Source organism: Mesorhizobium sp. P170090, assembly GCF_057786115.1.
The window spans coordinates 2434535-2549877 of record NZ_JBYNWH010000001.1 but is presented as its reverse complement, the minus strand read 5'-3'; the positions used below and the strand labels follow the sequence as shown (position 1 = coordinate 2549877).

Here is a 115343-nt window from a genome sequence, read left to right as displayed (position 1 = left end):
CCGGGCTCGGCACCTTCGATCCGCTGGCGCAGCGCCGCCGCAGCTGGATCTGGCGCGGTGCCGCCGCTGCCTGCGCGGCTGCGGCCATACTCGCCGGCGGCCTGTTCACCTGGTCCTACTACGACAACCGCAACGCCATCGCCGCGCAAGCCGGCCAGTTCGAAGCACTGCAGGCGCCGCTGACGTCGACCGCCGCGACGCCCGCCTCGGTGCTGCAGCCGGCTATGGACGTTGCCCTGACCGCCATGGACGAAGTCGCCAATGCCAGGACTGCGCCTCCGAACAAGGCACAGGACCTGCTCGGACCATCGGCTTCGGCCGAGATGATGCGGGCGCAGACCGACACCTATGACCACGCTCTGCGCAACGTGCTGGAGCCGCGCATGGTGGCGTTGCTCGAAGCGACCATGTGGAGGCAGATCCGCGATCCGGACTTCATGCTGGGCGCACTCAAGACCTACCGCATGATGACCGGTCTGTCTCAGATGGACTCCGACTTCGTCGAGAATTGGTGGGTGAACGACCTGCCCGAATTCGCGCCGGCCGCGCCCTTCCCGACCGCCGATGCCGAAGAACACCAGTTGGCCGCGATCCGGCGCATGGCGGTCGATGATAGCTACATCACACCCGACCAGGCGCTGGTCGCCGAAGCGCTGAAAACGGTCTGCACGATCTCGCTGCCGGCGCGGGCCTACAAGCAATTGCTGGCCGATCCGGCGGTGGCCGGATTGAAGGAATGGATCCCCGCCAATTTCGCCGGGCCGAACGGCGCCAAGGTGTTTTCGCGACGCTCCGACAAGACGCTGCGCGTCGGCATATCGGGCGCCTTCACCTATGACGGCTTCCACGATGCGATCCTCGACCGGGTCGAGGATGTCGCCGCCCAGGCGGCACTCGACCGCGCCGTGTTTGCCGGCGGCTGCTCGGAAAATTCCGAGACCTCGGTGTCGGCGCTGTCGGAAGACATTCTGAAGCTTTACTATGACGACTATATCGCGCAGTGGGATAGTTTCCTGCGCGACATGCGGCTGGCGCCGCTGAGCGACCTCAACATTGCCAGCGAGAATCTGAAAGACCTTTCCAGCGCCGATTCCGCGCTGAAGCGGCTGCTGACGGCGGTGGTCCAGGAGGTCGACCTCACCCGCTCGGACGAGGCGCCGACCGACGACAAGGCGGCGGCGAAGGGCGGCTCGAAACTGCTGGGCAAACTCGGCAAACTGGGCAAGATCGTCAAGACTGGCGCCAAGCTGCTGCCGCGCGCAGGATCGGCCAGCGAAGTCGACCTGACCGGCACGCTGGTGGCCGAACACTTCAAGCCGCTCAAGAGCACGATTGCCGAGGTCGACGGCCAGCCGCCGGCGCTCGATGCCGCGGTCGTTGCGCTGACGGCGCTGTCCAATGTGCTGCAAACGGTGACCGCCAATCCCGACCCGCAGGACGCGATCAAGAAACAGGGCGGGCTGGCCGAACTGACCGGCGCCGTCGCCCGCCAGGCACAGATCCTGCCCGACCCGGTCAACACCTGGCTGAGCGGCATTGCCGGCGACACCAGCGGGTTGACGCAGAAGGCCGTGGCCTCCGAGCTCAACGCCATCTGGCGCGCCGACATCCTGCCCTTCTGCCAGGCCGCGCTCAACGACCGCTATCCGTTCAGCCCAGACAGCGCCGTCGACGTCAATGTGCGCGACTTCGCCCGCCTGTTCGGACCGGCAGGGATGATCGACGGCTTCATCAACGACCATCTGATCAGCTATGTCGACACCTCGGCGCAGCCTTGGAAATGGCGTGCCGATTTCGGCCTCGACCCATCGGCGCTCGCCGCCTTCGAGCAGGCGCGGCGCATCCGCGACGATCTCTTTCCCGGTGGTCAAGGCCCGGTGATGGCGTTCACGCTGGAGCCGACCGACCTGTCGCCCAACGTCACCCGCGTGACGCTCAACCTCGACGGCCAGAACCTGGTCTATTTCAACAATGCGACGCGACCTCAGCCGATGACGTGGCCCGGCAAGGACGGCACCGGCGTCATCTCGCTCGCCTTCCAGCCGATCGACGGCTCGCCCGAAATCATGCTCAACGAGACCGGCAGCTGGGCGTGGCTGAGGATGCTGCGCGGCGGCCGCTTCACCGGGACGTCGCTGTCCGATGTCTACAGCCTGCGGCTGGGGACGAAAGGCATGTACGCCGATTTCAAGCTCAAGGCGGCGAGCGTCGAAAATCCCTACAACCTCCAGATGTTTAAGAAATTCTCATGTCCGCCGCAGATCTGATCCTGCCTGGCTTCTACGGCAAAATGCCCGCCACCGGCGACTTCGTCAGCCGGCGGCTGACGGGCGAGTTCCTGCGCCTGTGGGACCGCTGGCTGGCGCAACACCTGGTGCCATTGTTTGGCCAGGACATCTGGCCCCCCGCCACCGCGCTGCGCTTTCTGGCCGGCGCGAATTCCTTCGGCGCGTCGGCGGGCATCATCCTGCAAAGCGCCGACAAGGTTGGCCGGAAATTCCCCTTGAGCATTGTCGCCGTGCTACCCGAAACGCCTGTCTCGCTGACGCATGCCGAGGCATGGTTTGCCGGAATTGAGGAGGCCGCCAGCGCCGCCCAGCGTGGCGAGCTGACGCCCGACGAACTGGACGCGGCTTTGACGGCACTGCCGATGCCACAGGCCGAGCCGGGCGAAGAGCTGATCGCCGACATGGTGATGTGGACGGCGCACTCCGACATTTTCGACATCGACCCGCACGCGCCGCAAACGACGCTGGAGACAATCCTCGCCGGCAGCTGGGAGACCAGCTGATGGGAGCGCAACTCTGATGTTCGTCAGCCAGAACACCACCCCGTTTCTCGCCGAGACTTTTCCCTATCAGGACAAGCATTGCGTGAAGTTCTGCGTCGCGGTCGTTCGCGCGACATACGATGTCGATGAGCAAGGCAACTGCACGCCCAGCACGACGCAGTCACCCTTCGTCTACGCCGATACCCACTACGGCGATCCCGAGACAACGTCGGTACGCGTCGAAAGTGATTTCGTTCCGGTCAAGCCAAAATGCGAAGTGCTGCTCGACGCCCAGGCGGTCGCACCAATCGGCCGTCCAATGGAATCGATGGAAGTTGCGCTGATCGGGCCCGGCATCGACAAACGCGCCATCCTCACCGGGCAAAGACGCTGGTTCAAGACAGGTCTGGGTGTGCAGGCCTCACGGACTACGCCCTTTGTCAGCATGCCTCTCGCGTGGCATCTCACTTTCGGGGGAACTGACAGGACAGATCCCGAGAAGCCGCACGGCGATGGCGTGAACCCTATCGGCACCGGCTTCCTGGTGAGCCAAGCCAATCCCGACGGTGTCCTTTTGCCGTGCGTGGAGCACCCGCAATCACGTGTCCGCATCTGGAACGACCGCGTGAAGCCGATCGGCTTCGGCCCGGTGCCGCGCTTCGCCAAACAGCGCGCGCAATATGCGGGCACCTATGACAAGAACTGGCTCGACAATATTTTTCCCTACTTGCCGACGGATTTTGATGATCGCTATTTCCAGGCGGCGCCACAAGATCAGTGGCTTGATCTGCTCAGTGAAGGGATGGTTTTCGGCTGCCTGGGGATGACTGAAAGAGGGCGCTTCGCGGCTAGGTTGCCAAGGCTCTCCGTGCCCGTCCGGTTTGTCTACGAAGACCGCATTGAGCGCAAGACCCTCGTTCCCGACACGTTGAACATCGTGCCGCACGAAGGCAAAATCGTGTTAGTGGGCCGGGTGAGCACGAAGGTTCCGCGCAAATTCGTGAAACTGCAGCAGGTGGAGATTGGCGTTAATCTCATCCCGGATGATGATGACAAGCCACACTACGCTGGACTGGGCGTGGCAATTGAAGCCCTGAAAAACCAACGGCGCCTGTCATGAGTTGGGTCTCCTGCATCAGCCTAGTGACACCGGTTGGCTACAGCGCCGCCAGTTCGATCGCGGCCATGCGGGGAAAAATAGCCGCATTCAACGAGCTGAGCTATCATGATGCGGAAGGCGAGCCGATCATCGGCGCAACAGTCGACGCCTTGCCGCTCAAGCTGCGAGGTCGCGAGCGCATCTCGGCGCTGGTCAAACTCGCATTCGAGCAACTCGATGCCGACACCGTGACCGGTCTGCCTTGGGGGCAGATGCCCCTTCTGTTGTGCACGCGTGAGAACGAAATGCCTGGTGGCAGGCTCAAAGGAATTCTGGCGGGAATAACACTACCGGACGGACGCGGGCTGACGGGACCGAAGCTGCTGCATATCGCGGGCGGCCCTGTCGCGGTTTTCACCGCATTGTCCCATGCCGAGACGCTTTTGAAGAGCGAAGGATATCCCGCATGCATCATCGTCGCCGTCGATAGCCTGGTGGATGCGCGCACATTGTCGTGGCTTGATCTACATCAGCGATTGAAAACCAGTGCAGTCACCGACGGACTGGTTCCTGGTGAAGCTGCCGGGATCCTGGTGGTGACGCGCGATGCCGCTTCTTTGACCGCGATCAGCATTCTCGGCATCGGTTTTGGCGTCGAGGGGTCGACCTTGTTCAACGAGACGCCCTTCCGAGCCGACGGCTTGAGCGCCGCCCTGAAGGCCGCGCTTGCCGATGCCGGCGTGCCTATGCACAAAGTCTCGTTTCGCCTGTCCGACGTTGCGGGTGAAAGCTACGCTTTCGAAGAGTTGGTGCTGGCACAGATGCGCAATATGCGTGAAGTCCGGCCCTGCCAAGACGTTTGGCACGCAGCGGATTGCATTGGCGACAGCGGCGCCGCCGCCGGCATCATCCAGTTCGCCTGGGCCGAGCAAGCCTATGCGCGCAACTATGCGCCGGGAAAGCTCGCCGCGCTTCACGCAAGCTCTTGCTTCGGCCCAAAGGCCGCAGCAATTGTGGCACCCAGAAGGCCTAGTTGACCGATGACAAAGGACGTCTTCGCCGAGAAGTGGGAAATCGCCGGCAAGAACGGCATGAACAAGTCATTGGCGCGCTTTCCCGACGTGTGTCTGTCACCGCCTTCGCCGCCAGCCGGGCCTATCCCGGTTCCTTATCCTGACACGTCGTTTTCGAAAGACCTCCAAGAAGGGTCCGAGACGGTCAATATCGGCGGCAAACCCGCCGCGCTCGCCCAAAAGTCCTATTACAAATCGTCGCCTTTGGGCAACGAGGCGGCCACCCGGAGCTTTGGCGCGTCTGTCGTCACCCACCAAATCACCGGCAAGACCTACTTCCAAGCCTGGGCGATGACGGTGAAGTTCGAGGGCAAGAACGTTTGCCGGCATATCGACATAACAACAAGCAATCACGCCTCGCAGATCGGCGCAACGCCACCGGCGCCTACGAATGAAACCCAGGACATGAAACAGGCCAAGGCGGCCATCCAAGCCGGCAAATGTCCCTGTTGCGGCAACCCTTTGCATAAGTGGCAGAAGGACCCCAAGACCAAGAGACCGTATCGGGTGATGACGGCGGGCGCCTTCTGGCGAAAGCAGATCAGCTTGATCAAAGTGCCGGACAAGCAGGCCGAGAAAGATACACTAACTGAGACCCTCGAGCGGATGAACAGAAGAAAGACCAGGCAGCGCAAGAAAAGAAAGGACGGCCAGCCGAGTTGCCCAAATGTCCAGACGAAGGAGAACCAGGGCTGCGCACTCCATTTCGACATACCTCAGCATCGCGATAAGATTACGCGACATCGTCCGACCGTGAAGCGACCACTTGGTCCAACAGCGGCCCAGGCAGCGGGCGACGCCTTCAGCTCGAAGAAGAAGAGCGCGGTTCTGAGTATCTGGAGCAAGATGAACCCGACGAATCCGATTCCCGCTGCTTATCCCCCTCCAAACAAGCCACCACCTAGCAAACTAAACCACAAGACGCCGCGCATGGCAGGTGGTTGCAACGATCAAGGAAACGTCGTTCCCCAGCACTACATGAACACCAAGGCGTGCAACGATATCGAAGATGACCAGAGCGAACTGGAAAAGGTCGCGAGCCTAATTTATTGAGTAGACATGGAACACTATCCAAAGATCGCCAACACCGCATTCGAGGAACTCAGCTATGGGTTTCATCCCAAGTCGTTCGACCTCTATGCGTTGGACCTAGCCCGCCTCGAAACGAGCACACGCGCATGGGAGCGGATAGCAGCGGTTCTGCTAGGATGCACGCGCGGAAACTTTTCAAGGCTTCCGGAACTCGGCCCGTTGATGCGAGACAATCCGCTTTACCTACTTTGGCATGCGATCGCCAACATTTCCGGTTATGCCGGCACACTTCAGTCGGTGCGGCAGACTTTCGATCATATCGAGGACAAAAGCGGAGACAATTTCCTCTATTTCCTGGCAATTGCACTGGGAGCTACATCCAACCTCTCTGCGGTCGACTACCTTATGGAAGCGCACAAACGAGCTGGGGACATCGAGCCGCTAAGACAGATCGAGCAGGAAATATCCTTCCTTCTTGAAGCCGAGGATGGCCCATTGATGGCGGGTTCCATGGAGGAAGTCTTGACGGATGAGGGCTGGGTCGAGAGAGCTAACCGCGAGAGATATTTCGACCAAGTGAAGCAGGCGCGCGATGCGGTGCTAGAGCGCGTAGGCTCCAAGCATATTCCGATCTATGGAGGCGAGGCGATCGACATCGCCAAGATTGCGAAGCGCATGTATCGCAACTTGAAACAGGACGAGGAGCGGGAGCAAAGGCTGGCACGGGAAGCGACGCTGTTCGAGGCTACCACAGGCATCAATTGCTCGAAAATGTTCGATAGAAACGGCAACTTGAAATCGTTGCAGGCTGCCGGAATCCTCGAGACATTTTTCGACAGCGATGAGATCGGGGGCTTCAAGGCGGGGCAGAGATATTTTTTCGGTCACCCGATAGGGATCTGAGCAGTTCCACGCGTGTGCGGAGAGATCGCTGCTGCAAGGTTGGCCCTATCCGAAAAATCCACTCGCCTTGGCCCACTCCATGACTTTGTCAGCCAGCGGGATTTTTTGCTCGCCATATTCGAAGCGGTGGACAAATTCCAAACCGGCTTCGGCTGGGTCAATGGTGAACAAATCATCTTCTTGCGCAGCGTCGGGGAAGAGCTCCAGAAAAGCCGCACCCGCTGCGGCGGCCATCGCGGGTTCGCGCATGCGATCGACGAGCCAGTTGAGTTGGGTCTTGTCGTTGAGCATCCCAACTGCGCGGACAGCCGCCGGGTTCGCGGCGCGCATCAGACCTCCCAGCCAGGATCGGACTTCCCTCGACTGCGTTGTCTTGATCAAAGTACGCAGCGCGGTGAGTGCGTTAGCGTCGTCTGATGCGGCTACGGCCTCAAGATCGGGCCTAACCCGCTCCCCAAATCCAAGCTCTGCGAGTGCGACACCGGCCCAGAAGCGTACCTGGGCATCGCGATCATCGAGCAGCGCCGCGACAACCTGGACAAGCTCGATATGTCGAAGTCTCGCCGTGAGCCTAAGACCGATACACCGCGTCTCTGCGCCAGAGTCCTTTAGCAAACGCAAAAGCGTTCTGCCGGGGTCCATCTTGTGCACGTCGATCGCGTGAGCGGCAAGTTGCCGCTTAACGGGATCCTCGTGCGACACCCACTGTCTGACCCACCTCGCGATCTTGTCCGCTCGATGGATTTCCAACGCGCCAACAAAGCCGTAGGCTGCGTTCCTTTCAGCGCGGAAGAATTCAATCGACTCGTTCAGGCTTTTTTCGTCTTCCAGCTCAATTGCCAGCCATGCACACGTGAAAAGTTCGCCTTTGTCGGGAAAATCGGCCCATTGTTCGATGGCAAATGGCCAAGCCGCCGCGCCGGCGATCCGCAGCGCGTCTAGATGCACCTCAAGCCGGTCGCCAAAGCTCTTTGCCACCTGAACGTCCGGCGGGTCTGCATTCAGCAGCGTATCTCTTTGCGCCCAAAGGAATGCCACCAATTCGACATGCTGACGGAGCACGTCATCAGCCACCCTGTTGGGCCGCGCCTGCGTTGTGACCTGTGGCCCAGTCATCAGTTCAGATTCACGGAGCCACCGCGGATATTGTTCGCACCGCTAGCATGGCTCACGATGTATTTTCCGCGAAGCGAGATATGTCCATCACTGTCAAGTATGAGACTGGACTTTCCGCAGCGAAGTTCGATCCTCTTCGAGGCCTTCAGTCGGACATATTCACCATCGCTGATAACGCGCTGGGCCGCGCGCTTGCGGGCTGGTTCGATGATCGGTCCCATGATGAGCGGACGTCTCGGGTCGCCGTCCTGAAACAGCAACGCCACTTCTGATCCTATCATAGCCTGATTGAGCTCAACCAGGCTTCTGGCCCTCAGCGCCACATCCTCGGGATTGCCGGGAAATACAACCAGCGGACCCTGATCGTCGAAACCAAGGAACAGCCCGATGACCACCCCATAGATACGCTCGACAACTTTGCTCATCGCGACCTCAATTCTCGTTGATCTTCGAGCCCTTCAGGATGATGTCACCCGAGGCCTTGGCGTTGATCTTACCAGATGCCTTCAAGAAAATGTCCTTTCCCTCCACAACGATCGTGCCATCCTTTTTCATGACAACCTTCGAACTTCCGCATGTTAGGGTGATGTCGTCCGCCGCTTCGATCGACAGGCTTTTGCCAGACTTTGTAACCGAGTCTTCCTTGATGTCGGTAAGGCTACCCTTTGCAATGTTGAGCATGAACCCGCCACCAACTTCAGTGGAGTCATTCGACGTGATTTTGGCTATGCGCGAAGCGCCTACATCGGTGGCCTGTGACGCGGCGATCGCGACGGTCTGGCCAGCACCGATGCTGATGCTCTGATCGGCGCCGATGGTCCAGGTATCGCTCGTGCCTATGTTGTGCGTCTGGCTGATGCCCACGGTCATTGAGCGTGTCGCGCCGATGGTATTGGTCTGCACCGCACCCACGGTTCGGGTCTCGGAGGCCCCAACGGTATCGACCCGCGCCGCGCCAACAGTCACCGTCTGCACGATCGCCACGGTCTGCGTGTGATTAGCGCCGATCGTCTCGGTCGAGTTGGAGCCGATGCTTATCGTCTCGTTCGAACCCACCGTCAGCGAGCGGTTGACGCCGACGGTCTCGGTGTCGTTGTTGCCGATATCGGTGGTCTGGTCGACGCCGACCTTGACCGTCTTGTTGTTGCCGACGTCCTCGTCGAGGTTGTGGCCGACCGAGTGCTTGGCGTCGTGGTCGATGCGGTCGGACTGGTCGTGCTGGACCAGCTTCTTGCGATCATTTTTGATCAGAAGGTGGTGGTCCTTCTGCGCCTGGAAATTGACCAGTTCGGAGCCGGCCTTGTCCTCGAACATCAGCTCGTTGTAGCCGCCACCGCCCTTCGACGAGTTGGATTTCCAGCCCGACTGCGTGGCGTTGCCGGGCAGCCCGTAGGGCGGCATCTGCGAGGCGTTGTAGACCCGGCCGGTGATGATCGGCAGATCCGGATTGCCTTCGATGAAATCGACGATCACTTCCTGGCCGATGCGGGGAATCTGGATGAAGCCCCAGCCGCTGCCGGCCCAGGTCTGCGACACGCGCACGAAGCACGAGCTCTTCTGGTCCTTCTTGCCCAGGCGGTCCCAGTGGAACTGCACCTTCACCCTGGCATATTTGTCGGTGAAGATTTCCTCGCCGGACGGACCGACGACCGTCGCCGTCTGTGGCCCGCGCATGATCGGCCGCGTCGTGATGCGCGGTGGCCGATAGGCGACTGAAGTCGGCGCCACGCCGAGCACGACCTTGAAATTCTCGCCATCGGTGTCGACGCCGGCGCGGTAGCCCGGATCGAACAGCCGGTATTCGGCGCTGACGACCAGATACTCCTTGTTCTGGTCTTTGCGCGGAAAGCCGTCGAGCTTGAAGGTGCAGCCGGAGAACAGGCCGCGCACGGTGCCGACGGCGGCAATGCGCATATGCGGCGCCTGGATTTCTTCGCGCCTGATCGCCGCCAGGCTGTCGCCGCGGCCGACTTCCAGATGCGCGCCGGGGTGGCGATAGTTCTCGCCGGCAGCCTGCTTGTGGCCGAAGGGCTGCGCCGACTTCGCCATCAAATCGGCGGCGGGTTTTTCGAAGTCATAATCGGTGTGGGCATAGGCGCCGGGGCGCACCGCGCTGCCTGGAATCCAGTCGGTGATGTATTCGACGTCGCGGCGCGAGCCCTGCCCTTCGAACTGATATAGCACCGTCTCATAGCCCGGCGCTGGCTTGAGCTTGCTCATGGCGTCGGCCAGGATCAGTGTGTGCTCACCCTCGGCATGCTCGAAGAAGTACATTATGCCTTCATGCTCGAGCAGCCGCTGCACGAAATCGAGGTCGCTCTCGTCGTACTGCACGCAATATTCGCGCGGCGGATAGGAGCCTTGCAAGCGCTTCTCGAACTTGGCGATGCCGCCATATTTGGAGAAAATCTCCTCCACGATCTCGACGGCGGTCTTGTCCTGGAAAATGCGGCAGTCGGTGGTATTGCCGAGGAACCACAGCCACGGCCTGACGACCGCCTCATAGTGAGCCAGCCGATCTTCGATGCGGGTAAGGCGAAACTCGGCGATGAGGCCGCTGAACCAGCGCTTGGGGTCGGCCTCCCCTTCGATCGAAACGGCGCCGCCCAGCATCTTCAGCGGGTCGATATCGGCATTGGTCGAGACAAATCCAACGGTGTAGGCAAGGCAGCGGCTGATCTCGTCGCGGCCGACGAGATGCGTGAAAGTCAACAGTTCGGCGCCGACCGGCGTCTGCACAAGCGCGGCGCGTTGTTCACTCGGCATGGGTCGTGCCCCTCCTGAGCGCTAGTGTGGCAGGTTCGAAGCCCTTCTTGTGTTAACGACCTCACGTTCAGGGATATTTCGCAACTTGCCACCCAAGCCATGTTGAGCCTACCACATGTTCAATGGCAGACCAAAGAGGACAAGCGGCAGGCCGTTGCTGTTTGCGCCGCTTTCGCCAGTGTGAAACGCCGCTCTCCCGCTGTGCCCGCAAGCTGCTAGACTGTGGCACATCGGATCAATGGAAACGGCAGCGGTCGACGGTCCATAGCGCATGTTCATCAGTCTGCAGATCAGCAATGTCGATGTCCTGCCTGCCGGGCTGCCGCCCGGCTACGCATCGCGCGACCGCGGCTTCGAGATCGGGCGGGAGAACTGCGCCTGGACCTTGCCCGATCCGGACAAGTTCATCTCCGGCCGACATTGCGAAATCCGCTACGAAGGCGGCGCCTTTTTTCTCCACGACGTCTCGCGCAACGGCACATTCGTCAACGGGTCGAGCCAGCGCCTGACCGGCCCGCATCGGTTGGCGCAAGGTGACCGGCTCCGGATCGGCCGCTATATCGTCTCGGTGTCGATCGATGACGGGAACCCAGCCTTCGGTGGCCATGGTTCGACGCAACGGCAGATGCCCGTTGCCGGATCCTTTCCAGACCATGTCGCATCGCCACGGTCACCGACCGCGCCACCCGCTTCGGTCTCCAGCCGGCCGCAGCAAGCCGACGAGATCCTGCGCGCGATTGCCGCCGGCGCCGGCATTCCGCCAGAGGTGCTTTTGCTGCGCCAACCGCAGGAGGTAGCCGGCGAGATCGGCGCGGTGCTGCGCATCCTCGTCGACGAGCTGGTGTTGCTGTTGAAGGCGCGCGCCGCTGCAAAAGTCCTGGCCAAGACCAGCGACCGGACCATGATCAATTCCGCCGACAACAATCCGCTAAAGTTCGTGCCCGGGACAGACGAAATCCTCGACATCATGTTCGCGCGGCGCAGGGCCGGCTATCTCGATGCCAGGCACAGCATCGAAGACGCTTTCCACGACCTCAAAACACATGAATTCGCCACCTTCGCCGCCATGCAGGCAGCGCTGTCGCGGTTGCTTGACGATCTGTCGCCCGAGGCGATTGCGAAAAAACTGCCGCCATCCTCCTTTGCCTCGAAGAAAACGCGCGCCTGGGACGCGCTGGTCGCGACCTGGCGGGCCAAGGAGGAAGCGCACGAGAACGGCATGCTGGACATATTCCTCACCTATTTCAGTGAAGCCTATGCCAAGGCCGCCAAACAGAAGACCGGCAAGGGCTAAGCCCGCGCACCGCTGAAGACACCGTGAAGGCGACCCGAGCACGGGCCGGCCACCAAAATTGCGCCGGGTTTCCATCGCAACCTTCTGAGACTACGATCACATACGACGATTGAGCACGCGGGTACGGTTGGTCGACCTCGGGGGTCTGCGGCACATGTCATGTCACGGCGAGATAGCGTCCTGCGGTCCGCGTTTGCGCGGACATGGCGCTGTGCGTCGCGGCGCGCGGGCGTAGAGGCAGGGATCGGCGATGAGCTCGAAGGATGATCCTTTCGATCCGACCGGCAAAACCGTCATCCGCCCCAGCCGCCCCAATCCCGGCCGCAAGCAAAAGACGGTTCTCGCCCGCGATGCGCCGGCCCCCGGCAGTACGGTGATCGCCCCTGCCAGCGTCCCGGAACCCACGGTTTTCGACCCCAACGCCGGCCGCCAGCCGCCACCCGACGTCACGGGGACGGTGATCTATCAGGGTACGCCCTTCACTGAGGCGCCGGCCGATCCGCCCGTTCACGGCTCAGCCGGGACGGCGGGGAAAACGCCATGGGATGCGCTGCTCGGCGCCAGCGACGGCGTCGACTATGGCGCGGCCAACCCGATCGTCGCTGCCGCGGCGCCCTTGCTGATGCTGCTTGGGCATCTGCGGCTGATGGCTGTCGAAAGACCGGCCGAGAAGCTGGCGCAGCATGTCGCCGGCCTGATCGAGGATTTCGACCGCAAGATCGCCAGGACCGATACCTCGGAAGAGGATGCGCGCATCGCCAGCTATGTGCTTTGCGAAACCGCCGACGATATCGTCGCCAATCTGCCCGGTTCCAGCCGGGATGCTTGGGCGCAGCAGGCCATGCTGCAGCGCTTCTTCCAGGTCAAACCCACCGGCGCCGGTTTTTTCCAGGCGCTGAACACGGTGCTGGCGACGCCGGAACCTCATCGCAATCTCATCGAGCTGATGCATGTCTGCCTGTCGCTTGGCTTCGAAGGCCAGTATCGCGGCCAGCCGCGCGAGAGCCTCGAACGGGTCCGCCGCGACGTCTACGAGACATCAGCCTATTTCCGCGTCCCCGGTGACGACGACATCTCGCCGCGCTGGCAAGGCTTGTCGGTCACATCGGCGCAAGGCTCCAGGCGGGTTCCGCTCTGGGTCATAGCCGCTGCAACCGCGGCGGGCTTGACCGCAGCCTTTTTCACGCTGCGCGTGCTCATCACCAATGATGGCGAGGCTGTTGCCGGCGAGTTGCTGGCGCTCAATCCGGCGACGCCGGTCACCATCGAGCGCACCGGCTTCGTCCCGCTGACCGAGGAGGTGAAGGTCGTCGCAGCGCCAACGACGATTGCGCAGGTCGATCGCATCCGCACTGCCTTGGCCAAGGAGATCGAAGGCGGCGGCGTCAGCGTCGGCACCAAGGGTGATTTCATTATCGTGGAAATCAGCAACGCCCTGCTGTTCCAGTCGGGACGAGCCGAGGTCAAGCCGGAGTTCGAGCCGGTGGCCGCCAGCATCGCGGCGGCTCTCGACGCGGAGCGCGGGCCGATCCGGATCGTCGGCCACACCGACAACGTCAAACCGAAGAAGACCAGCGCCTTCAAATCGAATTTCGACCTCTCCGTCGCACGTGCCCAGTCGGTGGAAAAGATGATCGCAGCGCATTTCAGCGATCCGTTGCGGACAAAGGTCGAGGGCAAGGGCGAGGACGAGCCCATCGCCGACAATGCAACGCCGGAGGGCCGCGCCAAAAACCGCCGTGTCGATGTAATGATCCCGCGGGAGGAGATGCTGTGACCGGCTGGCTGCTGCGCATCTTCAGCGCGCTCGCGCTCGCCGGCTTTGCAGCCGCGGTCTGGTACGCCGGCCCGTTGATCCGCTTTGCCGGCGCCCGGCCGTTGGATCCCATCTGGCTGCGGGCAGCGATCATCGGCATCGTCGTCGGAACGGTGGCGATCATCTACGCAATCCGGTTCTGGCGCAGGCGCAAGGCGCAGAAGGCGCTGGAGGCCGCCATGGCCAGCGCCGAGGATGACGGCAGCGATGCAAAGGTGCTGGAAGCTCGCATGAACGAAGCGGTCGCGACGCTCAGGCAATCGAGCGGCAAGCGCAACTTCCTCTACGACGTGCCCTGGTACATCGTCATCGGCCCGCCGGGCGCCGGCAAGACCACCGCGCTGGTCAATTCCGGCCTGAACTTTCCGCTTGCCGGGTCGGGCCAGGCGCAGCCGGTGGCGGGTGTCGGCGGTACGCGCAATTGCGACTGGTGGTTCACCGACGAGGCGGTGCTGATCGACACGGCCGGGCGCTACACGACGCAGGATTCCCATGCACGGACCGACAGCAAAAGCTGGCTGGCGTTCCTGTCGCTGCTCAAGCGGCACCGGACGCGTCAGCCGATCAATGGCGTCATCCTGGCGATCAGCCTTGCCGATCTGATGGCGGACGGCGAGCAGGCGGCCCGTGTCGCCGAGATCCGCAGCCGCCTGCAGGAAATCCACGAGGTCCTGAAGGTCCGCTTTCCCGTCTATGTGCTGTTCACCAAGGCCGACCTGGTCTCCGGATTCATGGAATATTTCGGCGGTTTCGACGAAGCACGCCGGCGCAAGGTGTGGGGCGCGACCTTCCAGACCGCCGAGCGCGGCCTGAACATGGTCGCGGAAGCGCCAGCCGAATTCGACGCGCTGGTGAAGCGCCTGACCGAAGAGATGAGCGAGCGGCTGCAGGCGGAGACCGATCCGGTCGCGCGCATCGCCATTTTCGGCTTCGCCGCGCAGCTCGGCGCGCTGAAAGGCCGGATCGTGCATTTCCTCGAGGGCGTTTTCGAGCCGACGCGCAAGCAGCTGAACGCCCCCCTGCGCGGCCTGTATTTTTCTTCCGGCACGCAGGAAGGCACGCCGATCGACCAGTTGCTGGGCAGCATAGGCCGCAGTTTCGGCAGGAGTGCCCAGGCGCATCTTTCCGGCACCGGCAAAAGCTTCTTCCTGCACGATCTGTTGAGCCGCGTCATTTTCGCCGAGTCCGGCTGGGTGTCCTATGACAGGGCGGCCGACAGGCGCGTTGCGATCGCCCGCTACGCCGGCCTGACAGCGATCGCGGCCATAGCGATCGCCGCGCTTGGCGTTCTCGGCCTGAGCTTTACGACCAACAAATCGCTGGTCGCCGCGACCGGCCAGGCGGCAGGCCAATACCGCGCGACAGCCGCGCCGCTGCTGGCCAGCACGACGGTGTCGGATGCCGACCTCGAAACCGTCATCGGTGCGCTAGATGCGCTGCGCGGCCTACCAGCCGGCTATGACACCAAGGATCAGCCGACGCCGGCCACGGCGACGTTCGGCCTCAGCCAGCGCGAGCGTATCCTTTCGGCTTCCGAGACTGCCTACCGGCAAGGGCTGGAGCGCATGTTCCGCTCGCGCCTGCTGTTCCAGCTCGAACGCACGATCGAGGCCAGGATGGCCGATCCGATGGCGCTGTACGAGCCGCTGAAGATTTACCTGATGCTGGGCGGCAAGGCGCCGAAAGTGGATGACGAGCTGGTCGTCACCTGGCTGAAACGGGACTGGGAACAGAACCGCTATCCCGGCGCCCACAATCGCGACGGCCGGGCGCAATTGGAGAAGCATTTGCGCGCCATGCTGGCGCTCGACAACGACCAGGATCCCTCGTTCGAACTCAACCGCACGCTGGTCGAATCCGCCCAGCGCTCGCTCGGCCGCATGAGCCTTGCCGATCGCGCCACCGCTCTCATCCAGTCGGCCACCTATGCGGCGGCGCTGGACGATTTTTCGGTGGCCTCGCAAGCCGGCCCGGAAGCGCCGATGCTGTTCGAGCGCAATGACGGAAACGATCTCGCCGGCCTTCGCGTCCCCGGTCTCTACACCCATGCCGGCTTCGACTTCTATCTGGCGCAACTTGCCAGGAGCGCGCAGGCGCTGGTCGACGATCAATGGGTGATCGGCTCGAGCGGCGAGCAAGGCGGTTTCGACCAGGAATTGCTCAAGCTCGGCCCGGAGCTGCTCGATCGCTATGGCAAGGGCTTTGCGGCGGCGTGGAACGAGGTGCTCGACAGGTTGAAGTTCAAGGCAATGGCCGCCGACAAACCGCAATATCTGGCGCTGTCCGCAGCGGGATCACCGAGTTCGCCGCTGATGCAGCTGTTCGAGGCGATCGCGCGCGAAACAGCTTTGACGCAAGAGCGCAATCCGGCTGCGCCGTCTCAAGACAGCGACCAGGAAACCGCCGCGCGCGCCAAGGGCCTCGCCCGCATCGGCATCGAGATTGCGGCGCGCAAATCGCAGAGCAGGGCCGGGACCGCCTTTGTCAGCACCCAGAACAAGGATCCCGGCGCCAACATCGAAGCCCAGTTCCGGTCTTTCCAGGCTTTGGTGGCCGGGGCGCCGGGGCAGCGGCCGCTCGACGCCCTGACCCAGAATTTCCGCGAAATCTATCAGAGCGTGCGGCTGGCCGCCGATGTCCCCGCCCAGACGGACCAGGCCAACGCCAATCTGCAGCTGCAGATATCGACTCTACGCGCCAACGCCTCGCGGCTGCCGAAGGCGCTGGCCAGGATGGTGAGCGCGGCGGCGGACGATTTCGAGGGCACCGTCGCCGAAACATCGACCACGCGTCTCAACGAGATGCTGGAGGAGACCGTCGGCCGTCCGTGCGAAGAGATGATTGCCGGGCGCTTTCCATTCGCCCCCGCCGGTACCGACGATGTCGCCATGGCGGATTTTGCCAGATTGTTTTCTCCAGGCGGGGTTCTCGACCGGTTCTTCGCGCAGAACCTGGCGTCGCTGGTCGACATGAGCGGCCAGGACTGGGACTGGAAGCAGGACACCAGGTTCGGCCGCAATCTGGCGAAATCGACGCTGAAGAACTTTCAGCTCGCGGCACAAATCCGCGCGGCTTTCTTTCCGCTCGGCGGGCCGGTGCCGTCGATCAACATCACCTTCACGCCGCTGTCGCTGCATGGCGATGCCGACATGGCGCTGCTCAATATCGACGGCCAGGTGCTGCAGGCCACCCAGGCCGGCAACACGCCGGGCCTGATTCCGTGGCCGGGCAAGACCGGTTCGGCCAGTCTCAGCCTGACGCCGGAGCTGCCCGGCCGCGAGTCCGCAATCAAGTTCGACGGTCCCTGGGCGTTGAAACGATTGCTGGACAAGGGGCAGGTCACCGCCAATGGCGACAGTCTCGAAGCGCATTTCCTCATCGGCGGGCGCGATGTCGCCTACACGATCAAGACCGGGGAGGACGGTAATCCGTTCACGCTGCCGGCGCTCTCCGCGTTCAGCTGTCCGAAGGCTTTCTGATGGGGAATTGCATGGCAGGACCAGCGATTGCAGGACGCAGAGACAGCGGCGGCACCACACGGTCCGTCATCAGCGGCTTAGATTTCGATACTCTAATGAATGGGGCTGTGGCAGACTGGCCAGGCACGTCAGCCAAGGCGTTGCGGAGCGTAGGCAAGTGAACGATGCCGCCTTTGAGAGCTACGGCGTGAGCCACAAGGGCTGCGTGCGCGACCACAATGAGGACAGCTTTCTGGTCGAGCCGCAGATCGGCCTCTGGGTGGTGGCCGACGGCATGGGCGGGCACGAGGCCGGAGAAGTCGCTTCGGCAAGCATTGTCGAGCATCTGGCGACGATCGGCATCGCCAGTTCGGCGCCGGATCTGCGCGCCCGCTTTGAGGATCGGCTGAACCGGGCGCATGCCGAGATCCGCCGGATTTCGCGCTCACGCGGCGTGACCATCGGCTCCACCGTTGCCGCACTGCTGGCCATGGACGGCAGGTTCGCCTGCCTGTGGTCGGGCGACAGCCGCGTCTATCTCGTGCGCAACGCCGCGATCTCGCAGATTTCGCGCGACCACACCGAGGTCCAGGAACTGCTCGACAGCGGCGCGATCAGCGCGGCCGAAGCGGAGAACTGGCCGCGCCGCAACGTCATCACCCGCGCCATCGGCGTCAACGACGAAATCGCCATCGACTTCCAGCAGGGAGAGACCCTTGCCGGCGACATTTTCATCCTCAGCACGGACGGCCTGACGGCGCATGTCAGTGACGCGGAGATTGCGGCTGCAGTGCTCTCGGCAGCGCCGCAGGCTGCCTGCGAAAAGCTGCTTTCCATGGTGCTTGAGCGCGGCGGCACGGACAACGTCACCATCGTTCTGGTCAAGATCAGAGACAAAGGCAATGGCCTGTCCCGAGCAGAAGGCCGCGACCGATGAGCTCCGACGACAAGACCCGGCTATTGCCCAACATGGCGGATACCAGCGTCGGCACGCAGCTCAGCGGCATCTACGAGCTCGACGAACGCATCGCGTCGGGCGGCATGGGCGAAGTCTATCGCGGCCACAACATCCAGACCGGCGATCATGTCGCGATCAAGATCGTGCTGCCGGAATTCGCCCGCGATCAGACGATCCTGTCGCTGTTTCGCAAGGAAGCCTCGATCCTCAACCATCTGTCGCATGACGCGGTCGTGCGCTACCACGTCTTCACCATAGATCCCGGCATCGGGCGGCCCTATCTGGCGATGGAATTCGTCGACGGCCAGTCGCTGTACGACGTCATGCGCGGCGGGGCGATGGCGACTCCGGATGTGCGCAAACTGTGCCACCGGCTAGCCTCGGGCCTGAGCGCCGTGCACCAGGCCGGCGCCATCCACCGCGATCTGTCGCCCGACAACATCATCCTGCCGGGCGGCCGGGTCGAGCGGGCAAAGATCATCGATTTCGGCATTGCGCGATCGGCCGCGGTCGGTGGCGAGACGCTGATCGGCGGCAAGTTTGCCGGAAAATACAATTACGTCTCCCCCGAGCAACTCGGGCTCTATGGCGGCGAGGTCAGCGAACAGTCCGACATCTACAGCCTGGGGCTGGTGCTGGCGGCGGCGCTGCGCGGCAAGCCGATCGATATGGGCGGCTCGCAATACGAGATCGTCGAAAAACGGCGGACCGTCCCTGATCTCTCCGGCATCGAGGCCGATTTCAGGGACATTGTCGAAGCGATGCTGCAGCCTGACCCGGATGATCGACCGGCCAGCATGGCCGAAATCGCCCGGTTGACGCGCGACGACAGCGACGCGACCTTGCCGCCGGCATCGCTCGCGCCCCGGCCCGGTCTGCCGCGAACCGGGCAGACCGCAGGGCCTGTCTCGAAGGTCGGGAACTCGCCGGCCCAAGGCTTCGGTTCGGCCCCGCCAAGCGGCACGGCGGAGCCGTCTTTCGTGCCGCACGTGCGCCCGGCGCACCTGTCGCACCCGAAACCGGCTGCTGAAACTCCCAAGCGAGCAAGCACACCACCGAAGCGTGCTACTACAGGCAGAAATCTGACGATCGCGGTGCTGTCGGCGGTGGCCGTGGTATCGCTTGGAGGGCTCTATGCATCGGGTATCGTGGGATTCGGAGACCGGCCTCGCGTCACCGACACCGGCAAGCCGCTCCAACCCGAACTGACAAAGCCGATCGTCGCTGACAAGCCCGTTCCGGACACTGCGCCGGTCGAGAAGACGGTGCCAAAGCCGCAACCAGCGGAGACTGCGGCTGAAGATCAGGCCAAAGCGCCGGTCGAGCCGCAGCCGACGCCGCCAGTCGCGTCGAGCGCTACGGGCCCGCTGCCGGCCGCACCAACCGACAAGACCGTCGCGCTGCAACCGCCATCCGGCCCGTCGAAGCCCGATGCCGCGAAGAACCCGGAGCCTGTCAGCACGCCGGTAGAGCCCAAGGCGACAGCGCCGGCCACGCAAACACCTGAACCGACGGCCGAGGCCCCCAAACCCACAGCACCGACGCCGGAACCCACCGCTCAAGCGCCCGAGCCCAAGGCGCAGGCGCCTGAACCGACCGCGCAGGCGCCCAAGCCGGACACGCAGGCGCCTGAACCGACCGCGGAGCCTAAGCCGAGCCAGCCCGATATTGCCAGCGGTGAGCAGGCCGACAAGCCGGCAGAGCCCGACATTGCCATGAACGTGCCCAAGCCGGAGGTGCCGCCACCGGCCGATGCGGCCGCCGATCGGGTCACCTGGGTACGCGCCTTCAATGGTGGTGATTGTTTTTTTGCGACGGTGACGTCGGCCGCCGACAAGGGTGTCGCGATCGAGGGCTTCGGCACGTCGGTGCCACCCTTCGAACAGTTGCTTGGGGAATTCCAGGCGAAGTTCCATGTCGAGCCGGATATCAGCGTCCGCCTTATCCAGCCCCCGCAATGCGGGATCACCGGCTTCCTGCGTTTCATGGGCGCGAGCACGGCCGACAGGCCGCAGCTTGTCCTCGACCAGACATCGGTGCCGGACGGCTCGCCGATCGACGGCACGCTGGTGACGCATGGCGGGCTGGTGTCGAGCGTGTTCCTGATCGACCACAGGGGCATCGCCTTCAACCTCGACGACCATGTTGTCGTACAAGCCGACAAGGCGACCTTCTCGATCCCGATCGGGCTCGGCGCCGCCGACAAGCCGGCAGGCAAGGCGTTGCCGCAGATCATCATGGTGATCACCGGGCCGCAGGACATTAAGGCGGCGGACTTCACAACGCCGACGCCGGCCTCGGTGCTGTTGCCCAGGATACTCGACGAGATCGGCGCCAGGAGTTCGGCATTTTCGGCGACCGCCAAATACTTCCGCCTCGGCGGCTAGCACCGACGCCGATGCAACGCCGTCGCCGAGATCCCGTCCTGCTTGCCCGGAACGTGCGCGTGAAGCTCGCCGCGAGCGCGGTCGCGACGCTGTTGCTGGCGCTTCTTTCCACCGGGCAGGCGCGCGCCGAATTCACCGTCTGCAACCAGACGCTCGACGTCGTCAATCTTGCCGTCGGTCAGAAGGTCGACGATGCCGACCAGACCGATGGCTGGTGGACCATCGGCGCCAATCAATGCGTCAACGTCATCCGCGAGGAGCTGACCAACCGCTACATCTACATCTACGCGACGGATGTCTTCGGCCACGCCATTCTGGCAGGCTCCACCGACATGTGCATCGAGCGGCGGCGGTTCTCGATCCGCGGCATCGATGAATGCTGGCAGCGCGGCCATATCGCGGCGAAGTTTCTCGAAGTCGACACGCAGGAACAGGTGCGCTGGACCTTCTTCCTGACCGGAAGCGCGCCGTGACGCACAGCATCGACACCAGCTTCAAAGCAAAGAAGCAGGCGCGCGCCGCGCTGCGCAGGCGCAGGATCTGGCTCGGACTGGCGGCTGGCCTGGCGACAATCGTCCTCGCCGCGATTGCCACCGGCTTTTATCTCACCGCCGACTACTGGTCGTTTGGCGACGAGGACGAGGAACTGCACGCCGTCGAAGGCTCGGACGACGTACCGGCCGACGCATCGGTCTACGTGCCGGCCATCATCGACCTTGCCGGCGACCCGATGTGGATCACACTGGCGCCAGAAGCCGGCGCCGCCAAGAGCCGCGGGATGCCGCGCCCGACGGAGCTCGACCAGGCCGGCATCTCCCCTCAGATCATGGTTCTCTCCGACGTGATGCTGAGCGCCAGCGAAAAATTCATGACGACGATCCCCTCGACGCAAGAGGATTTCGCTTTCTTTCAGGCGCAGCGGAAGACCGCGGTCGCGCCACCCGCCGAACCCAACGATCCGCAGAATGACCTGCAGAACGATCTTCAACCATCGCCCGGCGCGGACGGGGCTCCGGCGGCCTCCGGCCCAGCTCCTGACCCGCAGACCTCTCCGGGTGCATCGACGGCGGCCGATGACCCCGAGGCCGGCTGGGGCGAGACCATCGATGAGGGCGAAGCAGCACTCCCCGCCTTTCAGAAGACAGCGGTCGAAAACAACACCAGCGTTGCCACCGTCAGCTCGGAATACCAGCGCTTCGAGGCGACCCAGGACATTTTCGTGAAAATCCTCAACGACCGCAGCCTGGACAGCGTGGCGCTCGATGCGCATTTTTCCGCCGACGACGCAAAGCTTGCCGGCGAGGCGCTGAAGGCGCTGTTCGACAAGGACGGCCTGCAGCCTGGCTATGTCGTGGCGATGCGCGGCTTCAGGCCGACGCGCGAGACCACGACGATGTCGCTGATGCAGGTCTCGATCTACGCCAGGAACGTCTTTGTAGGCACGCTGACACGCAACGCGGCCGGCGCCTTCGTGTCGGGCGTCGACCCGTGGGTGCGCGAGGACCTGTTCAATTATTCGGGCGCCGAGACCGAAGGCACGCAGAAACGGCAATACCGCCTGCTCGACGCGATCTACTCGACGGCGGCCCGCAACAATGTGCCGAGCGGCATCATCGGCGAAGCCATCATGTATCTGTCGCGCGGACAGGATCTGGATGCTTTCGCCAGCGAGGACCAGCGCCTTGTGCTGATCTATTCGCAGACGCCGCGCGGCAAGAACGAGACCGACGGACGGGTGCTCTATGTCGGCATCCAAGGCACGCAAAAGAGCCTCGATTGTTTCGTTTTCCAGCAGAGCGACGGCCAGTTTTCCTGCGTCTCGGGCGATGACCAGGTGCGCTCGCTGACGGTGGCCAACGGCATGGTGACGCCGGTCAACGGTGTCATGACGTCGACCTTCGGGCCGCGCAAGCATCCGATCCTGGGCGTTGTTCGCATCCACAAAGGCGTCGACTGGGCAGCACCCGTGGGGACCCCGATCGCCGCAGCCTTCGACGGCGAGATCATCTTCCAGGGCGACGGCGGCGGCTACGGCAATGTGGTCAAGATCGCCCATGGCGGCGGCCGCGAGACGCGCTACGCGCATATGTCGAAATTCGCCATTGCCAGCGGTGTCGGCACCAAGGTGAAGGCCGGCGACATCATCGGCTATATCGGCACCACCGGCCTGTCGACCGGGCCACATTTGCATTTCGAACTCTATCAAAGCGGTCAGGCGATCGATCCGCTCGGAACAGTGACCGCTGCAATCGCCGTCACTTCCAGCGATCCCGCCGTCGAAACGCTGACCGACCGTATCGTCCACGTCGAATCGGGCGGTAGCGCGCGGGCCAAGAACCCGCTGTCTTCGGCGACAGGCGCCGGCCAGTTCATATCCAAGACCTGGATCCGGATGATGAACACCTATCGTCCCGAACTCGCGCGATCGCTGTCGACCGCAGACCTGCTCGCTTTGCGCTACGACGCCACCATCTCGCGTGAGATGGTGCGCAATCTGGCGCGCGAGGGCGAAGCCTATCTCAAGGCGCGCGGCCATCAGATTACCGCCGGCCGGCTCTATCTCTGCCATTTCCTCGGCATGGAAGGCGCACATCAGGTGCTGGCGTCGCCGGGATCGGCGCAGTTGAGCGCCGTGCTCGGATCGTCCGTTATCCAGGCCAACCCATTTCTTACCGGCAAGACCGCCAGCTACGTCGTCGACTGGGCGGAACGGAAGATGGGCCGCAAATTGCCGACGCCCGCCACCACCGATGCGGGCCAGCCGACGACGACGGAAGTCCGCCAGACATCGCCGGAGTTCGAAAAATACAAGCAGGCGATAACGGCACTGGTCGGCTCGATCCAAAATACTCTTGAGCCGGGCTAGAGCTGGCAGTTCGCCCCGGCTTTCGCCAAGCCGATTGGTTCTGAGGCCGGCGAATGGTATGTTTGCGGATATTTGGGAAGGTTTTTGGGTCCTTGTGAACCAAAACTGTGGCTGGGATCACATACGCCCAAGAGCCATTTTGGCAGAAGCGATACAGTCGCTGGTGAAATCTAGCATGCGCAGCCATCAATAACGCGCCCCATTGGGGCGGAGGGCCGATCCCATGAAAGCGTTTGCCGTCCTTTTGAGCGGATTTTTTCTGTTAATGCTGACCGCGCTTGGCACCGTCCAGGCGGCGGCGCCGGATGCCGGTGGCGTCAAACGCGTCGCGCTGGTCATCGGCAACAGCAAATACGTCCATGCCGTCGAATTGCCCAATCCGGCCAATGACGCGCATCTCATCGCATCGACGCTGCGCAATGCGGGCTTCGAGGTGATCGAGGGCGTCGACCAGGACAATGCCGGCATGCACAGCCTGATCAGCAAATTCACCGAGCAGTCCTACGATGCCGACCTCGCCGTCATCTTCTATGCCGGCCACGGCATGCAAGTCGACGGCAAGAACTTTTTGATCCCGGTCGACGCCGAACTGACGTCACCTGCCTATCTCAAGACCCGCACCGTCCAGATCGACGACTTCATGGCCGCACTGCCGCCCGACCCGGCGGTCGGCGTCATCATCCTCGATGCCTGCCGCGACAATCCGCTGGCACGCACACTGGCGGCCGCGATGCCGAAGACCCGCTCCACCGCGCTGGGCACCGGCCTGGCGCCGATCGACCCTAAATCAGAGGGCGTCGGCACCGGCGGCATCCTGATTGCCTATGCCACCGACCCGGGCGCCATCGCCTTTGACGGCAACGGCGTCGACAGCCCCTACTCGACCGCGCTCGCCCGGCACCTGACCGAACCCGGCGTCGAGATCCAGAGTGCGCTGACGCGGGTGCGCGGCGAAGTGGCCGAGACCACGCAAGGCCGCCAGCGGCCATGGCACAACGCATCGCTGGGCCGCGAGGTTTTCCTTGGCAAACCGGCCGCCCAAGCCGTGCCGGTGGCAAAACCGGCCGCCGACGACGCGAACGCCGCGACAGCGCCCGTCCCTGCCCCCGTCACCAGCGAACCGCCTTCGTGGGAAGTCGAGCAGCGGCTTTGGGACGAGGCCTCGAAGCGCAACACCGCGCCATTCTACGAAGCCTATCTCGAACAGTTCCCGAATGGCCGCTTCGCCACGGTGGCGCGGCTCAACATCGATGCGCTGAACGATCCGAAAGCCCAGGAACGGGAAGTCGCCGCGCTTGCTGCCGAAGAAGCGAACTCGGGTTCTGCCGTGCGCACCTCGGTAGGCATTTCGGACGACATGAAGAAGGTGCTGGGCACCGAGGCGACGGAGAACGCGATCGGTCTCGATCGCCAGGGCCGCATCGACCTGCAATTGCGCGTCGAGGCGCTGGGCAACGAGCTTGGCCGCGTCGACGGAAATATCGGCGCCAAGACCCGGCAAGCGATCGGCGACTGGCAAGAGGGGAACGGGCTGCCTCCGACCACTTTCCTGACGCGCGAGCAACTGGCGTTCCTGGTTATCCAGACGGATCCGATGATGGAGGCCGTGCGTGCCAAGCATGAGGCCGACCAGGCCGGCGTGGACAAGCCGAAAAAACAGGTGGTGCAGAAGGCCCGCACGCTGAAGCCGGTGGCGGAAAAGCCACGCAAGAAGCAGTACGCCCAGAAGCCGCGCCGACAACAGCAGTTCGTGCAGAAAAGGCGCAACCGGGAGGTCGTGCGCGAGGATGAGCCGCCGCCGCGGGACAACAATGATTTCCTGACCAAGGCGCTGATCTTCGGCACCGGCGTAGCGGTCGGCGGCGTGCTCAAGAACTGATCGATCATGTCAAACAATAAAAACGCCGCGTGTCCGTTGGACGCGCGGCGTTGTGTTTGACGACGGCCGGAAGACGCAGCCGGCGAAGCTACTGCGCCTTGATCCGCATCTCGACCCGCCGGTTGACGGGATCGTAGGGATCGGGATTGCGTGGATTGGCCTCGCCGAGACCGACCGCCTTGATGCGGGTGGATTCGATGCCGTTGGATTCGAGGAAGGCGGTGACCGATTGCGCCCTGCGCTGCGACAGGCCTTCATTGTAGGTCGCCGAGCCGGATGCGTCGGTATAGCCTTCGACGACGAAGGACAGCTTGCTCAGCCGATCGTCCTTCAGCGCCTTGGCGAATTCGTCGAGTTCGCTGCGCGCCTTGGCGTCGAGCTCGGACGAATCCAGGCTGAAATTGATCAGCATATCGAGGCCGGTCTTCTCCGGGGGCTTTTCTTTCTGGCCGGTCTTGCTCTTGCACTCGTCCTCGGTGCCGACACAAATCCCGCGTGCCGCGCCGTGATCGATCGTGCCGGCAAAGAACTTCACAATGTCTTCCGATTTCTGAAGTGGGTCGGCATAGACGTGAGTCGAGAAAAGCACGGTCGCCAATGCCAAGACTGAAATGTGCCGCTGCATAACGGTTACTCCCGTTTCGAGCATCCGATTTTCACTCAGGCCCGATCCATGGATCCGGGCCAACTCTTCCTGTTCGACAATGATCTGTCGAGATCACGGTCGGCTGTGGAATATACCAAACCGTGAGGCGTTTGTCTGTGAACAACGTCATGGACATGTGGTGGTCGACAGACTTGACCCGCGCCTCGCAGGCGGGTTGAGTGAGGGCTGGGGGAGGATAACAGCAGCGATGGTCAACGGGCTTCGATTCCAGACCGCACGCGATCTCTTCGCCGCGAACACGGCTGTCGCCCGGGACATGACGGCCGTTCCGACCGACCAACCCTCGCTCGAGTTCTGCCGCCGGCTGATGGCCGGGCGCATCCCCGAGGAAGCGATTACCTTTTGCGCCTATCTCCTGCCTGACCGGGCCGCAATCTGGTGGGGCCATGAGTGCCTGGGGCATCTGACCGAGCTGCTCGAAGAGCAGGACCTCGCAACGCTGACACTGATCCAGGAGTGGGTCGGCGACCCCAACAATGCAACCCGCCGGGAGGCTGTCGCCGGGGCGGCGATGACGCAGCAGCACACGCCTGCCGGCTGGATCGCGCTAGCGGCGCAACGGCACATCAATGGCCTGACGCCGCAGACCAACGGGTCGAGGCTGCGGCCGCTGCCGGCTGCGCATGCCGTCAATGCCGGCATACTGGCCGGACTGGCGCGGGTTGCGGTGGCGGACCGTTTCTCCGTGCTCACCGCCTTTGTCGAGATGGGCATCCATCTGGCCGAAACCGAGGCGCTGCGCCGAGCCTGATTGCTCTGGATCGTGATGAGATTTCATTGAAATCTGATCCAACCCATTGTTGGCGGTCTCATTTGCAGCCGTTTTGCGCCCATTTGCCGAGTGCCACCTTGAAGCGCGTGCCCAGCGGGTGTTGCAGGCGCAACACCGAGGCATCATTGGTGACGTAGGTCTTGGCCTGGTCGCACAGCCGCTCCTCGGTCCATTGATGACAGTTGCTGCACTGGTTGTCCCAGACGGACTTTTCCAGGCCCTCGACCGGACTGAAGTGCGGCTTGCCCTGGATGAGTTGGGCGATGCTCTTGCCGTCGATCGCCGGGTCGCCGAAATTGACCGGAACGTCGAAAAGGACTGGCGCGTCCGAGCCCAGCTTCGGAATTTCCTCACGCAGCTGTTCCAGCGCCTGCTCGCCGGCGTCCGTACCCGGCGGATTGGCGGCCGCGCCGGTGCGCGCCTGCGTATCGCCTTCGGGCGCAGCCGCGCCGGAATCGCCGACGATCAGCGGCGCCTTGAGATCGACCTTGTGAAGCACGACATCGGTGGTCAGCGAAACGTTGACCCAGGGCTGCTGGCGTCCGGCTGTGGCCTTGAACACATCCGACGTAACCCGGTTCATCGCTTCGGTGATCGAGACGTTGACCTCGCCGATATGGGCAAGCAGCGCCGCCGAAAATGGCGAGTGCTCGCCCGGTCCGTCATAGGCGAGCTGGTTGGGACTGGCAGCGAAGGCGACCAGCGTGCCGGCGCCGCCATTCTCGATCGGTATTTCGGCAAGGCCGCTGCTTGCCGTGCTGTCGCCGCCAGTCTCCTTGGCAAGCACATCGGCGAGCGGGTTGTCGCGGCAGGCGTCGAGGAACACCAGCCTGATGCTGGTCTCGCGCGACATCTGCCGCAGGATGAAGTCCACCTGCACGGCTTCGAAGTCGAGCGAGGTCTCGTCCTCCAGCGCCGCATCGACAGGCAGCAGGTAATTCCTGCCCGAGACCTGCAGGCCATGACCGGCATAGAAGAACAGCGCGATATCGGCGCCACGCACCTGCCGCGCGAATTGCGCGATCTTTTCCTGCGTCTGCGCCTTGGTGAGATCGAGGCCGGAGACGATTTCGAAGCCCAGCCCCTTCAGGCGATCGGACATTGCCTGCGCATCGTTCACCGGATTGGGCAGCACCGGCGCGTTCCGGTAATGGGAATTGCCGAGCACCAGGGCGATGCGGCGTTCGGCACTGGCCGCGGTCATGGTAATGGTCATGGTCAACGCAAGCGCCAGCACGGCGAGGCCGATGCCGCGCATGAAGTTGCCGCAACTTGCAATCATGTCCAAACGCACCGGATTCCTTTTCGGTTGACGGGCCTTCTCAGTTAAGGACCGGCTCAGTTGGAGAGCGGCGTGGCGGAGAACTCGATCCGCCGGTTCAGCGCCTTGTTCTTCGGCGTATCGTTCGGCGCCACCGGCTTTTCCTCGCCATAGCCGGAAGCCGTGATCTGCGCCGATGGAATGCCCGCAGCGATGATCGCGTCGGCGACCGCCTTGGCGCGCCGTTCCGACAGGTTCTTGTTGGCCGTCGGCGAGCCGTCGGAATCGGTATGGCCCGAAACCTCGACCTTCAGTTTCGGACATTTGCCGACGACGCCGACCACCTCGGCCAGCAGCGGGCGGCTCTTTTCATCGAGCCGAGCGCTGGCTGGGCGAAAATAGACGGCGCCGGTGCGCGACAGCACCTCGAACCTGTTCAGGCATTCATCGTCGCTGAAGGACGTCTTGCCTGCATCTGTGGCGACCGGCCCGGCATCGGCTGGGGCTGCGGCCGCGACGGCAGGCGTGGCCGCAGGCTTGGCGCCATCAGCGGCGAAGACGAAGTCGAACGACACCGAAGCCGTCGGGACGATGCTGCTGACATTGGCCGCCTGCTGGAGTTTTTCGATGTTGGGCAACAGGCCGAAATCCTCGACATGCACGGCGACCGGCGCCTCCGAGGCGATCGACACCATGCTGTCGGTGATCATGGTGACCACGACATTGGCCTCAAGGTCCTTGTCGACGCCGTGCAGGCTCAGGCGAAACGGGATATGCGCGCTCATGCGCCGTTTGGTGGCGAGATCGGCAAAAGCGGCGGGATCGACTTTCGCCGTCACTTCCGCCGTCGGGAATTTGAAGGTTTCGAAGAACAGGAAGCGCATGCGGACATTGCGAAGGTCGATACCGGTGTCGACCGAGTTGAGGTCGAACGTGACCTTGGCGGCGCCATCCGATGTCAGCGTGCCCGAGAGGTTCCTGATCTTGTTGGTTTCGACAATGGTGTTCTTCTTCACCGATTGATAGGTGAGCGTCGAATTCGCCGGATCGAGCGTCCAGTTCGGCTTCGCATTCGCCACTTCCGGTGCGAGCAGCAACAGCCCGAATACAGCGGCGACGAGAGCAAGGGCGCCGACGATGCGCCGGCCCTTTGAGAACGGCATTCGTTGCCGAAAAAATCCGCCGACCTCGAACATTGATGCCCCGCCTCAGGACAACAGACCTCAGTTCCGATCACGGCTGTCGAACGCAGTGATGCCAGCGAGCATAGAACATATGATTTGACTTTGCGAGTAGCTCCGCCTGTCTGCCCAAGGGGAGAAGACAGCTCAAAAATCCGTCATCACTGGCAGCTTAACAGGCGTCAAATCCAGAGGCGCCTTGCGCGATCACGAGCGCTTCGGCGGGCCTGTCGAACGCAGAAAAAATGCATTCATAGCCTTGAATATACTACAATATTAGCAACTCCTTGACAATCGACCGAAGCTCTGGTTTCTTGACATATTAAACAAAGTTCGTTGCGTTTTTTACGGACGTGTTCCCATGTCGAGCTTGGTAGTCGCGGACCCGCGGGGGGTGTATCTCGCCGGTCTGGAGTGGGTTTTGCGGAAGGCGGGACACAGCGTTGTCGCAGAATGCCACCACACGATTGAGGTTCTCCCCTTGGTGGAGCGCCACCGGCCCGATCTTGTCATCATAGGGTTGGATGGTGTGGACCGGCAGACGGCCGGCCTTTCCGCAAGGCTGAGAGCCACCAGCAGCCCTTTGGGCATCATCTACATCCTGCAGCCAAACGGCGGATTCGACTTCAACGAAATCCCCAAGCTCGATGCCGACGGCCTGCTGATGGACGGCATCAGCCACAGCTACCTTGTCGAATGCGCCAATGCAGTGGCAGGCGGCCGAAAGTGGGTCGACGACCATATCCTCCAGCATCTGCTGACGCCGAGATCGCTGCCTCAGCGCGCGCCAAAGCTTACTGGACGCGAGACGGAAGTCGCCGGCCTTGTTTCACGCGGCCTGCGCAACAAGATCATCGCGCAGCGGCTGCATGTATCCGAAGGCACGGTGAAGATGCACCTGCATCACGTCTACGAGAAGCTGCGCCTCGGCAGCAGGGCCGAACTCGCCTGGGCGACTTTTGGCGACGGCGCCGACCATCTGGGACCAGGCCACAAAAGCGGGCTTTGATTCCTCCCTTCGGTCAGCTGGCACTGCGTCGACAGGATACCGGCAACAGGCCGGAAACCCACGGCATATCGATCCATCCACCAAACCAACACGGTTGCCCGCGAGCGCCTGTCGCGGCCCGGTCTATCGAAGGATGTATATCGTTCGATCAGGTAGGGGCATTCACCATAACACTATCGAACCGCGAATGGACGCGTGCTCGGCGTCAGCGGCACAATGGAGGATAAAAGACCGCAATTCTGCGCGTCAGCGGATGCCCTGGGGTAGGTGCATCCGGCATCGGGTGGGGGGTGAATACCCTTTTCTCGATGTATTGAAAAAGGGGAGAATCTCCATGGCAATCGACATCACAGCTCATGACATCATCATCGATGAGAGCGCTGGCCTCACGGACAATGATATTGACCCATCCGATCCGCTGTACAGCACCAACACCACGCTGCAATATCTGCTGAATCTTGGCACCGCGCTGGAGGTCGCCTTCAAGGAGGACTTCGTGGTGGCCTCTGCGGACCCAGGGGAGACCATCACCTCGGTCGTTCTCGCCCAGGACTCTTCGGGAACTGCGTTTTCACCCACCGACGGCGCGGTCACCGGCATCCGGACGGTCGATGGCAATTATGTCTGGCTGTTCCAGGACCCGAACAATGCAGACGTCGTGATCGGCGTCATTGGGACCTCTGACCCGACCTCAGTTGGCGAGCCCGATCCATTACTCGATCCCCTCGCCTTCTCGTTTGCGCTGGACGGCGACGCGGACCTGTACCTGGTCCAGTACGTGGCGTTGATGAATCCGGACCCTGACAACGCGGACGTCGATCTAATCGATCTGGATCAGCTAGTCTACGCCTCGGTCACCGGGACCAGCGTCCTGAATTTTAGCTCGCTTGGTGACGCCCCTCCCGGACACAACAAGTGGTATATCCTCGACGCTGACACGGCGAGCACGCAGAAGATCCTGGTCACGGCTCATGACAATGGCGTACAGGCTGAAGTCAATGTCAGCACGCAAGGCCTGGGCGTCTCATCACAAGACGTGCGCTTTGGCCGTGAGCTTCAGATCGACCTGATCAACGGCGGCACCCAGAGCGCCGGCAAGAACTTTACCAATACGCCGACCGCGCCGAACTACACAGATCACATCGAGACCGTCTCCACCGCGGGTTTCTCGATTTCGCAGTCTACTCCGACCCATACCGTGGCTGACATAGAGGTCCACGCCTACAACAATGATGACAACGCGAAAGGCGCCACGTTACCGGGTGATGACAACGATGCGGAAGTCAACATCGCCTCAGTGACTTTCAAGCTGAACGGCGTGGTAACGGATGCCGCCACCCTGGGCATCACGGTTGATTACACCAACCTGGGAGTGATCCTTCACAATGTCGGCGAGGGTGTGACGGTCGATTTCACCGCAGACGCAACCTTTGACCGCTTCACTATCAAGAACATTGACGAGCAAAAAGACTATTTCGATGTCAAGGAAGTGCATTTCGGCACAGATCAGACCAACGTCGCCAGCGCAGAGGTCGGCTCCTTGATCAACTTCGACGATGACGGCCCATCGATCGTGCCGTCCGGCAATGACGTACCGACCCTGGTGGTCGGCGATTCGGACTTCGTTACCGACGACTCGACCAGCTTCGCGGCGCTGTTCACGCCGAACTTTGGCGTCGATGGACCAGCGGCCACCGACGATGTGACCTACACGCTGGATGTACTCGGCGGCGGCAGTAACGTCGCCAGCGGCGTGTTCGATACGCTCAGCGGCCTTGAGGTGCTTCTCAATGTTGTCGGCGGCGACATCGTCGGCACTGCCGGCACGGATGAGGTGTTCCGCATCTCGGTCGATGCCGACGGCAACGTGACCCTCGACCAGTCGCGTGCGGTTGTCCATGGCGATCCAACCGATCCCGTAGAGGCGGACACTCCGGTCATCCTTGCCGCCAACCTGGTGAGCCTGACCGCAACCGCAACCGACGGCGACGGCGACAGCGCGCACACCTCGGTCGACATAGGCGGTGCCTTCACCTTCGAAGACACCGGGCCGGCAATTGCTGTGGAGAACGCAACCGGTGACTACGACAGTGGCGCCCATGGCACCTGGACGCACGACCCAGGCGCCGACGGGTTCAACCTGCTGGGCGTAACGCTGGACGATTATACAATCGACTCCAACCCGACGGTAACGTCGGGCCTATCCCTGACACCGGACGCGGCAGACCCTTACACCTTCACAGGCTCGATCCACGATGACTTCAACGGCGACGGCACGGCTGAAGACGTGGACTTCACACTGACCTTCGATCCGGTCAACGGCACTTACGACCTTGACGTCGACACCCCTCCCGGAACGATCACGACCTTCGACACCACACAGGGTTCGCTGAAGGCGGGCGGTCCGGACGCGGTGCAGACGCTGCAATTCCCGCCGACCGGTCACGACGGTGACGTCATTTTCTTCAGCAATCTGGTGACCGCTCCCCTGGAGAATGGGGCGGGCAGTTTCCCGAACGACATCGAAGACCTGGTCAACAATGACCCTACCGAGGCAACGCTGGAGGGGTATGGTGCCACCAGCCTGATCAACAGCTCATCGAAGATGAACGTGTCGACTTCGGGCATCGGCGTCAACAACAACAACCTCGACGGCAAGAGCGGGGGTACCCCGCTGTTCGCCGGCACCTCAATCACCTCGGGCGACGAGAGCTTCGTGGTCAATCCCCAGCAAGACGTGGATAAGGTCACGGTCTATATCGACAACTCCGTCGGCGGCTACAACCCGGCTACGGAAGACCTCTATTACATCGTCTACTATACGGACGGTACCGTCAGCGGTCCTACCGACGTGACGGCGGGCATGCTCAGCAATGCCCCGCGCCACGACCCGCTCATTCCTGACGTCGCGGAGGGCGGGAAGTACTTCGAGATCGACGGCGGCGCGAAGCAGATCGAGGCGGTCCAGCTCATCATGGGCGTGGGCACCGTCAAGATCCCCGTGATTCAGTTCTCGCTCGAGCAGGAGTCCAACCCGGCGCCGCTCGACCTGGATTTCACGGCCAATCTCGTCGACGGCGACAATGACAGCTTTACCGACACGTTCTCGGTCCATGTCGACGCCCCGGACGGCATCATCTGACCCGACACCGGGCGGGCGCCTTTCCTGGCGCCCGGCCGGCACAATCCAAAGCATCACAATGGGGGGCGAGCCGTGCCGCAGCCAAGACCGCAGTTCGAAGAGGTAATGCATCTGGCCCGGCGCCAGGCGCCCGCCCTGCTCATCTTCAGCCTGCTTGCAAACGTCCTGATGCTCGCCAGCACCGTCTACATGCTGCAGATCTACGACAGGGTGCTGTCGAGCGGGTCGATCGACACGCTGGTGTGGCTCACCCTGGCGGTGATCGGCGCGATCGCCGTCTATGGCCTTTTGGAACAAGCCCGCCGCATGATCCTCGGCCATATCAGCCAATGGCTCGACGACCAGTTGAACGTCCCGGTGATCGAACGAGCCATGGAGGCTCGCCTCGCGGGTAGCAACGTCGAGGCCGGCCTGAAGGACGTAGCGGACCTGCGCGGTTTCGTCGGTGGCGACAGCATGCTGACCTTTCTCGACGCGCCGTGGACGCCCGTCTTCCTGGCGTTCATGTGGCTTCTGCACCCAGCACTGGGCGTGCTCGGACTCATCGGGGCGATCCTTTTGTTCTGCGGCGCGCTCGCCAATGATTTCTTTACCCGCCGCAGGAGCCAGGAAACGTCGGCAGAGCTGCGTCGCAACCAGGTCGCGGCCGGCCAATACATCGATGGCGCTGAGACGTTGCGCTCGCTCGGCATGTCGGGCTCGGCGCTGCAGCGCTGGGAAGAAAAGCAGCAGTCGTTGATGACCATCCAGGCGCAACTTCTCGGTCGCACGACCAGCATCGGGAGCCTGTCGCGCTCGCTGCGCATGGCCCTGCAAGTGGCCGTGCTGGGACTTGGCGCCTACTTTGTCTTGCGCGGCGAACTGACGGCCGGATCGATGATCGCGGCATCGGTACTGCTGAGCCGCGCGCTTGCGCCGATAGAACGCTCGATCGGAGCCTGGCGCAGCCTGGTTACCGCTCGCACCGCGCGTCGCAACCTCATGCGCCTGTTCGCGGACACCAATTCTAGGCAGGGCGGTGAAGTGACCTTACCCCGCCCGCAAGGCCGGCTAAGGCTCGAGAACGCACACTACCATGCGCCGGGTACACAGCAGGCCCTGATGAACAAAGTATCCTTCAACGTCGAGGCCGGCGAGACCTGCGGCGTGATTGGTCCGTCGGGTTCCGGCAAGACCACACTTTGCCGCCTCATGGTGGGAACGTTGCGGCCTTCGCTCGGTCATGTAAGGCTGGACGGCGCAGAGCTCGCGAGTTGGCCTTCGGACCAGCTTGGAATGCACATCGGCTACCTGCCGCAGCAGGTCGAGCTGTTTCCGGGAACGATCGCCGACAACATTGCGCGCTTGCGCGATGTCGATAGTGCCGCAGTGATCGCCGCGGCGCAGGCCGCAGGTATCCACGAGACGATATTGCGGATGCCAAATGGCTATCAAACGGAGGTGGGGCCGCATGGGGCGCGAATCTCGCGTGGCCAACGTCAGCGCATCGCTCTCGCCCGGGCGCTATTCGGCAATCCCGCGCTCGTCGTGCTCGACGAACCGAACACTGGCCTCGACGGCGATGGTGAAATGGCTCTGTTCAATGTTCTTCACCATTTGAAGGAACGGGGCTGCACCGTCATTCTCGTCAGCCACCAGACGAACCTGCTGCGTACGGCGGATCATGTCGTTTTCATGCACGACGGCACCGTTAAGATGTTCGGCACGCGCGACGAGGTGCTGGGCGCGCTGGGCGGTCACCGCAAACCGACTGCCGTGCCGTCGTCCGGGCAAGACAAGACCAGCGTCGTCGTTCCGGCAAAATTGAAGGCGGCGGAGTGAGCCATGAGCGACCGATTTAGCGACCTGTCGAAGATGATGGACATGCTGATGGCCAGCCTGCGTGACGTGCTGGACAGGTTAGTTGTCGCTGCTGGAGATCTAGCTGCGGCGGCTTCGAACCGTTTCGACAGCCTGGACGTGCCGGCGCGCGCCGCGCTGGCTGCAACTGCCACCGCGCTGTTCGTGCTCGTGCTTGTCGGGCTTGTCCGGCGGCGTTCGTCTGCATATCGCGATAGCAAGCGCGACCTGAATCGCCGGACGCGTCCAGCGCGTATACTCGGCTATTTCTCCGCGCTGTTCTTTGTCGGCGGCATCGCCCTCTGGTCAGACGTGGCCCTCCTGGCCAGCGCCATCGTGGCCCCCGGCATCGTCAGCCCGGACGGCTACCGGAAGACCGTTCAGCATCTGGAGGGCGGCATCATCGGGATGATCCACGTGCGGGATGGCGACAAGGTCACAGCGGGCCAGGTTCTGATAAGCATGAAGACGACCGATGCACAGGGCCGCTACGACGAGCTGCATGAGCGCTACATTCGCTTGCTGGCGGTCGAAGCGCGCTTGGGTGCGGAGCTTGCCGGAGAAGATCAGATCATTTTTCCCAAGGAACTGACATCGGCTGACAACCAGGCCGGGCAGAAAGTGGCCGCTGAAGAGCAGGAACTGCTTCGCAGCCGCCTTGCCACTCGCGAGGGGCGCGAGCAGATCCTCAACAAGCGGATACGGCAGATAGAGGAGCAAATCACCGGGTCCAGGGAAGTGATCGCAGCCGAGGAGGAGCAACTGGGGCTGATCGACCGCGAGATCGCTTCGGCACAGGAAATGTACAAAAAGGGATTGGAGCGCCTGCCGCGGATCCTTGCGCTGCAGCGTGCCCAGGCCGACATCCGAGCGAGCCAGGCGTCGAACCGGTCGCAGGTCGCGCGCAACGAACAGCAGATCGGCGAGACCGAGCTGCAGCTTCTCAATTTGCGGCAACAGGATGGTGAGAAAGCGAACGAGGATCTTGGCAAGGTGCGCGGCGATCTGGCCGAATTGCGGAGCCTGTTACCCTCGCGTCAGGATGTGCTGGCCAGGACTGACATTGTCGCGCCGATCGCGGGAACAGTGATGAACGTGCGTGTCACAACTGAATCTGGCGTGATTTCCAGCGGCCAGCCCCTCCTCGATATCGTTCCGAATGAGTCCAACCTGGTCATCGATTCACGGATCAAGCCGCGGGACATCGACATGGTGCATCCGGACATGCCGGCACGCGTTGTGCTGTCAGCCTATCCAACACGGCATCTTCCCCAAATCCACGGGTTGCTCACCTCGGTATCGGCCGACCGGCTGACGGACGAGAGGACCGGAGAACCCTATTTTCTCGCCAAGATCAAAGTCGATATGGCTGACCTCGCAAACCTCCATGACGTAAAATTGTCGCCCGGCATGCCTGCCGAAGTGATGATCCTGACTGGCGAGCACACACTGCTCGACTATATGCTGGCGCCGGTTCGCGACTCGCTCAATCGAGGATTCAGAGAGAATTAGAGTCTTCTACTTTCCCGTATCCCGACGCCATCCAATCCTCCGAAAAGCCGCCCGTCGAACGATACGGCTCGAGTGTCATGGCATTGGCGATTCCTTCGCCAGCGCGCCCCCAGCAGTGTCGGGAGCGCCGCTTCGCGGAACTGGAAGATCGCTATAAGCAATCCGTCCCACTGCGCTCAGCTTGACGCCAAGCCCGGGATCAGGCCGATCGGCTGGCCCACAGCACCCCACGCTCGAAGATGGTGCGCATTTGCGGGACGGAAAACTCATCCGCGGTGTGGCCGAGCGCGCTGAAGAAGACGCGGCCCTTGCCGTAGCGGCGCTTCCAGACCACGGGCATGACGACGCCGTCGATGAAGTCGAGATGCTCACCGCTGAACGTCGTCGTCGCCAGCACCTCGTTGCTCGGGTCGACATGCATGTAATACTGCTCGGAATGGTAGGCGAAACCCTCGATACCCCTGACGATCGGATCGTCGCTGATGATGTCGACACGGTAGTCGATGATGTCGCCGGGGTGCGCGACCCATTGGCCGCCGGTCATGAACTGATAGGCCGGCTCGTTGCGAAAACTGTCGCCCATTGTGCCGTGGAAGCCGGCAAGGCCGGTTCCGCCGCTGACGGCGGCGGTGAGGTTTTGCAGCTCCGGTTTCTCGATCGTCGACATGGTGATCACCGGCACGATCAGATCGATGACCGGGAGCTGCGGATCGGCGAGCGCGGATGTGCCCTCTTCTATCCGCACCTCGAAGCCATGCCCGGTCAATATCTCGCTGACGACAGCGGCGCTGCGAGCCGGCGTGTGGCCTTCCCATCCGCCCCAGAAAATCAGTGCCGTCTTGCTCATGCTCGTCTCTCCTTTGGTCGGCAATATTGATAGGCAAGCGGAACGCTTTTGTCTTCCTTCCATGATGGGCATTCTGGGACGGGCATTTCTGGTCGGAAATCACGACCCGGCGATGAATTCCCGTGGATGAGGACCGATTGGCCGCGCTGGCGTCTTGTTTCAATGCCGGGCTGCACTCAAATCAGCTGTCTTCGCGTTTGCGCAGACATCGGTCCGATGCGCCCGCAACCAGCCGGAGCCTTCCGGGGAGACCGCTTTATGAGTTTCGACCAGACGACTGTCGCCGCCTATCTGGAAGTCATCACCATCAACCTTGTGCTCTCTGGCGACAATGTCGTGGTGATCGGCATGGCGGCCGCAGGCCTCGCCAAGGCGTTGCGGCAGAAGGCGATCATCGCCGGCATTGCCGCGGCGGCGGTGATCCGCGTCGTCTTTGCGGTGATCGCGGTGCAACTGCTGGAAATTCCGGGGATCATGCTGGTCGGCGGCATGCTTTTGTTCTGGGTGTGCTGGAACATGTTCCAGGAGTTGCGCTCGGCCGGCGACGGCGAGGACGTCGACACTGAAGCCGCAGCACTTGCGACGGCGCGGCCGGCCAAGGCGCTGCGCACCGCGATCCTGCAGATCGTCGTCGCCGATGTCTCGATGTCGCTGGACAATGTGCTGGCCGTGGCGGGCGCCGCCGCCCACGACATGAATGCGCTGGTGTTCGGTCTCATCCTGTCGGTGGTTCTGATGGCGGTCGCCTCGACGCTGGTGGCGGCGCTGCTTGCCAGGTATCGCTGGATCGGCTGGCTCGGTCTGGCGATCATCGTCTATGTCGCGGGAAATATGACTCTGGACGGCATCGAGCAGATGAGAACGGTCGACTTCCACGCGCTGCTCTCGCCAGCTGCAAGCTAGATCCCTCCTGGCGATCGAACGATGTCGAAAATCCGTCCTGGGTTGAGAATGTTGTGCGGATCGAACGCCACCTTCAGCCGGCGCATGGCTGATATCTCGGCGTCGCTGCGCACGAGGTTCAGCCATTTCTTCTTGTCGAGGCCGATGCCGTGCTCGGCCGAGACGGCGCCACCGCATGCCGCCACGCCGCGATAGATGATCTCATAGGCGGCCGCCGGTTCCGTGGTGTCGACCTGATAGTGCAGATTGCCGTCGCCGAGATGGCCGAAGACGTAGATCTCGGCGCTGCTGTCGACGGCGTGGATCGCGGCTTCGGCGTTGCGCAGGAAACCCGCCATGGTCGCCAACGGGATGCTGATGTCGACGCCGATCATGCCCTCGATCGCAAACAGGAATCGGTTGGCCTCTTCGCGCACATCCCATAGCGCACGGAATTCGCGCGGCGACTGCGAGACGACCACGTCGTCGACGATGCCGTCCTCGACCGCCTGCATCAGCACCGAAGCGAAACGCTCGCCGTCCAGCTCGGCCTGGTTGCCCTGGATCTCGGCCAAAACATAAACCGGCGCGCCGGCAGGCAGCGGCGCCGGCGCCGCCATGCCGGCAATCATGGCGCCGTAGAGCGGCGAGAAGTTTACCTCATAGGCCGAAAGCAAGGGCCCGAGCCGCTGCTTGAGCAACCCCAGCAACGCAATCGCCGCCTCCAGCGAGCCAAGGGCGCAAAAGGCGGCAACCTCGGTGGCGGGCTTGGGATGCAGCCGCAGGCAGGCGCGAGTAACCACGCCCAGCGTGCCTTCGCTGCCAATGAAAAGCTGGTTGAGATCGTATCCCGAATTGTCCTTGGCCAGGCCACGCAACGAAGTCAGGATCGAGCCGTCGGCAAGCACGGCCTCCAGCCCCAGCACCTGGGCGCGGTACATGCCGTAGCGCAGCACGCGAATGCCGCCAGCATTGGTGGCGATGTTGCCGCCGACCGTCGCCGTGCCGCGCGCGCCGATATCGACGCCGAACATCAGGCCGGACGCATCGGCCGCTTCCTGCACCATTTGCAGCGGCGCGCCGGCTTCCGCGATGATGGTTGCCGCGGCGCGGTCGGGCGCTTCGACCGCGGTCATGCGCTCCAGCGACAGCACCGCTTCGCCCGGCTGCACGCGCGCGCCGCCGGCCAGCCCGGTGCGGCCGCCATGGACGACCAGCTTCTGGCCGATACCACTGCATAGGCGCAGGATTTCGGCGACGTCGGCGGCGTTGCGCGGACGCAAGACCAGTTCGGGCTGGCCGCCGCCCTTGCCGGAGAGGTCGTCGCTGTAGCGCGGATCGATAGCATCGCCGATCACAACCGCGGCGGCATCGAGCCGACGATAAAGCTGGGAAAGAAGCCGATCGATCTGTTGTGTCATGGTGCCTGGACTGTTTCAGCGCTCTTTGTGACCGAGACTTTGATGCGCGACAATTTTTCGCGTCAATTGAACAAATTTACGCACGGTATAATCTGTCATTGCGCGTTGAACCCACTGACGTTTCCTGTAAATTTCGTCTGCCGTTGCGTGGCGGACGCGCCGGCTGCAGGACCGTGGGCAGCGTCAAGGGATGACCGAGGTTCTGGCGCGTGCCAGACGAGGATTGAATGCCAATGACGCACAAGACGATGGAGGATTTCGCCCGCTCCTGCGGCGTCTCCAGGCCGACGCTGTCGAAATATTTCGACGATCCGACCAGCGTCAAGCCGGCAACGCGCAAGCGCATCGAAGAGGCGTTGCGGTCGTCCGACTACCAGCCCAATCTGTTTGCCCGCAACCTCAACCGCAAGCGCACCCGCGCCATCGGCATTGTCGTACCGACGGTCACCGATCCCTTCTATTCCGAAATGGTCAGCCGCATCGAGCTCAGGCTGCGCGACGAGGGCTACTGGCCGATCGTCATCTCCTCGCATGGCTCAACCGAGCTCGAAATGGAGGCGACACGTACCATCCTGTCGCTGAAAGTTTCGGGCGCGCTGATCGCGCCGCTCGGCTTGCGCTCGGACCGGCGCACGCTGGAGAAGCTGACTCAGACAATGCCGGTCGTCTATTTCGATACCTATCTCGAAGGCGGCACGCCCTTTGTCGGCAACAACAATGCCCAGAGTGTCTCGACCATCGTCGACTATCTCTGCCGCTCCGGCGACGCCCCGATCTATTTCGACATCCCGCATGTCAATCACAATTCGCCGGAGCGCCTGAACAGTTACGTCGCCGCCATGCGTCAGCTTGGCCAGGAGCCGGTGGTTATCGGCGACACCCGAGACTACACATGGGATTTCGAGCGCATCGGCTACGAGCAGATGGAACAGATGCTCGGGGCCAGCGGCCTGCCGGGCAAGACCAGAGGTCTGCCCGGCAAGACCGGGGGTCTGCCCGGCAAGACCATACTGTGTGCGAATGACCGCCTGGCCTTCGGCGTGATGGCGGCAGCCTTCGCGAAAGGGCTGAAGATCGGCCGCAAGGCCGATTGCGACCTGCGTATCGCCGCCCATGACGACCATCCGCTGAGCCGCTACACCTGCCCCGCACTGACCACCATCGCGCAGGATTTTGCCGCCATGGCGGGGCGCAGCGTCGAGACTCTGCTCGCTTTGCTCAACGAGGATAGGGCAAACGTCGCGCCGAAGGTCAGCCTCGACGCCGCCCTGGTGATGCGTCAGTCCGCTTGAGCCTTTCCAAAGGCAGGATCGAAGCTTCGCCACGCGGCAATGGCGGCGGCAACCGCCTGTCTCGCTGCCGGGCCGTGACGGCCCATCGAGACGAAGCCGTGGATCTGACCGGGCCAGTGTTCCAGCACGACCGGCACGCCGGCCTGCTGCAGACGCCTGGCATAGGCCTCGCCTTCGTCGGCGAGGATGTCGCGACCGGCGATGGCGATGAAGGTGGGCGGCGCACCGGCGAGGCTTTCCGCCTTCAGCGGTGAGGTACGCCAGTCGCCGATGTCGGCGGCATTGCGGATATAATGGTCGCGGAACCAGGCCATGGTCGAGGCGGTCAGGCCAAAGCCTATGGCGAAGCGGCGATAGCTGTCCGTCGTCTGCCCGGCATCGGTGTTGGGATAAAACAGAAGCTGCGCTGCCGGCGGATTTTTGTCCCCCCGCGTGAGCAGGCCGAGCACCGTGGCGAGATTGCCGCCGGCGCTGTCGCCGGCAACCGCAATGCGGGCAGCCTCGATGCCGAGTTCGTCCGCCGCGCTTTGCATGAAGTTGAGCGTTGCGCGGCAATCCTCTATTGCCGCCGGGAATTTGTGTTCCGGCGCCAGCCGGTAGTCGACGGAAACGACGACTGCGCCCGCCTCGTTGGCGAACCAGCGGCAGATCTCGTCATGCGAGTCGAGATTGCCGATTACCCAGCCGCCGCCATGGAGATAAAGCAGCGCCGGAGCGCCTGCCGAAGGCGCGCCCTGCCCGCGATAGATCCTGAGCCTCAGCGGACCGCCGGGTCCTGCAATGATGCGCTCGCTGATCGACGCGACCAGCTCGCGCTCGCCTTGCAGGGTCGGGAAGCCTTCATTGTAGGCGCGGCGCGCCTGCTCAGGCGTTCCCGTTTCGAACGGCGGCGCGCCGGCCTGGCTGCCGAGCTCGAGCACATGCCGGGCCTCCGGATCTAGGGGCGACGGGGACGGTGGCGATGGCGTCACGGGCGAACCTCCGTCAGGCAAGCAGGGTTGCGGCTTCGTCTTCGCCAAGCAGCGGCGGCTGGTCGACCGTGCCGTTGACGGCAACCGAGCCACGGCTTTCGCCCGAAGCCAGGATCGCCTCCATGATCTCAAGCACATGCAGCGCCAGCTCACCGGAGGCGCGCGGCTTTCTGCCCGCGGCCAGCGCGCGCGCCAGATCGGCGACGCCGAGCATGCGGTAATTGGCGCGGTCGGGCGCGGAATAGGGCCAGTTGCGGTCGCCATAGAGTTCGCTCTCGCTGGCGAAATCGGCCCAGTCGGCGCCACGCTCCGACAGCGAAACGGTGCCGCCGAACGTGTCGGGGTCGGGCAGCCTGAGCGAGCCTTCGGTGCCGTGCAGTTCGATCGGATGGTTGGAGTGTTTGAACACGTCCCAGGAGGCGCCGAAGGTGACGGTGGCGCCGGAACGGAATTCGAGCAGCGACACTATGTTGGTCGGCGTGCCGACCTTGAATGTCGTGTTCTTGAACGGCCCGTCGGCCGTGATCAGCCTCTCCTCCTGGCCGTGCGTCGCCATCGCCATGACGCGCTCGACCGGTCCGAGCAGGTTGACCAGCATGGTCAGGTAGTAGGGACCCATGTCGAACACCGGACCGCCGCCGGGCTGATAATAGAATTGCGGATTGGGATGCCAGTGCTCCATGCCCCGTCCCATCATGAAAGCGGTGCCGGTCACCGGCTTGCCGATCGCGCCGTCATCCATCAGCCGGCGCGCGCGGCGGCCGGCTGCACCCAGGAATGTGTCCGGCGCCGAGCCGATCAGCAGGCCGCGCTTCGCGGCCTCGGCGACAAGCCGGCGGCCGTCGGCGGCAGAGGTTGCCAGCGGCTTTTCGGTGAAGACATGCTTGCCAGCCGAGAGCGCTGACAACGAAATGTCGAAATGCGCCGCGGGGATTGTCAGGTTCAGCACGAGGTCGATATCGGGGTCGGCCAGCAGCGCGTCAACGCCCAGGGCGCGGATGCCGTATTCCCTGGCGCGCAGCTCAGCCATGTCAGCGGAAATGTCGGCGCAGGCGCGTAGCTCGACACCACCGAAGAGCGCTGCATTGCGCAGATAGGTCATCGAGATGTTGCCGCAGCCGATGACACCGATGCCGAGCTTTGTCTCTGATTTTCCGTGCATTTCCAGCTTTCCTCCGAAGCCAAGGGCATGCTGCGCAACCGTTGCAGTTCCCACGACCCCCCGCAATCCGCTATACAGGACTTTAAATGTTGACGCGCGTAAAATTTTTATAGAGCATGTGAGAGTTCTGGCGCAGGATTGGGAGGTCGCCAGCGTGAGGAGGAGAACATGACCGGCATGAAAAACGGCCGACGGCCGCTGCGAAGCCCGTGGGTCATGCGCGCTTTCCGTCGCGCATCAGAGACCGGGATGGGTTCAGGCATAGATCACCTTGGCCCCGATCCTATCAAGCTCGCTGCGTATTGGACCGGGCAGGCCATCGTCGGTGATCACCACGTCGACGGCCGACAGCGAAAATGCCTTGGACGTCCCGCTGACGCCCCATTTGCTCCAATCGGCGAGCAAGACAACGCGCCGGGCCATGCGAACGAGGTTTCGCTTCGTCCGCGCCATGTCTTCGTTCACGTCGACCACATCCAGTGACGAGTCTATCGCATGCGCCCCAACAAAGACCTGGTGCGCTACCAGGCCGCCGAGAGCCGTATCGGCATCGGTGATCAGCGTGCTCACCGTGTCGGGATAGACCCGGCCGCCGATCATATGAACGTCGAGCCCGGGACGATGCATAAGATGCTGCACGATATTCATGGCCGTGGCCGCGACCACGACATTGCTGAGCGGCGGTAACTGCATGGCAAGCTGCATCAAGGTCGAGCCACCGTCGAAGATGACCGACTGGTTGTCCTCGAAAAGGTCGAGCGCCGCCCGGGCGATGCGCTTCTTTGCGTCGAGGTTCGTTTGCATCCGCCGGGCGAACGCGGCCGTCGTCGAATCGGTGGTCCGGGTCACCGCCCCTCCACGGGTCTTGGTCAGCAGTCCCTTGCGGTCCAGTATTTCGAGGTCGGAGCGCACCGTGACCTCCGACACGCCAAACCCGTCCGACAGGTCCTTGATGCGAACCTGTCCGCTGCGTTGCACCTCACCCAGGATCGATTGGCGTCTCTGCTCCGACAACATTGCCCTGCCTTGCCTTCCCGCGCCAGGCAATCGCCCTGGCCTTTGCTCACCTTACCGAGAAATATGCAGATTCGAAAGCTTTCGAAAGATTGTTTTTCTTTTTTCTTTCGGAAACACTGGATCGAGCATTTTTAAATCAACCGATCAGGGAATTTTGGACTCATGAGCCTAGGAACCAAGGTGCGCCTCGCGCGCCTCTTCTCGCATCCATCGGGGAACCTTTTTGGCGGCGCGGTCGACCACTTCGTCGGCTATGGCGACGTGCGCAAAGGCGGCCTTGCCGACCTGCCGGGTGCGCTCGCACGCGTCATGGCGGGCAAACCCGACTACGTCAGCATCCAGCCTGGCACCGCGCGCCATCTGTGGCCGCAATATGCGGGCAAAGCTTCCCTGGTGATTCAGGCGGGCTGCTTCACTGCGGACGATCGCATCAGCGAGTTGATCGCAACGCCCGAGGACGCGGTGCGCGCGGGCGCCGATGCGTTGGCCGTGGCCATTCCGGTGCGCGGCGCGACGGAGGGCAAATACATACGCTGGCTGACCGATTCGGTGAATGCGGCGGCTCGCTACGGCATGCCTGTGGTGGCGCATATCTACCCTCGCGATTTCACCGACGGAGCAAAGATCGTCTTCACCCCCGACGAGATCGCCTATGCGGCGCGCATCGGCTACGAGTCCGGCGTCGACGTGATCAAGATCGGCTACACCGGGGATTTCGAGTCATTCAAAGAGACCGTCCGGACCTGCCCGGTGCCGGTTGTCATCGCGGGCGGTCCAAAGACCGATACGCTGCTCGGCGCGCTTCAGCAGACGGCGGACGCCATCCGTGCCGGCGCGCACGGCGCCGTGGTCGGCCGCAATCTCTGGGGGCATGGCGATCCGGAGAAGGCAGCGCTTGCCTTTCGCGGCGTCATCCATGACGGCCTTTCGGCGCAAGACGCCCTGGCGAAGGCGGGTGCCTGAACGATGCCCACCATCCCCTCGATCCTCGGCTTCGGCGCTATTGCGATCGACGACATCGTCTACGTCGATCAGCCATTGTCGGCGGGCAAGGGTAAGGTTCTGCAAAGTACCCGCGCCTTCGGGGGAAATGTCGCGACGGCGCTGGCCGCCGTCGCGCGGCTCGGCGGAACCGCCGGGTTCGTCGGATGGCTGGCCAGTGCCGCGGACGACGCGGTGCAGCTCGATCTCGTGGCGAGCGGTATTGAAACCGCATTCGCGCCGCGCCATCCCGACGCGCGCCCGGTGCACTCGCGGATCACCGTCGGCTCGGACGGGGAAAGGTTCATCGCGTATGACGACGATGCGATGCTGGGCACCGCTCCGGACTTTCCGGACGATATCCTCAGCCGCGCAACCGTCCTGATCGTCGATAGCTATGCGACCGGGTCGCTGGATGTCGTGGCTCGGGCTCGCGATCTCGGCCTTGCGATCCTCGGCGATATCGAATGGAGCAGCGGCCCCGCCACGGAGCGGCTGATCGCGCTCTGCGACCATCTCATTCTTCCACTTAGCTTTGCACGGACTGCCACGGGGCGCCGATCGCCTGCCGAGATGCTCGATGCCTTGTGGTTGCCATCGCGATCCGCCGTGGTTCTGACCGATGGAGGCAGGGGTGTGTACTATCGCGGCCGTGAAGAGACAGGTCTCTGGCACCTGCCCCCGCACCGGGTTGCGGTCGTCGACTCCACGGGCGCGGGTGACTGCTTTCATGGCGCCTATGCCCATGCGTTGACGCGCGGAGCCGACACCGCGGGCCGGATCGCATTCGCGGCCGCGGCGGCGGCCGTTTCGATAACGGGGCGTGGCGGGCGCGAGGCGCTTCCGACCGAGGACCAGGTCACGCAACTCCTGGCATCGGCGAACGCGCCGTCAGTAGTCCAACTGAAAAATGCGCATGTGGATGCTGGAGTATGACCTGAAACGATCCGACGAAACATTTCGCAGGCGAACACAAGCCCAGGAGAATCATAAAAATCAGGGCTTATACTTGTGGAGGCAGGAATATGGCAGAAGTCATTCTTGAGAAGATCTGCAAAACCTACGGGAACAGTTTTCGCGCAATCGACCAGTTGAACCTGTCGGTCAAGGACGGCGAGTTCTTGATCCTCGTCGGGCCTTCCGGCTGCGGCAAATCCACGGCGTTGCGAATGATCGCGGGGTTGGAAGACATCACCAGCGGCAGCCTTCGGATCGGCGGCATCGACGTCGTCGACATGCCGCCCAAGGACCGCGACATCGCGATGGTGTTCCAGAGCTACGCGCTCTACCCGCATATGACGGTATCCGAAAACATCGCCTTTTCGATGCGGCTGGCAGGCAAGCCGAAGGCCGAGCGCAAGAAGCGCGTGGACGAGATCGCCAAAACTCTTCAGCTGACGTCTTTGCTGGACAGCAAACCCGCGAACCTGTCAGGCGGGCAGCGTCAACGGGTTGCCATGGGCCGCGCCATGGTGCGCGAGCCGGCCGCCTTTCTCATGGACGAGCCGCTTTCCAATCTGGATGCGAAACTGCGTGTGCAAATGCGCGCCGAAATCACCAGCCTGCAAAAGCAGCTCGGCGTCACGACCATTTACGTGACCCACGATCAGATCGAAGCGATGACGATGGGCGACAGAGTCGCGGTGTTGAAAGGCGGTGTGCTGCAGCAGGTCGACACACCCAAGAGGCTCTATGAATTGCCGGTTAACGCCTTCGTTGCCGGCTTCATCGGCTCTCCTTCGATGAACCTTTTCGAGGCGACCCTGAAGGGCGGCGAGCTCGCTTTTCGCGACTTCGCCGTCCGGCTGCAGGATGCAGCCTTCGTGCGCAGGCCGGCCTTGAGGTCGTATGCGGGGCGCAAGGTCGTGTTCGGGATCAGACCGGAGGATCTTTATGACAGCAGCCTTGAATCCGGTCGCAAGTATCAGACGATACCGGCCAGGGTGACCTCGATCGAGGAACTCGGCTCCGAACAGATCGTCCACATGAACATCGACGCGGTCCGGGTGGACTCCGGCGATCCGGATGCGGTGGACGATTTCGGCCTGGCGTCGAACGCGGTGGCGAGGTTCGAGCCGATCAGCGCCGTCCGCTCCGGCTCGGAAATCCGGTTGGCCGTGGATGATGCCAAGTTCCATTTCTTCGATCCCGAAACGCATCTGGCGATCTGAAGATCTGCGGAAGACCGCGGGCGGGAGCGAGGTGCCTGCGGAAGATACAAGAAGGCTTCTGAATGAACAGACGATCGTCCGCATTGTGCGGCCGATCTTGAAGAAGGAGGAGAAAATGATGTTTCGGATACGACCCGCGATGCTGAAAATAGCCGCGGCCGCATGGTTGCTTGGTGCAACCGGCGCCATGGCGGACACCACGCTGGAATTCACCCAATGGTGGGAGCCCGAATTGCCGGGCGGCTCGCTCAGGGCAATCATGAACGACTTCGAGGCTGCAAACCCCGGCATCAAGGTGACGCTGGTCAGCGGTCCCTATGCGACCACGCGAGACCAGATCTCGGTCGGCGCCGCAACCGGAACGCTCAGCGACGTCGTCGGTCTCGACGGCGCCTGGGTGAACAATCTGAACGCGCAGGGTGCGCTGGCCGACATGAACCCGATGATGGATGCGAGCGGGTTCGACAAGACCCAGGTCGCGGATATCATCAAGGTGGACGGCAAGGCGGTGATGTTTCCCGTGGCTTCGTTCGTCTATCCGGTCTTCGTCAATCTGGACCTCGCCGCCCAGGCAGGCGTCACCAAGCTGCCGTCGACCCGCGCGGAGTTTCTCGAAGCCGCCAAGAAGATGACCCATGCCGACAAGAACCAGTATGGCTGGGTGCTGCCCCTGTCGCTGCAAACGCCGTCCGGTGTCCAGAACGACCTGATGTCGTGGGTCTGGGCCTCGGGCCAAACGATGATGGTTGAAGGCAAGCCGGCTCTCGAGGGCAAGCCGGTCGTCGATATGCTCACCTTCGTCAAATCGCTGAACGACGCCGGCGTCATCTCGCCCGGCATTGCCACCAAGACCGAGCAGGAGAAGGTCGAGGAATTCGTCAACGATCGGGTCGGAATGATGATCGACTCGCTTGCGCATGTGAACCTCATCCGCAAACGCAATCCCAAGCTGAACTTCGACCTGATCCCGGTCCCGGTCGTGGCGGACTACAGCGGCAAGCGCGGCCTTCCCTACGCCTCCTGGGGCATCGGCATCTCCGCCGCCTCGAAACATCAGGATGAAGCCTGGAAGCTCGTCCAATATCTGATGAGCGAAAAGGTGAATGCCAAGCTCGTGTCGCTTGCAAACGCCTTCCCGGGCAACGTCAACGCCAAGCCCGATTTCGTGACCTCGGACAAGGCTTTCGCCAAGGCTTTCGAAATCTTCAAGACCGGCTATCTCGCCAACGAGTTCACGGGCCTGCCGGTGGCTGAAGACCTGATGACTCAGTTCGACGTGGAGGCTCAGAAGATGCTTGCCGGCGAGCAGTCTCCGGAACAAGCCGCAACCAACGCTCAAAAGGGCTGGATGGCGAAATTCTGAGCGGCCCATTGCCCGTTTGCTATCTTCCACCGGTGGCCCGGCCTCGCCAGGCCACCCGTCAACAACGGATCGGCAATTTGAGATGGACCTGTTTTTGAAGCGCACCTTCCTCTTGAAGGCACATCCCAGGGCTCGCACATGACCGGGCAGAAGCGCTCCCACCATCGACTGAAACGAGCGGTCGCACCCTATCTCTATCTGTCACCATCGCTCTTCATAATCGGCCTTCTGATGCTGCTGCCGATGGTGACGGTGATTGGCTATTCGTTCCAGAACAGCGCGGTGCTGCGTCGCGACCCGTCCTTTGCCGGACTGAAACACTACCAGGCGATCTTTGCCGATCCGGTGTTCTGGGCCTCGCTGTGGCACACGCTCTACTTCACCTGCATGAGTGTCGTCTTCCATATGACCATCGGCATGCTCTTCGCACTCATGCTGAACAGCGACCGCATCAATCCTACGCTGCGCAACATTCTGCGCGTGCTGTACATACTGCCCTGGCTGTTCACCGCGGTGATTATCGCGGTGATCTGGCGCCTGCTGCTTGAGCCGAACGGTGTCGTCAACAGCGTTCTCATGCAGATGGGCATCATCGGTTCCAAGGTCGAGTGGTTTTCCTCGCCCGCGACCGCGCTGCACGCCGTCACCTTCGCCAATATCTGGGCGGGCTACCCGCTTTTCATGGTCAGCCTGCTCGCAGGCTTGCAGGGCATTCCCAAGGATTTCTACGAGGCCGCCGATATCGACGGCGCGAAGGCCTACCAGAAGTTGATCTTCATCACCATTCCGCAGCTGATGCCGATCATCATCAGCATCTCGCTGCTCGACTTCATCTGGACCATGCAGGTCTTTCCATTGATCTGGATAACGACGGGTGGCGGTCCGATCTACTCGACCGAGGTCCTCAGCACCTACACATACAAGCTGGCGTTTTCGAGCTACAACCTGTCGCAGGCCTCGGCGAGCGCCGTGGTCATCCTGCTGATCTCTCTCGGCCTGACGCTGTTCTACATCCGCTATCAAAAGGCTCGGTAGTCACATGAGGAAAATGCACACGCCCAAAGACAGGCTGATCACCGCCGCGCTCCATGTCGCGCTTGCCGCAGGGCTCTTTTTCGCGGCCTTCCCGATCTACTGGATGCTGAGCAGCTCGTTCAAGTCGAATACCGAAATCTTTGCCCTGCCACCAACCGTCCTGCCGAAGGCCTTCACGCTGGAAGCGTATGCGGCCATCCTGGGCGACCCGGTAAAGCTGCGCTTCTTCTTCAACAGCTACTTCGTGGCCGGAGCGGTGACCGTGCTGACGGTGCTGATCGCCTTGCTGGCGGCCTATGGGTTCAGCCGTTTCAATTTCCGCGGCAAGGGCAGCCTCAACACGCTCATCATCAGCACGCAGACGATCCCGCCGATCACGCTTTTGATCCCCTTTTTCGGGCTTGTCGTCTCGTATGGCATCTTCGACACCTATGTCGCGCTGATCCTGACCTATCTGGTGTTTACGCTGCCTTATGCGATCCTGCTGATGACGGGATATCTGAACACCTTGCCCCGCGACCTCGATGAAGCGGTGGCTGTCGACGGCGGCACCAGTTGGACCGCGCTGTGGCGGGTGATCGTGCCGATTTCACTGCCCGGTATCGTGGCGACGTCGGTCTACACCTTCCTGTTGTGCTGGAACGAATTTCTCTTTGCGCTGACGCTGACGAAGTCAACGTCCATGCGCACCGTCCCGATCGGCATCCAGCTGTTGATGGGACAACACGCCTTCGAATGGAACCAGATGATGGCGATGAGCGTGCTCGGCTCGCTGCCGCTCCTGGTCATCTACCTGGTTGCCCAGAGGTTCTTCCTCGCCGGCATGACCGCAGGGTCGGTCAAATAGGATGTCCCTCCAACGGAGAGTGGAATCAAGAAACGAAAGGATGACCGTGAAAGACCTGAAAGTCGGTTGCCAGACCTTTACCTGGGAAATGCTCGGCGACCGTTTTGCCGGCAGCCCGGACGATCTGCTCAAGGCGATCGCCGATGGCGGCTATGCCGGCATCGAGATCACCGACACGATGATCGGCCGCTATGCCGGCAAGCCAACGGAGTTCGCCGCCGCGCTGAAGTCATCCGGGCTGACGCTCGTCTCCTTCGCCTTCGGCTCCAAGAGCGGTTTCACGCTCAGGGATGAGATCGGCGCCGACCTCGATACCGCCAAACGCTGGATCGACTTCGCCGCCGCCTTTCCCGGCGCGCTGGTGTCGATGGGCTCGGCCACGATCGTTTCCGACGGGCCGCGCGACCACAAGTTTGCCATCGCCGCCGAGGCCTACAACAAAGCCGGCGAGCTCGGGCGCGAGGCCGGCGTCCAGGTCGCGGTGCATCCAAGCTCGCATCACAACACGCTGCTGTTCGACCGCGCCGACTACGACCGCATCTTCGGGCTGCTCGACGCCTCGCTGGTGGGCTGGGTGCCCGACACCGGCCACATCTTGCGCGGTGGCCAGGACATGGCGGATACGCTCACCACTTATCGCGACCGCATCCGCTATGTGCATCTGAAGGATGTCGACGCGAATGGAACCTGGGCGATGCTCGGCAAGGGCGTCTGTGACACGGCGAAGGTGATCGAGATCGCTGGTGCTGCACCCAATTTCAACGGCTGGCTGGTGCTGGAGGAAGAGTCCGAAACGGCCGCCGCCGACCCTGCCGGCGCCGTCAAAACCAACCGCCAGACAATGCGCGGCTACGGAGCCTAAGACGATGACGACGAACAAGCCCCTGTCCGGCCCCGCCGCGATCGCTGCCCTGCCGCGCAACCGGCTGATCGGCGAGTTCTCGCTGTGGTCGGCCGACCTCGCCAATATGGAGCACGATTTGAAGCGCATCGAGACCCATGCCGATGTCCATCATATCGACGTCGCCGACGCCCGCTTCACCCCTGGCTTCCTGTTCTTCCCGGACCTGGTGGCGCGCATCGCCAAGCTCACCGCGAAGCCGATCCATGTCCATTTGATGGTCGAAGCCGAGATCGTCGAAGAACAGACGCGCCAGTTCATCGAGGCCGGCGCCGACCTGATCAGCGTGCACGCCGAAAACGGCGAGACCGGCCTGCGCGCCGTGAAACTGGCGCATGAACTCGGGGCCGAGGCCGGCGTGGTGCTGCGGCTGGAAACACCGGTCGCGGCCGTCACGCCCTTCCTGCCGGAAGTGGCATTCGTGACGCTGCTCGGCACCTCCATCGGCGTCAAGGGCCAGAGCCTGTCCGATCAAGCGTGTCCGCGCCTGATCGAGGCGCGCGCGCTGATGCGCAAAGCCGGCCGCGAGGCCGACATCGTGCTCGCCGCCGATGGCGGCATCCGCCACGAGACCGTGCCGCTGCTGCGCGCCGCAGGTGCGGAAACCGTGGTGCTGGGCTCGCTGGCCTTCGGCGATCCCGACCTTCCCCGGCGCATGGCCTGGCTGCACGGGCTGGAGGTCGCCGCCTGATGACCAAGCTTGCGCTCGCCTTCGATCTCGGTGGCACGGCGCTGCGCGGTGCGCTGGTCGAAAGCGATGGCCGTATCGTCGCTCGTGCTTCAGCGTCGACGCTTGCCGGTGCGGGATCGGAGGCGGTGATCAGCCAGATCGTCGCTTTGGCAGGCACGCTCCTCAAGGAACACCCGCAGGCAAAGGTCGCCGGCATCGGCGTCGGTGCGCCGGGGCCACTCGACCCCAAGGCGGGGATCGTCATTGCGCCGCCAACGCTGGCCGGCTGGCATGATGTGCCGCTGATCGACATTCTGGGGCGGCATTTCGGCCTGCCGGTGCGGCTGGAAAACGACGCCAATGCGGCGGCGCTCGGCGAATGGCGTTTTGGCGCCGGACGCGGCAGCGGATCGCTGGTGTTCGTGACCGTATCGACCGGCATTGGCGGCGGCGTCGTCGCCGATGGCCACATCTATCACGGCAGGCGCGGACTGGCGGCCGAGATCGGCCACATGACCATCACCGGTGAAGGCGACCGCTGCTTTTGCGGCGCCATCGGCTGCTTCGAGGCCGTTGCCTCCGGAACCGCGCTCGGCCGCCGCGCCACGCGACTGACCGCGCCGGGCGACGGCTCGCTCTTACGACGGCTGTCAAATGATGGCGACGTCTCGGCCAGGCATGTCGTAGAGGCTGCCAAGGCCGGCGACGCCAACGCTCTCGACCTGATCGAGGCGGAAGCACAATGGCTGGGCATCGGCTTCACCAACCTGCTTCATCTCTATTCGCCCGATCTGATTGTCATGGGAGGCGGCCTTTCCAACGGGTTCGACCTTCTGGCACCGTCGATCAGAGCGGTCATCCAGCAGCGGGCGATGCCGGCCTATCGCGACGTGCCGATCGTGCAGGCTGAACTCGGCGACCGCGCCGGGCTGATCGGCGCCGCCAGCCTGATCCTGTGGGAAGGCGGTGCGCCGCTGGCGATGGCGCAGGACGACAAGGACAGAGGCGCGACCCCCGATGCCACGGAGGCACGCCATGGCTGAACTCGAGCTGCGCGGCGCGCGCGAAGATGGTGAATGGTCCAGTTTGAATGCAGCGCCAAGGTCCCCGAAGAGGACCCCTACCCTTCGCGATTCCAGCTGGCGTATTTTCGGATCGTTTGCCGCTTGTCTTCCGACAAGCCAACAAGGAGACTCTCCTCGAGATAGCCTTGCCGGATGAGATTGGCGAAGACCTGTATTAGCTGTGAATAGCGATAGTCGAACATCTGGTCCATCTTCCGTCGCTGCTGCAGCAGAAGTCTTCGACATCCCACATTTCGGAAGGCGTTGCCGCAACGTGGGCCCTGCTCTTGAGTTCAGCCAGCGTCTTGTCGAGCGCCACCTTCAGCGCTGCGTCATAGGCAGTGCGGGCGACTTTCTTTTCGGACGGAGACCATTTCTCATCAGCGGTCATCGACTGTCTCTCTCAAGTTCGCGGCGGCCGTCATCCGGTAAAACCTGCGACGCAGGACAACCCCGCCGTTGGGACCAATCTACTTTCCGCAATGGTGATCGTTGACCTTGTTCAGCGCATTCGCGTCCGGCCCGACCCGGTCGTAAGAGCACGGGCCGGCCGCCGTGGTGATCAGCATCTTGTCATAGTAGCGCGGGCCGCCGAACAGGGCATAGACGAGGTCGCGATGGGCGGGAACGTAGCGTTGCTCCGGTTCCGGCTGGCGATGGCGGTGCTTCTTCTCCTTGGCGAGCGCTGCGGTAGACAGGCTGCAGCCAAGCGCGAGAACAAGGGCGGAGATCGCGAGGATCTTGATGGTCATCGGCAATACCCTTCTGACGTTTCGGAATCGCAGCATATCCAAAAGCGTGGGCCGAACAAAGGTTCCCTGATTACCATAGCCAGAGAAATCAGCCTGTAACGGCACTGCGCGCGCGCCGCCGTTCGGCTGCAACCAAGAGGTCGACGAAAGCGCGCACCTTGGCCGGCCTGAAGCGCGCCGGCGGGAAGACGGCGTGGATGCCCCCGGACGGCAAGGTCCAATCCGCGAACACCCGCACCAGCCGTCCCCGCGCAATGTCGTCGGCGACACTGTAATCCGGAAAGATGCCGAGGCCGATGCCGGCCAGCACGCAGGACAGCACGCCCGGTGTCTTGTCGCAGCTGACGACAGGGTTGAGTTCGGCCAGCACCGTTTCCGTGCCCCTCGAGAACAGCCATTGGCCGACCCCGCGCAACTGGGCGTTGCCGACCCAGGGCAGCGACTTCGCCTGCCTGGGGCTGGTTTCCCCAGGCAGCCTGGCGGCCAGTTCCGGGCTGGCGACGACGAATTGCTGCAGGCTGCCCAGCCGCCGTGCCAGATTGCTGGAATCGGCAAGCCAGCCGACGCGGATGCCGAGATCGATCTGCTCGTCGACCAGGTTGCTGACCGCATCGTCGAAGATCGTCTCGACCCGCATTTTCGGATATTTTCTGAGATAGGCGGCGATGGTCGGCGCCACGACCTTCTCGCCATAGTCGAGCGGCGCCGTCAGCCGCAGCGTCCCCGTCGGCTGCGCCGCGCGCTGCGAAATGTCGCCATAGGCTGCCTCCGCCTCGCGCAGGATGATCGCGGTCCGGTCATAGAACAGACGACCCTCTTCGGTCGCCGTCACGCGCCGCGTCGTGCGCCGCAGCAGCGTTGCACCGAGCTCTTCTTCGAGCTTGCCGACCTGATGGCTGACCACAGCCTTGGCAACATCGAGACGGTCGGCAGCGGCCGTGAACGAGCCGGTCTCCACCACGGTGGCGAAGTAGACGAGCCGGTTGAGATTGAGGAGTTCGGTCACAGGCAGCTCATTGTATGATTTGATCAGACAGATTGTATGATTGATCGCTATTTTTCGCAACCGGTCCAGCTGTCATCTATCGGGCAACAGAATGAGGCCGCCGTGACCAACGCAACCCTAACCTATCTTTTCGACCCGCTCTGCGGCTGGTGCTATGGCGCCACGCCGATGCTGGATCGACTGGCCGCCGGCGGGACCGCACTCGAACTGCTGCCGGTTGGGCTTTTCTCCGGTGCCGGCGCGCGGCCGCTGGATGCAGGCTTCGCCGCCCATGCCTGGGACAATGACCAGCGCATCGCGCGGCTGAGCGGACAGCGCTTCAGCCAGGCCTATCTCGACAATGTGCTCAATGTCAGCGGCACCTTGCTCGATTCTTCCGCTGCCACCATGGGCATCAACGCCGCCGGGCTGGACGACTGGCGCCAGGAACTTGCGGCACTGAAGGCGATCCAGCATGCCCGCTATGTCGACGGTCGCGATATTGTGACGGTTGACGGCGTCGCCGCGGTACTGACCGACGCCGGCATGAGCGACGCGGCAAAGCTTTTGAAAGCGCCGACGCAGGCGTTTCTGGCGAAGCATGACGACCTGGTCAGCCGCGGGCGGACATTGTTCCAGCGGCTGCATGCCAATGGCGTTCCCGCGCTGGCGGTGATCGGCCAAACGACGCCGCGCCTGATCGGCGCCAACGCGCTGTTCGGCAGCTACGACAATCTCGTCGCTCACATCGAGGCGGCGTAGTCCCAGAAATTCTCCCCAGACGAAATTCTCCCCAGCGAAAGGAAAATCCCCATGAAAATCGCACTTATCGGCGCGTCCGGCCAGGTCGGCTCCCGCCTGCTTAAGGAACTCTCCGATCGCGGGCACAGCATCACCGCCATTGCCCGGCATCCAGACAAGATCGCGGCACTTCCGGGCGTGACTGCCAAGAAGGGCGACGTCTTCGACAAGGATGGCCTTGCCGCCCTGATCAAGGGTCATGACGCGGTGATCTCCTCGGTGCATTTCCTCGACAGCGATCCCGATACGCTCATCGCAGCCGTGCGTGCTTCCGGCGTCAAACGCTACCTCGTCGTTGGCGGCGCCGGCAGCCTTGAGGTTGCGCCCGGCAAGCGCCTGGTCGACACGCCGACCTTCCCTGATATCTACAAGGCCGAGGCGCAGAAGGGCGCCGACTTCCTCGACACGCTGCGGACGGTCGACGATCTCGACTGGACCTTGCTGTCGCCTTCGGCGCTGTTCGTCGCCGGCGAGCGGACCGGCAAATACCGCATCGGCAAGGACACGCTGCTGACGTCCGACAAGGGCAGCAGCATTTCCTTCGAGGACTACGCCATCGTCATGGCCGACGAGATCGAAAAGCCGGCGCATATCAAGCAGCGCTTTACGGTCGGCTACTGAGCGCACTTCATTGACAGGGGCACTCGACGGAGCGGCCCGCGTCGGTTCCTATCGACGATAGTGCCATCGGAGCCTCCGATGGCACTATCGCTTTCTTCCGTTTCCACTCCTGCCGCCGGCCTGCGAACTCTCGCCCGGAGCGGTTCAGGACAGGAACGGAAACATGGCAGACATCGCAAAATCGAAAATCGCTATCATTGGCGGCAGCTCCGGAATGGGGCTGGCGTTGGCAAGGCGGTGCCTGGACTCAGGCGCCGAAGTCATCATCGTCAGCCGCAGTGAAGCCAGGCTCAAGCGTGCCGGTGAGGCGCTGCAGAACCCTTCCGCTTTGAGCGCCGTCGCCGCCGATATTGCCAGGGAGGATCAGGTCGCTGACCTGTTCAAGCGAATTGGCCGGCTCGACCATATCGTCAGCACCGCCGCCGACATCGAAGGCGCCTATGAGCTATTGCCTTCAGTCGACCTGAAGGCGGCGCAGCGGGTCGTCGAAAGCAAATTCTACGGGCCGCTGCTGCTCGCCAAGCATGGCGCGCCGCAGCTTTCGGCCAACGGCTCCATCACCTTCACCTCAGGCATCGCCGCCTACCGGCCGGCGGCGCGCGGCTCGGTCGTTGCCGCTGTCAACGCTGCGCTGGAAGGGTTGGTGCGGGCGCTGGCGGTCGAGCTGGCGCCGGTCCGTGTCAACGCCGTCTCGCCGGGCTGGGTCGACACGCCGATCTGGAGTTTTGTGGCCGGCGACAAGAAGGACGAGACGCTCGATGCAATGGCCAGGCGCCTGCCGGTCGGCCGCGTCGGACAGCCGGACGACATTGCCGATGCCATCGCCTTTCTGATGGGCAACGGTTTTACGACAGGGACGGTTCTGCATGTCGAGGGCGGTCATCGGCTGATCTGAGCGCAGCGAAATTCCTGGCCGCGGCCGCCAGCAGCAGTTTCAGCGCCGGCGGCTGAACCCGCCGGCGGCGCCAGACCATGACCAGCGACGCCGTGCGGGCCGACCCCGGCCACGGCAATTCGACGATCTCGCCGCGCTCGAGCGCGTCGGCAACGGCCAGCCGCGGCACCAGGCCCATGCCGACACCAGTCGCCACCAGGCCCGCAATGGCCCCGATGCTGCCGACTTCGGCGGCAAGTTCTGGCGCTGCCATCTCGGCAAAGGCAGTGTCGAACAGATGCCGGTAGACGCATCCGGTTTCCGTCACCACGAAACGCATCGCGGCGAGCGCGGCCAGGTCGTTCTGTCGCGATGCGGCCGCATCTTCGGGCGAGGCGACAAGGACCAGCGGCTCGGCCGATATCGTGCGCCGGGCCAGACGTTCGTCCAGACCGCCCTTGTCGAAACAGAAGGCGACGTCGATCTCGCTCTCTTCGAGCTGCCGCAGCAGGGCATCGCTGCCGGCGATTTTCAGCCGCAGACCGATCTCCGGGTGGTCGCCTTGAAAGGCCGCCAGCAATTGCGGAAGTCTGACGGTGGCAATCGTCTCCAGCGCGCCGACCGTAACCGTTCCGGCGGTCATTCCCGTCGTTGCCTCGACGGCAATACGCGCCTCCTCCGCCAGTTGCAGAATCTCTTCCGCATAGGGTTTCAGCGCGTCGCCGGCCGTCGTCAGGTCGAGGCCGTGGCGCGAGCGGATGAAGAGGACGACACCAAGTTCGCTTTCCAGCGACTGGATCCGGTCGCTGACGCTCGACTGCGCCAGATGAACCTCCCGCGCTGCGCGGGTGATGTTGCGGTGCCGCGCCACGGCGAGGAAGGTCTTGAGCAATCGTGGGTGCATGCCGTTTCCGGATCTGTCTCTGTTCGACATTTCGGGCTTGGCTGGTCCACTTGCAACCCTGGTCCATTTGCAACCCCGGTCCATTTGCAACCCATTGACGCCGGCGTCATCTGGTTGCGGCAGACCGAAGGGCCAGAATTTCGCGGCAATGACCCGCAAGTTTTCCCACGGCCGGCGCGGTGGCCCAAGAGATCGCCTCTGGCAGATCGCATCGTACGTATGCTCTATGCCAAGCTGATTTCCAGCACCGATGGAAGGACCGACATGCCCCGCCCGCAAGGAACCATCGCCCCGATCCTGACGCCGTTCGAGAACGATGGCCGCATTGCCCGTGACCTGTGGATCTCACATGCCAAATGGGTGCTGGGCCAGGGCGCCCATTTGCTGTCGCCGTTCGGCACCACGGGCGAGGCACTGTCGCTCTCGCTCGACGAGCGCATGCAGGCGCTGGAATGGCTGGTTGCATCAGGCATTTCGCCGGGGCGCATGATGCCCGGCACCGGCGTCACCGCATTGCCCGAAACCGTCGAACTGTCGAAGCACGCGGTCGGCCTCGGCTGCGCCGCCGTGATGGTGCTGCCATCGTTCTTCTACACGGCCGCCGGGGACGATGGCCAGGCGCGCTACTACAGCGAGCTGATCGAAAGGGTGGCCAGCCCGGCGCTGAAGATGATCCTCTACCACATCCCGCAGAACTCCGGCGTGCCGGTAAGCCCTGCCCTGACCGCCCGGTTGAGCGCGGCGTTTCCAGAGACGGTCGTCGCCTACAAGGATAGCGCCGGCGACTGGAACAACACGGCGGCGGTGATTGCCGCCGCACCCGACGTCGCGGTGTTCCCCAGCTCGGAGGCGCAACTGACCAAGGGGCTCGCCAGTGGTGCTGCGGGCTGTATCTCCGCGACCGTCAATCTCAACGCTGCGGCCATCCGCGCCCTCTACGACGCGACGATCGCTGGCCAAGACGTCACGGAAGCGGACGCCGCGATCAGGGCGTTCCGCAAGGTGATCCAGGATGCAGGCCTGATCCCGGCAATGAAGGCCGTGCTGGCGGTGCGCTCCGGCGACAAACGCTGGCTCAACCTGCGCGCGCCGCATGAGAATGCGACGCTGGAAAGCGGCAAGGCGCTGCTCACTGCGCTCGGTCCCGCAGCCGATCACATTGGCCGAGGTCACGCATGATGGCGGTTGGCGCAACCCACATGCTCGCATCTTTTCAATCGGCCTAAAGTGACGAGCCTGCCGCCTCTAACGCCGACACGGGCTTAAGCGGTCGCGGACGATCAGCCCCTTTCAGGCACAGTGCGATGCCGCCATTGGCCCTTGAACGGTCAAAATGGAGGCGTACCATCGCGACATCTGAAACTGAGTCTTCTTCATTCGTCTGGGCTAATGTCCGGACCGGATTGGATATTTTCCTTGGCAATGGATGCAACCCGCGGCGCGGCGAAGCGCGGCAAATCGTTTGCCCATGTGGCGGAGGCGTCCTGGGGCAAGGGCCTCAGCACGCTGCTGCGCATCGTGCGCATGACGTTGCGCCATCCCTGGCAGGTTGCGGTCACCATCGCCTCGACCTTCATCGCCGCGACGCTGCAGCTGTTCATCCCGCGCCTGCTGGGCCACGCCATCGACCAGGCGCAAGGCGTGATGGCTGGAGGCGGCGGCGCGGCGGCTGAGCAGGCGCTGTGGACGACGGCGATCACCTTGCTCGTCGTCAGCATCCTGCGCGGCCTCTTCACCATGGCGCAGAATTATTATGGCGAGGCCGTCGGCCACCGCACCGGCTATGAGCTGCGCCTGGCCTTCTACGAGAAGATCCAGCGGCTGAGCTTCTCCTTCCATGACCGGGTGCATACCGGCGACCTAATTACGCTTGGCCTGCTCGACCTCGACGGCGTGCGCATGTTCTTTTCCACCGGCTTATTGCGCGTGGTGCTGCTCGGCGTGCTGATCGGCGTCGGCTCCTATCTCCTGATCAGCACCGATCTCGAGCTCGGGCTGCTCAGTCTGAGTTTCGTGCCGTTCGTCGCCTGGCGCTCCTCGGTCACACAGCTCAGGCTGCGCAGCACCTGGCTGACGCTGCAGGAGCGGCTGTCAGTGCTGAGCCGGGTGATGGACGAGAACCTCGGCGGCATCCGCGTCGTGCGCGCCTTTGCGGCGCAGCGGCATGAGCTGGAAAAATTCGACCGCGCCAAGAAGTCGGCGCTGGAGCTTGCCGACCAGCGCGTCGACATCCGCGTCTCCAACACCAGCGCCATGAATTTTTCCTTCCTGGCTGCCATGGGCCTGGTGCTGTGGTTCGGTGGCCAGAAGGTGATCGCGGGCCAGATCAGCGTCGGCACGCTGGCCCAATTCCTCACCTTCATGACCATCCTGCAAATGCCGGTGCGCCAGCTCGGGCTGATGGTCAACTCGTTCGCCCGCGCCTCGACCTGCGGCACAAGGCTGTTCGAACTGCTTGACGCCGAACTTGACATCGAGGATGCGCCTGATGCCAAGGATCTCGTGGTCACCGAAGGCGTGCTGCGCTTCGACAATGTCGGCTTCCGCTACGCGGGCGCCGGCGGCCGGCCGGCACTGTCGGGCATTTCATTCGAGGCCCGGTCCGGCGAGACCGTCGGTATTGTCGGCCCGCCGGGCAGCGGCAAGTCGACCATCGCGCATCTGATCCCGCGCTTCTACGACGTGACGTCAGGCGCGATCACCATCGACGGGCAGGATCTCCGCGAGGTGACGCTGCAATCGTTGCGCAAGGCGGTCGGCGTCGTGCAGCAGGACGCCTTCCTGTTCACCACCTCGATCGAAAACAACATCGCCTATGGAAATCCCTGGGCACGCGAGACCCGCATCGGGCAGGCGGCTGAATACGCCCAGCTGCACAATTACATCATCGGGCTTCCGGCCGGCTACACCACGGTCGTGGGCGAGCGCGGCTCATCGCTTTCCGGCGGCCAGCGGCAGCGCCTGACCATCGCCCGCACCCTGATCCTGCGGCCTTCGGTGCTGGTCTTCGACGATTCCACCGCGGCTGTCGACGCCGGCACCGAGCAGCGAATCCGCACCGCGATGAAGCGCTTCGCCAAGGACCGCGTGACGCTGATCATCTCGCACCGGCTGAGCTCGCTGATGCATGCCGACCAGATCCTGTTCATCGAGAATGGCCGCATCGCCGAGCGCGGCACGCACCAGGAATTGCTGGCGCTGGGTGGTCGCTACCGCGCGCTTTACGACCTGCAGCTGCGGCCGGACGACGATTTGCCGGTGGCGGTGGGAGCCGCATAATGTCGACACCGGGTCACGACGAAAAAGAAGACACCAGCCGGCGGCCCACCAGGGCCGTCGTCGGTTCGCACCGCGACGAGGAAGAGGTCTTCGGCAAGGTCTACGATCCGCGCATCGTGCGCCGCATCTGGAGCTTCGTGAGACCGTATCAGGGCCGGATCTTCATCTCGGTGGCCGCCGTTTTGGTGTTCACTCTGACGCAATTGGCGATCCCGCTGGTCATCCGTTACGCCATCGACCACGGCATGGCGGCGGGCAAGGCCGACAGCTCCGTCATGAACTGGGCGATCGGTGCCTTCGCCCTGATCATCCTGATCAACTATGCCGCCAGCTATGTCCAGGAAAGCGTCGTCGGCAAGGTGGCCGAGAATGTGCTGTCGGATTTGCGCCGCGCCATGTTCAGCCATCTGCAGTGCGTCTCGCTGAGCTTCATGGACAAGACCGAGGTGGGCCGGCTGATGTCGCGCCTGCAGGGCGACGTCAATTCGATGCAGGAATTCCTCGAGACGTCGGTCATGTCGGTGGGCGACATCGTGCTTCTTTTCGGCATTGTCAGCGTGCTTTTGTGGCTCGATTTTCGTCTCGGCCTGTTGACGCTGTCGACCATGCCGGCGCTGTTCATCGTGCGCCTGTTCTGGCTGCCGCGCGCCAAGGTCGCCTTCATGGCCGCGCACGAAACCAATTCGACCGCCAATGGGGCGCTGGCGGAAGGCATCCATGGCGTGCGCACTGTGCAGAGTCTCGAACGCCAGCACGTCAATTTCGACCTCTATGACGAGAAGGTGCTGGCCAATCTCAGGGCTCACCTGACCTCGGCCAAATATGCGCAGGTGATGGTGCCGATCGTCGACACGCTGACCGGCATTGCGATGGCGACGGTCATCGTCGTCGGCGGTTCGATGGTGCTGTCGCACAGCCTCGACATCGGCGTCATGGTGGCGTTCCTGTTCTATATCCAGCGCTTCTTCGACCCGATCCGCTCGCTCACCATGCAGTACTCGGTCATGCAGCGTGCCATGGCGTCGGGCCAGCGAATTTCCGAAGTGCTCGACGTGCCGGTCGATGTCAGCGACAGACAAGGCGCGGTGGCGCTGACGCGCGACATGGACGGTTCGGTCGAGTTCAGGAACGTCACCTTCGGCTACCGGCAGAACCAGCCGGTGCTGAAAAACATCTCCTTCCGCGTCAATCCGGGCGAGACGGTTGCGCTTGTCGGCCCCACCGGTTCGGGCAAGTCGAGCTGCATGGCGCTGGTGCACCGCTTCTATGATGTCTGGTCGGGCGAGGTGCGGGTCGGCGGCCACGATGTGCGCGACGTGACGCAGGATTCGCTCGGCGATCAGGTGGCGATGGTGCTGCAGGAGCCGTTCCTGTTTTCCGGCACGGTGCTGGAGAACATCCGCTACCACAAGACATCGGCTACCAGCGAAGAGGTTGTGCGCGCCGCGCAAGCCGTTGGCGCGCACGACTTCATCGAGCATTTGCCTGACGACTACGACACCGAGCTCGAACAGCGCGGCGGCAATCTGTCCCTCGGCCAGCGCCAGCTGATCAGCTTTGCACGCGCACTGGTGGCGGATGCGAAAATCCTGGTGCTGGACGAGGCGACGGCGAGCATCGATTCCTACACCGAGATGCTGATCCAGAAGGCACTGGTCACGCTGCTGGAAGGCCGCACCGGGCTGGTCATCGCGCACCGGCTGGCGACCATACGCGGCGCCGACCGCATCATCGTTTTACAGAACGGCGAGATCGTCGAAAGCGGCAACCACGAGCAGCTGATGGCGGCCAAGGGCCTCTATGCCAGGCTCTACAACATGAACTACGCATCGTTCGACGATATTGCCGAGGAAGACATAGGCGCGCTGGCCGGCAAGGCGACGTGAGCTGCTGCCGGTTCGGCTCGACTGGAAATGGTGCGGGGCCAAAACTCGTCGTCGACCAATTCGGCTTCAGATGTCGACACGTTTAAGCTCGCCTTCCAGCGTAAGCTCGGCGTCACGCCTGCCGGCGCGTTCGGGTGGACGAGCCGCCGGCCGCCTTAAGGGCGATCCCGCGCAAATTCTGAATTCTACGCGCCGCCCAGCGCGCGTGATGGCACGCCGAGCTTGCGGCTGAACCTCAGCAAACGCCGTGATGATGGCTTTCGTTCCTTAGCCGTCGGATGAAAATCGCCGGGGAACAGGAAGGCTTGCTGGGAGTTTAGTTCTTCGAGCCGCGCCGTGAACGGCGCGGCAGCGAAGGAGACGGCATATGGGCCTGGGTACCATTCTTATTATCATCCTGATCATCGCGTTGCTCGGCGGCTTCAGCGGCCTCGGCGGCGGCCCGTTCTACGGCACTGGTTACTATGGCGGCGGTGGCCTCGGGCTGGTGCTGATCATCGTGATCATTCTGGTTGTTCTCGGGCGAATATAGCGTCGCCATTGGCGGCCGCCGAGTTTCTACGGCGGCCGCGTTTTCGCCTGACATCGAGGTTTGAAGACATGGCAGCTGAAGACATTGCTGGTCCGGACTGGGCCGGCGTCGGCGCGAGCGAGAGCGAACGCGACGAGCTGGGATATCCTAATGGTGGCACTATCCGAAGGCGGCGGGCGTAAGCTGCAGACCCCGACACCCGCCTGGCGGCCGTGGCGTTCATCGAGGCGGATCGGACGCTTCGAGAAACCCAGGACGGCGACGAGGCGGGTCCGGCCTTTCTCGCTATTGTCGACAAGGGCAGCATCGGCCTGAAGGCCGCAATGGCAGGCACGCCTTACGCCTGAACGCGGTCAACCCGCCGTAACTCCGCCAGCAGAAACACCACCAGCACGCAGCACAGCAGGCCAAGCGACAATGGCAGTCCCTGATGTCCGGTCAGTTGCATCGCCAGCCCGGCCACGGGTGAGCCGACGATGCCGCCTACCCCCCATACGAACGCGAAGGCGGCATTGCCGGCGATCAAGGCTTGACCGGTGAAACGCTCGCCGAGCTGGATCAGCGACAGCGTGTAGATCCCGAACGAGACCCCGCCCCAGACGAAGAAGAGCGGCCAGACAAGCCATGTAGCGAAGAGCAACGGCAACAGCAAACAACCGGCCAGGCAAGCCAGGACACAGAACAGCATCATCGGCTTCGAGCCAAACCGTTCGGCGGCGCGCCCAAGCACGACCTGCAGCACGGCATTGCCGGCGATGAAACAGGTGATGAGCGAAGCGATGCGCTGCTCAGTGCTGCCGAGCGCGGCACCATAGACCGCGAACAGCGAAAGCAGGACTTGCTCGAAGGCGGCAGCCGTGAAGACTGCGAACAAGAGCAGCGGCGCCAGCGCGAAGAAGCCGCCGACCGACACCGCTTCGCCCTCACGCGGCATGTCGGGCAGGCGTGGCGCGACGGCAAGCACGATCAGGCCGCAGACAAGGAAGGCCGCGCTGCCGATGATGAAGGGTGGCCATCCTTGCGTGCCGACCAAGCCTAGCGACAGCGGGCCGAGGCCAAAGCCGGCGGAAACGATGGAGGAGTATAGGCCCATGATGCGGCCTCGGCGTGCGGCGGGTGTGATCGAGACCAGCCAGGTTTCACTGATCACGTAAAGCGGATTGGCAAAGAAGCCGAGCAGGAAGCGCAACGGCATCCAGGCCCATACATCCTGCGTCCAGGCAATCGCGATCAGGACGGTTGCTGCCAGGATCGAACACACAACCGCAAAGCGCGCCGCGCCCACCCGCCGGACCAGCGCCGGCGTGAAGAGCGACGATATAATGAAACCCAGAGGCGTCATCGCGGCCGAGAGGCCGATAAGGCCCGGTGTCGTCCCTTGCCGTTCCAGGATGAAGCTGAGCAGCGGATACGTCAGCCCCTGTGCTATGGCGAACACCGTAACTGTCGCGATGATGCCGGCCATCGCGGCCCATGCGATGAGGTTCTCCGGCGGTGACGTCGCGTCTTCGGCGCTCATGCCGACTTCGAAGCAGGATCGGCACGTTCCGGCAAGTGCAAATGCCGGCAAAACGCCGCGGTACGCCCAAACAGGCGGGCGGGTCTTATCCGCGACATCAGCTCACACTTGCCAGAAGCGTTTGACGATTTCGGCCTCGACCTGGCGTCTGGTCAGACCGATATCGTCGATCAGGTGCGGATTGGCCTCCGCCATCTGCTTGAGGTCCCAGCGAAAGCGTATCCGCTCGCGCCAGGCCGCGATCATGCCCCGCGGGCCCGTCGGACGCCGGCCCGATGACACCGCCTTTTCCGGCAAGGCTGCACGAGCAGAAGCAAGGGTATCGTTCATGGCAACCTCCATTCGGTTTGAGGGGCGACAGCCCTCGGCTTGAAAGAGGTTGAATTCTGCCGCATGCGGACGGCGCCGTAATTAAGCGCGGCCAAATAGTTCTCAAAAGTTCCAAAGCAGTTAGAGCACCTCGCCGATTTATCGAAACGACGAGGTGCTCAACTCTTTGTTTTGACGCCATACGTCCGTGAAGCGCTCTGCGCTTTCCCGTGGGAAAACCGCCTTCACACCTTTCCTGGAATTGCTCTATAGATGCGCGTTATGCAGGGATCGCGCTTTGCCTTTGGTCCGTTCGTGCTTGATCCGGGTGCGGGAACGCTCCTTCGGGACCAAGTTCCCGTCGCCGCCGGCCACCGCGGACTGCAGCTGCTGGCGGCGCTCGTCGCCCGGCCCGGCGAGATCGTGGCCAAGGCCGAGTTGATGGATGCGGCCTGGCCAGGCACCGCCGTTGAGGAAGGCAACCTCACCGTCCAGATTGCGCAATTGCGCAAGCTGCTGGGTCCGGCCACGAACGGCGGAGAATGGATATCGACCGTTCCGCGCGTCGGCTATCGCTTCGCCGGCGCCATCGAACAGCTCGGCGACGAGAAGCGACAGGCTTTGCCGCTGCCCGCCAAACCGTCGATAGCCGTGCTGCCCTTTGCCAATTTCAGCAACGACCCCGAGCAGGAAGCCTTCGCCGACGGGTTGACCGAAGACCTGATCACCGACCTGTCGAGGATCGGCGGCCTGTTCGTCATCGCGCGCAACTCGACCTTTGCCTACAAGGGCAAGGCGGTGGATGTGCGCGAGGTCGCCAGGGAACTTGGCGTGCGCTATCTCTTGGAGGGCAGCGCCAGACGCGCCGCCGGGCGCGTGCGCATCAACGCCCAGCTGGTCGACGCGCTGAGCGGCGAGCATTTGTGGGCAGACCGCTTCGATCGCGGCCTGGAAGATATTTTTGCCGTTCAGGACGAGGTGACGGCCAAGATCGTCGAGGCGCTGCTTGGCCGGCTGCGCGCGCCGCTGCCGCGCAACCGGCCTCGAAATCTCGAGGCCTACGATCTGTGCGTGCGAGCCCGCAACCTGATCGACGTCTCGCCGGAGACGGCGCGCGAAGCGCATCTGTTGCTGACGCGCGCGCTTGCGCTCGATCCGGACTATGCCGAAGCCTATCGCTGGCTTGCCATGAACCACTGGATGGGATGGGTGCATTGGGGAGAGCCCATTGAGCCTGCCCGCAGCCTTGCCCTGGAACTGGCGCGCAAGGCTGTGGCGATCGATCCCAACGATGCCGGCTGCCACTGGGTGCTTGCTAACCTGCTTGCCTATGAGCGCAGATTCGACGAAGCGGATGTGGGATTTGCCAAGGCGTTCGAACTCGACCCGAACGAGGCCGATGCCTGGGCGACATTGTCCGACATCGCGGTCCTGGCCGGGCGCGTCGAGGACGGCCTCGACTATATCGGCAAGGCGTTCCGGCTGAACCCGTTTCCGGCAAGCTGGTACTACCTGACGCTCGGCCAGGCGCAATATGCGGCGCGCGACTATGAAGCCGCCGTCGAGACGACGCGCCGGGACGAGACGTATCGGACAAGCTCGCGCCGTTTCCTTGCGGCAAGCCTTGCGCAACTCGGCCGGATCGATGAGGCGCGCGCCGAGGTCGACCTGTTCCTTGTCGCTAACCCACATTTCACCACCCGCCACTGGGTCGAGACTGAGCCGTTCCGCGACACTGCCACGCTCGACCATTTCGTCGATGGCTTCCGAAAGGCCGGACTTCCGGAGTGACGGACCGGCGTGCTCGATCGATGCAGGCACCGTCGGTTGCGGCTCAATCTGCCAATGTTTGCAAGTCGCGAGGCCGCTGACCGATCTTGCTTCCGCGAGCAGTCATCCAACAGCGATTGCAGCGAAGCGGCGCGCGAAACCTCTGTCACGGTGAAGCCGGCTGGAACGGCCACGATTCGATCCGGCCACGGGTGAGCGCTGGGTGGCGGCTGGCGACTACCTGTTGCGCTCTCGTCTGCAATGCCGGCATCGCGGTCGCCGTGGGCAATGATCGGCTTGCCTCCTTGAGCTTTCAGCGACGCGCTCCGACAACTCGCGATGATTTTTCTAGATGCCGGTGATTTTCTAGATGCCGTTTGTCGAAGCATGATCTTTTCCGAAAACCGTTTCCCACTTTTCTGGATCACGCTCTAGCGGCTGGCGTGATCGGGAAGTCCGCGCAATCTGATTGTCCGAGCGCCCTTTAGCTTTCCTTGTTTGAGGTCGGCGGCGGGAGTAATAGTCGCCACGGAATTGCGAGGAGGAAGAGATGACGCTGAACTTCGACCCGAAGGCGAAGGCCACGGCGTTGTACCATGGCGAATTCCGACCGATGTTCATTGGCGGCAAGTGGGTCGCGGCGCAGTCCGGCCACGGCATGCAGGCACTCAATCCGGCAACAGGCGAGGTGCTGGCGACAGTGCCGCGCGGCGGGGCTGCCGATATCGACTCGGCGGTGGCCGCCGCGCGCGCGGCCTTCGAAGGCCCATGGTCCAAATTCTCGCCCTACGAGCGGCAGTGCGTGCTGCTCAGGATCGCCGATCTCTTCGAGACGCATTGGGAAGAGCTCAGCGTTTCCGACACGCTGGATATGGGGCTGCCGATCACGCGCACGCTCGCTAACCGGCGCCGCGTCATCGGCATGCTGCGCTTCTATGCCGGCATGGCGACGGCGCTGCATGGCGAGACGATCGACAATTCGATTCCCGGCGAGATCGTCACCTTCACCCGGCGCGAGCCGGTGGGCGTCGTTGGTGCGATCATTCCCTGGAACGCGCCGACCGCCGCCTCGATCTGGAAGATCGCGCCGGCGCTGGCGACGGGCTGCACCATCGTGCTGAAACCGTCCGAGGATGCGTCGCTGACGCCGCTGCTGATCGCGCAACTGATGCAGGAAGCCGGCGTGCCCGACGGCGTCGTCAACGTCGTCACCGGCACCGGGGCCGAAGCCGGTGCGCGGCTCGCCGAACATCCAGACGTCAACAAGATCGTTTTCACCGGATCAACGCTGACCGGCCAGGCCATCGCGCGGGCAACCGTGGCCAACCTCAAACGCGTTTCACTGGAGCTCGGCGGCAAGTCGCCGATCATCGTCTGCCGCGACGCCGACATCGACAAGGCTGTTCCGATCGCGGCGATGGCGGTGTTCGTGCATTCGGGCCAGATCTGCATTGCCGGCTCGCGGCTGTTCGTGGCGCGCGAAATCCATGACGAGTTCGTCCGCCGGCTCGCCGATTTCGCGGGCAGACTGCGGATCGGCCATGGCATCGAGGCAGAGACGGAAATCGGACCGCTCATCAATGCCAGGCAGGCAGGCAAGGTGGAGGGCTATATCAGGGCCGGCAGCGACGAAGGCGCCGAACTGGTCGCCGGTGGCTCGCGGCTGACCGGCGAGCTCTACGATGGCGGCAACTTCATTGCGCCGACGGTCTTCGGCGCCGTGTCGGACCAGATGACCATCGCGCGCGAGGAGATTTTCGGCCCGGTCATTTCGGCGATGCCCTTCGACACGCTCGACGAAGCGGTGGCGCGTGCCAATGCGACGCCCTATGGCCTGGCCGCCGGCATCTTCACCACGCATCTGGGCACCGCGCACAAGCTTGCGCGCCGGGTCAAGGCCGGCTCGGTCTGGGTCAACATGTACCATGCCATCGACCCGGCGGTGCCGTTCGGCGGCATGAAGATGTCGGGTTATGGCCGCGAGGGCGGCATCGAGCATCTGCACGAGTATCTGGAGACCAAGTCGGTCTGGATCCAGACCGACTGATATTCGCGCGGCGTACTCTGCGAAATCACGATGAAACCACAAGGGCCAGGACGGCGGCGCAGTCACCGGCTTTGACCAGGCCGGGGAAATGCCGCGCCGCCAGAATGCCGGACATTTTTGCCTTGATCTCCTGCGGAGCGATGCCGGTGCGGCCGGTGGAATGGATGCGCGCCAGCACCGAGCCTTCTTTCACAGGCTCGCCGAGATCGACCATGGTCTCGATCATGCCGTCGTCCTCGGCGAAGGAGAAACAATCGCCTGACGGCATGTCGAGCCACTGAGTTCTGCCCTTCTCGACCGCACCATCAACAATACCGGCATGGCGCAGCACATTGCTGATGCCGCGCCGCGCGATCCGCACGGTCTGGGCACGCGAGGTGCCGCCGCCGCCAAGCTCGGTGCTGACGAAGACCTTGCCCATTTCCTCGGCCGCCGTGTCATACATGCCGACGGAGTCAATCTCGATCATGCGCATCGAGAACGGGGCCGAGAACGCGGCGACCGCGTCGAAGGCTTTCTGCTCCAGCGCCTTGTCGGGCACCGTGTGGGCGGCACAGAAGGGCACGAAATCCAGCGTCCTGCCGCCGGAGTGGAAATCGAAGACGAGGTCGGCGCGCGGCAGCAGTTCGCGTTGAAAGTAGTCGGCGATCTTCTCGGTCACCGTGCCGTCGGGACGGCCGGGAAAGCTGCGGTTCATATTGCCCTTGTCGATCGGCGACGTCCGCGTGCCGGCGCGGAAGGCCGGATAGTTCATCGCCGGCACGATGATCACCGTGCCGCTGACCTGTTTGGGATCGAGCGTGCGGGCGAGATCGTAGAGCGCCAGCGGCCCCTCATACTCGTCGCCATGATTGCCGCCGGTGAGCAGCGCGGCCTGTCCCTTGCCGTTGCGGATGACGCAGATCGGGATCATCACCGAACCCCAGGCCGAGTCGTCGCGGCTGTAGGGCAGGCGCAGGAAACCATGTTGCACGCCGTCCTTGTCGAAATCGACGGTCGGCGCGATCGGAGATGGGCGGAGGCTAGGCATCGGGCTCAATTCTTCACCACCAGTTTGCGCGGTACATTGGCGAGGCACTCTACACCGGTTTCGGTGATCAGGATGGATTCGGTGATTTCCAGTCCCATCGTCTCCAGCCACAGGCCGGTCATGAAATGGAAGGTCATGCCGGGCTTGAGTTCGGTGCGGTCGCCGGGGCGCAGGCTCATGGTGCGCTCGCCCCAATCCGGCGGATAGGACAGGCCGATCGAGTAGCCTGTGCGGTTGTCCTTGACGATGCCGTATTTCTTCAACACGGCGAAAAAGGCGTTGGCGATGTCCTCACAGGCATTGCCGGGCTTTGCCGCCGCAAGCCCCGCCTCCATGCCTTCCAGCGTCGCCTTCTCGGCATCTAGGAATTCCTGCGTCGGCTTGCCGAGAAAGACGGTGCGCGACAGCGGGCAATGGTAGCGGCTGTAGCAGCCGGCGATCTCGAAGAAGGTGCCCTCGCCCGACTTCATCGGCTGGTCGTCCCAGGTGAGATGTGGCGCCGAGGCGTCGGCGCCCGACGGCAGCAGCGGCACGATCGCCGGATAGTCGCCGCCGACGCCATCGACACCGCGCGTGCCGGCATCGTAGATCTCGGCGACCAGATCGCATTTGCGCATGCCGACCTGGATCTTGTCGACGATGCGCTGGTGCATGGCTTCGACGATGCGGGCCGCCTTGCGCATATAGTCGATTTCAGTCGGGCTCTTCACCGCGCGCTGCCAATTGACCAGCGCTGTCGCGTCGACGAAGCGGGCGTTGGGCAGGTGCTTCTGCAACGCGGCGAAGGCGGCAGCCGAGAACCAGTAATTGTCCATCTCGACGCCGACGGTCAGCTTGCCCCAGCCGCGATCACTAAGCACGCTTGCCAAAAAATCCATCGGGTGGCGCTCGGTCGACTGCACGTAGTGGTCGGCATAGCCGACGATGTTGTCATGCGCGAGATAGGCGGTGCGCTTGGCGCCATTGGCATCCTGGCCGCGACCGTACCAGACCGGCTCGCCCGATGGTGGCACGATCACCGCCTGATGCACATAGAACGACCAGCCATCATAGCCGGTCAGCCAGGCCATGTTGGATGGGTCGCTGATAACAAGCAGATCGACGCCTTTCCCCTCCATGGCTTTTCGCGTCTTGGCGAGGCGATCCGCAAATTCGGCGCGCGAGAATTTCAGGTTCGGTTGCATTGTTCTTGGTCCTCGTTTGTTGGGCCTTGCGACCAGCATCAGCTTTCAAAAATGGTTCCGGCATTGGCCGCCCGCGCCCGGTCGCGGGCGAACGTGGCGATCGCCGTATCCTGCACGCCGGTGCCGGTGAGGTCGGCGATGGTGATGTCGCTGGGCGAGCGCCTTCCGTGCCGTTCGCCGGCGATGATCTGGCCGAGTTCGGTGACCGCGGCATCGGCTCCCATCACGCCCGATGCGATGGCGTGATGCAGTTCTCCCAGACGCCGTGTCTGCTTGACGCTGTCGGCGACATAGAGATCGGCCATGCGCAGGATCGCCGGCGCGATCTCGTTCTTGTGTTCGGCATCCGAGCCCATGGCGGTGATGTGCTGCCCGGCAACGACAAAGCCGGCCTTGATCAGCGGCTCGGTCGACGGCGTGGTGGTGACGATGATGTCGGCGCCGATGGTTGCTTTGGCTGAATCCGGCTCGGCGCGCACGAGAATACCTAGTTTTTCGCGCAGCGCGCCTGCGGCCGTCTCCGCCTTGACCGCATCGCGCGCCCAGATACGTGCCTCGGCGATCGGCCGCACCAACATGAGCGCTTCGAGTTGCAGCCCGGCTTGCACGCCGGCGCCGAAGATTGCGGCGACGGACGAATCCGGCCGCGACAGATGCTTCGCCGCGACGGCGCCGGCAGCAGCGGTGCGGACATCTGTGAGATAGCCATTGTCCAGCAGCAGCGCCTCGACCACACCGGTTCTTGCCGAGAGCAACACCATCAGGCCGCCCCCGCTGGGCAGACCGAGCTTCGGATTGTCGAAGAAGCCGGAGCTTATCTTAACGGCGAAACCGTCTATTCCAGGCACATAGGCCGACTTCACATCGACCTCACCGCGCTGCTCGTGAATGTCCAACCGCAGGATCGGCGGCATCGCCACCGACAATGTGGCGAGCGCGCGGAAAGCGTTTTCGACGCAGGCGACCGCGTCGAGATCGAGCGGCACGATTGTGCGCAGTTCCTTCTCGGTGAGGATGGTCATCGGACTCATGTGTCGCGCTCCGTACTAGCGCGCACCACGAAGGATAGTGTCCCGTCACACCCCCCTCTGGCCTGCCGGCCATCTCCCCCGCAAGGGGGGAGATTGGACTGCACTCCTGCCTTCGCCAATCTCCAGCGCAGCAAGAACAGCGACCGCATCGAAGCTGCCGATCTGACCCCTTGCGGGGGAGATGTGCGGCAGGACAGAGGGGGGTGGGCGGGAATTCGGCGTGAGAGAGTTTTCATGCCGCGCGCTCCGCGAGTGCGTCACCGCAGACGATCTTGCGATGCGTGTTCATGTCGATATTGCGGCCCGAGAGAAGAACGACCACCGGCCCGGTCGCCCTGACCTTGCCGGCGAGTAGCGCAGCGATGCCGACCGCTCCGGCGCCTTCGACGATCTCGCGCTCCTGTTCATAGGCATGGCGGATGCCGGCGGCGATCTCGTCCTCGCTGAGCAGGATGACGTCGTCGAGCAGATCGCGGCACATGGCGAAGGTCAGCCGGTTGTCGAGACCGATGCCGCCGCCGAGCGAATCCGCCAGCGTCGGCAACTCCTCGATCTCGACCGGCCGGCCGGCGTCGAGGCTGGCCTTCATCGCAGCACCACGTGCCATCGAAACACCTATGATTTTTGTCCCGGGGCTGACGCCCTTCACGGCGGCGGCAATGCCCGAAGCAAGGCCGCCACCTGAGAGTTGCACCAGGACGAGAGCGGCGTCCGGGACCTGCTCGATCATCTCCAGTCCGAGCGTGCCTTGCCCGGCGATGATGGCCGGGTGGTCGAAGGGCGGCAGCATCACCAGTCCTTCCTGCGCCACCAGCCGTTCGACCTCCTGCTGCGCCTCGTCCTGACTGTTGCCGATGATGCGGACATCCGCGCCAAGCCGACGGATTTCGTCGAGCTTGTTGCCCGGCACCAGTCGCGACATGCAGATCACCGCACGCATCCCTTCCAGCTTCGCGGCATGGGCCAGCGCACGGCCATGATTGCCGGTCGACGCCGCGACCACGCCGCGCGCCTTCTCCTCGGCGCTCAGCGAAGCAACGGCATTCGAGGCGCCGCGCAGCTTGAAGCTGCCGGTGGTCTGGCGGTGTTCAAGCTTGAGGTGGACAGGGACGCCCAGTCGTTCGGAAAGGCTGTGAGATAACCCTGTCGGCGTGCGTTCGATTTTGCCGGCAATTCGCTCCCGGGCGGCACGAATATCGTTAAGGGTGACTGTCGTCATGATCGTCAATCGCGCGGCAAAGGCAGCGTCATCAGACGGCCAAATTCGGGATGCGACGTCCCGTCGCCACACAACCGCAAACAATTCCAGGCGCTGGCCTGATTGCTGGTGACGACCGGGCGGTCGATCGCCTGTTCCATCCCGGGAACCGCGAGCGCTCCGCGCAATGCGGTGCAGGACACGAACAGTGCATCGGCCTGCGCATTCGTCGCCTCACGAGCCAGGTCGGCGATCGCTGCCGGCGCAATGCGCGCCATCTCGCGATCGTCCTCGAAGCCGAGGCAGGTGAAGCTGACGATCTCAAAGCCGCGCTCGGCGAAATACGTCGCCATCGGTCTGGAGGTTTCTACGGTGTAAGGGGTGAGGATGCTGATCTTCTTGGCACCCAGCGCCTTCAGCCCGCGCACGCCTGCCATGGGCGGCGTGACCACAGGAACACCCGGCTTGGCAGACTGGATCGCCGCCTCGATCTCGGCGTCGCCAATCACCACCGAGGCCGAGGTGCAGGAGTAGCAGATCGCGTCGAGCGGCTCGTCTGGCAGGATCAGCGCGGCGCCCGCCGCCAGCTCCGGCTGCATCTTGCGAAGGTTTTCCGGCGTCGTCGGATTCTTGTAGGGAATGCGCGCGACATAGACGCCGATGCGCTCGCTCGCCACCATGCGGCGGAAATCCGGTTCGCTGGTGTGGTCGGTGGCAAGGATGATCAGGCCGACGCGCTTTTCCAGCGGGCGCGCATCGAGCGCCGGCCTTGTCGGCATCAGCCTGATTTCGGGCAGCGGTTTCATCTTGAGAATTACCTTTCGATCTTGCCGTAGCGATGTTCCAGCCAGCGCAGCAGCACGACCGAGAAGAGGCTGATGACGAGGAAGAAAGCGCCGACCAGCGTGATCGGTTCGATGTAGCGATAGTAGGTGTTGGCGACGCTCTTTGCCTGGTTCATCAGCTCCAGCACGGTGATTGCCGATAGCAGCGGTGTCTCCTTGAACATGGCGATGAAATAATTGGCCAGCGCCGGGATCATCGGTGGGATCGCTTGCGGAATGATGATGTTGGTCCAGGTCTGCGTGGCGCTCAGATTGCAGGCCTTGGCCGCCTCCCACTGGCCGCGCGGCACGTTGTCGATGCCGGCGCGATAGACTTCCGCCGTGTAGGTGCCGTAGTGCAGGCCGAGCCCGATGACGCCGGCGACCAGCGGCGGCAACAGGATGCCGAAATCCGGCAGGACATAGAAGATGAAATAAAGTTGCACCAGAAGTGGCGTGCCGCGGATGAATTCGGCCGCCCAACCAACGGTGCGCGACAGGACCTTGTTGGGCGAGCGTCGCGCCAGCGCGATGCCCAGACCCACGACAGCGGCCAGCACGGAGCCGAGCAGCGTTGCCAGGATGGTGATCTTCACGCCCTGGATCAGCGTCGGCAGGATCTCCCAGACGAAGTTCCAGTCCCAATCCATCAGACGCGCACCCCGTCGAGGCCGCGCGCCATGCGGCGTTCCAATGAACGCACGCCCCAGGAGATGATCAGCGCCAGGGCGAAATAGATGATCAGGATGGTGGTGAACGGCGCCAGCGTGTTGCCGGTCTGCGAGCGCACGACCTGCGCCTGAAAGGTGAGATCGGCGAGCGAGATCAGCGACACCACGGAGGTCGCCTTGAGCAGTTCGATGGCGTTGTTGCCGAAGGTCGGCAGCATGATCAGCAGCGCCTGCGGCAGGATGACATGGCGCATGCCTTGCCAGCGGCCGAGGTTGAGCGCGATGCAGGCCTCATATTGTTCGCGGCCGACCGACTGGATGGCGCCGCGTACCACCTCGGCCGCATAGGCGCCGACATTGAGGCCCAGCGCCAGCACACCCGCCTGCAGCGGGGTCAGTTCGAGGCCGATCAACGGCAACACGAAATAGGCAAAGAACAGCTGCACGAAGATCGAGGTGCCGCGGAAGAATTCTATATAGACGGTTGCCAGCCAGCGCAGAGCAAAGAAGCGCGACACGCGGCCCATGCCGGCGAGGAAGGCCATGATCAGGGCGAGCACCGACCCCATCAGCGTCAGCTCGATGGTGACAAGCGCTCCCTGCAATATCAGGCCAAGGTAGCCGGACCACTGGGTCATTCGGGTTCCAACGGTTGGGTTCTAGCTCCTTCTCCCCGTACACTGGGAGAAGGTGCTGGCAGGCAGATGAGGGGCAGCGCTAAATTCTCAGAACCTGGCGCCGCCCATCATCCGGCCCTTGGGCCACCTTCTCCCGGTGAACAGGGAGAAGGCAAACGGCCCTATTTCGCCGCGCAGAGCTTGTCCCGCGTGGTCGACATCGCGGCTGCGGCCGAGAAGCCGTAGGGCTCGATGATCTTGGCGAACTCGCCGGATTTCTTCAGCTTGGCGAGCTCGACATCGAAGGCATCGCGCAGGGCCTCATCGCCTTTCTTGAAGGCGGCGCCGTCGCAATAGACCGGCGCGCCTACCACCGGGGCGATGACTTCGAGGTTCGGATCGTTGGCTTTCTTGACGAGGTCGTTGATCGACAGGACGGGAAGCGAATAGGCATCGATGCGACCGTCCTGCAGCATCTTCAGGCCGCTCTGGCCGTCCGGCACGACGATGACGCGCTCGCGCGGCACCCCGGCGTTGAGCGCCAGCTTCTCCTCGGTGCCGCCGCCGGGCGCGCCGATTGTGGCGGACGTGTCCTTGGCGACATCCTCGTAGCTCTTGAAGCCCTTCGGATTGCCCTTCTTCACCAGCATCGCCTCGGCGTCGCACAGCACCGGCTCGGAATAGACGACCGCCGCGCAACGCTCCGGCTTCATGAACAGGCCGGCGGTGACGACGTCGAAGCGGCCGGCCTGCAGGCCGGGGATCATCGCGCCATACTCCGAAATGGAAGCGACGATGTCGGCAACACCGAGGCGCTTGAAGACCTCGCGCGCCACGTCGGGCGCCGCACCCGAAACCTTGCCGTCGGCAGCGACCGCAGTATAGGGCGGCTCGTTGGCGATGGCGACGCGGGCAAAGCCCTGTGCCTTCAATTGCTCGAGCTTGCTGTCATCGGCCGAACCGGTGCTCGACGCGGCGAGCACCGCCGTCAGTGCGAGACCGGCGACGCCGGCCAGAATGCCAAGTTTCTTCATTGTTCCCAACTCCTTGTTGTCTTCTTGGTTTTGTCTGGGGCGGTCTTCCGCCCCGCAAAGCGGTCAGACACGATGTCCGGCTGCGATGATCTTCTTCAGGAAGCCTTGCGTGCGCTCCTGCTTTGGATGGCGGAAAATCTCGTCTGGTTTGCCCTCTTCGACGATCTTGCCGCGGTCGAAGAACAGCACGCGGTCGGCGAAGTCGTGGGCAAAGCCCATCTCGTGGGTGACCAGCAGCATGGTCATGTCGGTCTCTGCGGCGAGCTTGCGCATGACATTCATCACCTCCTCGACCAGCTCCGGATCGAGGGCCGACGTCACCTCGTCGAACAGCATGATCTTCGGCGACAATGCCAGCGCACGGGCAATCGCCACGCGCTGCTTCTGGCCGCCGGACAGCTGCGCCGGCATCGACTTCGCCTTGTCGGCCATGCCGACCATGTCGAGCAGTTCCATGGCCCGCTTTTCAGCGGCGGCGCGAGGCGTGCCCTTGGTCAGCATCGGCGCCAGCGTGACGTTATCCATGACGCATTTGTGCGGAAACAGATTGAACAGCTGGAAGACCATGCCGATCTTCTGCCGCATCTTGGTCAGGTGCCGCTCGTCGGCGGGCAGCAGCTGGCCGTTGCGCTCCATGTGATAGAGCTGCTCGCCATCGATCTGGATATGGCCGCCGTCGATCTTCTCCAGCGTCATCAGGATTCGCAGGATCGTCGTCTTGCCCGAGCCGGACGGGCCGATCAGCGCCAGCTTCTCGCCGGGCATGACCTGCATCGACAGGCCGTCCAGTACCTTGAACGAGCCGAAGCTCTTCGAAATGGCGTCGACCTTGATGATGGGTGAGGACAAATGAATTTCCCCTGCTGGAGAAGCCTGTGCCCTTAACGATGCGGAACGCGCCAAATCATGTCAATTGGGAAAATAAAATCATGACAATATTTCCGGCACTGCATGATTCCAGAGCAATTCCCGCTTAGATTGCGAGCAGCAGATGCTCCGGATCGCCAAGCAGCAACTTGGTGACAACGCCGAGGCCGGCGCGCAGTTCCCCCTCGGTGGTCGAGCCGAGCGAGATGCGCACCGCCGGATGCCAGGGCGCATCCGAGATGCGGAAGGAGGTGCCGGGCGCGATCGCCACGCCTTGCAGGCGGGCCTGGGCGACGAAGCTTTCCTCGGCACGGTCCGCGGGCAGTTGCAACCAGACATGCAGCCCGTCGCGCCTGGCGCGATAACCAACCCCGCCCAGCACCTCGGCTGCGATGTCCTGGCGGCGGCGCAATGCCGCGCGCTGCCAGCGAACGAGTTCCATCGCCGTGCCGTCGGTCACCCATTTGGTGGCGATCTCGGCCACCAGCGGCGTCGCCATCCAGTTCGACACCAGATGCCGGTTGGCAACGGCGGCGACATAGCGGTCGGGCGCCGCGAGATAGCCGATGCGCAGGCCAGGTACGGTGATCTTGGTGAAGGAAGTGACGTAGAGCGTGCGCTCCGGCGCAAAGGCGGCGACCGGCGGCGGCCGGTCCTCGACCAGCGGACCCAGCACATCGTTCTCGATGATGGCGATGTCGTGCTTGCGCGCGACCGCGGCGATCTCTTCGCGCCGCCGAGCGTCCATCAGCGTCGCCGTCGGGTTGATCACCGACGGTTGCACGAATACCGCGCGAATGTCGGTGAGCCGGCAGACCTCGTCCAACGCCTCCGGGATCAGGCCATTGCCGTCGATCGGCAGGCCTTCCAGGTTGAAGCCGAGATAGCGCGCCAGCGGCACCAGCGTGTGGTGGCCGATAGCCTCGGTGGCGACAGTCGATCCCGGCGGCGCAACGCTCATCAGCGCCACGGTCATCCCGGCGGTCGCCCCATTGGTCAGGCTGATATTCTGTGCGGAGGTGTCGAGCCCACACAGTTTCAGCCATTCGACAGCCACCGCGCGGTGACGCGGGAACACCATGTTGGGCCGGAACGACAACGCCGAACTGGATGGCAGGTTTTCGGCCAGCCAGCCCAGCGCCTGCTTCAGCCGCTCCAAATGCATCGGCTCGCAGACCGGCTTCAGGATTGACAGATCGATGACCTCGCCGAGGCGCTCCGGCAGATAGGGCGGCTCCGGGTCGCGGCGCTGCGTCTGGACAAAGCTGCCACGGCCGATCTCGCCCGAAATCAGGCCGCGCCGGATCAGTTCTTCGTAGGCGCGGCTGACCGTCTGCACCGACAGTTTTAAATCGTCTGCCAGCCTTCGATGCGTTGGAAGCCGCGCGCCGTTGGCCAGCCGCCCGTCATGAATGGCGCGGGCGAACTGGTCGGCCAGCGTTTGATAGGCTGGCCGGCGGATGAGCGCAGGGTCGGGTTGCCATGATGTCATGACTTAATAGAGATCGAAATCAGTGCAATTGACAATCGAAATAATGCGCCGTCATGGTGATGCCGACAAAAAGCGGACGCCGATGACATCGAAACTCGACGCGGTCGACCTCAGGATACTCGACGCCATCCAGCGCGACGGGCGCATCACCAAGCTGGCGCTGGCCGAACAGGTCGGGCTGTCGCCGACGCCGTGCTGGATGCGGCTGCGCAAGCTGGAGAAGGCAGGCATCGTCTCGGGCTACCACGCCAGGATCGCCATGCGCGTGGTGGCGCCGGTCGCCACCGTGTTGATGGAGGTGACGCTGGCCAGCCATCGCCAGGCCGATTTCGACCGCTTCGAACGCGTCATCCGCGACATCCCCGAAATCGTCGCCTGCTGGTCGGTGGGCGGCGGCGTCGACTATGTGGTCAAGGTGATGACGCGCGACATCGACGCCTATCAGCGGCTGGTCGACGACCTGCTGGAGCGCGAGATCGGCATCGACCGCTACTTCACCTACATCGTCACCAAGACGGTGAAGGACGAAATCGTGCTGCCGATAGCCGATCTGCTGCCGGCGTCGGCATAAGCCCGGAGAGAATGTCTGTCGGGACGGCACAATAGAGAGAGTCTCTCTCCTTCAGGGCGTCGAAACAGTCTCTCTGTCTGTATGTGACGGATAGTCTTCCCGCATCGTCCGAACCGGGAGGCCTCGACCATGTCCGCGCATTTTGCCCGCTCGCATCGCCATGAGGCGCTCGACCGCCTCTCCGACCGCCGGCTGCTGCGCGAGCTCGCCTATGTCGACGGTCACTGGACGGCAAGCGGAGCGGCGAAGAGTTTCGAGGTTACCGATCCGGCGACCGGCACCACTGTCGCATTTGTCGCGGCGCTCGATGCCGGGCAGACGACCAAAGCAATCGACGCCGCCGCACGTGCCTTTCCGGCTTGGCGTTCGTTGCTGCCGCAGGAGCGGTCCAAAATTCTGCGAAAATGGTTCGAGCTGATCATTGCAGCCAAGGATGATCTGGCCCTGCTGATGACACTGGAACAGGGCAAGCCGCTGCAGGAATCGTTTGGCGAAATCGACTACGCCGCCTCCTTCGTCGAATGGTATGCCGAAGAGGCAAAGCGCCTCAACGCCGAGAGCGTCACCAGTCATCTGCCTGATGCCGAAATGATGGTGCGGCGCGAGCCGCTCGGCGTTGTCGGCGTCGTCACGCCCTGGAATTTTCCGGCGGCGATGCTGACCCGCAAGGCGGCCGCCGCACTCGCCGCCGGCTGCACCATCGTCGCACACCCATCCTCGGAGACGCCGCTGTCGGCGCTGGCGCTGGCTGAACTCGGCGAGCGCGCCGGCCTGCCCGCCGGCGTCTTCAATGTCATCACCGGCAAGGCTGCTGCCATTGTCGGTCGCATGTGCGAGGACCCGCGCGTTCGCGCCATAAGCTTCACCGGCTCGACCGAGATCGGCCGGCTGATCGCGGCGCAAAGCGCGCCGACGATGAAGCGGCTGGTGATGGAGCTTGGGGGCCACGCGCCGCTGATCGTCTTTGCCCATACCGATCTGGACAAGGCGGTGAGCATCGCCATCGATGCCAAATTCGCCACCTCCGGCCAGGACTGCCTCGCCGCCAACCGCATCTACGTCCAGCGCCCGATCTACGATCGCTTCTGCGCCGCTTTTGCCAGGCGTATCGAGGCGCTGCGCACCGGCAACGGCCTTACCGACAAGATCGACATCGGGCCGCTGATGCATGAACGTGCCGTCGCAAAGGTCGAAGAGCAGGTCGCCGATGCCATCGCTCGTGGCGCGCGCTGTCTCACCGGCGGCAAGCGGCATCAGGCCGGGCCGCTGTTCTACCAGCCGACGCTGCTGGCCGATGTCAGCGACGAAGCGCTGATCATGCGCGAGGAGACCTTTGGGCCGGTCGCCGCCGTCACGCCGTTCGACAGTGAGGACGAAGTGATCGCCCGTGCCAACGCCACAGAATATGGCCTGGTCGCCTATATCGTTACCGAGAACGGCGCCCGCCAGCAGCGCCTGGGCCGCGCGCTCGACTACGGCATGGTCGCTATCAACCGCGTCAAGATCACCGGCGCGCCGATCCCATTCGGCGGCGTCAAGCAATCCGGCATCGGCCGCGAAGGCTCGCGCCATGGGCTCGAAGCTTTCGCCGATCTGAAGTACCTCTGCCTGGGCGTCGCATAAGTCCGTCCGGCCATCTCTCAAGGAGTCAAAAAATGCTCGACCAATCCAACGAACTCAATGCCTGGGATCGCGACCACTTCTTCCATCCTTCGACCCATATGGGCACGCATGCGCGGGGTGAATTGCCGACCCGCATCATGGCCGGCGGCGAAGGCGTCACCGTCTGGGACAACAATGGCAGGAAGAGCATCGATGCCTTTGCCGGTCTCTATTGCGTCAATGTCGGCTATGGCCGCCAGAAGATCGCCGACGCGATCGCCACCCAGGCGAAGAACCTCGCCTACTACCACGCCTATGTCGGCCACGGGACCGAGGCCTCGATCACGCTGGCCAAGATGATCATCGACCGCGCGCCGAAGGGCATGTCGAGGGTCTATTTCGGCCTCTCGGGTTCGGATGCCAACGAGACCAACATCAAGCTGATCTGGTACTACAACAATGTGCTGGGACGGCCGGAGAAGAAGAAGATCATCTCGCGCTGGCGCGGCTATCACGGCTCGGGCGTGATGACGGGATCACTGACCGGGCTCGACCTGTTCCACAACGCTTTCGACCTGCCGCGCGCGCCGGTCCTGCACACGGAGGCGCCCTATTATTTCCGCCGCGCCGACCGCTCGATGAGCGAGGAGCAGTTCTCGCAGCATTGCGCCGACAAGCTTGAAGAGATGATCCTGGCCGAAGGTCCCGAAACCGTCGCCGCCTTCATCGGCGAGCCGATCCTCGGTACTGGCGGCATCGTGCCGCCGCCGGCCGGCTACTGGGAGAAGATCCAGGCGGTGCTGAAGAAGTATGACGTGCTGCTGGTCGCCGACGAGGTGGTGACGGGCTTCGGCCGTCTGGGCACCATGTTCGGCTCCGACCATTACGGCATCAAGCCGGACCTCATCACCATCGCAAAGGGGCTGACCTCGGCCTATGCGCCGCTGTCGGGTGTCATCGTTGCCGACAAGATGTGGCAGGTGCTGGTGCAGGGCTCCGACAAGCTCGGTTCGCTCGGCCATGGCTGGACCTATGCCGCGCATCCGATCTGCGTCGCCGCAGGTGTCGCCAATCTCGAACTGATCGACGAACTGGACCTGGTAACGAACGCCGGTGAGACCGGCGCTTATTTCCGCGCCGAACTGACCAAGGCTGTCGGCGGGCACAGACACGTCGGCGACGTGCGCGGCGATGGCATGCTGGCGGCGGTCGAATTTGTCGCCGACAAGGACGACCGGGTGTTCTTCGACGCCTCGCTCAAGATCGGGCCGCAAGTGGCGACAGCACTTGCCGCCAGCGGCGTCATCGGCCGCGCCATGCCGCAGGGCGACATACTAGGCTTCGCGCCGCCGCTCTGCCTGACGCGTGAGGAAGCCGACATCGTCGTTTCGAAAACCGCCGATGCCGTCAACAGCGTGTTTTCCAATCTCTGAGATCGACCATGAATGCCATGACCAAGACCCTCCCCGCCACCATGGCCGCCGTGCTGCTCACCGGGCATGGCGGGCCGGAAAAGCTCGTCTATCGCAGCGATGTGAAAGTGCCTGTGCCTGCCGCCGGCGAGGTGCTGGTTAAGGTCAGCGCTTGCGGTATGAACAACACCGATGTCTGGGTACGCCAGGGCGCCTATGGCACGGAGGAGGACGCTGCCGCCGTGTCGACGTGGCGGCGGCAAGGCAACACGCTTACCTTCCCGCGCATCCAGGGCACCGACACGGTCGGCACCATCGCTGCCGTCGGCGAAGGCGTTTCCCCGGGCCGTATCGGCGAACGGGTAATGGTCGATTTTTCGATCTACAACCGCGACGACGATTCCCTCGCCGACATTGACTATATGGGCCACGGTCGCGACGGCGGGTACGCCGAGTACCAGACGGTGCCGGGCGAGAATGCGCATTTCGTCGATACTGACATGAGCGACGTCGAACTCGCCACCTTCTGCTGCGCCTACCTCACCGGCGAACAGATGCTGGAGCGCGCCGGGCTGAAAGCCGGCGAACGCGTGCTGGTCACCGGCGCCTCAGGCGGCGTCGGTTCCGGCATCGTGCAGCTGGCGCGGGCGCGCGGCGCCATTCCCTATGCGGTCGTCGGCAAGGGCAAGGAGCAGGCGGTGCGCGACATCGGCGCCGAAGCGGTCATTACCCGTGGGGTTGCCGATCTTCCCGCCGCCGTGAATGAAGCCACTGGCGACCAGCCGATCGATGTGGTCGCTGATCTCGTCGGCGGCGCGATCTTCAACGACCTGCTGCGCATCCTGCGACCTGAAGGCCGCTACACCACCGCCGGCGCCATCGCCGGCCCGGTCGTGCAGCTCGATCTCAGGACCATGTATCTCAAGCAGCTGCAACTGCACGGATCGAGCCAGGGCACGCGCGCCGACTTCCGCCGCATCATTGGATACATCGAAGCGAAGAAAATCCGGCCGCTGGTCGGCGGCGTCTACAGGCTCTCCGATTTTCACAAGGCGCAGGCAGACTTTGTTGCCAAGGACTTCGTCGGCAAGCTGGTGATCGTGCCGGACGCCATGTGGAACCCGAATATCCGCACATAACGCCCCTACGTCAGAGCTCGTCGTAAACGGCATCATCAACACCTTGCGGCGTGGAGTCGTCGAAACCCAGCATGCGGTTGGTGACGTAGCCGAATCCGACACCGGCGCCGGGATCGGCAAAACCGAGGGCGCCGCCCCAGCCGCCATCGCAGCGACGCGCGGCTGGCATAGGCGGCGTCGTCGAGTTGAAAGCCGGCGGCGAATTGTCGGCGCTTGAGACATAGCGCGCATGAGGCGAACCGGAATCATCGCAACGAATGCAATCCACAGGCCGGCAACCAGACCCTGCATCTTGACAGACGAGGCGAAAGCCAAAAGAGTGAAACCGGTTTCACTGGGGACCGCCGGTGCATTTCGATCTGTCCACTCTGCTCCCGCATCTGGGTTTTCTGGCGCGCGGCGCCGAACTCACGGCCGCGGCTTGCGCGCTGTCGCTGGTAGGAAGCGTCTTCATGGGCGCGTTGGTGGCGATCGCACGCACCTCCGCCTCGGCACTGCTTCGACGGATCGCCTTCGTCTATGTCGATCTCTTCCGCAATGTGCCGTTCATCGTCCAGCTGTTCTTCTTCTATTACGGCCTGCCCGAGCTCGGCATTTACATCGATGCCTTCACCACCGGCGTCGTGGCGCTTTCGATTGCCGGCGGCGCCTATGCCTCCGACATCATTCGCGCCGGCATCCTCGCCATCGACCAGGGCATCATCGACGCCGCTGAAGTGAGCGGCCTGTCCAGGCGCAAGATCTTCACCCGCATCGTGCTGCCGATTGCGCTGCGCACCTCCGTGCGACCGCTCGGATCCGTGCTCATCAACATGATCCTTACGTCCTCGATCCTCTCGACAATCACGCTCAACGAGCTCACCGGCTCAGCCCAGATCGTGGTCTCGCAGACCTATCGGCCCTTCGAGGTCTATATGGTGCTGCTCTGTGCCTATGCGGCCCTGACCTATCTGGTCTCGCTGGGCGTCACCCTGCTCCACCGCCATCTCAATCGGGACATGATGGAGGCGGTCGACTGATGCGGTTCAGCGACTTCACCTCCTACGACCTGATCCTGCTGGCGCAAGGTCTCGGCACCAACATCGCGCTGTTTCTCGTCACCTCTCTGATCGGACTGCTGATTGGCCTGAGCTGGGCGTTGGTGCGGTTCTACCGTGTGCCGGTTCTGGCCCAGGTCGTCACCTTCCTGTCGGAGCTGTTGAAGAACTCGCCGGTGTTGGTGCAGCTGTTCCTGGTGTTCTTCGGCCTGCCGGCGCTGTTGCATATAAGGGTGACGCCGGTCACCGCAGCGACCATCACTCTGTCGGCGAACACCGCGGCATTCGTCTATGTCATCGCGGTCTCGGCGATCGAGTCGATCGAACGCGAGCAGGTCGAGGCCGCGCGTGTCTTCGGCCTGACCCGGTGGCAGGTCCTGCGCCATATCGTTTCGCCCCAGGCTGCCGCCTTCGCGGTCGGCCCGCTCGTCGCGCTGCTGGTCAACCAGCTTCAGGTGACGTCGCTGATTTCTGTCATCGGCGTCGTCGACCTGACCAAGATTGGCCACATCCTCAACATGCGAACCTTGAAGCCGTTCGTGGTCTGGACCGTCGTCGGGCTGCTCTACTATGGCGCGGCAAAGCTGGTCGCCCTGCTTGGCGAGCGTCTTGAAAACCGCCTGCGGGCGCACAGCGCCTGGCGGGGGCTTTAACATGCTCAAGATCGAAAACGTGCACAAAGCGTTCGGCGAGGTCACTGTGCTGGACGGCGTCGACCTGACGATCGCGCCCGGCGAAGTGGTCTCGATCCTCGGGTCGTCGGGGTCCGGCAAGTCGACACTGATCCGTTGCATCAACGGCCTCGAAAAGCTGAAGTCGGGCCGCATCACGGTCGACGATTTCGATGTCAGCAAGCCGAAGGAGCTGGCCGAGGCGCGCAAGCGCTCAGGCACCGTCTTCCAGCTGTTCAACCTCTATCCGCATATGAGCGCGCTTCAGAACATTACGCTCGCCCCGATCGAGGTGCTGAAGATGCCGCGCCCTGAGGCCGAGGCGCTGGCGCGCAAGCTGCTCGAGTCCGTCGGCCTCGCCGATCGGGCCAACGCCTACCCCGCGCAGTTGTCGGGCGGGCAGCGCCAGCGTGTCGGCATCTGCCGGGCGCTCGCCATGCAGCCGCGCTATCTGCTGCTCGATGAAGTGACCAGCGCGCTCGACCCGGAAATGACTTCCGAGGTGCTGGCCATCCTGGCAAAGCTCGCCGCGCAAGGCACGACGATGCTGTTCGTCACCCACGAGATCGAATTCGCGCGCGAGATTTCCAACCGCATCGTCTTCCTCGACAAGGGCAGGCTGGTGGTCGATCTGCCAACGGATCGTTTCTTCGCCGCGGACGGCGGCCGGGCGCAGCCGCGGGTTGCGCAGTTTCTCTCCAAGATGCGCAAGGACTAGGAATGCTGCTGTTAGCCAACAACGAAGCATGGCCGGGATTCGAAACCTCGGTGCAAATGCTGCGCGATGGCGCCGTCAGCCTGGACGCGATGGTTGCCGGCATCGGCATGGTGGAGAAGGAGGTCAAGGTTCGAAGCGTCGGCTATGGCGGCTGGCCGAACATGCTGGGCGAGATGGAGTTCGACGCCGGCGTCATGGATGGCAATACAAGAGAGGTCGGTTCAGTCGGCGCTGTGCCAAGGACCTTGGCGGTCGCTGCCCTGGCGCACCAGGTGATGAAGCGCCTGCCGCATGTGATACTGACCGGCGAAGGGGCGCAGCGCTTTGCCAGCGAAATCGGCTTTGCCGAAGACAAAGTCTTGTTCGAGGACTCCAGGCGCGTCTGGTGGGAGCGGCTGCAACAGGAACTCACACCGCAACAGCTGGCGAAATTCCCCAATATCGATCTGGCGCCGCTCAGCCGTACTATAACCGATCCCGAGCGCGTCCGCGACACCACCGTCTTCCTGTCGGCGGATGCGCGGCGCGGCATCCATGCCGCGACTTCGACCTCGGGCTGGGCGTGGAAATATCCGGGCCGGCTCGGCGATTCTCCCATTCCCGGCGCAGGCTTTTACGCCGACAGCCGCTATGGCGCGGCGGCGTGCACCCATACCGGCGAGATGACGATGCGCTGCGCCACCGCACGGACCGTCGTGCTGGCCATGAAGCTTGGCCGATCCTTGTCGGATGCGGTCGCGCTGGCGGTCGAGGAACTGGCTGAACTCGACACCGGCTTCCTGGCCGGAGTGGTCATCCACGCCGTCGACGCCGAGCAGAACCACGAGGTGGTGAATTTCAGATGCGAGGGCGAGGTCCGCTACTGGCTCTGGAAGGATTCCATGTCCGCACCCGAATTGCGGGCGGCAAGACGCGTCACTTGAAAATAAGGAGAGGAACCATGAAAACCGTACTGCGTGCCTTCGCCGCGCTGGCCATCGTGGCCGGTTCGGCATTTCCAGCCCTTGCCGGCATGATTGACGACATCCGCTCACGCGGCACCATTCGCATCGGCGTATCGCTCGGCGGCGAGCCGATCGGCTTTCGCGATGCACAAAACAACCCTGTCGGCTACGATGTCGATGTCGCGACGCTGCTGGCGCAAAAGCTCGGCGTGCCGGTCGAGTTCGTCGACGTCTCGGGCGATGCGCGTATTTCCATGCTGGTGTCGGGACAGATCGATGTCGCGGTCGCAAACACCTCGGCAACGCTCGAGCGGGCCAAGACCGTCAACTTCACCATCCCCTACAACCGGGCCGGGCTGCGCGTCATCGTCCAGAAGGATGCCGGGATAACCGACCTCAAGGGGCTCGCCGGCAAGAAGGTTGTCGTCGGCCGCGGCACCACGGGCGAAACCTTCCTCAAGGCAGCCGTGCCGGACGCAGAGCTCGTCTATGTCGACCAGTTCGCGCCCGACGGGGTTCTGCAGCTGCAACAGAAGCGCGTCGATGCGGCGATCGAGGATTCCTCGCTGCTCGATTACCTCGCAACCAAGACACCGAGCCTGGTGACGCTGCCTGGCCTCTATTCCAACGATCCGATCGGCATCGCGGTCGCCAAGGGCGATCCCGAATTCGTCCGCTGGCTCGACATGTTCGTGTCCGACTTCATCCAGTCAGGCACCTACGAGGCGACCTACAAGAAGTGGTGGGGGCCGGGCTCCAACCCGCCGGCGCTCAACCCGCTGTGGTGACACCCACTACCGGCAACCGATCGGCGCACAGTCGAGGCGCCGTCGCAACGATCGCCGATGTCGCGCGGCTGGCAGGCGTGTCGCGTGCCGCGGCCAGCCGTGCGCTGTCGAGCGGACCGCGACCGGTCTCGGCGGACAAACGCGAACGTGTCGTGCAGGCCGCCGCGCAGCTCGGCTACAAACCCAATCTCCTGGCGCAAAGCCTGACCACCAAGACCGTCAATCTGGTTGCCGTCGTGGTCAACCACATTCACGACCTTTCAGATCTCGACCTGTTCGACCGGCTGCTCGACGCAATCCAGTCGATCGGCAAGCAGGTCATCCTCATCCGCATCGGCTCGGCGGAAGGGGTCGAGGATTTTCTGCGCAACGGCGTTGCCTATCATGTCGATGCCGCCGTGGTGTTCTCCGACTTTGCCGATGCAGCGACGGTGCGGCGCATGTTTCGCTCGGACCTGGTCATCATGCTGAACGGACTGCATGACGATCTGTCACCCACCGTCATTCCCGATGAAGGCGTCGGCATCGCCGAGGCCGTGGCGGATGCGGCGGCCAAGCGCGCGCGCACGGCCAGCCTGCTGACCGGCCGTTCGTCCTCGCGGGTCGAACAGCTGCGCATCGGCCACTACCTCGAAGCGTTCCGGCATCATGGAATTGAACTGCTGCAGACGGTCCAGGGAGACTATTCCTACGAGTCGGGCTATGCGGCAGCCGCCGGCCTGACGGGACGCGGCTGTCCCGATGCGGTCTTTTGTACGTCCGACGCGATGGCCATGGGTGTTCTGGATGTCTGCCGGGCGGATTTCCCCGACAACCGGCCCAGCCGCTTCCGCCTCTATGGCTTCGACAATGTGTCCCTGACCAATTTCGACGCCTACCCGATATCGTCAATCGGCTACGACAAATCAGACTATGTGGGTCATATCGTCGGCGCCCTCTCCAATCCGCAGGTCTTCATGCCCGGCCAGCCGCCTGTCGTTATATTGACCCGGCTGATTTCGCGCTTGACCGCGTAACTAGCGCCGATGTTGGACTGCTTGTCCGGCGTCGATCTCCCAGAGATCGAACGGAGATCGCGCCGGACAATGTACCGGCGCTACTGCAATTTCGCCTGCAGCGCGTTGACGTCGTCGGTTGTCATTTCACCGTCGGTCGTCACCTTGCCGTCGACGATCTTCCACAGCCGGAACGGACCGGTGATGTCGCCATATTTGTCGAAGCTGACCGGACCGATGACGCCTTCATAGCGGATCGGCTTGCCGTCCTTGATCAGGCCGAGCGCCTTGGCGAACTCGTCCTTGCCGGCATAGATCGGTGTGCCGGCAAGATCGACCGCCTTGTACATGGCATCCTTGATCTTGGCTGGATCCTCGGAGCCGGCAATGGCAATGGCGAGACCGACAATGGCGCCGGCATCATAGGAACGGTCGGCTGCCGGGTTCGACGGTTCGATGCCCGAAAACTCCTTGTAGTTTTTCAGGAAATAGTCGGTGGATGCCGTCGGGCTGGTGCCGGAAGAGGTACCATAGGCATCCTTCAGATAATCGGCGCCGACGGATTCGATGAAGTCCGGGCTGTTCATGCCGTCATTGAGCAGGAATTTCTGCACGCCGCCCTGCGATATCCAGGTGCGGGCGACCGTTGCGCCGTCGACCGGCGTGCTGACGAGGTAGAGTCCGTCCGGCTCGCCTCCCATCGCCGCCGTCACTTCCGAAGCATAGCTCGACTGCTTTTCATTATAGGGCGTGTCGGAGACGATGGTGCCGCCGAGCGCTTTGTAGGCACGCGAGAATTCGGCCACCATGTTGACGCCGAAGTCGTTGTTGACATGGATGATCGACAGTTTCTTGAAGCCCTTGTCGATGGCGTATTTGGCGGCGGCCACGCCTTGCAGCGCATCCGACGTGATGGTGCGGAAGAAGATGCCGTTGGTCTTGCCGTCGCGGCCAAGGGCGGTCAGCGTCGGCGAGGACGAAGCCGGCGACACCTGCACGATCTTGGCCGGCCCGGTGACCGAGGTCAAAATCGGGATCGACACCGAGGAGATGATGCCGCCGATGATCACCGGCACCTTCTTGACCTGTACCAGCTGGGTCGCGGCATCGACCGCGATATTGCCCTGGCTCTGGCTGTCGCGCGTGTCGGTTGCGAGATCGCAGCCGCGTACGCCACCGGCTTCATTGATGTCGCGGAAGGCCATTTCGACGGACTTCGCGCCGGCCTGGCCGTATTCGCCGGCCGGACCGGTGAGCTCCATGACCAGGCCGACGGTGATCTTGCAGTCCGCTGCGTGTGCGGCGCCGGCCATCGTCACGAGAGCCAGTGCTGTGGTGATTTGAAGTATCGTCTTCTTCATTGCCGTTCCCCTTTTTTTGTTTGAACTTTTGCCTGTTCAGCCTTCCGGCGCCTGCAGCCAGGTCTCATGCAGATGCCGCCATTCGACGCCGTTTGGTGCCGATGAACTGGTGGTGAAGACCGCACTGGACTGCCGGCGACTGTGTTTGCCGGCGCGCAGTTGCGCCTCGATGTAGAAGATGACGATCGTGTCCGCGTCCTGCCAACCCGGCCTGATGTCCTCGATCGATATGGCAAAACCGTCGTCGCAAGTGGCGCGGCTTGTCCGGACATGATCTACGACCGCGTCGCGATCGAGGATCTGGCCATTCGGCGCCACCATGGTGAGGCCTTCGCCCATGACAGCCTCGAAGCGGCCGAACTCCACAGCGTCGGCTCGCGCGGCGACAAACCAGTCGACGAAGAAGCGATGCAGGTCGATGATTTCAGCGCTGGCACGCGAAAAAAGGGAAGGCTCTCCGCTCATTTCTTCCCCGCATTGAGGTTGTAATGCATGATCGAGCCGTGGCGGCCATGACGGTCGCGCTCCAGCGCGTAGACATCGCCCGCGAGGCCGGTGCCTTGTGCGATGGCGGCAGCAATCCGCGCGCGATCGTCGGCGTCGAGCGCGACGTCCATGATTTTCGTATTGGCCAGCGCATGTGCCTGGTTGCGTGCACCCACAATGACGGCCGCGACCTGCGGCTGCTCGAGCACCCATGCCGAGGCGATGGTGGCAATGTCGACGCCGTGGCGATCGCCGACCGCTTTCAGCGCCTTGAGCAGGGACTGGAACAGCTCCCAGCCGCCGAAGTCGTCGATGATCAGCTTGTATTTGACCAGCGAGCGGTTTTCGAGCGGCGTGGAGGGCTCGGCCACGCCAAGCCATTTGTCGCTGAGGAAGCCGCCCGCCACCGAGCCGTAGCAGAGGAAGCGGACACCGTTCTTAGCGGCAAGGCCCGCAAGGCTGTTTGCCGGCCGCTGGTCGAGCACTGAATATTGCAGTTGCTGGCTGACCAGCGGGATGCCCGCGGAGAGGATTTCGGCTAGCCTCGGCGTATCGAAATTGGTGGTGCCGAGATTGCGCACCTTGCCTTCCAGCCGAAGCTCGTCGAGCCAACCCATCGCCTCGACGTAACGAGGCTGGTCATAATCCCACCAGTGAAACTGCACGAGGTCGATCCGCTCGGTCTTGAGCCTGCGAAGCGACTGATCGACGATGCCCCTGATGTAGTCGCGGCTGATGCCTGCCAGTCGTTCGAGGTCCGGCACCAGCTTGGTGTGCACCTTCATCCTGGCCGCGACATCGAGACCGCGCTCGCCGGCCAGCCGCAGGCGCGCGGCGCCGATCAGTTCCTCGACGCCGGTGTAGATGTCGGCGCAGTCATAGGTCCAGATGCCGGCATCGAAAGTGGCGATGAGGTCGGTCACCGCCTGGCTGCGGTCGACGGCGCCATGCCCGCCGGCCAGCTGCCAGCCACCGCGGATGACTCGCGAGATCCCATAGCCGGGGCTGAGTTCGATGGTCCTGGCGGTCATCCCTTGTCGGTCTCCTTCGGCAGCGGCACGGCCGTGGTTTCGGCATGGCTGAACCGCCGCTTGGCAAGCCTGACGATGCGGAGCCGGCTGGCGCAATTGGGATCGGGACAGGCGATCTCGGCATCCGAGGTCATCCAGTCATTTGCATGCGTCGGGCGCTGCTTTGCCGCCAGGAGCGGCAACACGGCCGAGATCGAATAGATCGAAAAACCCTGCCCTGCCGGCAGCGAGAGCATTTCGCCCTTGAGTTCGAAATAGTCGCCGGCCCTGGCGCCGCAATAGACCGGCTTGCCCTCGGGGATGACCGCTTCGACGCGCAGATCGAAGAGTTCGAAACTGTCGTCGGCCATTCAGGCCTCCACCAGGCTGAAGGTGATGTCACAGGCGCCGTTGCGGCGGATGACGCCGCAGGCGGCGGCAAACTGATCGCGCTCTCCGGCAAGCACTTGCGCGACCACGCTGCCGGCCAGCCAGCCGATCGGGAACAGCAGCCGCGCCCCCTGCCCGTAGTACAGGCCGATATCGAAGATGGCATTGGGATTGCCGCCCCACACGCGTGGCGGCACATAGGACAGCACGATATCGCCGGGCTGCGGCGTCAGCGTTGCATTCTCCGGTGGCAAAGACTGGGCATAGGCCTGGCCGTGGAGATCGGCTGACGGAACCGGGCACGAGATTTCCGGTCCTGTCCACATCGCATGGATGCCTGGGATGATGCGTGGCTGCGCCAGATACGCCAGCAGGAAGGCGGCATTCTCCGGCGCCTTTTCGGGCAATAGCAGCGCCGTCACGGAAAGCTTCGAGCGTGGTTCTGTGATGCCGATGGCGGGCTTGGGCATGTCAGTCCTTCGCCGATTGAAGTTTGTCGCGCAGGAAGGCGAAGGGGCGGCTGATGTCGGCTACCAGCGCCTCGCGCGCCGCTTGCGCATCCTGTTTGGCAAGTGCCGCGACAATTCGACGATGATAGTGGGCGGTATCAACCTCGCCTGCCTCGGAGAAGGCATAGATGGCGACGCGGATGCAGGGACCCGATTGAAGCCAGAGGCTTTCGATCATCGGGATCAGCACAGCCGAGCCGCAGCAGCGGTAGATCTCAAAATGGAAGCTCTGGTTGAGCGTCGCTTCGCGATCGATATCCTTCTTGTGCTTCAGGGCCCGCATCTCGTCCCATTCGCCCAGCATGGCTTCGATCGACGCGATCTGGCGCGGGCTCATGCGCCTGGCGGCAAGCGCGATCGCTTCGCCTTCGATGAGTGAGCGGGCACGCAGGAGGTCGTCGATGCGCTCCAGCGTGATCGGCGGCACGCGCACGGAACGGTTGGGCAGCGCCTCCAGTGCCTTTTCCGTGATCAGCCGGCCGAGCGCTTCGCGTACCGGCATGGTCGAGGTGACCAGCGCATCGGCAAGACCGCGGATGGTCAGCACCTGGTTCGGCTCGAAAAGGCCACCGATCAGAGCACGGCGCAACTCGGAATAGACGCGATCCTGCACCGTCTCGCGGCCGACCGGCGTAAGCTGGGCTGCGATCGTCTCGTTGTTCTTTTCGATGGCAGCCTTCTGCATTACCGGCATTTGCCCCGTTTTCGGCTTGCGAATGAAATTAAAGCCGAATAGCGTGATCAAAGCAAGTGTGATCACAAATCAAAAATCAGGAGGCGACAACGATCGTCTTCGGCCAGAGGGTTTGATGAGCGATGCAGCGGAGCGCCAACGGCAGGAGACCCGTGCGCCAGTTCTGACGGCACGAAACGTCGTCAGGCGTTTTGGCGGCCTTGTCGCCGTCAACGATGTCTCGTTTGATGTCAAAGCGGGCGAAATCCTCGGCCTGATCGGGCCGAATGGCGCCGGCAAGACGACGATGTTCGATCTGTTGGCGGGCAGCATATTGCCAACCAGCGGCGATATCCTGCTCAATGGCACGCGCGTCTCCGGCGAAGCCGCTCATCTGCGTATCGGCCGTGGTCTTGGCCGCACCTTCCAGATCCCGCGCCCCCTGCCCAATCTGACGCTGATCGAAAACATCATGCTGGCGGCGCAGGGCCAAGCCGGCGAAAAATTGCTCGCCAACTTCGTCACGCCGTGGCGAGTGGCGGCACAGGAAAGAGCAGCCAGGGCAAAGGCACTCGAGCTGCTCGAGCTCGTCTCGCTCGCTCGGCTGGCGCACGAACCGGCGCGCGTGCTTTCCGGCGGTCAACGCAAGCTGCTCGAACTCGCCCGCGTCATGATGGCCGATCCGGCGATCATCCTGCTCGACGAACCGGCCGCCGGCGTCAACGCGACGCTGCTCGAGATCATCATCGACCGCATCCGCGACATCAACGCGCACGGCATCACCTTTCTGCTGATCGAGCACAATATCGACATGGTGACGCGGCTCTGCCACCGTGTCCTCGTCATGGCGAGCGGCCAGTTGCTCAGCGAAGGCACGGCAGAGGAAGTCGCCCGCGACCCGCGCGTCATCGAGGCTTATCTCGGGGGCGCCACATGAACGAGACCGTCCTCGACGTGCGCAACCTCGAAGCCGGCTATGAGCTTGGCGTGCCGATCGTGCGCGGCGCCTCGATCACCGTCGGCAAGGGCGAGATCGTCGTCGTGCTCGGCCCCAACGGCGCCGGCAAGTCGAGCTTCATCAAGGCGATCGCCGGCCTTGTCCCGATCACCGGCGGCGCGGTGTTCCTGGACGGCAAGGACATAACCGCCGCGCCCGCCCACACCATGGTCCGGCTCGGCCTGGCCTTCGTACCGCAGACGGAGAACATCTTCCCGCTGATGTCGGTCGAGGACAATCTGAAAGTCGCCTGCGGCATCCTCGAGCGACGCGAAATCCCTGCCCGCATCGAGGAAATGTACACGGCCTTCCCCGACCTCGTCCGCCAGCGCCGCACCGCCGCCGGCAATCTGTCGGGCGGACAGCGGCAGATGCTCGCCGTCGCACGCGCGCTGATCGTCCATCCCAAGGTGCTGGTGCTCGACGAGCCGTCGGCCGGCCTGTCGCCGAAATTCGTATCGATGGTGTTCGAGATGCTCGCCGGCATCCGCAGGTCCGGCGTCACCATCCTGCTGGTCGAACAGAACGCCAAGGCAGCGCTTGCCATCGGCGACCGCGCCTATGTGCTGGTCGAAGGCAAGGATCGGCACGAGGGTGTGGCGTCCGAATTGTGGAACGATCCTGTCGTCGCCGAACTCTATCTCGGCCAACGCCCTTCTCACGCCAGTAAGGGAGGCGCGGCATGAGCCTGCAATTTGTCATCGATGGGCTGCTGACCGGCTCGATGATCGGCCTAGGCGCCATCGGCGTGACGCTGACCTACTCGATCCTGCGCTTCTCGAACTTCGCCCATGGCGACTTCATGGCCTGGGGCACCTATGCGACGCTCGCCGTCGTCAGCACCATCGGCGCGATGTTCGGCAAGGTGGAGCCCATTGGACCGCTGTCTTTCGGCTGGCCGCTGCTGGTTGCGCTGGTTGTCGGCATGATTTTCACTGCCCTGCTGGCGCTGTTGCTCGACAAGGTGCTGTTTTCGCGGCTTCGCTCGCAGGGGCAAGCCATCATCGTGGTGATGGCGAGCTTCGGCGCCTCGATGGCGCTGCGCAGCCTGCTCGAATTCACCTTCAGCTCACGGCCGACCTATTTCAGCCGCGCGATCCAGATCGCCATGCCGGTCGGCTTCGGCATCCGCATCACGCCCGATCAGATCGCGCTTCTGCTGCTGACCGCCGTGCTGGTGCTCGGCGTGCATCTGTTGATGACACGCACGCAGACCGGCCGCTCCATGCAGGCGCTGAGCCAAAATGCGGCCCTGGCCCGCATCGTCGGCATCGACGTTGCCTCCGTTGTGCGTGTCACCTGGATCATCGGCGGGGCGCTGGCCTGCGTGGCCGGCGTGATGATCGGCATTCTGGTGCAGATCCGCCCGTTCATGGGCTTCGACATGCTGCTGCCGATGTTTGCAGCAGCAATCCTCGGCGGCATCGGCAGCATTCCGGGCGCTGTGCTCGGCGGCTTGATCATCGGTCTTGCCGAAGCCGGTGCGGTGCAGCTGATCGGCGCCGAATGGCGCGCTGCAATCTCCTTCATCATCCTGATGGCGGTGCTGTTCGTGCGGCCGATCGGCCTGTTTGGTGTGAGGGAACGCTGATGGACCTGCTCGGCTACGGCGCCTTCTTCCTGACCACCGCGCTGATCTTTTCGCTGGTCACGCTGGGGCTCAATCTGCAGTGGGGGCTGACCGGCCTGTTCAATGTCGGCCTTGCCGGTTTCGTCGCCATCGGTGCCTATACATCGGCGCTGCTCACGACCCCGGACGATGCCGCGCGCTTCGGCGGCTTCGGTCTGCCGATCCTGGCCGGCTGGGCGGGCGCCATGATCGTCGGCGGTATCGCCGCAGCAATTACCGGCATGGCCACGCTGCGTCTGCGATCAGACTACCTGGCGATCACCACCTTCGGCGTCGCCGTCGTCGTGCAGCTGGTCGCGCTCAACGCGCAGAAACTCACCGGCGGCCCGTTCGGCATCGGTTTCATCCCGCGCCCGTTCGGCGGCCTTGCCGAAACGCCGCTGCTGTTCAACCTGTCGAACCTTGCGGTCGTTTCGGCTGTGACGCTGATCGCCTATCTCGCTCTGGAGCACCTGTCGCGCAGCCCCTGGGGCCGCGTGCTCAAGGCGCTGCGCGAGGACGAGCGAGCGGCGATTTCGCTGGGCAAGAGCGCGCGCTTCTACCGCGTCCAGGCCTTTGCCGTCGGCGGCGCCATCATGGCGCTGGCCGGCGCTTTGCAGGCGCATTTCACCGGCTTCATCGCGCCCGATAACTATCTGCCGATCCTGACCTTCCAGGTCTGGGTGATGCTGATCGTCGGCGGCTCGGGCAGCAATGCCGGCGCCATTGCCGGCAGCATCCTGGTCTGGGCGATATGGGCGGGGTCGGGCACGCTGACCAGCGTGCTGTTTGCGCCCGAGCAGCAGGCACGCGCGGCCTCACTGCAGATCGTCGCCATCGGCGTCATGCTCTGCGTCATCCTGCTGATCCGGCCTAACGGATTGTTCGGCGACCGGCCGCGCCGGCCGAAGCCCGGCAAACAGACAAAGGCGGCGGCCAGCGAGAACGAGGCCGGACCATGAATGCCATGATCCGGCAAGACGTGCATGGCGTTTCACTCTGGCATGCCGTCAGCCGCAACCGCCGCGACCGGGGCACGCTGCAAGGCGGGCTCGACGTCGATCTCGCAATCGTTGGCGGCGGCTTTTCCGGCCTCTCGACGGCATTGCATGCCGCCGAGAAAGGGCTTTCGGTCGCGGTCCTTGAAGCCGAATTCCTTGCTTGGGGTGCGACCGGCCGGAATGCCGGCTTCGTCGTTCCGAACTTCGCCAAGCGGGATCCAGACGACATCATCGCTGAACTCGGACCCGAGCGCGGCGGGCGCCTGGTTGACTTCGCCGCCGGCAGCGCCGACCTGGTCTTCGGGCTGATCAAGCGGCACGGCATCGAATGCGACGCTGTGCAGAATGGTTGGATCCAGCCGGCGCATTCGTCCGCCGCGCTGGAAAAGACGCGATCGCGCGCCGCGCAATGGGCGGCGCGGGGCAGGCCGACCGTTGCGCTCGATGCCATGGCGGTCACGGAGCTCACCGGCATCGACGGCTACTCCGGCGGTTGGATGGACAACTCGGGCGGCGTCCTCAATCCGGTCGAGTATGCGCGCGGCCTGGCCGACGCCGCGGAAAAGGCTGGCGCACGCATCTTCGAGCAGACGCGTGTCACTTCCATCGACCGCACTCCGGATGGCTGGGCCTTGAAGACGGCGTCCGGCACTGTGCGAGCGGGCAAGGTCTTGGTCGCCACCAACGCCTATGGTGGAGAGCTGAACCCGACACTGGCGCGGACCTATATCCCGCTGAAAGTCTTCCAGATCGCCACTGCGCCGCTGTCGCGCGCCATACGCGCGCGCCTGCTGCCCGGCGGCCAGGGCGTTGGCGACACCAGGCGCAACCTGTTCACGTGCCGCTTCGATGGCCAGAACCGGCTGATCAGCGGCGGCATGCATGTCGTCGGCGCCGGCGCCGAGACGCGCGTGCCGCAAACGATTTGGCGACGGCTCGCCAGGCATCTCGATTTGCCTGACCTGCCGCCGCTTGCCTACAGCTGGACAGGCGTGGCGGCGGTGGTGCCGGATTTCCTGCCGCGTCTCATCGACCTCGGCCCGGGCCTGATCGCCGGCTTCGCCTGCAACGGCCGCGGCATCGCCATGACCACGGCAATGGGCAAGGTGTTGGCGGACTGGGCGAGCGGAACGGACGCAAGGGATTTGCCGCTCCCTTTCGCCGCACCATCGCCGATCCCGCTGCACAGCCTCGTGCGCTATGCACCGAATATGCTGCTCCCCTGGAGCATCCTGCGCGACCGGCTGGATTAGACAGCCAAGCCAGGTGATCCCCCTTGCCGGCGCGCTCATGGCGGCCCGAAAAGGACCGCCACCGCAATCGATGACCATGGTGGCCCAAGAGGATATCGTCAGATCCCCTCCCCAGCCAGCCGCATCTACTCCGCAGCCTGAACCCGATTGGCCTGGATGACCGCCCGGATCTCGGACCGGCAGGAGCCGCAATTGGTGCCGGCCTTCAGGGCGCCGCCTATGGCTTCGACTGTCGTGCACCCGGCCGCCACTGCCGCCACGATCTGGTTGACCCCGACGTTGAAACAGGAGCAGACGGTCGCGCCCGCATCGGGCCGATCGGCGCCGGCGCGACCGGCGACGATCCTGAAGCGTTCGCGCTGGCTGGTGTGAACTTCCTGGAGTTGCTGTGCCGCCCAGCTTCGCGAAACCGCCACCGGTCCCGACGCGATAAACAAAGCCCCGGCGAGGTGCTGGTCGTCGAAGGCAGCAATACGATGCTGGCCGGTATCACGGTCGTGATATGCGAGCATATCGGCTACGGGAACATCGAACAGCGAACCAGCAAAACCAGCCCAGTCGATGTCGTCGTCAGCAAAGGCAAGCTCCACCCGCCAGCCGCCCGTGCATTTGGCCACGGCCCAGTAATCTGCTGCGACCGGCACCGGCTTGTGGCGCACCACAGCGAAGCCGAAGGCTCTCGCGGCGAATTTCTCGATACGGGCGCCGACATGTTTCAGCGCAGGCTGACCGGAAACCGGATCGGTCAGAGGCGCGGTCAGCGCATCGAGCCGGCCCTTTGCCGAAAACTGGTCAGTCCAGTGCATCGGCGCAAACACGCTCCCCTGGCGCTGGCGTGCCGTCACCAGCGCGCGCACCAGCACATCGCCGCGCGGGCTGGAGACGCGCACGATGTCGGCGTCGCCAATGCCGTGATGCGTGGCATCCGCCGGGTGGATCTCGACGAAGGGCTCGGCCATGTGCTGGGAGAGACGTGGGCTTTTGCCGGTGCGGGTCATTGTGTGCCAATGGTCGCGAACGCGGCCGGTGTTGAGGATCAGCGGATAGTCCGGGCTGGTGCGTGTCTCGACGATGGGACGAATGGCGATGAAGCGGGCCTTGCGGTCGGGATTGTAGAAATTGCCGTTGGCGAAGAAGCGGGTGTTGGAAGGGTCAAGTCCCGCTTGAACACCCCCCTCTGTCCTGCCGGACATCTCCCCCGCAAGGGGGGAGATTGGCAGCTTTGACGCCGGCATATCTTCTGCATCGTTGGTAATTGGCGAAGGCCGAGGCGACGGCTGATCTCCCCCCTTGCGGGGGAGATGGCCGGCAGGCCAGAGGGGGATGGCTGGGCTCGGCGCCGGCCATTGGAAAGGCTCAAGCGCTGCATAGGCCTCCTTATCAACACCAGCATAACCACCAGTATCGAAATCCCGTGCGCCGTCATTCTCGAACCCGGATAGCGCGGCGTGTTCGGCGAAGATTTCCGCTGGCGACGAATAGGAAAACGCCTCGTCAAACCCCATCCGCTTGCCCACCTCGGCGACGATCAACCAATCCGGCCGCGCCTCACCAGGCACCGCAAGAAAGCTGCGCTGGCGCGAGATGCGGCGCTCTGAATTGGTCACGGTGCCGTCCTTCTCGCCCCATGCGGCGGCGGGCAGCCGCACATGGCCGTGGCGCACGGTGTCCGTGCTCGCCAGCACATCCGAAACCGCGACAAACGGGCAGGCCTTGATCGCTGCCTCGACGGCATCGGCATCCGGCATCGAATCGACCGGGTTGGTGGCCATGATCCACAGCGCCTTGATGCGCCCGTCGGCCACCGCCTGAAACATCTCGACCGCCTTCAGACCGGGCTTTTGGGCGACGGCCGGCGCATTCCAGAAACGCTGCACGCGGTCGCGGTGCTCGGGGTTTTCGATCTCCATATGGGCGGCCAGCATATTGGCCATGCCGCCGACCTCGCGGCCGCCCATGGCGTTGGGCTGGCCGGTCACTGAAAACGGTCCTGCCCCAGGTTTGCCGATGCGGCCGGTGGCGAGATGGCAGTTGATGATGGCGTTGACCTTGTCAGTGCCCGAAGACGACTGGTTCACGCCTTGGCTGTAGACCGTCACTGTCTTTGCGGTGGTGGCAAACAGGCTATAGAAGCGGGCAAGCTCCTCTTCGCTCAAGCCGGTGGCGGCGGCAACGCCGGCAAGATCGAGTTTCGAGGCGGCGAAGAGCGCTTGCCCGAAGCCGGTCGTGTGGGCGGTGATGTAAGCGCGGTCGAGTGCGTTGTGCTGGCCGAGCCAGGCGAGCAGACCAGTGAACAAAGCAACGTCGCCATCCGGCGCGATCGCCAGGTGAATGTCGGCGATATCAGCGGTCATGGTGCGGCGCGGGTCGACCAGCACGACCTTCATCTCCGGTCGTTTTTCCCGGGCCGCCGCGATGCGCTGGAAGAGCACGGGATGGCACCAGGCGAGATTGGAGCCGACCAGCACGATCAGGTCGGCGAGCTCGAGATCCTCGTAGGTGCCGGGCACGGTGTCGGAGCCGAAGGCGCGGCGGTGGCCGGCAACCGAGGAGGCCATGCATAGCCGCGAATTGGTGTCGATGTTGGCCGAGCCGATGAAGCCCTTCATCAGCTTGTTGGCGACATAGTAGTCTTCGGTCAGCAACTGGCCGGAGACATAGAAGGCGACGGAGTCAGGACCGTGCTCGGCGATGGTTTGCGAAAAGGTCGAAGCGACGCGGTCGAGCGCCTCGTCCCAGCCGGCACGGCGACCGTGGATTTCGGGGTAGAGCAGCCTGCCGTCGAGGTCGATGGTTTCGGCCAGGGCCGAGCCCTTGGAGCAGAGCCGGCCGAAATTCGCTGGATGGTCGGGGTCGCCGCGGACGCTGACTTCACGGTCCGCGGCGACTTTCGCCAGCACGCCGCAACCCACCCCGCAATAGGGGCAGGTGGTCCTCACCTCGCGCGCTTCGCCCAGTTCCATGCTTCAGGCCGCGCGGCTGGCCAGCGCTTTCAGCGCAATGAACAGGAGCTCGCCCTCGATCCGCACAGGAATGGTGCGCACGGCGCCCTCGTCGGCGCCGAGCGCCTTGCCCGTCTCCAGCGAGATGACCCAATTGTGCAAGGGACAGGTGACGGCGGTGCCGTGGACGATGCCTTGGCTCAGCGGCCCACCTCTGTGCGGGCAATGATCGTCGATGGCGTAGACCTGATCGTCCTGCGTGCGGAAGACGGCGATCTTACCCTCGGGTGTGTCGACGCAGCGCGCGCCACGCCGCGGGATGTCGGAGAGTGAGCCGATCGATATCCAGTCCATTTTGATCACTCCGCCGCCTGCGCAAACCCGACAGAAGCCATTGGCCGGAACTCGTGCTTGTCCTTGCCGGAGACGCGTTCCGACCACGGGTCGACCTGGGCGAATTTCTGGCTGAAGACGAAGCGCTCGTAATAGGCCTTGCGCTTTGCACCGTCGTCCATGATCTGGCGCTTGATCTCGGGGATGCCGATGCGCTTGGCCCATTTGTAGATGCGCTCGAGATAGCGGCCCTGCTCGCGATACATCTGCGTCAGCGCCACGATATGCTCCAGCGCCTCGTCCTCGGTCTTGACCAGGCCAAGCACTTCGGTGCCCTTGATGTCGAGGCCGGCGGCGCCGGCGAAATGGATCTCGTAGCCACTGTCGACACAGATCACGCCGACATCCTTGCAGGTCGCCTCGGCGCAGTTACGCGGACAGCCCGACACCGCCATTTTGACCTTGGCCGGGGTCCACGAGCCCCACATGAATTTCTCGATGCGAATGCCGAGGCCGGTCGAATCCTGCGTGCCGAAGCGGCACCAGTCGGAGCCGACACAGGTCTTCACCGTGCGCAGGCCCTTGGCGTAAGCATGGCCTGAGACGAAGCCGGCCTGGCCGAGATCGGCCCACACCGCCGGCAGATCCTCCTTGCGGATGCCCAGCATGTCGATGCGCTGGCCGCCGGTGACCTTGACCATCGGTATCTCGAACTTGTCGACGACGTCGGCGATGGCGCGCAGTTCGGCGGCGTTGGTGACGCCGCCCCACATGCGCGGCACCACCGAATAGGTGCCGTCCTTCTGGATGTTGGCGTGGACGCGTTCGTTGATGAAGCGCGACTGATAGTCGTCGGCGTAATCGTTCGGCCAGTCGCAGACGAGGTAGTAGTTGAGCGCCGGCCGACATTTTGCGCAGCCGCAGGAGGTCGTCCATTCCAGCTCCTGCATGACGGCGGGAATGTTCTTCAGGCTCTTGGCGATGATCAGCCGGCGCACCTCGTCATGGCCGAGCGTTGTGCAGCCGCACATCGGTTGCACGGCGGCCGGGTTGTATTTGTCGCCGATGGTCAGCACCATCAGCTTCTCGACCAGCCCGGTGCACGAACCGCAGGAAGCCGATGCCTTGGTGTGGGCGCGCACGTCGTCGAGCGAAGCCAGGCCCTTGGCCGTGATCGCGCCGGTGATCTTGCCCTTGCAAACGCCGTTGCAGCCGCAGATTTCCGCATCATCCGGCAAGGCTGCAACGGCCGCCATAGGGTCCAGCGGGGCACCCCCCTGGTAGGACTGGCCGAAGATGAGCGTGTCGCGCATCTCCGATATGTCGGTCTGCTTCTTCTTGAGATCGTTGAACCAGGCCCCATCCGCCGTCTCGCCATAAAGCACGGTGCCGATGATGCGGTCGTCCTTGAGCACAAGGCGCTTGTAGACGCCGGCGGCGGCATCGCGCAGCACGATCTCCTGGCGGTCCTCGCCTTCGGCGAAGTCGCCAAGCGAGAACAGGTCGATGCCGGTGACCTTGAGCTTGGTCGGCGTGTCCATGTGGACGAAGGCCGCTGCCTCGTTGCCGGCCAACTGGTTCGCGGCAACGCGCGCCATCTCATAGAGCGGCGCGACCAGCCCGTAGACCTGGCCGTAGACCTCGGCGCATTCGCCGAGCGCGTAGATGTCGGGGTCATTGCTGCGCATGCCGGCATCGACGACAATACCACGATTGACGGCTATGCCGGCCTCCCTGGCCAGCGCCGCATTCGGCCGGATGCCAACCGCCATCACCACCAGCGTTGCCGGGATAATAGTGCCGTCGGCAAGCTCCACCTGCCCGACCTTGCCGTTGCCGGTGATCGCCTGGGTGTTGGCCTTGGTGATGACCTTGATGCCGCGCTGTTCCACCGCGCGCTGCAGGAGATAGCCGGCGGCTGGATCGAGCTGACGCTCCATCAATGTCGGCATGACATGCAGCACGGTGACGTCCATGCCTTGGGCGTTCAAACCTGCTGCCGCCTCCAGCCCGAGCAGGCCGCCGCCGATGACCACGGCCTTGGCGCGCGACTGGGCGGCAAGCATCATGGCCTGAACATCGTCGAGGTCGCGATAGGTCAGCACCCCCGGCAGATCATGGCCGGGCACCGGAACGATAAAGGGCACCGATCCGGTGGCGATGACGAGCTTGTCGTAAGGCTCGGTGACGCCGTGATCGGAGGTGACTGTCTTGGCCGCCCGGTCGATGGCGACGATCTTGTGACCTTTGTAGAGGGTGATGTTGTTGGCGATGTACCAGCCGTCGCCGTGGATGATGATTTCCTCATAGGCCTTTTCGCCGGAGAGAACCGGCGACAGCATGATGCGGTCGTAGTTCACCCGCGGCTCGGCGTTGAAAATGGTCACGGTGTAGCGGCCCGGCGCCTGTTCGAGCAGATGCTCCAGCATGCGCCCGGGGGCCATGCCGTTGCCGATGATGACGAGTTTTTCGGTCATGGCGTTACTCCGCGGCTTCGACGAAGCGGTGGCGTTCATAGAGGAACTTCAGCACCGCTTCGCGGCAGCGCAGGAAGGTGCGGTCGGAAGAGAGTTCGACGCGTCGACGCGGCCGCAGCAGCGGCACCGCAAGCACCTCGCCGATTGTCGCCGCCGGACCGTTGGTCATCATGACGATGCGGTCGGACAACAGCACCGCCTCGTCGACATCGTGGGTGATCATGATCGTCGTCGAGCCGAGCCTGGAATGGATGTCCATAACCGCATCCTGCAGATGGGCGCGCGTCAGCGCGTCGAGTGCCCCGAACGGCTCGTCGAGCAAAAGGATCTTCGGCTCCATGGCAAGCGCCCGGGCAATGCCGACGCGCTGCTTCATGCCGCCCGATATTTCGGCCGGCCGCTTGTCCTTGGCATGGGCCATCTGCACGAGATCGAGATTGCGCATGATCCAGTCATGTCGCTCGGTCCTGCTCTTGGAACGGCCAAAGACTTTCGACACCGCCAGGCTGATGTTTTCGTAGACGGTGAGCCATGGCAGCAGGCTGTGGTTCTGGAACACCACGGCGCGCTCGGGTCCGGGGCTGTCGACCTCCTTGTTTTCAAGCAGCACGGCGCCGGCGGAAACCTTGGTCAGCCCGGCGATCAGATTGAGCAAGGTCGACTTGCCACAGCCGGAATGGCCGATGATGGAGACGAATTCGCCCTTGTCGATGGTCAGCCTGATGTCCTTGAGCACCTCGCTGACCTGACTGCCGCGGGCAAAGGATTTGTCGATATGGTCGAGCTTCAGATAGGCCGTCATCGCCCTCTCCTCACTTTGCCGTTGTGCCGCGGGTGACGAAAGCGCCGACCGCAGCGACCAGGCGGTCGAGGCAGAAGCCGGTGACGCCGATATAGGCGAGCGCGACGATGATGTCGGGCAGCCGCGACGAGTTCCAGGCGTCCCAGATGAAGAAGCCGATGCCGACGCCGCCGGTCAGCATTTCGGCGGCGACGATGGCGAGCCAGGACAGGCCGATGCCGATTCTGAGGCCGGTGAAGATGTAGGGTGCGGCGGCCGGAACCATGATCTTGACGAAGAATTCGAACTGGTTGAGCCGCAAGATGCGCGAGACGTTGCGGTAGTCTTCCGGAATGTTTCGCACGCCGACGGCGGTGTTGATGATGATCGGCCAGATCGAGGTGATGAAGATAACGAACAGCGCCGACGGGCTGGAATCGCGGAAAGCAGCCAGCGACAGCGGCAACCAGGCCAGCGGCGGCACGGTGCGCAGTATCTGGAACACCGGATCGAGGCCACGCATGGCCCAGATCGACTGGCCGACCAGGGCGCCGAGCGCGACGCCGACGATCGCCGCTAGGCCGAAGCCGATGGCGACGCGCTGCAGAGAGATCAGCACCCGCCACGCAAGGCCGATATCCTGCGGGCCGTTGTTGAAGAACGGATGCGCGATCAGGTCATAGGCCTCGTTCCACACCTGGCTGGGCGGCGGTAGGCTGGCGGTCGGCGACGAGCAGGCGATCTGCCACACGACCAGCATGAAGGCGATAACGATGACCGGCGGCACCAGGGCGGTGGCCAGCCTGCCGGCGATCGCGATCGGGTCGAAGCGGCGCCGCGCTTTGGCGGTGAAAGCGATGACCGCGGCAGGCTTGGCGGGGAACGCCTTCACCGTGGTTTCCTCAATGGCTTGGATGGACATGTCTGACAATAACTCCGGGGTCGATGCGGGCGACAACGGCGAAGCGCCGTTGCGCTGGGGCGACAAACGGCGCAACGCGCCGTTTGCGCAGGTCAAGCCGATGCCTTGATCTTCAAGCTGTCGAGATAGGCCGACGGGTTGGCCGGGTCGAAAATCTTGCCGTCGAAGAAGGTCTCGACGCCGCGCGACGACGAGGCCGGAATATCGGCTGCGGCAACGCCGAGATCCTTCGCCGCCTCGCGCCAGATATCCTCGCGATTGACCTGATCGACCAGCGTCTTGATGTCGGTGGTCGGCGCGAATTTTCCCCAACGGATGTTTTCGGCGAGGAACCAGCTGTCGTGGCTCTTGTAGGGATAGGAAACGCCACCCTTCCAGAATTTCATGTAGAGGTCAGTGCCGGTGGCCACGCGGCCGTTGCCGTAGTTGATGTCGCCCTTGAGGCGGCCGATAATGTCGGCGACAGGCACGTTCATCCATTGCCGCTTGCCGATGATGGCGGCCATCTCGTCCTTGTTCTCCGTGGCCTCGCACCATTGCTGGGCCTCCATGACGGCCATCATGATCGCCTTGGTGGCGTTAGGGTATTTGTCGATGAATTCGGCGCGGAGGCCGAGCGCCTTTTCGGGATGACCCTTCCACAGTTCGCCGGTGGTGGCGGCGGTGAAACCAACGCCCTGGTGGACGAGCTGTTCGTTCCACGGTTCGCCAACGCAGAACACGTCCATGTTGCCGACTTTCATGTTGGCGACCATCTGCGGCGGCGGCACGACAATGGTCGAGACGTCCTTGTCGGGATCGATGCCGCCGGCGGCCAGCCAGTAACGGAGCCACAAATCATGGGTGCCGCCCGGGAACGTCATGGCGGCCTTGATTTCCTTGCCGGCCGCCTTCTTGGCGGCGAAGGCGTCCTTCAGCTTGGAGGCGTCGAGGCCGACACCGGTGCCGGCGTATTCCTGCGCAACCGAAATGCCCTGGCAGTCGTAGTTGAGCCGCGCCACGATAGCCATCGGCATCGGCTGGTTGTTCTGCGTCACCTTGCCGGTGTGCATGAGATAGGGCAGCGGCGTCAGGATGTGAGCGCCGTCGATGCCGTTGGCTGCGCCGCCGAGCATCAGATTGTCGCGCGTCGCGCCCCAGGAGGCCTGCTTGAGCACCTCGACATCGGGCATGCCGAACTTGGCGAACAGCCCCTTCTCCTTGGCGATCATCAGCGGCGCCGCGTCGGTCAGCGCGATGAAGCCGAGCTTGGCGCCGGTGACCTCCGGAGCGGTCGTGGCGGCATAGGCGCCCGAGGGGAAGAGCTTGCGGGCCGCCACGAACAGGCCGGCCGTCCTGGCGCTGCTGACAAGAAAATCGCGGCGCGTCACATCCTTGAGCGATGTTCCCGTCCCGATCCATTTCCCTATTTTTTCTTTCATCGTAATCTCCGGTTGAACGCGAGGGCTTCGTCGAGTGGCCAAAACAAAAAAGCCGCCGTCCAGGCCTCGCGCGTCCGTACATCCGGGATCGCGTCGTTGACCTGAGCGGCAGCTTTGCCTGTGGCGCCCGCCATTGGACGCCTGTTCCGTGACCCGCGAAGGGCCTGGCTAATTCAAAGCAGGAACCGTGCCAGTTTTGAGTGAAACGAAAAACCTAAATGAAATCAACATTACGCGCCAGACGCCGGCACGCGAGACGACATCGGAAGCAGGTCAAAGATTGTTCATTACAGCAATCGCACGCACATTTTTTGTGCAATGCACAAGAATGGCGCGAGAATGATCAGGCTTCCGCGCGAGCGGCTTTCTGGCGCGCTATATAGCCGTCGATCTCGTCGGGGTCGAAGGTCTGACCGTCGAAGAAGCCGTCTGGCCCAAGCACCAGGCCTGCCCCGGTCGCACCGACAGCCGTAGCGACCTTAAGCGCGCCCTCGACCTTCGCATTGGCGCCGGGAAGTGCAACGCCAAGCGGCTTTAGCGCCGAGCGGTAGAGGTCCGGACGGTAGCAGTCACGGGCGATAGCAAGGTTTTCCGGCGTGTGCTCGACATGCCCCCAGCGCACCATCTGCGTATAGAACCACAGCGCATGGCTCTTCCACGGAAAGTTCGCCGCCTTGTCGAAGGGCAGGAAGAAGTCGTCGACATCCAGTTCGGCGCCGCCGCCCAGTTCAAGATGGCCGGTCAGGATCGGCATCTGGACAGCTGGTGGCAGGCCGAGGAAGCCAGCTTGAGCCATCACACCAGCCAGTTCGGCGTGGTTGCCCCGATCCTGGCACCAGCGCGCCGAATGATGCAGCGCGCGCAGCAATGCTGCCAGCGCGACCGGGTTCTCCTGCGACCAGGCCTTGCGCACGCCGATCACCTTCTCCGGACTGTTGCGCCACAGCAGCGCCTTGACGGTGACGATATGGCCGGTGCCGGCAGCGACCGAGGCGCTGTTCCAGGGCTCGCCGACGCAGTAGCCGTCGATCCGCCCAGCGGCCAGCGCATCGGCCATGAAGGGCGGCGGCACGATGACGATCTCGATCTCGCGCTCCGGATCGATGCCGCACCCGGCAAGCCAGTAGCGCAGTTCGTAATTATGCCCCGAATGCGGGTGCACCACGGCAAAGCGCAGCGGATCGCCGCCAGCCCCGGCGCGGTCGCGAATGAAGGCACCGAGGGCTGCGCCCGCGCGCGCGGGCTCGAGATCGGGTATGGCGCCGTGTGCCGCCATGCCTTCCCAGACAGCGTTGGAGATGGTGACGCAATTGCCGCCAAGCCCGAGCGAAAACGGCACGATGGTCTCGGAAGCAAGCGGCGTCAGCCCGAGATTGCAGGCGAGCGGCATCGGCCCCAGCATGTGCGCCAGGTGGAAATGGCCGATGGCGATGCGGTCGCGGATGTTGGCCCAGGAGGTCTCGCGGTGCAGTGTGAGATCGATGCCCTCGCGTGCGGCAAATCCAAGCTCACCCGCCGCAACCAGCACGGCACTGTCGAAGAGCGGCATGAAGCCGGCGGTGATCTGGTGCTCGGCGCTCATGCTCATTCGTCCTCCGACGGCCCGAGCAGCCCGGCGGCAGTCACCAGGCTCTGGGCAATGTCGCCGATCTTGCGGTTCTGGTTCATCGCCGTCTTGCGCAGCAGCGTGTAGGCGGCCTCTTCGGTCAGGCCGCGCGACTTCATCAGGATGCCCTTGGCACGGTCGATCACCTTGCGGCTCTCAAGCTCCCCTCGAACCTCTTCCAGCTCGCGCGCCATGCGCGAGAAAGCGTTGAAGCGGCTGACCGCCATGTCCAGGATCGGCTTGACGCGCTCTTGCCTGAGGCCGTCGACCACATAGGCCGAAACGCCGGCATCGACCGCCGCTTCGATCGATGCCTGGTCCGATCGGTCGACGAACATGGCGATCGGCCGCTTCACCGCACGCGACAGCTGGAACATGTTTTCCAGCATGTCGCGGTTCGGGTTTTCCAGATCGATGACGATGACGTCCGGCTCGATCTCGGCGATGCGCCGCGCAATGCCGGTCACGTCGTGGATGACGGTGACCCGCTCATGGCCGGCCTCGCGCAAACCTGCCTCGATGATCGCGGCGCGGATACGGTTTTCGTCGATGACCAGGACGGCGAGTGAGCTGCGGACCATGCGTGCATTGTGGGCAAGGTCGCAAAATTGTGCAATGCGGCATGGTCACAGGCTCCCGCCGCGGAGCAACCCCCGACCGACAACGACCCGGTCTAGGTGGTCGGGACAAGGAATGCAGCGCAACGCTGGCACTGGTGATGACAGCCTTGCCGGTCGCCTGGTGCCCTACCCAACGGTCTAGGTGCGATGAGACTTGCACCGCAACATCGGCTTGTTAAAGGTGGGGGCAACGACGGACATAGCTGTCCTTGCTCGCCGATCTGACCGGAAGGTTACCGCACGATGCTGCTCATGAATCGACGATTGGGAGCCAGCAAGCTGGCGCGCCCGGCACGGCGTCTCGGAGGCCTGACGACGAAGTTTGCCCTGATTGCCGGGCCGTTCGTCCTTGGGATCGCCCTCCTGCTGGCTGGCCCGGCACAGGCGCAGTCACCGGCCGCCGTCGCGCCCGACAAGGTCAAACAGCTGTTCGAGCTTCTCGACGATCCGTCGGTGAAGGCCTGGGTGGCCGAGCAACGAAATCCGGCCGCTGGATCAACGGAAGCGCCTGCTGCGGCTGGCGCTCCGCCGGCCGACGCCGTGGCCGCACCGGGCCAGATGAATACAATGGCATCCTCGACGCTCGATCGGATCAAGCATCACATCGAGAAAATCGTGCGAACCGTGCCCACACTGCCAGGCCAGTTCGCGCGCGTCCGGGCCCAGACAATGGACGATATGTCCAGCAAGGGCCCCGTCAGCATATTGGTGCTGATTGCGATCTTTATCGCTGCCGGCCTGGCGCTCACCTGGGCAATATACAAGCTCACCCGTCCATTTCGTCTTTGGATCATCGCGCAACCCAGAGATACGCCCATCGGGCGGGCCAAGAAGATCGGCGGCCGCACGCTTTATTCCAGCATGATGATCGGCTCGTTCGCGCTGGGCAGCGCCGGTGCGTTCATGCTGTTCGACTGGCCAGCGCTCATCCGCGAGATTGTGCTGACATTTCTGATGGCTGCGGTCTTTACGTGGGCTGTGCGCCTATACGTGATGGCCACGCTCGTCCCTTCTTTCATGGAGGTCGAGCACGCCATCGAGGTTCGTGCCCTGCCGATCACCAACGGAGCTGCTGACCATTGGGCTTATTGGCTGCCCCGGATCGTCGGCGTTTTCGCCTTCTTCGCCGCCGCGTTTGTCCTCTTGCCGGGTCTCGGCATAGACCAGGACGGAATGATGGTCCTGTCGGTGGGCGCCGATTTCATCCTGCTGTTGCTCTTCCTGCTGGCCATTTGGCGTCGGCCAAGAACGCAGCGAGACGGCGCGCGCCACAGCGGTCACACGGCAGTGACATGGTTGTTGACGGCTTACTTCGTCGTTCTGTTCCTCGAACGCATTGCCGGCCTCTACACATTCTTCTGGTTTACCTTCACCGCATTCTTCCTGCCTTTGGCAATTGTGCTGACAGAGCGCGGGGTTAATTTCGTCCTGCGGCCCGGTTCGGAAGATGCGGGCCGGCCGACGATCCCGGCGGTGACGATCGCTGTCATCGATCGCGGTATCCGGATGATTTTCATCCTCGCGGCGGCTTACCTTCTCGCACGCGTACTGGGCCTGGACATGCAATCCATGCGCGGCAGCGATACGACCACCATGCTCATATTGCGCGGCTTGATCAACGTCGTGGTCATTGCCCTTGCTGCCGATTTCGGCTGGTCGATCATCAAAGCCTTGATCGAACGAAAGCTGGGCGTCGCGATACCGCAAGCGGTGGTGAGCGAAGAAGACATCCTCACCCTCGATCCGCATCAGGCGCGGCTGCACACGCTGTTGCCGATCATCCAGAACATTCTGCTAGCAGTGATCATCGTGATGGCGGTGCTGATGATGCTCGCTTCGATCGGCATCCAGATCGGCCCGCTGATCGCCGGCGCCGGCGTCGTCGGCGTCGCGGTGGGTTTTGGCGCGCAAACCATCGTCAAGGACGTGATCTCTGGCGTGTTTTATCTGCTCGACGATGCTTTCCGTGTCGGCGAATACATTTCATCGGGCAGCTACAGGGGTACGGTGGAGAGCTTTTCGCTGCGCTCGGTGAAGCTGCGCCACCATCGTGGTCCGCTGTTCACGATACCTTTCGGCGAACTCGGCGCCGTGCAGAACCAGAGCCGTGACTGGGTCACCGACAAATTCAACATCACCGTTGGCTATGACACCGATATCGACTTTGCTCGCAAACTGATCAAGCGAATTGGCCTGGAACTGGCGGAAGATCCGGAGTTCAAACACTGGGTGATCGAACCGATCAAGATGCAGGGGGTGCAGGAGTTCGGCGAGTACGGCATCGTCTTGAGGGTCAAGGTCACGACCAGACCTGGAGGCGCCTTCAGCATGAAAGGCAGGTTCTTTTTGCGCCTCCGCCAGGCCTTCAAGGAGCAGGGCATCGAGCTCCCATTCCCGACCGTTCACGTCCAGGGGCTGCAAGACCCGCATGGGACAGAGAATGCGCCTTTGGAGATCACACCCGAATTACGAATGGCCGTCGCCCAGTCGCACACCAATCGGCGCAGAAAAAAAGCGAGCACAACGGAGTAGGACGCCGTGATACCGGCCGGCCGCAACACGGCTTTCCGCGCAAAACCAGGACCCACGACACCACGCTAGTCGGAACTGCCGATAGCGGTGACGCGATCGCCGCCAACCAGCACCAGCGTGGCGTTTCTGAGGCCAAGCTTGACGAAAAGAGCAGATACGTTGGCCTTTCCGCAAGGCTCAGAGCGCAATCCAGGCGGTCTTGAGGTCGACAAATTTCTCCAGCGCATGCAGCGACTTGTCACGGCCGAAACCGGACTGTTTGACGCCGCCAAGCGGCACGGTGATATCGGCTCCGCCATAGGTGTTGACGTGGACGACACCGGCGTTGATGGCGCGCACCATGCGATGGGCCGTGGAAAGATTGGCGGTCCACACCGCCGAGGCAAGTCCGTAGACAGTGGAGTTGGCGAGATGCACCGCCTCCTCCTCGGTCTCGAAGCGCATCACGCCGAGCACCGGTCCGAACACCTCCTCGCGCGCCAACTGCATCTCTTGCGTCACGTTCTCGAAGATCGTCGGCGCCATGTAGCTGCCGCCGGTCTCGGTCAGTATCCGTTCGCCACCGGCGACGAGACGGGCGCCTTCGGCTTGCGCCATGGCGACGAAGCCGAGATTCTTGTCCAGCTGTTCGGCGCTCGATACCGCACCGATATCGCTGGCGAGATCGAGCGGGTCGCCGACCTTGAGCCGCGTGGTTGCCGAGACAAGTTCGTCCATGAAAAGATCATAGACCGACGACTGGACGAGCAGACGCGAGCCCGCCACGCAGACCTGGCCTGAATTGCGAAAGATGCCGTTGGCCGAGACGACCGCCGCCTGCTTCAGGTCCGGAGCGTCGGCAAAGACGATGTTGGGCGACTTGCCGCCAAGCTCGAGGAAGACCCGCTTCAAATTGGAACGGGCGGAGTATTCGAGCAGCCGCCGGCCGACCGGCCCCGATCCGGTAAAGGCGATGGCGTCGACATCCATGTGGAGGCCAAGCGCTTCGCCGGCGACAGCACCATGCCCGGTAACGACGTTGAACACGCCTTCGGGAAGTCCAGCCTCGCTTGCGAGTTCGGCCAGCCGCAGCAAGGTCAGCGAGGCGATCTCCGGCGGCTTGACGACGACGCTGTTGCCGGTGGCCAGTGCGGGCGCAATCTTCCAGGCGCCGATCATCAGCGGGAAGTTCCACGGCACGATGACGCCGACGACACCGAGTGGCTCCCTGTGGATCAGCCCGAGCACATTGTCGGCCGTCGGCGCGATCTCGCCATAGACCTTGTCGATCGCCTCGGCGTAGTAGCGGATGGTGCCGGCCGCCGACAGTGGCTCGGCCTTGTAGGCCATGCCGATCTCGGTGCCGTTGTCGCGCACGCCAAGCACGACCAGTTCGTCGACATGTTCTTCGATCAGCTCGGCAAATTTCGTCAGCACCTTCTTGCGAAAGGCAGGGGCGGCGCGCGACCATGAACCCTTCTCGAATGCTTTTCGCGCCGATCGGACCGCGCGATCGATGTCGGCGGCATTGCCGTCGGCGATGCTGGCAAAAGGGCGGCCGTCGATCGGCGAAATCACCGCCAGCGTCGCGCCGCTCGTCGCTGCGGCCTGTACGCCATCGATAAACAAGCCCCGCTCGCCGATCTCCGTCTTGCGCAGCGCGTCGATGGCATTCTGGCTGATCATTGGTGGCGGACTCCCAGGGAAACATACAACGTGGTTGGCGCGCGGAATTCCCAGCCGCGAAACACCGGCACCTTGCCCGGCACCAGGCTGAGATCGGGGAAGCGCAGGAGCAGCAGCCTTAATGCAAGGCACATCTGCTCGCGCGCGAAAAACCGGCCCGAACAGAAATGATGACCAAAGCCGAAGGCGGCATGATTGCCTTCCCTGCGGTTGATGTCGAAGCGGTCTGGATCGGCAAAGCGGCTCTCGTCGCGGCTTGCCGAGGAGACAAGTGCAGCGACCGCGGCGCCGGCAGGGATCGTTACGCCGCCAAGCTCGACCGCCCGCGTCGTCTGCCGCGTCTGGGTGCCGATCGGCGCCACCCAGCGCAAGCCTTCATCGACAGCCCTGGGCACAAAGGTCTCGGGATCGGCGAGCACCTGCCGCAATTGTTCGGGATGCGCAAGCAGGCCGGCGAGGATCGAACCGGCACCATGTCCGGGCTCCTGCATGCCGCCAAGCAGGATGACCTTGATGCTTGGCATCAAGAAATCGATCGGCCGCGTCGTGCCTTCCGGCATGCCGTCATGCAGCATATGCGACAGCGCCGAGTCGTCGGGTGCGCGCGCCAGTCTATCCAGAGTCGGCCGGATGGCTGCGCCGACCTCGGCGCTGATCGCGTCGGCGATCTCTTGCCGCTTCGGGTCGTTCTCGAAATTGATGGCGCCCTGCGCAAGGCCATAGAACCAGCGGCGCAGCGTCGGCATGTCGATGTCGGCAAGGCCAAGCGAGCGCGCCAGGCTGAGCGTCGACACCGGCTCGAAATAATCCGCCATCAGCTCGGCGGAGCCTTGTTCGGCGATCCGGTCGAGAAAAGGTTCGGCAATCGACCGTACGAGATCGCCGGCATAGGCGGCGACGGTGCGCGGCCGGTATTTCGGATCGACGCCTTGGCGCAGCTGTCTATGCGTTTCGCCGTCGGTGGTCAGGATGGTCGGCTTGCCGAACGAGCGTTCGACCGGAGACGTACCGACGACGGCGGAGAAGATGTCGGGTGACTTTGCGACGGTCTCGACGTCCTTCCAGCGGGTGACGAACCAGAGATTGACCGCCGGCACGAAAGCGACAGGCGCACTGCGCCGCAGTTCCGCATAGATCGGATACGGATCGGCTTCCAGCGCCTCAACGGTGATGCTCTCGGCAAAGCTCAACGCCGTTACTCCCTTGCGATGGAAAGGGGCGGCGCCG

101 protein-coding genes (1 of these 101 cut by a window edge) are annotated in these 115343 nt (G+C 63.4%); 56 read left to right on the top strand and 45 right to left on the bottom strand.

Features of this window, described 5'->3' with window-relative positions; genetic code table 11:
• The 6 genes from tssM (AC3EML_RS12035) to AC3EML_RS12010 all read left to right on the top strand — a co-directional run.
• On the top strand, positions 1-2267 hold the 3' portion of the coding sequence (gene tssM / locus AC3EML_RS12035) for a type VI secretion system membrane subunit TssM (protein ID WP_352521220.1). 1270 nt of this gene lie to the left of the window's left edge; 2267 of the gene's 3537 nt are visible here — the last part of the coding sequence; the start codon falls outside the window, past its left edge; the stop codon is at positions 2265-2267.
• Complete coding sequence (gene tagF, locus AC3EML_RS12030) at positions 2249-2791, top strand: type VI secretion system-associated protein TagF (RefSeq protein ID WP_352521219.1); 543 nt, start codon at positions 2249-2251, stop codon at positions 2789-2791. Before tssM (AC3EML_RS12035) ends, tagF begins: the two co-directional genes overlap by 19 nt.
• Positions 2792-2807: 16 nt before the next feature.
• Entirely contained in the window at positions 2808-3890 is a 1083-nt protein-coding gene (locus AC3EML_RS12025; RefSeq protein ID WP_352444489.1) for a DUF2169 family type VI secretion system accessory protein, read from the top strand.
• Positions 3891-4039: 149 nt separating this feature from the next.
• Positions 4040-4906, top strand: coding sequence for a hypothetical protein (locus AC3EML_RS12020; protein WP_155923223.1), 867 nt, complete (start codon positions 4040-4042; stop codon positions 4904-4906).
• Between the two features lie 3 nt (positions 4907-4909).
• Positions 4910-5995 (top strand): DUF4150 domain-containing protein, encoded by a 1086-nt coding sequence (locus AC3EML_RS12015; RefSeq protein ID WP_023823519.1) that lies wholly within the window; start codon positions 4910-4912, stop codon positions 5993-5995.
• 6 nt (positions 5996-6001) lie between these two features.
• Entirely contained in the window at positions 6002-6877 is an 876-nt protein-coding gene (locus AC3EML_RS12010) for a hypothetical protein (protein WP_352521218.1), read from the top strand.
• A 45-nt stretch (positions 6878-6922) separates the two neighbouring features.
• On the opposite strand, the gene AC3EML_RS12005 is transcribed toward AC3EML_RS12010, so the two are convergent.
• The 3 genes from AC3EML_RS12005 to AC3EML_RS11995 are packed head-to-tail and all read right to left on the bottom strand — an operon-like array spanning position 6923 to position 10759.
• Positions 6923-7951 (bottom strand): hypothetical protein, encoded by a 1029-nt coding sequence (locus AC3EML_RS12005; RefSeq protein ID WP_155923912.1) that lies wholly within the window; start codon positions 7949-7951, stop codon positions 6923-6925.
• A 41-nt stretch (positions 7952-7992) separates the two neighbouring features.
• Positions 7993-8418 carry a DUF6484 domain-containing protein gene (locus AC3EML_RS12000; RefSeq protein ID WP_023823522.1) on the bottom strand — a complete coding sequence of 142 codons (426 nt, stop codon included), beginning with the start codon at positions 8416-8418 and terminating at the stop codon, positions 7993-7995.
• Positions 8419-8425: 7 nt separating this feature from the next.
• Positions 8426-10759 (bottom strand): type VI secretion system Vgr family protein, encoded by a 2334-nt coding sequence (locus AC3EML_RS11995; RefSeq protein WP_352521217.1) that lies wholly within the window; start codon positions 10757-10759, stop codon positions 8426-8428.
• A 271-nt stretch (positions 10760-11030) separates the two neighbouring features.
• Here AC3EML_RS11995 and tagH point away from each other — a divergent pair, with 271 nt between their 5' ends.
• From tagH to AC3EML_RS11955, 8 genes are all read left to right on the top strand, one after another.
• The gene (tagH, locus tag AC3EML_RS11990; protein ID WP_023695279.1) at positions 11031-12053 is read left to right on the top strand and encodes a type VI secretion system-associated FHA domain protein TagH; all 1023 of its coding nucleotides are present in this window, start codon (positions 11031-11033) and stop codon (positions 12051-12053) included.
• A 250-nt stretch (positions 12054-12303) separates the two neighbouring features.
• Entirely contained in the window at positions 12304-13830 is a 1527-nt protein-coding gene (gene tssL / locus AC3EML_RS11985) for a type VI secretion system protein TssL, long form (RefSeq protein WP_352521216.1), read from the top strand.
• The gene (gene tssM / locus AC3EML_RS11980) at positions 13827-17348 is read left to right on the top strand and encodes a type VI secretion system membrane subunit TssM (RefSeq protein WP_023714860.1); all 3522 of its coding nucleotides are present in this window, start codon (positions 13827-13829) and stop codon (positions 17346-17348) included. The genes tssL and tssM (AC3EML_RS11980) overlap by 4 nt, the downstream gene beginning before the upstream one ends.
• Before the next feature lie 157 nt (positions 17349-17505).
• Positions 17506-18264 carry a PP2C family protein-serine/threonine phosphatase gene (locus AC3EML_RS11975; protein WP_023714861.1) on the top strand — a complete coding sequence of 253 codons (759 nt, stop codon included), beginning with the start codon at positions 17506-17508 and terminating at the stop codon, positions 18262-18264.
• Complete coding sequence (locus AC3EML_RS11970) at positions 18261-20672, top strand: serine/threonine-protein kinase (protein ID WP_488505219.1); 2412 nt, start codon at positions 18261-18263, stop codon at positions 20670-20672. Before AC3EML_RS11975 ends, AC3EML_RS11970 begins: the two co-directional genes overlap by 4 nt.
• 11 nt (positions 20673-20683) lie before the next feature.
• On the top strand, positions 20684-21145 hold the full coding sequence (locus tag AC3EML_RS11965) for a DUF1036 domain-containing protein (RefSeq protein WP_023667922.1): 462 nt from the start codon (positions 20684-20686) through the stop codon (positions 21143-21145).
• Positions 21142-23538 (top strand): M23 family metallopeptidase, encoded by a 2397-nt coding sequence (locus tag AC3EML_RS11960; RefSeq protein WP_352521214.1) that lies wholly within the window; start codon positions 21142-21144, stop codon positions 23536-23538. Before AC3EML_RS11965 ends, AC3EML_RS11960 begins: the two co-directional genes overlap by 4 nt.
• Positions 23539-23803: 265 nt before the next feature.
• On the top strand, positions 23804-25417 hold the full coding sequence (locus AC3EML_RS11955) for a caspase family protein (protein ID WP_352521213.1): 1614 nt from the start codon (positions 23804-23806) through the stop codon (positions 25415-25417).
• A gap of 88 nt (positions 25418-25505) precedes the next feature.
• Here the strand turns inward: AC3EML_RS11955 and AC3EML_RS11950 are convergent, their stop codons facing one another.
• Complete coding sequence (locus AC3EML_RS11950; protein WP_023732205.1) at positions 25506-26042, bottom strand: OmpA family protein; 537 nt, start codon at positions 26040-26042, stop codon at positions 25506-25508.
• Between the two features lie 229 nt (positions 26043-26271).
• Between AC3EML_RS11950 and AC3EML_RS11945 the strand changes: the two genes are divergently transcribed.
• Entirely contained in the window at positions 26272-26835 is a 564-nt protein-coding gene (locus AC3EML_RS11945) for a DUF6931 family protein (RefSeq protein ID WP_023687008.1), read from the top strand.
• A gap of 58 nt (positions 26836-26893) precedes the next feature.
• Here AC3EML_RS11945 and AC3EML_RS11940 read toward each other — a convergent pair whose 3' ends face one another.
• Together AC3EML_RS11940 and AC3EML_RS11935 are read right to left on the bottom strand one after the other, a co-directional pair.
• On the bottom strand, positions 26894-28138 hold the full coding sequence (locus AC3EML_RS11940; protein ID WP_352521303.1) for a caspase family protein: 1245 nt from the start codon (positions 28136-28138) through the stop codon (positions 26894-26896).
• Between the two features lie 56 nt (positions 28139-28194).
• Positions 28195-29280 (bottom strand): OmpA family protein, encoded by a 1086-nt coding sequence (locus AC3EML_RS11935; protein ID WP_245260718.1) that lies wholly within the window; start codon positions 29278-29280, stop codon positions 28195-28197.
• A gap of 547 nt (positions 29281-29827) precedes the next feature.
• On the opposite strand from AC3EML_RS11935, the gene AC3EML_RS11930 reads away from it, so the two are divergent.
• The 4 genes from AC3EML_RS11930 (at position 29828) to AC3EML_RS11915 (ending at position 36800) form a co-directional block, all read left to right on the top strand.
• Positions 29828-30307, top strand: a complete 480-nt coding sequence (locus AC3EML_RS11930; protein WP_245260719.1) for a response regulator transcription factor — start codon at positions 29828-29830, stop codon at positions 30305-30307.
• A 334-nt stretch (positions 30308-30641) separates the two neighbouring features.
• A complete protein-coding gene (locus AC3EML_RS11925; protein ID WP_023726320.1) occupies positions 30642-33449 on the top strand; it encodes a DUF5801 repeats-in-toxin domain-containing protein in 2808 nt (935 codons plus the stop codon).
• 105 nt (positions 33450-33554) lie between these two features.
• A complete protein-coding gene (locus AC3EML_RS11920; RefSeq protein WP_023726319.1) occupies positions 33555-35270 on the top strand; it encodes a type I secretion system permease/ATPase in 1716 nt (571 codons plus the stop codon).
• 3 nt (positions 35271-35273) lie between these two features.
• The gene (locus tag AC3EML_RS11915) at positions 35274-36800 is read left to right on the top strand and encodes an HlyD family type I secretion periplasmic adaptor subunit (protein ID WP_023732210.1); all 1527 of its coding nucleotides are present in this window, start codon (positions 35274-35276) and stop codon (positions 36798-36800) included.
• Between the two features lie 199 nt (positions 36801-36999).
• On the opposite strand, the gene AC3EML_RS11910 is transcribed toward AC3EML_RS11915, so the two are convergent.
• Entirely contained in the window at positions 37000-37647 is a 648-nt protein-coding gene (locus AC3EML_RS11910; protein WP_352521212.1) for a ThuA domain-containing protein, read from the bottom strand.
• A 258-nt stretch (positions 37648-37905) separates the two neighbouring features.
• Here AC3EML_RS11910 and AC3EML_RS11905 point away from each other — a divergent pair, with 258 nt between their 5' ends.
• Positions 37906-38550 (top strand): YjbE family putative metal transport protein, encoded by a 645-nt coding sequence (locus AC3EML_RS11905; RefSeq protein ID WP_352521211.1) that lies wholly within the window; start codon positions 37906-37908, stop codon positions 38548-38550.
• Here the strand turns inward: AC3EML_RS11905 and AC3EML_RS11900 are convergent.
• Positions 38547-39950, bottom strand: a complete 1404-nt coding sequence (locus tag AC3EML_RS11900) for an FAD-binding oxidoreductase (RefSeq protein WP_352521210.1) — start codon at positions 39948-39950, stop codon at positions 38547-38549. The two genes, AC3EML_RS11905 and AC3EML_RS11900, sit on opposite strands and share 4 nt — an antisense overlap.
• Before the next feature lie 227 nt (positions 39951-40177).
• On the opposite strand from AC3EML_RS11900, the gene AC3EML_RS11895 reads away from it, so the two are divergent.
• The gene (locus AC3EML_RS11895) at positions 40178-41242 is read left to right on the top strand and encodes a LacI family DNA-binding transcriptional regulator (RefSeq protein ID WP_031200553.1); all 1065 of its coding nucleotides are present in this window, start codon (positions 40178-40180) and stop codon (positions 41240-41242) included.
• On the opposite strand, the gene AC3EML_RS11890 is transcribed toward AC3EML_RS11895, so the two are convergent.
• The 3 genes from AC3EML_RS11890 to AC3EML_RS11880 all read right to left on the bottom strand — a co-directional run bounded on the left by AC3EML_RS11890 (position 41230) and on the right by AC3EML_RS11880 (position 44392).
• Positions 41230-42162, bottom strand: a complete 933-nt coding sequence (locus tag AC3EML_RS11890; RefSeq protein WP_352521209.1) for an alpha/beta hydrolase — start codon at positions 42160-42162, stop codon at positions 41230-41232. The genes AC3EML_RS11895 and AC3EML_RS11890 overlap by 13 nt on opposite strands.
• A 64-nt stretch (positions 42163-42226) precedes the next feature.
• Positions 42227-43375 (bottom strand): Gfo/Idh/MocA family protein, encoded by a 1149-nt coding sequence (locus tag AC3EML_RS11885; protein WP_352521208.1) that lies wholly within the window; start codon positions 43373-43375, stop codon positions 42227-42229.
• Between the two features lie 255 nt (positions 43376-43630).
• Positions 43631-44392 carry a DeoR/GlpR family DNA-binding transcription regulator gene (locus AC3EML_RS11880; protein WP_352521207.1) on the bottom strand — a complete coding sequence of 254 codons (762 nt, stop codon included), beginning with the start codon at positions 44390-44392 and terminating at the stop codon, positions 43631-43633.
• 162 nt (positions 44393-44554) lie between these two features.
• On the opposite strand from AC3EML_RS11880, the gene AC3EML_RS11875 reads away from it, so the two are divergent.
• The 9 genes from AC3EML_RS11875 to AC3EML_RS11835 all read left to right on the top strand — a co-directional run bounded on the left by AC3EML_RS11875 (position 44555) and on the right by AC3EML_RS11835 (position 53403).
• A complete protein-coding gene (locus AC3EML_RS11875) occupies positions 44555-45355 on the top strand; it encodes a beta/alpha barrel domain-containing protein (RefSeq protein ID WP_023825959.1) in 801 nt (266 codons plus the stop codon).
• Positions 45356-45358: 3 nt separating this feature from the next.
• Complete coding sequence (locus AC3EML_RS11870; RefSeq protein WP_352521206.1) at positions 45359-46309, top strand: PfkB family carbohydrate kinase; 951 nt, start codon at positions 45359-45361, stop codon at positions 46307-46309.
• A gap of 89 nt (positions 46310-46398) precedes the next feature.
• Positions 46399-47544, top strand: coding sequence for an ABC transporter ATP-binding protein (locus AC3EML_RS11865; RefSeq protein ID WP_488505218.1), 1146 nt, complete (start codon positions 46399-46401; stop codon positions 47542-47544).
• 115 nt (positions 47545-47659) lie between these two features.
• Positions 47660-48907: an ABC transporter substrate-binding protein gene (locus AC3EML_RS11860; protein WP_023686995.1), complete on the top strand. Its 1248-nt coding sequence runs from the start codon at positions 47660-47662 to the stop codon at positions 48905-48907.
• Between the two features lie 138 nt (positions 48908-49045).
• Positions 49046-49942 carry a carbohydrate ABC transporter permease gene (locus AC3EML_RS11855; RefSeq protein ID WP_023686994.1) on the top strand — a complete coding sequence of 299 codons (897 nt, stop codon included), beginning with the start codon at positions 49046-49048 and terminating at the stop codon, positions 49940-49942.
• 4 nt (positions 49943-49946) lie between these two features.
• Entirely contained in the window at positions 49947-50789 is an 843-nt protein-coding gene (locus AC3EML_RS11850; protein WP_023686993.1) for a carbohydrate ABC transporter permease, read from the top strand.
• A 40-nt stretch (positions 50790-50829) separates the two neighbouring features.
• A complete protein-coding gene (locus tag AC3EML_RS11845) occupies positions 50830-51651 on the top strand; it encodes a sugar phosphate isomerase/epimerase family protein (protein ID WP_023686992.1) in 822 nt (273 codons plus the stop codon).
• A gap of 4 nt (positions 51652-51655) precedes the next feature.
• A complete protein-coding gene (locus tag AC3EML_RS11840; RefSeq protein WP_352521204.1) occupies positions 51656-52381 on the top strand; it encodes a ribulose-phosphate 3-epimerase in 726 nt (241 codons plus the stop codon).
• Positions 52381-53403: an ROK family protein gene (locus AC3EML_RS11835; RefSeq protein ID WP_352521203.1), complete on the top strand. Its 1023-nt coding sequence runs from the start codon at positions 52381-52383 to the stop codon at positions 53401-53403. Before AC3EML_RS11840 ends, AC3EML_RS11835 begins: the two co-directional genes overlap by 1 nt.
• A gap of 77 nt (positions 53404-53480) precedes the next feature.
• Here AC3EML_RS11835 and AC3EML_RS11830 read toward each other — a convergent pair whose 3' ends face one another.
• From AC3EML_RS11830 to AC3EML_RS11815, 4 genes are all read right to left on the bottom strand, one after another.
• On the bottom strand, positions 53481-53627 hold the full coding sequence (locus tag AC3EML_RS11830) for a hypothetical protein (RefSeq protein WP_352521302.1): 147 nt from the start codon (positions 53625-53627) through the stop codon (positions 53481-53483).
• Positions 53600-53815: a hypothetical protein gene (locus tag AC3EML_RS11825; RefSeq protein WP_352521306.1), complete on the bottom strand. Its 216-nt coding sequence runs from the start codon at positions 53813-53815 to the stop codon at positions 53600-53602. Before AC3EML_RS11825 ends, AC3EML_RS11830 begins: the two co-directional genes overlap by 28 nt.
• A gap of 79 nt (positions 53816-53894) precedes the next feature.
• Positions 53895-54176, bottom strand: a complete 282-nt coding sequence (locus tag AC3EML_RS11820) for a hypothetical protein (RefSeq protein ID WP_023726303.1) — start codon at positions 54174-54176, stop codon at positions 53895-53897.
• Between the two features lie 88 nt (positions 54177-54264).
• On the bottom strand, positions 54265-55182 hold the full coding sequence (locus AC3EML_RS11815) for a LysR family transcriptional regulator (protein WP_352521202.1): 918 nt from the start codon (positions 55180-55182) through the stop codon (positions 54265-54267).
• A 102-nt stretch (positions 55183-55284) separates the two neighbouring features.
• Here AC3EML_RS11815 and AC3EML_RS11810 point away from each other — a divergent pair, with 102 nt between their 5' ends.
• The 3 genes from AC3EML_RS11810 (at position 55285) to AC3EML_RS11800 (ending at position 57478) form a co-directional block, all read left to right on the top strand.
• Entirely contained in the window at positions 55285-55923 is a 639-nt protein-coding gene (locus tag AC3EML_RS11810) for a DsbA family protein (protein WP_352521200.1), read from the top strand.
• A gap of 51 nt (positions 55924-55974) precedes the next feature.
• Positions 55975-56583, top strand: coding sequence for an NAD(P)-dependent oxidoreductase (locus AC3EML_RS11805; RefSeq protein WP_023667893.1), 609 nt, complete (start codon positions 55975-55977; stop codon positions 56581-56583).
• Between the two features lie 163 nt (positions 56584-56746).
• Entirely contained in the window at positions 56747-57478 is a 732-nt protein-coding gene (locus AC3EML_RS11800) for an SDR family oxidoreductase (RefSeq protein WP_023753996.1), read from the top strand.
• Here the strand turns inward: AC3EML_RS11800 and AC3EML_RS11795 are convergent.
• A complete protein-coding gene (locus AC3EML_RS11795; RefSeq protein WP_352521199.1) occupies positions 57429-58361 on the bottom strand; it encodes a LysR family transcriptional regulator in 933 nt (310 codons plus the stop codon). The two genes, AC3EML_RS11800 and AC3EML_RS11795, sit on opposite strands and share 50 nt — an antisense overlap.
• A 264-nt stretch (positions 58362-58625) precedes the next feature.
• Here AC3EML_RS11795 and AC3EML_RS11790 point away from each other — a divergent pair, with 264 nt between their 5' ends.
• The 5 genes from AC3EML_RS11790 to AC3EML_RS11770 all read left to right on the top strand — a co-directional run bounded on the left by AC3EML_RS11790 (position 58626) and on the right by AC3EML_RS11770 (position 64405).
• Positions 58626-59540, top strand: coding sequence for a dihydrodipicolinate synthase family protein (locus AC3EML_RS11790; protein ID WP_352521198.1), 915 nt, complete (start codon positions 58626-58628; stop codon positions 59538-59540).
• A 243-nt stretch (positions 59541-59783) separates the two neighbouring features.
• A complete protein-coding gene (locus AC3EML_RS11785) occupies positions 59784-61640 on the top strand; it encodes an ABC transporter ATP-binding protein (RefSeq protein ID WP_352521301.1) in 1857 nt (618 codons plus the stop codon).
• Positions 61640-63526, top strand: coding sequence for an ABC transporter ATP-binding protein (locus tag AC3EML_RS11780; RefSeq protein ID WP_352521197.1), 1887 nt, complete (start codon positions 61640-61642; stop codon positions 63524-63526). The genes AC3EML_RS11785 and AC3EML_RS11780 overlap by 1 nt, the downstream gene beginning before the upstream one ends.
• A 367-nt stretch (positions 63527-63893) precedes the next feature.
• The gene (locus AC3EML_RS11775) at positions 63894-64058 is read left to right on the top strand and encodes a DUF3309 family protein (protein ID WP_023667887.1); all 165 of its coding nucleotides are present in this window, start codon (positions 63894-63896) and stop codon (positions 64056-64058) included.
• A gap of 212 nt (positions 64059-64270) precedes the next feature.
• Positions 64271-64405, top strand: coding sequence for a hypothetical protein (locus AC3EML_RS11770; protein ID WP_023682661.1), 135 nt, complete (start codon positions 64271-64273; stop codon positions 64403-64405).
• On the opposite strand, the gene AC3EML_RS11765 is transcribed toward AC3EML_RS11770, so the two are convergent.
• Complete coding sequence (locus AC3EML_RS11765; protein WP_023834896.1) at positions 64396-65577, bottom strand: MFS transporter; 1182 nt, start codon at positions 65575-65577, stop codon at positions 64396-64398. The two genes, AC3EML_RS11770 and AC3EML_RS11765, sit on opposite strands and share 10 nt — an antisense overlap.
• A gap of 102 nt (positions 65578-65679) precedes the next feature.
• The gene (locus tag AC3EML_RS11760) at positions 65680-65907 is read right to left on the bottom strand and encodes a DUF1127 domain-containing protein (protein ID WP_023692229.1); all 228 of its coding nucleotides are present in this window, start codon (positions 65905-65907) and stop codon (positions 65680-65682) included.
• A 252-nt stretch (positions 65908-66159) separates the two neighbouring features.
• On the opposite strand from AC3EML_RS11760, the gene AC3EML_RS11755 reads away from it, so the two are divergent.
• Together AC3EML_RS11755 and AC3EML_RS11750 are read left to right on the top strand one after the other, a co-directional pair.
• Positions 66160-67677, top strand: a complete 1518-nt coding sequence (locus AC3EML_RS11755) for a winged helix-turn-helix domain-containing tetratricopeptide repeat protein (RefSeq protein WP_023834897.1) — start codon at positions 66160-66162, stop codon at positions 67675-67677.
• Positions 67678-68206: 529 nt separating this feature from the next.
• Complete coding sequence (locus tag AC3EML_RS11750) at positions 68207-69703, top strand: aldehyde dehydrogenase family protein (RefSeq protein WP_023820932.1); 1497 nt, start codon at positions 68207-68209, stop codon at positions 69701-69703.
• Positions 69704-69728: 25 nt separating this feature from the next.
• Here AC3EML_RS11750 and doeB read toward each other — a convergent pair whose 3' ends face one another.
• The 10 genes from doeB to ehuR all read right to left on the bottom strand — a co-directional run bounded on the left by doeB (position 69729) and on the right by ehuR (position 79651).
• A complete protein-coding gene (gene doeB, locus AC3EML_RS11745; protein ID WP_023704767.1) occupies positions 69729-70733 on the bottom strand; it encodes a N(2)-acetyl-L-2,4-diaminobutanoate deacetylase DoeB in 1005 nt (334 codons plus the stop codon).
• 5 nt (positions 70734-70738) lie between these two features.
• Positions 70739-71917 (bottom strand): ectoine hydrolase DoeA, encoded by a 1179-nt coding sequence (doeA, locus tag AC3EML_RS11740; protein WP_352521196.1) that lies wholly within the window; start codon positions 71915-71917, stop codon positions 70739-70741.
• 38 nt (positions 71918-71955) lie between these two features.
• Complete coding sequence (locus AC3EML_RS11735; protein WP_352521195.1) at positions 71956-72948, bottom strand: cyclodeaminase; 993 nt, start codon at positions 72946-72948, stop codon at positions 71956-71958.
• Between the two features lie 232 nt (positions 72949-73180).
• Positions 73181-74167 (bottom strand): hydroxyectoine utilization dehydratase EutB, encoded by a 987-nt coding sequence (gene eutB / locus AC3EML_RS11730; protein ID WP_352521194.1) that lies wholly within the window; start codon positions 74165-74167, stop codon positions 73181-73183.
• Positions 74168-74172: 5 nt separating this feature from the next.
• Positions 74173-74952 carry an ectoine utilization protein EutA gene (gene eutA / locus AC3EML_RS11725; protein WP_023682672.1) on the bottom strand — a complete coding sequence of 260 codons (780 nt, stop codon included), beginning with the start codon at positions 74950-74952 and terminating at the stop codon, positions 74173-74175.
• Between the two features lie 8 nt (positions 74953-74960).
• Complete coding sequence (gene ehuD, locus AC3EML_RS11720; protein ID WP_352498036.1) at positions 74961-75620, bottom strand: ectoine/hydroxyectoine ABC transporter permease subunit EhuD; 660 nt, start codon at positions 75618-75620, stop codon at positions 74961-74963.
• Entirely contained in the window at positions 75620-76279 is a 660-nt protein-coding gene (gene ehuC, locus AC3EML_RS11715) for an ectoine/hydroxyectoine ABC transporter permease subunit EhuC (RefSeq protein ID WP_023682673.1), read from the bottom strand. The genes ehuD and ehuC overlap by 1 nt, the downstream gene beginning before the upstream one ends.
• A gap of 161 nt (positions 76280-76440) precedes the next feature.
• Positions 76441-77292 carry an ectoine/hydroxyectoine ABC transporter substrate-binding protein EhuB gene (ehuB, locus tag AC3EML_RS11710; protein ID WP_023682674.1) on the bottom strand — a complete coding sequence of 284 codons (852 nt, stop codon included), beginning with the start codon at positions 77290-77292 and terminating at the stop codon, positions 76441-76443.
• Between the two features lie 63 nt (positions 77293-77355).
• Positions 77356-78141 (bottom strand): ectoine/hydroxyectoine ABC transporter ATP-binding protein EhuA, encoded by a 786-nt coding sequence (gene ehuA, locus AC3EML_RS11705; protein ID WP_023682675.1) that lies wholly within the window; start codon positions 78139-78141, stop codon positions 77356-77358.
• 124 nt (positions 78142-78265) lie between these two features.
• Positions 78266-79651, bottom strand: coding sequence for a MocR-like ectoine utilization transcription factor EhuR (ehuR, locus tag AC3EML_RS11700; RefSeq protein ID WP_352521193.1), 1386 nt, complete (start codon positions 79649-79651; stop codon positions 78266-78268).
• An 82-nt stretch (positions 79652-79733) separates the two neighbouring features.
• On the opposite strand from ehuR, the gene AC3EML_RS11695 reads away from it, so the two are divergent.
• From AC3EML_RS11695 to AC3EML_RS11680, 4 genes are all read left to right on the top strand, one after another.
• On the top strand, positions 79734-80222 hold the full coding sequence (locus AC3EML_RS11695; protein ID WP_023686966.1) for an Lrp/AsnC family transcriptional regulator: 489 nt from the start codon (positions 79734-79736) through the stop codon (positions 80220-80222).
• Positions 80223-80351: 129 nt separating this feature from the next.
• Positions 80352-81845, top strand: a complete 1494-nt coding sequence (locus AC3EML_RS11690) for an NAD-dependent succinate-semialdehyde dehydrogenase (protein ID WP_352521192.1) — start codon at positions 80352-80354, stop codon at positions 81843-81845.
• Positions 81846-81877: 32 nt separating this feature from the next.
• Complete coding sequence (locus AC3EML_RS11685; protein WP_488377222.1) at positions 81878-83257, top strand: aminotransferase; 1380 nt, start codon at positions 81878-81880, stop codon at positions 83255-83257.
• An 8-nt stretch (positions 83258-83265) separates the two neighbouring features.
• Positions 83266-84375, top strand: coding sequence for an alcohol dehydrogenase family protein (locus AC3EML_RS11680; RefSeq protein ID WP_023745633.1), 1110 nt, complete (start codon positions 83266-83268; stop codon positions 84373-84375).
• Positions 84376-84385: 10 nt separating this feature from the next.
• On the opposite strand, the gene AC3EML_RS11675 is transcribed toward AC3EML_RS11680, so the two are convergent.
• Positions 84386-84544, bottom strand: a complete 159-nt coding sequence (locus AC3EML_RS11675) for a hypothetical protein (protein ID WP_196814892.1) — start codon at positions 84542-84544, stop codon at positions 84386-84388.
• 178 nt (positions 84545-84722) lie between these two features.
• On the opposite strand from AC3EML_RS11675, the gene AC3EML_RS11670 reads away from it, so the two are divergent.
• From AC3EML_RS11670 to AC3EML_RS11645, 6 genes are read left to right on the top strand one after another with little or no spacing between them, the layout of a single operon-like run.
• Positions 84723-85394 (top strand): amino acid ABC transporter permease, encoded by a 672-nt coding sequence (locus AC3EML_RS11670; RefSeq protein WP_023682680.1) that lies wholly within the window; start codon positions 84723-84725, stop codon positions 85392-85394.
• A complete protein-coding gene (locus AC3EML_RS11665) occupies positions 85394-86065 on the top strand; it encodes an amino acid ABC transporter permease (protein ID WP_023667866.1) in 672 nt (223 codons plus the stop codon). Before AC3EML_RS11670 ends, AC3EML_RS11665 begins: the two co-directional genes overlap by 1 nt.
• A gap of 1 nt (position 86066) precedes the next feature.
• Complete coding sequence (locus AC3EML_RS11660; RefSeq protein WP_023699816.1) at positions 86067-86801, top strand: amino acid ABC transporter ATP-binding protein; 735 nt, start codon at positions 86067-86069, stop codon at positions 86799-86801.
• Positions 86802-86803: 2 nt separating this feature from the next.
• Positions 86804-87724, top strand: a complete 921-nt coding sequence (locus tag AC3EML_RS11655) for an isoaspartyl peptidase/L-asparaginase (protein WP_023807550.1) — start codon at positions 86804-86806, stop codon at positions 87722-87724.
• Between the two features lie 17 nt (positions 87725-87741).
• The gene (locus tag AC3EML_RS11650) at positions 87742-88533 is read left to right on the top strand and encodes a transporter substrate-binding domain-containing protein (protein WP_023667863.1); all 792 of its coding nucleotides are present in this window, start codon (positions 87742-87744) and stop codon (positions 88531-88533) included.
• Positions 88527-89549 carry a LacI family DNA-binding transcriptional regulator gene (locus AC3EML_RS11645; protein WP_023714894.1) on the top strand — a complete coding sequence of 341 codons (1023 nt, stop codon included), beginning with the start codon at positions 88527-88529 and terminating at the stop codon, positions 89547-89549. Before AC3EML_RS11650 ends, AC3EML_RS11645 begins: the two co-directional genes overlap by 7 nt.
• A gap of 80 nt (positions 89550-89629) precedes the next feature.
• On the opposite strand, the gene AC3EML_RS11640 is transcribed toward AC3EML_RS11645, so the two are convergent.
• The 6 genes from AC3EML_RS11640 to AC3EML_RS11615 are packed head-to-tail and all read right to left on the bottom strand — an operon-like array spanning position 89630 to position 93969.
• Complete coding sequence (locus AC3EML_RS11640) at positions 89630-90889, bottom strand: ABC transporter substrate-binding protein (protein ID WP_352521191.1); 1260 nt, start codon at positions 90887-90889, stop codon at positions 89630-89632.
• 36 nt (positions 90890-90925) lie between these two features.
• On the bottom strand, positions 90926-91354 hold the full coding sequence (locus AC3EML_RS11635) for a hypothetical protein (RefSeq protein ID WP_023667860.1): 429 nt from the start codon (positions 91352-91354) through the stop codon (positions 90926-90928).
• On the bottom strand, positions 91351-92406 hold the full coding sequence (locus AC3EML_RS11630; RefSeq protein WP_023667859.1) for an aldo/keto reductase: 1056 nt from the start codon (positions 92404-92406) through the stop codon (positions 91351-91353). Before AC3EML_RS11630 ends, AC3EML_RS11635 begins: the two co-directional genes overlap by 4 nt.
• Positions 92403-92756: a TIGR04076 family protein gene (locus AC3EML_RS11625; RefSeq protein WP_023667858.1), complete on the bottom strand. Its 354-nt coding sequence runs from the start codon at positions 92754-92756 to the stop codon at positions 92403-92405. Before AC3EML_RS11625 ends, AC3EML_RS11630 begins: the two co-directional genes overlap by 4 nt.
• Positions 92757-93245: a DUF3830 family protein gene (locus tag AC3EML_RS11620; RefSeq protein ID WP_023667857.1), complete on the bottom strand. Its 489-nt coding sequence runs from the start codon at positions 93243-93245 to the stop codon at positions 92757-92759.
• 1 nt (position 93246) lies between these two features.
• The gene (locus AC3EML_RS11615) at positions 93247-93969 is read right to left on the bottom strand and encodes a GntR family transcriptional regulator (protein WP_023686960.1); all 723 of its coding nucleotides are present in this window, start codon (positions 93967-93969) and stop codon (positions 93247-93249) included.
• A 124-nt stretch (positions 93970-94093) separates the two neighbouring features.
• Between AC3EML_RS11615 and AC3EML_RS11610 the strand changes: the two genes are divergently transcribed.
• Genes AC3EML_RS11610 through AC3EML_RS11590 form a run of 5 tightly spaced genes read left to right on the top strand, consistent with a single transcriptional unit; the run spans position 94094 to position 98817 of the window.
• Positions 94094-94894, top strand: a complete 801-nt coding sequence (locus tag AC3EML_RS11610; protein ID WP_023735676.1) for an ABC transporter ATP-binding protein — start codon at positions 94094-94096, stop codon at positions 94892-94894.
• Positions 94891-95640, top strand: a complete 750-nt coding sequence (locus AC3EML_RS11605; protein ID WP_352521190.1) for a branched-chain amino acid ABC transporter ATP-binding protein — start codon at positions 94891-94893, stop codon at positions 95638-95640. The genes AC3EML_RS11610 and AC3EML_RS11605 overlap by 4 nt, the downstream gene beginning before the upstream one ends.
• Complete coding sequence (locus tag AC3EML_RS11600) at positions 95637-96545, top strand: branched-chain amino acid ABC transporter permease (protein ID WP_352521189.1); 909 nt, start codon at positions 95637-95639, stop codon at positions 96543-96545. Before AC3EML_RS11605 ends, AC3EML_RS11600 begins: the two co-directional genes overlap by 4 nt.
• A complete protein-coding gene (locus tag AC3EML_RS11595) occupies positions 96542-97525 on the top strand; it encodes a branched-chain amino acid ABC transporter permease (RefSeq protein ID WP_352521299.1) in 984 nt (327 codons plus the stop codon). Before AC3EML_RS11600 ends, AC3EML_RS11595 begins: the two co-directional genes overlap by 4 nt.
• Positions 97522-98817, top strand: coding sequence for an NAD(P)/FAD-dependent oxidoreductase (locus AC3EML_RS11590; protein ID WP_352521188.1), 1296 nt, complete (start codon positions 97522-97524; stop codon positions 98815-98817). Before AC3EML_RS11595 ends, AC3EML_RS11590 begins: the two co-directional genes overlap by 4 nt.
• A 125-nt stretch (positions 98818-98942) precedes the next feature.
• Here the strand turns inward: AC3EML_RS11590 and AC3EML_RS11585 are convergent, their stop codons facing one another.
• The 8 genes from AC3EML_RS11585 to AC3EML_RS11550 form a co-directional block, all read right to left on the bottom strand.
• Positions 98943-101780 (bottom strand): nitrate reductase, encoded by a 2838-nt coding sequence (locus AC3EML_RS11585; RefSeq protein ID WP_352521187.1) that lies wholly within the window; start codon positions 101778-101780, stop codon positions 98943-98945.
• 3 nt (positions 101781-101783) lie between these two features.
• Entirely contained in the window at positions 101784-102113 is a 330-nt protein-coding gene (nirD, locus tag AC3EML_RS11580; RefSeq protein WP_023686954.1) for a nitrite reductase small subunit NirD, read from the bottom strand.
• A gap of 5 nt (positions 102114-102118) precedes the next feature.
• Complete coding sequence (gene nirB, locus AC3EML_RS11575) at positions 102119-104569, bottom strand: nitrite reductase large subunit NirB (RefSeq protein WP_352521186.1); 2451 nt, start codon at positions 104567-104569, stop codon at positions 102119-102121.
• Between the two features lie 4 nt (positions 104570-104573).
• Positions 104574-105371, bottom strand: a complete 798-nt coding sequence (locus AC3EML_RS11570) for an ABC transporter ATP-binding protein (protein ID WP_023751804.1) — start codon at positions 105369-105371, stop codon at positions 104574-104576.
• A 10-nt stretch (positions 105372-105381) separates the two neighbouring features.
• Positions 105382-106272 (bottom strand): nitrate ABC transporter permease, encoded by an 891-nt coding sequence (gene ntrB, locus AC3EML_RS11565; RefSeq protein WP_023682697.1) that lies wholly within the window; start codon positions 106270-106272, stop codon positions 105382-105384.
• A 92-nt stretch (positions 106273-106364) separates the two neighbouring features.
• Positions 106365-107693 (bottom strand): CmpA/NrtA family ABC transporter substrate-binding protein, encoded by a 1329-nt coding sequence (locus AC3EML_RS11560; protein WP_352521185.1) that lies wholly within the window; start codon positions 107691-107693, stop codon positions 106365-106367.
• A gap of 343 nt (positions 107694-108036) precedes the next feature.
• Positions 108037-109275: a CmpA/NrtA family ABC transporter substrate-binding protein gene (locus AC3EML_RS11555; RefSeq protein WP_352521184.1), complete on the bottom strand. Its 1239-nt coding sequence runs from the start codon at positions 109273-109275 to the stop codon at positions 108037-108039.
• 2 nt (positions 109276-109277) lie between these two features.
• Positions 109278-109880: an ANTAR domain-containing response regulator gene (locus tag AC3EML_RS11550; protein WP_023667842.1), complete on the bottom strand. Its 603-nt coding sequence runs from the start codon at positions 109878-109880 to the stop codon at positions 109278-109280.
• Positions 109881-110162: 282 nt separating this feature from the next.
• On the opposite strand from AC3EML_RS11550, the gene AC3EML_RS11545 reads away from it, so the two are divergent.
• Positions 110163-112451: a mechanosensitive ion channel family protein gene (locus AC3EML_RS11545; RefSeq protein ID WP_023738358.1), complete on the top strand. Its 2289-nt coding sequence runs from the start codon at positions 110163-110165 to the stop codon at positions 112449-112451.
• Positions 112452-112628: 177 nt separating this feature from the next.
• Here AC3EML_RS11545 and AC3EML_RS11540 read toward each other — a convergent pair whose 3' ends face one another.
• Together AC3EML_RS11540 and AC3EML_RS11535 are read right to left on the bottom strand one after the other, a co-directional pair.
• Positions 112629-114116 carry an aldehyde dehydrogenase gene (locus AC3EML_RS11540; RefSeq protein ID WP_023818585.1) on the bottom strand — a complete coding sequence of 496 codons (1488 nt, stop codon included), beginning with the start codon at positions 114114-114116 and terminating at the stop codon, positions 112629-112631.
• Entirely contained in the window at positions 114113-115306 is a 1194-nt protein-coding gene (locus AC3EML_RS11535) for a cytochrome P450 (RefSeq protein WP_352498027.1), read from the bottom strand. Before AC3EML_RS11535 ends, AC3EML_RS11540 begins: the two co-directional genes overlap by 4 nt.
• Positions 115307-115343 lie beyond the last annotated feature (37 nt).

Coding starts and splice junctions, on each gene's coding strand:
- tagF (WP_352521219.1), top strand. CDS start 2,249: ATGTCCGCCGCAGATCTGATCCTGCCTGGCTTCTACGGCAAAATGCCC.
- AC3EML_RS12025 (WP_352444489.1), top strand. CDS start 2,808: ATGTTCGTCAGCCAGAACACCACCCCGTTTCTCGCCGAGACTTTTCCC.
- AC3EML_RS12015 (WP_023823519.1), top strand. CDS start 4,910: ATGACAAAGGACGTCTTCGCCGAGAAGTGGGAAATCGCCGGCAAGAAC.
- AC3EML_RS12010 (WP_352521218.1), top strand. CDS start 6,002: ATGGAACACTATCCAAAGATCGCCAACACCGCATTCGAGGAACTCAGC.
- AC3EML_RS12000 (WP_023823522.1), bottom strand. CDS start 8,418: ATGAGCAAAGTTGTCGAGCGTATCTATGGGGTGGTCATCGGGCTGTTC.
- AC3EML_RS11995 (WP_352521217.1), bottom strand. CDS start 10,759: ATGCCGAGTGAACAACGCGCCGCGCTTGTGCAGACGCCGGTCGGCGCC.
- tagH (WP_023695279.1), top strand. CDS start 11,031: ATGTTCATCAGTCTGCAGATCAGCAATGTCGATGTCCTGCCTGCCGGG.
- tssL (WP_352521216.1), top strand. CDS start 12,304: ATGAGCTCGAAGGATGATCCTTTCGATCCGACCGGCAAAACCGTCATC.
- AC3EML_RS11970 (WP_488505219.1), top strand. CDS start 18,261: ATGAGCTCCGACGACAAGACCCGGCTATTGCCCAACATGGCGGATACC.
- AC3EML_RS11965 (WP_023667922.1), top strand. CDS start 20,684: ATGCAACGCCGTCGCCGAGATCCCGTCCTGCTTGCCCGGAACGTGCGC.
- AC3EML_RS11955 (WP_352521213.1), top strand. CDS start 23,804: ATGCTGACCGCGCTTGGCACCGTCCAGGCGGCGGCGCCGGATGCCGGT.
- AC3EML_RS11950 (WP_023732205.1), bottom strand. CDS start 26,042: ATGCAGCGGCACATTTCAGTCTTGGCATTGGCGACCGTGCTTTTCTCG.
- AC3EML_RS11945 (WP_023687008.1), top strand. CDS start 26,272: ATGGTCAACGGGCTTCGATTCCAGACCGCACGCGATCTCTTCGCCGCG.
- AC3EML_RS11940 (WP_352521303.1), bottom strand. CDS start 28,138: ATGATTGCAAGTTGCGGCAACTTCATGCGCGGCATCGGCCTCGCCGTG.
- AC3EML_RS11935 (WP_245260718.1), bottom strand. CDS start 29,280: ATGCCGTTCTCAAAGGGCCGGCGCATCGTCGGCGCCCTTGCTCTCGTC.
- AC3EML_RS11925 (WP_023726320.1), top strand. CDS start 30,642: ATGGCAATCGACATCACAGCTCATGACATCATCATCGATGAGAGCGCT.
- AC3EML_RS11920 (WP_023726319.1), top strand. CDS start 33,555: ATGCATCTGGCCCGGCGCCAGGCGCCCGCCCTGCTCATCTTCAGCCTG.
- AC3EML_RS11915 (WP_023732210.1), top strand. CDS start 35,274: ATGAGCGACCGATTTAGCGACCTGTCGAAGATGATGGACATGCTGATG.
- AC3EML_RS11910 (WP_352521212.1), bottom strand. CDS start 37,647: ATGAGCAAGACGGCACTGATTTTCTGGGGCGGATGGGAAGGCCACACG.
- AC3EML_RS11905 (WP_352521211.1), top strand. CDS start 37,906: ATGAGTTTCGACCAGACGACTGTCGCCGCCTATCTGGAAGTCATCACC.
- AC3EML_RS11900 (WP_352521210.1), bottom strand. CDS start 39,950: ATGACACAACAGATCGATCGGCTTCTTTCCCAGCTTTATCGTCGGCTC.
- AC3EML_RS11895 (WP_031200553.1), top strand. CDS start 40,178: ATGCCAATGACGCACAAGACGATGGAGGATTTCGCCCGCTCCTGCGGC.
- AC3EML_RS11885 (WP_352521208.1), bottom strand. CDS start 43,375: ATGCACGGAAAATCAGAGACAAAGCTCGGCATCGGTGTCATCGGCTGC.
- AC3EML_RS11880 (WP_352521207.1), bottom strand. CDS start 44,392: ATGTTGTCGGAGCAGAGACGCCAATCGATCCTGGGTGAGGTGCAACGC.
- AC3EML_RS11875 (WP_023825959.1), top strand. CDS start 44,555: ATGAGCCTAGGAACCAAGGTGCGCCTCGCGCGCCTCTTCTCGCATCCA.
- AC3EML_RS11870 (WP_352521206.1), top strand. CDS start 45,359: ATGCCCACCATCCCCTCGATCCTCGGCTTCGGCGCTATTGCGATCGAC.
- AC3EML_RS11865 (WP_488505218.1), top strand. CDS start 46,399: ATGGCAGAAGTCATTCTTGAGAAGATCTGCAAAACCTACGGGAACAGT.
- AC3EML_RS11860 (WP_023686995.1), top strand. CDS start 47,660: ATGATGTTTCGGATACGACCCGCGATGCTGAAAATAGCCGCGGCCGCA.
- AC3EML_RS11855 (WP_023686994.1), top strand. CDS start 49,046: ATGACCGGGCAGAAGCGCTCCCACCATCGACTGAAACGAGCGGTCGCA.
- AC3EML_RS11850 (WP_023686993.1), top strand. CDS start 49,947: ATGAGGAAAATGCACACGCCCAAAGACAGGCTGATCACCGCCGCGCTC.
- AC3EML_RS11845 (WP_023686992.1), top strand. CDS start 50,830: ATGACCGTGAAAGACCTGAAAGTCGGTTGCCAGACCTTTACCTGGGAA.
- AC3EML_RS11840 (WP_352521204.1), top strand. CDS start 51,656: ATGACGACGAACAAGCCCCTGTCCGGCCCCGCCGCGATCGCTGCCCTG.
- AC3EML_RS11835 (WP_352521203.1), top strand. CDS start 52,381: ATGACCAAGCTTGCGCTCGCCTTCGATCTCGGTGGCACGGCGCTGCGC.
- AC3EML_RS11830 (WP_352521302.1), bottom strand. CDS start 53,627: ATGTTCGACTATCGCTATTCACAGCTAATACAGGTCTTCGCCAATCTC.
- AC3EML_RS11825 (WP_352521306.1), bottom strand. CDS start 53,815: ATGACCGCTGATGAGAAATGGTCTCCGTCCGAAAAGAAAGTCGCCCGC.
- AC3EML_RS11820 (WP_023726303.1), bottom strand. CDS start 54,176: ATGACCATCAAGATCCTCGCGATCTCCGCCCTTGTTCTCGCGCTTGGC.
- AC3EML_RS11805 (WP_023667893.1), top strand. CDS start 55,975: ATGAAAATCGCACTTATCGGCGCGTCCGGCCAGGTCGGCTCCCGCCTG.
- AC3EML_RS11800 (WP_023753996.1), top strand. CDS start 56,747: ATGGCAGACATCGCAAAATCGAAAATCGCTATCATTGGCGGCAGCTCC.
- AC3EML_RS11795 (WP_352521199.1), bottom strand. CDS start 58,361: ATGCACCCACGATTGCTCAAGACCTTCCTCGCCGTGGCGCGGCACCGC.
- AC3EML_RS11790 (WP_352521198.1), top strand. CDS start 58,626: ATGCCCCGCCCGCAAGGAACCATCGCCCCGATCCTGACGCCGTTCGAG.
- AC3EML_RS11785 (WP_352521301.1), top strand. CDS start 59,784: ATGGATGCAACCCGCGGCGCGGCGAAGCGCGGCAAATCGTTTGCCCAT.
- AC3EML_RS11780 (WP_352521197.1), top strand. CDS start 61,640: ATGTCGACACCGGGTCACGACGAAAAAGAAGACACCAGCCGGCGGCCC.
- AC3EML_RS11775 (WP_023667887.1), top strand. CDS start 63,894: ATGGGCCTGGGTACCATTCTTATTATCATCCTGATCATCGCGTTGCTC.
- AC3EML_RS11765 (WP_023834896.1), bottom strand. CDS start 65,577: ATGAGCGCCGAAGACGCGACGTCACCGCCGGAGAACCTCATCGCATGG.
- AC3EML_RS11760 (WP_023692229.1), bottom strand. CDS start 65,907: ATGAACGATACCCTTGCTTCTGCTCGTGCAGCCTTGCCGGAAAAGGCG.
- AC3EML_RS11755 (WP_023834897.1), top strand. CDS start 66,160: ATGCGCGTTATGCAGGGATCGCGCTTTGCCTTTGGTCCGTTCGTGCTT.
- AC3EML_RS11750 (WP_023820932.1), top strand. CDS start 68,207: ATGACGCTGAACTTCGACCCGAAGGCGAAGGCCACGGCGTTGTACCAT.
- doeB (WP_023704767.1), bottom strand. CDS start 70,733: ATGCCTAGCCTCCGCCCATCTCCGATCGCGCCGACCGTCGATTTCGAC.
- doeA (WP_352521196.1), bottom strand. CDS start 71,917: ATGCAACCGAACCTGAAATTCTCGCGCGCCGAATTTGCGGATCGCCTC.
- AC3EML_RS11735 (WP_352521195.1), bottom strand. CDS start 72,948: ATGAGTCCGATGACCATCCTCACCGAGAAGGAACTGCGCACAATCGTG.
- eutB (WP_352521194.1), bottom strand. CDS start 74,167: ATGACGACAGTCACCCTTAACGATATTCGTGCCGCCCGGGAGCGAATT.
- eutA (WP_023682672.1), bottom strand. CDS start 74,952: ATGAAACCGCTGCCCGAAATCAGGCTGATGCCGACAAGGCCGGCGCTC.
- ehuD (WP_352498036.1), bottom strand. CDS start 75,620: ATGGATTGGGACTGGAACTTCGTCTGGGAGATCCTGCCGACGCTGATC.
- ehuC (WP_023682673.1), bottom strand. CDS start 76,279: ATGACCCAGTGGTCCGGCTACCTTGGCCTGATATTGCAGGGAGCGCTT.
- ehuB (WP_023682674.1), bottom strand. CDS start 77,292: ATGAAGAAACTTGGCATTCTGGCCGGCGTCGCCGGTCTCGCACTGACG.
- ehuR (WP_352521193.1), bottom strand. CDS start 79,651: ATGACATCATGGCAACCCGACCCTGCGCTCATCCGCCGGCCAGCCTAT.
- AC3EML_RS11695 (WP_023686966.1), top strand. CDS start 79,734: ATGACATCGAAACTCGACGCGGTCGACCTCAGGATACTCGACGCCATC.
- AC3EML_RS11690 (WP_352521192.1), top strand. CDS start 80,352: ATGTCCGCGCATTTTGCCCGCTCGCATCGCCATGAGGCGCTCGACCGC.
- AC3EML_RS11685 (WP_488377222.1), top strand. CDS start 81,878: ATGCTCGACCAATCCAACGAACTCAATGCCTGGGATCGCGACCACTTC.
- AC3EML_RS11680 (WP_023745633.1), top strand. CDS start 83,266: ATGAATGCCATGACCAAGACCCTCCCCGCCACCATGGCCGCCGTGCTG.
- AC3EML_RS11675 (WP_196814892.1), bottom strand. CDS start 84,544: ATGCCAGCCGCGCGTCGCTGCGATGGCGGCTGGGGCGGCGCCCTCGGT.
- AC3EML_RS11665 (WP_023667866.1), top strand. CDS start 85,394: ATGCGGTTCAGCGACTTCACCTCCTACGACCTGATCCTGCTGGCGCAA.
- AC3EML_RS11660 (WP_023699816.1), top strand. CDS start 86,067: ATGCTCAAGATCGAAAACGTGCACAAAGCGTTCGGCGAGGTCACTGTG.
- AC3EML_RS11655 (WP_023807550.1), top strand. CDS start 86,804: ATGCTGCTGTTAGCCAACAACGAAGCATGGCCGGGATTCGAAACCTCG.
- AC3EML_RS11650 (WP_023667863.1), top strand. CDS start 87,742: ATGAAAACCGTACTGCGTGCCTTCGCCGCGCTGGCCATCGTGGCCGGT.
- AC3EML_RS11640 (WP_352521191.1), bottom strand. CDS start 90,889: ATGAAGAAGACGATACTTCAAATCACCACAGCACTGGCTCTCGTGACG.
- AC3EML_RS11635 (WP_023667860.1), bottom strand. CDS start 91,354: ATGAGCGGAGAGCCTTCCCTTTTTTCGCGTGCCAGCGCTGAAATCATC.
- AC3EML_RS11630 (WP_023667859.1), bottom strand. CDS start 92,406: ATGACCGCCAGGACCATCGAACTCAGCCCCGGCTATGGGATCTCGCGA.
- AC3EML_RS11625 (WP_023667858.1), bottom strand. CDS start 92,756: ATGGCCGACGACAGTTTCGAACTCTTCGATCTGCGCGTCGAAGCGGTC.
- AC3EML_RS11620 (WP_023667857.1), bottom strand. CDS start 93,245: ATGCCCAAGCCCGCCATCGGCATCACAGAACCACGCTCGAAGCTTTCC.
- AC3EML_RS11615 (WP_023686960.1), bottom strand. CDS start 93,969: ATGCAGAAGGCTGCCATCGAAAAGAACAACGAGACGATCGCAGCCCAG.
- AC3EML_RS11610 (WP_023735676.1), top strand. CDS start 94,094: ATGAGCGATGCAGCGGAGCGCCAACGGCAGGAGACCCGTGCGCCAGTT.
- AC3EML_RS11605 (WP_352521190.1), top strand. CDS start 94,891: ATGAACGAGACCGTCCTCGACGTGCGCAACCTCGAAGCCGGCTATGAG.
- AC3EML_RS11600 (WP_352521189.1), top strand. CDS start 95,637: ATGAGCCTGCAATTTGTCATCGATGGGCTGCTGACCGGCTCGATGATC.
- AC3EML_RS11590 (WP_352521188.1), top strand. CDS start 97,522: ATGAATGCCATGATCCGGCAAGACGTGCATGGCGTTTCACTCTGGCAT.
- AC3EML_RS11585 (WP_352521187.1), bottom strand. CDS start 101,780: ATGGAACTGGGCGAAGCGCGCGAGGTGAGGACCACCTGCCCCTATTGC.
- nirD (WP_023686954.1), bottom strand. CDS start 102,113: ATGGACTGGATATCGATCGGCTCACTCTCCGACATCCCGCGGCGTGGC.
- nirB (WP_352521186.1), bottom strand. CDS start 104,569: ATGACCGAAAAACTCGTCATCATCGGCAACGGCATGGCCCCCGGGCGC.
- AC3EML_RS11570 (WP_023751804.1), bottom strand. CDS start 105,371: ATGACGGCCTATCTGAAGCTCGACCATATCGACAAATCCTTTGCCCGC.
- ntrB (WP_023682697.1), bottom strand. CDS start 106,272: ATGTCCATCCAAGCCATTGAGGAAACCACGGTGAAGGCGTTCCCCGCC.
- AC3EML_RS11560 (WP_352521185.1), bottom strand. CDS start 107,693: ATGAAAGAAAAAATAGGGAAATGGATCGGGACGGGAACATCGCTCAAG.
- AC3EML_RS11555 (WP_352521184.1), bottom strand. CDS start 109,275: ATGAGCGCCGAGCACCAGATCACCGCCGGCTTCATGCCGCTCTTCGAC.
- AC3EML_RS11550 (WP_023667842.1), bottom strand. CDS start 109,880: ATGGTCCGCAGCTCACTCGCCGTCCTGGTCATCGACGAAAACCGTATC.
- AC3EML_RS11545 (WP_023738358.1), top strand. CDS start 110,163: ATGCTGCTCATGAATCGACGATTGGGAGCCAGCAAGCTGGCGCGCCCG.
- AC3EML_RS11540 (WP_023818585.1), bottom strand. CDS start 114,116: ATGATCAGCCAGAATGCCATCGACGCGCTGCGCAAGACGGAGATCGGC.